Origin of the sequence: Streptomyces sp. NPDC002564 (assembly GCF_042889645.1) — a bacterium.
Taxonomy (GTDB): Bacteria; Actinomycetota; Actinomycetes; order Streptomycetales; family Streptomycetaceae; genus Streptomyces.
Map to the genome: position 1 here is coordinate 224,166 of NZ_JBIARE010000005.1, position 107,794 is coordinate 331,959.

The window sequence follows — 107,794 nt, forward strand, 5'->3', positions numbered from 1 at the left end:
TGCCGAGGATCTCGAAGGTCCGGGGTGAGGCCTTGCGCAGGTCGGAGCCGATGAGCAGCGGCGCGGCCATGATCGACCACAGGGAGAAGTGCGTGCGGTACTCGGTGTCCGTCATGCCGCCGTTGCCGACCTCCAGCATGTCGGGGTCGTTCCAGCGGCCCGGGCCCGCGTACGGCGCGAGCGGCAGGTTCCGCTTCATGATCGACAGCATCGAGCCCCAGGAGTCGCTGATGTCACCGGTGGTGCGCCACAGATGGCCGACGTCGGCGGCCCACTCCCAGGGCTTGTTCTCGCCCCATTCGCAGATGCTGTAGACGATGGGCCTGCCGGTCGCCTCCAGCGCGTCGCGCATCGCGGTGTACCGCTGTCTGGCGTCCACGCCCTGGTTGTTGCAGTTGTCGTACTTGAGGTAGTCGACGCCCCAGTCGGCGAACTGCCGGGCATCGCTGCGCTCGTGGCCCAGCGCGCCGGGGAAGCCGGCGGAGTTGCAGGTCTTGGTGCCCGCGCTGGTGTAGATGCCCAGCTTGAGGCCCTTGGCGTGGACGTAGTCGGCAACCGCCTTGATCCCGCCGGGGAAGCGCACGGGGTCCGGCACCAACTTGCCGTTCGCGTCGCGCTCCGGAAGGGCCCAGCAGTCGTCGAGGTTGACGTACTGGTACCCGGCCTCCTTGAGGCCCTTCTCGACGAACAGGTCCGCGATGCCCTTGACCATCGCCTCGTCGAACTCGGCCCTGCAGTGCGTGGAGTTCCAGTTGTTGAAGCCCATGGGCGGGGTGAGCGCGAGGCCGTCGGGGACCTTCGTGGCGGGGCCCGGCGCGACCGGCGCGGTCGCCGCGCGTCCGCCCTCCGCAGGGTGTGTGGGTGACGGCCCGGCGGCGGTCCGGCCGGCGGTGTCCCGCGCCGCCGCGGGCGCGGCGAGCCCGGCGGCACACAGCAGCGCGGCGGCCAGTGATCCGACCACTCTTCGGCGGGTGGTGCGGGCGGGGAGATGACGCATCGTTACGTTCCTCCGTACTCGCGGAATATGGGGGGTTTGCGTGTACGTGCCCTGCGCGCGCTCACGGTAGGGCTTGTTGGACTCTGTTGGAAGAGGGGTGGTACCGCTTCGGCCGTTCGGTGCCGGGCCGCTTGACGCCGGGGCTTCCTGCCGTGGGACCCACCCATCGCGTTCGGTTGTGTTGGGTTGAACGCGTCGCCGCTGTGCCGCCCGGCGCTCTCGCCGCGGACAAAGAGGGGGGAGGGGGTGCCGCCGGGGGTCCGGGTGGATTGTCAGTGGCGGATGCCACGATGGGACGCATGACGACCTTCGAGTGGGGGCCGCTGCTCAAGCGGTGGAGCGAGGACTGGCTGGACGGCCTGGCCGCGGAGGAGCCGGAGGAGTTCGAGGAGCTCGACGAGGACCTGGTGCGGGAGCGCTGGCTGGGCTTCGCCCCCGCGTCCCCGGAGCGGTTGACGGCCCTGGAGGAGCGGGTCGGGGCCCTGGGCATCACGGTGCCCCTGCCGCCATCCCTCCGCTCCTTCCTGGAGACGTCGGACGGCTGGCGCCACGCCGGGAGCTCCGTGTATCTGCTCGCGGGCACCGAGGGCATCACGTCCTACGGCGACCCCTACGGCCTCCGGCCGATGTACGAGAAGCAACTGGGAGCCGACCCGGCCGAGGAGGAGGTGCTCCGGGCCGGCATGTGGGGCCGGGCCCTGCAGCTCGCCCTCGATTCGGACATGACGGACGTGCTGCTCGACCCGGGCGACGTGGCCGCCGACGGCGAGTGGGCGGTCTACGTACGGCACGGCTGGAGCGGCGAACACCCCGACCGGTACGCCTCGTTCCGCGTGTTCATGGAGGACATGTACAAGGAGTTCTACCGCATCAGCGGTGACCGCCCCGGCTTCGAGACCGAGGTGACGCGCGACCTCGACGCGCGGGTCGAACAGGCGCGCGTGGCCTGCCTGCGCGGTGATCTCGACGGGGCTCTCGCCGTCTTCAAGGAGGCGATGGACCTCGGCCGGCCCCGGGCGGGCCTGCTGGCCGCACAGCTCACGGCCCTGCTCGAAGGAAGTGGCTGGATACCGGTCGACCCCCGCATGGACGACCCGCTGTACGCGCACGAGGTGCTGCCCCTGAAGATCAGCGACCACCTCGGCCGCCACGGACGGGACGACAGCTTCGTCCTCGGCCCCCTGACCGAGGAGTACGCGACGGACAGGGAGCGGGCGGCGATCGTCCTGGAGGAGGCGCGCCGGCGCACCTACGAGTACGTGTCGCCGGGCCCGTTCGGCCTCGCGGTCACGGAGGCGAGGGCACGGGCCCGCCGGGGCGACACGGACGGTGCCTGGCAGGTGCTCGCGGCGGCGGTGCCGAAGTGGGAGCCGTACGGGGAGGATCACCTGGCCCCCTTCGGGCTCCTCGGCGACCCGCTGCTCGGCCCGGTCGTCACACCGGAGCGGGGCAGACAGCTGCTGCTCACCCCGAGGGCGGGGCAGGCGGGCGCGGCCCCGGCTCCCGCCGCCGGGGCCCCGGCGGTGCGCGACGGGCTCGGCTGGCTGTCCGCCGGAGACCCCGGGAGCGCCGTGCGCAGGGACTCCGGCCGGTTCGTCCTGGTGGCGGGGATCGAGCCGGAGGAGCTCGCGGAGCGCTTCGGTACCGGAGCACCCGGCCCGGTGGCGCGCGGGAGCGAACTGTGGGACCTGCTCGTCCCGGCTCCGCAGGGGAATCAGGGCGCGGTGGTCCGGTTCGGGGGGAGCGGCCCCCTGGCACGGATCGGCGCGGTGGACGGCTGGAGCTTCGCCTTCGAGTCGTCGCTCCGGACGGGCGTCGACCCGGCGCGGTTGGTGGATCCGGGCGCCGGTCTTTCGCACGGCACCCGCGCCCTCACGGTCTGGTGGGAGCCGGGGCTGTTCCACTTCGCCTGCGCCGAGGACGGCGCGGAGCGGTACGGCTTCACGGTGCACGGGCAGGAGCGGCGGCAGTGGGGCGACCTGCCGGGCGCGCTCACCCCGGAGCGCCTGTTCCCCGACCTCGGGGGACCCGCCGCCGACCGCTCGGACGAGGCCCGCGCCCTGACGGCGATAGCGGAGGTCTTCACGGTGTCCCTGCCCCGGTTCGCCCTGGACCACGGGAGGTTGCCGACGCTGCGCACCCGCTCGTGGACCTGACGGTCCCCGCCGCGGACCGTGCCGTCAGGCGGCCCGTTCGACCGCGTCCCGCAGGGTCGAGCGCATGAAGCGGAGGCGTTCCAGGCTCCGGCGGCGCATCCAGACGGCCCAGACGCAGAAGGCGCTGACCAGGACGGTGAAGGACGCCGGGAGGCCCCACGACCCGGTGGCCGCGCCGAGCACGAGCGCGCCGACCACGGTGAGTCCCATGAACACCAGCCAGGCCCACAGCCACCGCCCGGACCGCCCCAGGCGCGCCAGGTGCTCGTCGACCAGGCGCAGCATCGTCACCCGCTCCCCGGGGTCGTCCGGCACCTCGCGGCGTCGGATCCGGCGGTCGAGGTCGGCGAGGGAGGCCGGGCCGATGCCGACGGAGCCGCTGACCCGGCGGCGCTGGAGCCCCAGCACGGTGAAGGCGACCGCGGTGTAGAGCGCGGCCTGGACGACCCAGCCGACCGGGTGGGCGTCCGGGCGGAACAGCGCGACGGCCCCCACGCACAGCGGGAAGACCACGAGCGCCTGGGCCAGCAGACTGCGGTCGAGCAGACGCTTCAGTGCGTGCACGGCCTGTGCCTCCTCGGAGTCGACGGGATAACGCTTCCGTTCCTCCGCATACCCCGTGGGCACAGGGTAGTGACGATACGTCCGGGGCGGGAGCGGTCGGTGCGCGGCGGTCGGCGCCGCCCGCGCACCGGCATCCCGTCAGTCCCGGCCGTCGCCGTCCGGCTCCCGCAGCGCCTCGGCCAGTGTCGGTGCCGGTGACAGCGCGGCCGAGAGCCGCGTGACGCGCAGCATGCGCAGCGTCAGCGGATGGGCGCAGACCACCCGCAGCCGACCGCCCCGGGCGGTCACCCTGCGGTGGGCCCGCATCACCAGCGAAAGCCCGGAGCAGTCCACGAAGTCGACCTTGCTCAGGTCGACGATCACCAGCGGCTCACGGCCGCCGGTCGCGGTGTCCACCAGCCCGACCGAGTCCTGGTAGGCCACGAGGTCGATGTCCCCGTGCAGTTCGATCACGATCGCCTCGGCGACTCCGTAGATCCGCGGCGGTCGGTCGGAGTACTCACGTGCGTACTCGCTCAGTTCGTCCTGACGCATGTAGCCCCCCAGCGTCTGCGCCGGTGGTCCCGGGAGGGATGCGGCGCGACAGCAGTGCCTGGTTGTGCGTGGCCGCCGGGGGCTGGGGCGTCTGTCGGAAAACGCTATCGGGGTCCGGCGCGCTCTGGAGTGGCGGAACGATTCATGGAAGGGCGGTGCCACACGTTGGGGTGAAGTTGCAGTAATCGACTTGACGTGGCGGGGCGGTTCTCCGGGGCGCGAGGCGGCCCTGCGCCGGTGTCGCGACACCGACGGGCCGAGCGCCGAACCCCTTCTGTCCGGGCCTGGTTTCCATGGCAGGGTGTTGCGGGCAAGCCACAGGGGGCCAACAGAAGAGGGGGAACCGTGATCGTCTGGATCACTGGTTCCGTCCGCGTCAGTGCAGGTCAGACGGTTTCCTCGGAGCGGGACTCTCTACAGTTAGCCCAACTTAGCCTGAGTTAGCTTTAGTTAGCTTAGGCTCTCAAGATCTATTCCCCATCTGTTCCCCATGGGGTACAGCAACAGCCCCCGACGGTGATGCCGTACGGGGGCTGCTCTGTTGGCCCAGGACGGGAACTCCACCCGGGGAGGCGGACACGTTCCCGCCCTGGCCGTCCTGTGTAACGTGCACAGGGTGTGCGTGTCACGGACATGTCGCCTGAGTCGGGGTCGGATTTGGTGACGATTCGGTACTGAGTGTGATGAGGCCGCCCGCTCGCCGACGAGGGGGTACTCACGGCGAGCGGACGGCCGACTGACGGCGGTGGCATCCCAGTCCAGGTGAGGCCCACCGCTAGCGCAACCGTGTGCGCCTGGTGCGCCCGCGCATCAGCTTTGCGCGGGGTGTGAAGTTGTCACGTTCCGTCATGGTCGCGGGCAGAGGTTGTGCATATATCTACCGGAATCTCAAGATCTCAAGATTTACCAGTGCTGGTAAAGACTTCTGTACAAGATCGTTCCAGCGTGTACGGGTGCCACTCGACCCGATGCCCGCATGGGTACATGTCCACCTCCGGGTCATCGGCGAGCGCATCCGCCGAGCACGCAGGTCCGCCGGCCTCTCACAGGTCCAACTCGGGGAACGCATCGGCCGCGACCACAAGACGATCCACCGGTGGGAGACGGCGATCACTCCGCCCAACCTGGTCGATCTCCTGCTCGTCGCCGACGCCCTCGATACCCCGCTGTCCGACTTGGTCCGTCGCGACGTGCGCGGCGCGTAGAAGGCGGCCCGCCCCTGCTCGCCGTCGGACGGGCCGCCCGGCCGCCGCGCCCCTCACCCCGAAGTGCGCGGCGGCGGCCTATGGGTAGCGCCACGCCGGCGGGCCGGCGCCGAGGCCACTCGGAGTCCGCTGTACATACGGGACCGACACCGGGCACCGCACGTGCATCTCGATGTCCGCGCCCCCGCCCGACAGCGAGTCCTTGGCCGCGGTCTCCACCGCCTGCCCCGCAGTGATCGGCTCGTCGCACCGCCAGCACAACCGCCGGCCCTCACTCATCAGGTCCTCCCGCCGTGCGGGCGGCCGCGCGGGCGGCTCGCAGAGCACGCCGGAACCGGGCGCCCTCCGGGCAGTCCGCGAACGCCTGGCAGGGCGGGCAGGCGTCGAGGTGGTCCAGCAGCAGGGCGTACGTCGTCCGCGCCCGCCGCTCCTCGACGCTCATCTCGGCGACGCTCACCGCAGCTGCCCCGTCCCCGCGGCCTCCAGCAGCGCGGCGACGCCCTCGATCTCGCAGAGGTCGCCGGGCTGGCGGGGCGGCACGGCCCAGTGCAGACCGATCGGGCCGCGCATGTCGGCCGCGGGCACGGTCAGGTACGCGCCGTCGCCGAGCATCGCGGCGATGCTTCGGTACTCCCACCGGTCCACGGGCTCGACGAGCGCGTAGTAGGCGTGCTGCGCCGAGCTGTAGATCACCGGCCCGTCCAAGAGCTCGGCGAGCATCGCGTTCACGACCTCGCAGTCGGTCGTCCCGGCGGCCGCGCGGACCAGCCGTCCCGGCAGAAGCACGCAGTTGAAGCGCGAGCCGAGCGGCAACAGCGCGAACCCCGCCTCCGCCCACTCCTGGTGCGCCTGTTGCGGTGCTGCCTGCGCGCGGGCCAGCCACTCGAAGGCCGCCGCATGTTCCGTCTGCTGCGTCACGATCGCGCTCCGTCATCAGCGGTGATCAGGTCTGATGACGACGTTACGAGCGGCCCCCACGGACCGATGACCGGAAAACGGTCACCACGTTCAGGCGGACAGCAGGCCCACATCCACAGCGAGTTCGGACGCTCGCTGCCGCCGCTTCACCACCTTGGACTCGACCTCTTCCAAGATGATCCGGCGGGCGTACCCGTTGTACCGGATCGTCTCCGGAGCAGCCTCGAAAGCTTTCTGCAGCGTCGCGATCGCCACATCCGGCTGCCCGTCCAACTGGAACCCGCGGGCCTCCTCGATGCGGTGACGGGCCCGCCGCGGCCTCGACTTGATCACAGACTCGTCCGCCTTCGCGGCCTGCCGCACAGACTCCCCGCCCTGGTGCAGCTCGACCGCCACGGTCACCGCGTGCGCCCCCATGATGGCCCGCGAGAACGACGTCACCGCGTGGTAGTAGGACGCCGGCAGCCGCCGCGCCATCCGGTCCGCGTTGTCCCAGTGCCGCCACGCCGTGCCCGTATCGCGGCGCCGCGCGGCCGTGTACCCGAGCTCGAACTCCAGGGCCCCCGCGATCGCGAGGAGGTCCTCGTCGGCGTCCGGGAGCAGCGGCTCCAGGAAGCGCACCGCCTCCAGGTTCACGGCGTCAGCGGCATCGAAATGCCGGGGGCCGGAGTCGCGGTGCGCCTGCGCCAGCAGCCACGCGGCCACGCCGATGGTGTGCGGGTCACCGGAGTCCTGCGCCGCGACCATGCCGCGCTCCGCGACGCGCCACAGCAGCGCCGAATCGGGCTGGTAGGCGATGAAGAACTGCGACAGGGAGTACGCCTGCGCGAGCAGCGACTGAGCCGCGCGCCGGTCGGCCGCGGAGTCGGCGTGCCGGACGAGTGCCTGCGTGTCACGGATCAGGTCCGGCAGCAGACGGCCGATGACCTCGCGGTGGTTCTTCGCCGAGTGGCGGGACTTCCACGCCGCGTGTAGCCGCGCCTCGACGTGGGCGACGGGCGGCGGCTCGAAGCCGGTGCCCAGAGAGAAGCTGTCGACCGCGGCCTTCACGGCGCCAAGGCGCGGGTGTCCGGGGCCGATGAAGAGATCGACGTGCATGTCGGGGTGGCCTGTCAGCTCGGAGAGGTCCCGGACGCGCAGGGCCTCGGCGATGCGCATCACCATGTCGAGGCCCGGCGCGTTCTGCTGCCCGTTCTCGATCTTCCGCAGGGTGTGAGGTGAAACGCCGATGAGGTCGGCGAGCTGGATGCGCGTCATGCCGCGCCGCTCGCGGAGGATCTGTGTGCGTTGGCCGAAGCGCAGCGGGTCGTTGTAAGGGTCCGGGGTAGCATCAGAGGACACGGTCTCGCCCCAATCTCTGTACAGGTCGCACTGCCAGGGTATGGGGCGGGGCCATCTTCATGTGAGGGCTCTGGTCATCAGTCGCTGGGCCACGCCCCATGTATCTGGGGAGGCGTCATGTCTGACACCGCGTGGGGATAGACACGACGAAAGGGCCCCCACCGCCCGAAGGCGATGGGGGCCACGTCACGGGCGCCACGGCGTGAGATCGAGGTCCGCCGGGGGTTCGGGTGCAGGGCCTGCAGGGGTATCAGGGCCGACGCGCTTCGCCCACCGCCAGATCTCGATCACGTAGCTCGTCAGGAGCTTGCGCTGTGTCCGCTCGTCGACGAGATCCTTGCGTAGCTGCTCCGTGATCGCCGTGAAGTCGCTACGCCTGTTGGTCGAGCGTGACTGCGTCCACGACAACAGCCCGACCAGCAGCGCCACCCCACCACCGACCAGCGCACCCAGATCCATCAGCGGCCTCTCTTCCTCAGATGCAGCGGCGGCGGATCATCCATCCCCGACACCAGCACCACACCGATCGTGAACGCCCCCCACCCACAGGCGCTTCCGATGGCCTCGCTGTACGTCGTCGCCGCAGCCACCGCAAAGCTGCCCGACCACAGGCCGGCCGGGACCGCGAGCGCCGCATACCCCGCAGCCTGCACACGCGGGCAGCCCACCACCAGACCCGCCAGCGCCGCCACGACGCCAAGGACCACCCACATCCAGCCCAGCACATCCAGCGGCACGTACCGGGTGATCGACGCCATGCCGCGCGCCGTGCCGTACCTGGGGTTGTCGATGATGCCAAGCCCGCCGTACAGGGCCCAGCCGACGCCGATGGTGACGAGGAAGGCGCGGCGGCGAGACACCTCCTGCCGCCGTCGCGCCACCGCGCTCCACATCAGACGTCCGCGCGGGGGGTGTGCGGCGCCGCCCACCCGGCGACCCACGACGCGGCCGCGGGCACGAGCGCGAGGACGAACGGCTCCAGCGCGTCGGGCATTCCGCTGATGAGGGACGGGTCGTCGGTGACGGCGCCGAGGACCGCGAGCCCGGCGAGGCTCGCCAGGTAGGCGAGCACGGAACCCGCGGTGACCTTCTTCTCGATCGGAGCGGTCGGACTGGCCATGGTGGACCTCACTTCTTGGGGAGGGTGAGCTTCGTGCCGACGCTGATGTCGTCGGCGTCTCGCAGATGGTTGAGGTCGGCGATCTCGCGCCAGCGCGCGCCGTCGCCGAGCTTGGAGACGGCGATCGACCACAGCGTGTCGCCCGCCCGCACGGTGTACCGCTCGGCCGTGGTGGTTCCGCGCGCGTGTTCCAGGACCCGGGCGAACGCGATGTTCCCCGGATCGCCGTGGGCGTTCTCCGGGACGTGCTGGTGACCGAGCCACCCGTAGTACCCCGTCCAGGCCGAGCCGCTCAGGCGAACCCCGTTCGCACCGTAGGAGCCGCCCACCTGGCCCTTCTTGTACGCCTTCCACGTCACGGTGGACTGCATCTTGAGGCCGTGCTGATCGTGAGCCCAGCGCACGAACTTCGCGAGCTCCGCGAGCGCCCAGTCCGGCGCGTCCGGCCAGAACAGATAATCGACGCCGGCCTTCTTCCCCGACCACGTCGCAGCGTGCCGCTCATCGCAGGTGCCCACCAGCTCGACCTGCACGGCGTTCAGGGTGTTCGTCTCGACGCCGCCGCGCAGGTTCACCAGGGCGCGGCTGCTGACGTCGAAGTCGAAGTGCTGGTACCAGCGCAGCTTCTTCGCCTTGATGTCGGGCAGGGCGGTGAAGTTCGGGGCATCGGCGCCACTGCGGTAGCCGGGCACCGTCCACCCCTCGGTGGTGTGGAGGACGCCGACGTTCGACTCCATCGGCGAACCGCCGACCTTCCCCTGGTACCAGTGGGCGCCGGTCGTCGCGCCGGGATATTTCTGTGGTCCAGTCTTCATGCCGCAGTTCTCCTCTCGATCTGGATCAGCGCGTACCGGGCCTGCTGACGCTCGCGATTGCAGGCTCTGCAGTCGCGAGCGCCGTTGCTGCGGATGTAGGTGTTGGCGACGTCGTAGACGTGTCCCTTGGCACAGCGAGTGCGTGCCGCCCCAGCGCGCCGGTTGTTCTCCGCCTGCGTCACCGGCTCCAGGTGGTCCGGGTTGACGCAGAGCCTGTTGCGACAGAGGTGGTCGAGGTGCAGGCCCTCGGGTATCGGGCCGACCATCAGGAGGTACGCGGCTCGGTGCGCTGTGCGGGCGAGGCCAGGAACGGTGAAGCTCGCGTATCCGCTGGTAGTGCTGGATGCCGTCCATTCCCAGCAGCCGGTCTGAGTGTCGAAGATGGTCTTGTCGAGCAGCCGGACGAGCGGGGGCTCTTTCTTCCCGCGCATGGTCTTCCTCTCTGGAATGCGGAATCCCCGGCACCAGAGAGGTGTGCCAGGGATTCCTCGCCTGCCTTGATCAATGGCAGGGGCCGAAGGCGGTGGGCATGAAGAAGCCCCGGGCCATCGGCTCCGGGGCGGTGGGCGGCTGTGGGGTCAGGCGGGGTGGATGGCGAGCTTGAACTCGGCGAGCGACAGCCGCGCCGAGCGGGGCGCGTCGTGTGCGACGAGGAGCGCGATCGGGGTGCCCACGCGCACGTACATCTCGTGGCATTTGTGGAAGCACTGCATCCCCGGCGACGGGGGCCGGTGCTCGGTTGCCGTCGAGTCCGGGGCACCGGCCAGGCCGAGCGGGTCGCGCACGTACCGGTCGCGCAGTTCGTCGTAGTCGCCGGCGTCCCAGTAGATCAGCGAGGTCAGCGACCCCCAGCCGTCCATGCTCGGCCAGATCAGACCGGACCGGTCATCGCGCTGCCAGTCCCTCGTCTCGTAGCCGAGCGGGTCGAGGCGTTCGTGCATGCCGTGGCGGTCGTCTGACTCGGCGACGAACGGGAAGCGCACGACCTGGTAGGAGCCCGGCGCGATGGACTGCGGCACGTCCGTTTTCAGGGAGCAGATCTGCACGGTCATCGCGCCTCCTAGCTGGCGGCTTCGTAGCGGCCGGAGCCGTACAGGATGTCGCTGGCCGCGTAGACGAACGGGAGCTGGCTGTCCCAGATGCCGGTGTTGTCGCCGCGGTCGGACACGATCGTTTTCACGACGCCGCCGGAGCCGACGTTGTAGACGCCGCGCGCCGAGTAGTGCAGCGACGTGCTGTTGTCGAAGGCGTCGAAGCTGGCGATGCGCTGGCTGAAGCCGCTGGCGGGCGCGGCGGGCAGGACGAACATCCAGTTCTCCGAGCCGCCGCCACCGCCCGCCGCGGTCGTCGACCCCCACGAGAGCTGCAGCACCCAGTCCACCGTGCGGCCCACTTTCAGGTACCGGCCGGTGATGGCGCCGTTGCCCAGGGTCGGGGCGGCGCCGCCCTCGGCGAGCCAGCCCGGAGTCCACGACGACCAGGCGCCGAAGAAGCTGTTGAGCTGGTCGCGGATCTCCTGATTGAGCAGGGCCGCTGAGACGACCTCGCCCACCACCCACGTCCGCGGGGTCGTCGTCATCGCCGCTCCTCAGGTTCGGGCGCCCACCGGGGTTCGCCCGCAGTGGGCGGCGGGGCCGGGGCGGGCCAGCTGTCGCTGTCGTCGTCGGGGTGGACCCAGTTGCGTTCGTCGGGCAGCAGCTCGGCCAGGCTCTCCTCGACCGCATCCGGATCTTCGGGGAAGACCACGTTGATCCAGCCGAGGCCGCACTCGGTGCACGCGGTGCGCGGGTCGGCGGGGCTGACCACCTGCGCGGAGCCGCACCGGCAGTCGGCCACCCACCGGTTGTGGTTGATCCGCGCGTACACGTGCTGCCCGATGACGAAGCTGTCCGGCGGGGTGACGCGGCGCTGGACTCGGTACTCGTACCAGCGGAACACCCGCTCCGCCGGCGGCACCAGCGCCCACGCGTCGGCGGAGAGTTGGGGCGGGGGCAGGTAGAACGTCTCCGCCCGCTGGACGGGGATGTCGGGCACAGGCGTCCTCCTAATAGGCGAGGCGGGTGGTGGAGCCGAGCACGCTGTACGTGGGGTCGTCGAGGACCCACACGGTGTCGGTCTGCGCGCGGGAGGTGTGCAGATCCAGCAGGTGCCGGAGGCGGGTGATGGTCTCGGTGTAGCCCTCGACGGTGACCGTCGCGGCCGGGGCGGGTGCCTGGTCGGGCAGGCCGGTGAGATCGAGGACGGTGGACACGTCGGCGGCCAGCAGCGCCCGGTAGGTCACGGTGGGCAGCGTGTAGGCGTCGACGGGTACCTGCCGGATCTCGGTCGGCGGATCCGCGTACCGGGACACCAGCCAGTTCATGGCGTCCAGCACCTTGAGGTCGCTGGACTTGAGCAGGTCGAGGCTCTTCTCGTAGGGGCCGTAGGTGTCGCGTGCGGTCTGGTCGACGACGCGCTGCGTCGCCCCGCCCGGCCGGGACCCGGTCACGGTGTTGACCATCTTCTGGTCGTCGTCGGCGAGCTCCAGGTCCGTGGTCTCCAGATCCGCGAACGTCAGGCTCACGCTGGAGACCTGGTTGTACCGGACGTCGCGCGCCTGGTAGATCAGCCCGGCCGAGCCCCGGTCCGCCAAGAGCTTGCCGCTCTCGGTGGCTTCGATCTCCTTGAGGTGCGCCAGCGGCGAGCTGCCGAGTGCGGACTGCGCGGCCATCCCATCGAAGATCGTCCCTTGGGTGGTGACGGTGACGGGCGCGTAGGAGGCGATGCGGGCCAGCCGCACGGCCGCGCTCTCGCCGACGTGCTCGGTGGCGCCGGTGGTGTAGTGCGGGGTGATCTCCGCCGACGTGATCGAGCGCAGGTACACCGCGACGTGCGAGATCGTCCCAGACCACAGGCGCCCGGAGTAGCCGCCCACGTAGAGGATGCGCAGGTCCGCCGAGCTGGTGGTGATCGCGTTGTAGAGGACCCCGTCCACATAGAGCTCGTCGTTGAGCTCGTGGAAGTGCAGATGGTGCAGCTGGCCGTCGGCGAGGTTCGGGGTGGCGGCGACGACGGACTGGATCGGCAGGGCGTCTTGCGTGTACTCGATCTTGACTTTGCCGGTGCCGGACTCCAGGGAGATGATCAGCCGGTTCGCCGCGTCCACCGAGGTGAGCGCCATCAGGACCCGGCCGTCCTGGCTGGTCGAGAACCACGCCTCCGACCGCACACGGAAGGAGTCGTTGCGGTCCTGGAAAGTCTGGCCGAGGTTGGTCGTCAGGTACTTGCCGGCCGAGGCGGACGCGGGCGTGAACGTCGGCGCGGGCATGTCGCCGGCGCCCGCCGGACCCTGCCCGTCGCCGAACACGAGCGTGCCGCCCGAGCCCGCCTGCACGACGGACAGGGTGCCGGTGTCGCTGGTGGCCGACAGGTCCCCGGCGGTCGCCGACTCGGCGGGCTCGCCCAGCGGGTAGTAGAACGTCGGCCGGTCGAGGAGCACCTCCTCGACGAGCATCGGGTGCAGGGACTCCTGCCGCGCCAGCGTCTTGAAGATGTCCGAGCACACGATCGGCGCGCTGGCGTACAGGCCCTTCCACTTGGTCGGCCAGTCGTTGACCATCCCGAAGAACCGGGCGTGCAGCTGCGCGCCGTCCAGGGGGCTGTACGCGCTCGGCGTGGATCCCTCCTCGACCTGCGCCGCGTCCATCCACACCTGGTGCCCGTTGCTGGGGATCGTGTTGTGGCGGATGCGGATCTGGTGGCTGGTCGCTGAGGCGGTCCAGGTGACGGTGAGCCGCTCCCACGCGCCGGTCACCGTGGACGGGTTGCCGAGGTTGCCGTTGGCCACGGTCAGCCGGACCGCGGTGTTCCCGGGCGGCACCCACACGTAGGCCGAGAACACGTAGGCCTGCCCGACGATCAGCCCGGTCATGGCGTCGCCGGTGATCGACTGGTTGTCGACACCGCCCCACGTGATGAGCATCGCGCCGACGCCGCGCTGCGCGCGCGTGGTGGAGCGGGCCATCGCCGGGGTGCCCGACGACGACCAGCCGGTCACGCCCTGCTCGAAGTCCCCGTTGAGCAGGTGGTTGAGGGGCTGCGCGGTCGCGCCCTCCCACACCTGCACCGCATCCACCCAGCACTGCGTGCCGCCGGTCGCGGTGCCGATCTGCGCGATCCGCAGCCGGTGCTGCGTCGCGGTCGCCGTGAACGTGTAGGTGATGCGCTGCCAGGTGTCGGTGAGCGTGGACGCGGCCCCGGCCGACAGCCCGTCCACGCGGCACTCCATCGTCGGCGCCCCGGACGCGACCCACACGTAGGCGCTCGCGGTGTACACGGTGCCGATGTCCAGGCCGTAGAGCTGCGTGTACATGTACTGCGCCGAGGCGGCACCCCACGTCAGGCGGGCGGCCTTGGTGCCGACCTTGGCGCGGGTCCCATCCTGGATCAGCGTGGGGGACGCACTCGTCGTCCAGTCCGCGGTGCCCTGCTCGAAGTCGGGGTTGGTGACGAGGTTCCTGTCCGCGCTGATGGTGCGCACGCGGATCGGGGTGTTCTTCCGGATGTTGGGGTAGTAGGCGCCGGTCGACAGCCCGGACGTGAAACGCCCGTCGGAGTTGTCGAGGAGCATCGTGCACGTGCCGGTCTGGATGTCCTGCTGCTCGTCCGACGCCCCGCGGTCGATGACGATCCCGGACCCGGCCACGTCGACGCGCTCGGTGATGTCCGTCCACGCCGGGGAGGCCGTGCTCATCGTCGAGCCGAACGCGGCCTCCACCACCACCCGTCCCACTACCCCACCCCCATCCTGATGTTCAGCCCGTGGGCACGGTCCAGCTGCAGCAGCAGGCGGCGCACTTCCTTGGCCACCGACAGCGGATCGTGGACGCCCTTGACCTCGACGGACAGGTTGATGATCTGCGCGCCCCCGCCGGCGGCGACGGCCGGGCGGCCGACGACGGGCCGGGTCGCGGCGACGCGCCCGGACACCGCGGCTAGCGCCTGGTCCAGGACGGGCATGCGGTCGGTGAGCCCGGCCGCCAGGCCCTCGGTGGAGTGGCGGCCGACCTGCGCCATCACGGTGGACGGGCTCTTGATGCCGAGCGCGCGGCGGATGGCCTTGTCCATGCCGCGCGCGATCTTCAGCATCTGCTTCTCGATCGCCGACTGCTGCGAGGCCAGGCCCTTCAAGAAGCCCTTGCCCGCGTTCTTCCCCGAGTCGTACAGGGCGTCAGCCCCGGACCGGCCGAGGCTCAACGCCTGGTCATTGATCTTGTACTGGGTGGAGTTGATCTCCTTCAAGAGCTTCGACGAGGACCCCGCCAGCGCGGACGCGTAGGCGTAGCCCTCCTCCGGACCCATCTCCAGGATCTCCCTCAACATCGTTTTGTTGAGGCCCCTCTTTGCGAGGGTCTTGATGTACGAGGAGAACGTCCGCATGCGGGCTAGGCGCTGCTGCAGCTTGGAGTTGATACCCGACGCGGTGACCGGCTCGTCGCTGTCGAACATCCCGCCCAGCGCGGCAGCCTTCTTCGCCCCCACACGGGTGGACTCCGCGAAGTCCTTCGCGCGCTTCATCGCGGCGATGATCGAATCCCGCTTGCCCGCCAGCGTCAGCAGCGTCTTCGTGTGCCGGTTGACGTAGGCCACCAGCCGGTTGTCCTTGGTCCCGCTGAAGGCCGACCAGATGTCCTTGGCCAAGTCCTTGGACGTCGCCTTGATCTTGTCCTTGGATCCGGTCAGCCCAGAGATCAACCCCTTGCCGACGTCCTTCGCCAGCGCCTTCGTCCGCTTCGACGGCGACGCGATCTGCAACTCGTCCTTCATCCCGGTGATGACCGCAGCCGCCATCGCGCGGGCAGCCTTCTCGACCAGCCCATGCGAGGCACCGATCCCGCCGGCCAGACCCTGCCCCACGGCCGCGCCGATCCCGCTCGTCGCGCCGCCGCCCGCAGTGAGCGACCCCATGCCGATCCGGCCATCGTTGATCGCCCGCAGCAGCGGCAAATTCCGCGCCGTCTGCTTGGCGTTGACCACGAACTCCCGCGCGGACAGCCACGGCGCGAACACCGAGTCGGACGTGCCCGTGCCGGGCCCCTCGACCAAGCCGCCGCCCGCGTAGCCCCGGCCCCGGTGCGCGAACCCGCGCCCCGTGTACAGGCCGCCGGTCGCGCCGACGATGTCGTGCTGACTGCGGCCGCTCAGATATCTCGTCTGGTATTCGTGGATCGTGCGGATCGTGGTCTTGCGGAACACGCTGATCGTGACCGTGCGGTTCTGCAGGGAGGAGATCGCCCGCCGCACCGCGCCGATCGCGCCCAGGCTCTGCCCGTTGCGGGTGTAGACCTCGGTACGCCCGTCTTTCAGCGTGCGGGTCTTCAGCCCCACCTGCTCCAGCGCGCGGATCGCGGCGCCGTTCAAGGTGCTGACCTTGACGCTCTTGGCGCCCGGCGTCTTCTTGATCGCGGCCTCAACGGACTGCAATCCCTTGATCGCCTGCTGGCGTTCCAGCTTCACCAGCGTCTTGATTGACCCCGGTGTGCCGAGCAGCGTGGTGACGTACTCGCGGGCCTTGCGCTTGTTCCCGTCGAACGCGTCCGTGGCCAGCCGCATCATGGTGCCGCGCAGCTTGTCGGACTTGCCCGTCATCGACGCCAGGGACTCGCCCGCCGCCAGCCCGGCGGTGACCATCTCGTCGTGGGCCTTGGCCACCTGCGACATCGCCGCGCCGTTCTTCTGGCCGGCGGCGGTGTTCAGGTCGAGGTTGGCGCCGTTCTCCTTGAACGACTTGGTCAGGTTGTCCAGGGCGCTCTCGAAGCCGATCTGCGCGTCATAGGCAGACCGGTTGGTGTCGTTCAACGCGATGATCGACTGTCGCAGCCCGTCAGCGGCCATCTTCTGCCCGTCGAGCTTGGCCTGCACCTCGGCGGCCTTGGCCCCGAAGATGCCCATGCTGTCGGCCGCGATCTGCTGCTCCAGCTTGAGGTTCGCCAGCCCCTTGTCGTAGCCGTCCAGCGAGTCCCGGAACTTGGCCGCGTTCTCCGGGGACATGCTCTTCATCATGTGGGCGAGGGCGGCCGCGGCCAGCTTCGCGTTGCCGTTCTGCACCATGCTGGCCAGTGCCTTGTCGGCGGCCTCGGCCTTGTCGGCGAACTCCTCGCTCGCGTCGCCGCCATCGAGTAGCCCGCCGCTGATCTTGGCGCCCCAGTTGTTGATCGACTCGACCGTGCTGGGGTTGACGACTTTGCCGATCAAGTCGTTGAGCTTGCCGAAGTCCTCACCGAACTCCTGCGCCACATAGCCGGTCGACTTCCCGGTACGACCGAGATTGCCGAGCGACGTGGTCAGCCGGTCCACATCGGTGGGTGCGTCCTTGCCGATGTTGCGCAGCTTGCTCACGGCCAGCACCAGCAGACCGATCCCGAGCCCGGCCACGCTCAGCTTTGCCGAGCGGGACAGGGTGGCGAACGCGCCCGACAAACGGGCCACCACGCCGGTTGTCCCGGCCGCCCCGGCCCGCATCCCGACGAGCGCCGTGCCCAGCCCGGCCACCGCCGTGCGCGCCACCGCCCACCCCGCAGCAGCCAACTTCACCGCGCGCATGGCCACGACCAGCTGCAGCAGGACAGCGAGAGCGCCGGGCGGCACCGCGGCCACGATCCCGGCCAGGGCGTTGATGGCCTGCAGCATGCCCACGCCGACCTCGGAGCCCGCGCGCACCACGTTGACCAGGGCCTGGCCGACGTTCTGCAGGACACTGCTCACGGTCGGGCCCTGCGCGCGGCACCAGTCCATGAACTCCCGCATGTCGCCGCCGACCTGCCCGCCGCCTCCCTGCAGGCGGGCGAGGACCGACAGCACCTTGTCGTTCATGCGGGACAGGGTGTTGGTGGTGAAGTCGGTGAACTTGCCGTTCAGCCGGTCGAAGCCCGGCGAGGCCATCGCCCCGCCGATGATGGTGAGGAACCGGTCGACCTGCCCGGACGCGCCGCGCACCAGCCCGCTGGTCTTGGGCAGCAAGGCGTTGGTGATCGAGACGCCTTTGATCAGCGGCGCCATCGTGTCCCCGGCGAGGCTGTCCGACCACGAGTCGAAGTCGTCCTTGAGGACGCCGACGGCCGCGGCGGCCTTGCGGGTCTCCGGGGGCAGCGCGGCCATCGCCAGCGCGTACTCGCGCTGCGCGGTCACCGCCGCCTCCGAGCGGGCGCCCGACTTGGCGACCGCGTCCTCGTACCGCTTCTGCGCCTCCGACGCCTCGGACAGCTTGGCGATCTGCGGCACCATGGCCGCGGTCATTGCCATCGTGGCGACCGCCACCGCGCCCGCGCCTGCGGCGATCGGCACCAGCGAGGCCGCAGCAGGGATCGCCGCCGGCGCCAGGCTGAGCGTCGTCTTCTTCAGCTCGCCGAGGGCTCTGCTGCCCGCGTCCGAGTCCCGCTGCAGCGCGGCCATGCGGGACGTCGTCGTGTTCGTGAACCGGTTGAGCGACGCGGTGCTCTGGTTGGCGGCAGAGTTGAGGCGGCGGTGCATCCGCTCGGCCGAGTCGCCCGCCCGGTCCAGGATCCGCGACAGCTGGTCGCGGCCGGTGAGGACGAAGTTCATGACCTGCGACACCGGTCACTCACCGCCTTCCTGCTGCTGCGCCCGCTGGTGGGCATCGATCCAGGCGATGAGGTTGTAGAAGTCGGCGACGATCAGGTCATCGACATCGCGGGGGGTGATGTGGAGGAGGTGGGCGAGGAGTCCGAGGTAGACATCTCGGGCGTACTCGACGTCGGGCTCGGGCTCGGCGACGGGGCCGGGATCCCCTCGTCCGGCGTCGGCGGCTCGGGCTCCTCTTTTGGGGCCTCGGCCACCGCGGCGGCGATCTGCGCCTCTGCCCACTCCGGGTCGACACACGCGGCCGGCAGGTCGGCCATTGCGGCCATGACCGCCTCGCGGGTCAGCTCCGGGTCCTCAGCCATGATGCGCAGCGCGTCATCGATATAGGAGCGCGTCTCCTGCTTGTCCATGCGGGTGACCATCTCCGTGACCCCGGGGTCGAAGTCGCCCCACCGCAGACTGGGCTCGGACCGCTTCTTGATCACCCAGACGATGCCGCGCATGGCGTCGAGATCCTCGACGGCCAAGCCTTTCTGGATCTCGCCCCACTTCTGGTCGATGGTGCGTTGCACGATGCTGACCTCGGACACGCGCAGCGTCGTGGCGTCGTAGTGCTCGGGCTCGGCGCCCGCAGGCGTGAAGACGATGATCAACGGTGGCTCCTATTCGAGTTGGCGGCGCACGTCGTCCAGGACGCGGGCGACCTCGCGCTCCATGCGCGGCATGTGCTTGCGGACGGTGGAGTCCCACCAGGGAGGCGACGCCGTCTGCGTGGCCCAGCGTCGGCGGTTACCGAACACCGGGTGCCGGATCCGGCCGGTGTTGATCGTGGACGCCATGTTCTTCAGGTCCGGCGGCAGGCGGCCCTTGTCGACCCACACCCGTGCGCCCGCCGCGCCGGAGGTGTTGCGGACGCTGATCCGGATGGCCGCGGCGATCGTCGCCCGCAGCGGCCGCGTAGTCGGCGACGGCCCGCCCCGGCCGCCCGCCTTGCGGCCCTCGGAGCGGATGGGCAGCGCGCCCAGCGTCTGCTGCAGGTCATCGCGCAGCGGCTCGGCCGCGCGCCGCACACGGCGCTGCATGGACGCGCGGAGGTTCTCGTGCCCGGCCGAGCGCAGGCGCCGCTGCAGTTCGAGGAGCTGGCCAGTGCCGAGGATGCGGACCTGGCCAGCCATCACAGCGCCGTATCGGTGCTCATGTATTCGATCTTCACGGGGTTCGTTCCGTCGTACAGGCCGACGAAATTGAACGTCGGCTTCACGACGCCGAACCCGTCGACCACCGGGGGCCCCTCGTCGAGGCGGATCGCGGGCAGCACGATCCGGAACGTCTCGTAGTACGTCGAGGCGATCAGCGGGCCGACGAACTCCCAGACCAGGGACGTCGCGGCATCCGAGGTGTGCAGGTCGTCGAGGGTGGTGGCGACGTAGTCCGACTCCAGGTTCCCGGTGATCTTCACCTGGTCGTTGGAGATCGGCTCCTTCTTCAGGCCCGACTGCCCGGCGTAGAAGCGTTCGACCTCCTGCGGCCTCTCGATCTTGCAGGACACCTTGCGGATCCCGTCGAGCGCAGTCTCGGACGCGTAGGTACCGGCCTTCACCGCCATCTGCCCGAAGTGGAACGGCGACATGTTCGCGTACGACGCGGCCGCGAGCGTCTGGCCCTCGTCGCAGTCCTTGCCGTCGAACTCGAACGACCCGGTGAGCATGCCGCCCACCTCACACGAGAACTCGCCGGACGTGACCTTGCAGCCCAGAAAGGACTTGTCCGTGACGGTGCCGGTGGTGAGCGGCACCCCCTTCTGGATCGTCAGACTCTTGCCCGCGGTGTCGGCGAGGATGTGGGTCTGCAGGTAGGCGGCCGTCGCCACCTGCTGCACCGGCGTCACGCTGGTCCCCATCAGCGCCTGGAGCAAGAGCCCCATGCTCTTGTTGGTGACCTCCAGGTCGATGCTGCCCGACACCTCCCTGCGGGTCAGCACGCGCCGCGAGGACAGCGGCAGCAGCCGCCCCGCCGCGATGCCCGCAGACTGCGCCGTCGTCTTCTTCAAGACGAGGCTTTCCTTCGTGAACTCGATGAACTTCGTCGGGGCGACGAACGTGCCGTACGTCGACTCGGCGCTGATACCCATCTGCGCGCCGAGCCCGGATCCGATCGCCATGGATCAGCCCTCCTTCTGCGGCTTGGCCGCGCTCTTCCGAAGCGGCGAGATCTCCCGCGCCGGTGCCGCCCCGTCCGGCGCCGGCATCGGCTCGTCCGGGCCCGGCTCGTCGCGCGGTTCTTCCACTGCCTCCCACGTCTGCGGCTGGCAGACGTAGCCCTCGTACCGGTCGTCCGGCACCTCGACGACCTGGTCCGGCTCGACGGCGCGGCCGCCGAGCTCGGGCACGGTCACCGGGTCCGGACCGATGAAGCGCACACGCGCCATGGCTCGTTCCTCCTCTGGGGGTTGATCAGATCCGGGCGTGGCAGGACACGGTGAACTGCAGACCTGCAAGGGACCCGTCCTGGTTCTGCTCCTGCACGAGGTTGCCGGTGGCGACCTCGCACCACAGCACCGTCCCGTTCAGCGTCGGCGCCTCCGGGGCCGCGTCGCTGCCGCGCAGGCACTCCTCGACCACGGCGACGATGTCGAACACCGCCGCCCGGCGCATCGCCATGTCCTTGTCGCCCGCCCGCGCCTCCGCGTAGCAGGCGACGCTGAACATCTCGTCGCGGCGGCGAGCGCCCGCCGAAGCGAACTGCTGCTGCAACTCGACGGCCTGATCGGCGCCCGGCGACCAGCCGACGTACAGGCGCCGGCGGTTGGTGTAGTTCGTCGCGGCCGGGCCATCGATCACCGCCACGCCCTCCAACTTGGGGGCGGCCGCCAGGATCGCGAGCAGCGCGTCGATTGCAGCCGGAGCACGCGAAGTGGTCACGCGATCCCCCCGGTCACCTTGTACGGCTCCAGCAGTTGCAGCACCCGGTTCGGCACCGCGTACCCGTAGCCGGGCACCGGCTCCGTCACCGCGTAGTCGTCCGCGCCGCCCACCCCGCGCGCGTTGCCGTACCGGGTGCGCCACAGGTGCTGCAGCAGCATCCGCGCGGCGAGGCTGATCGTGGGCGGGATGTCGCCGCCCTCGGCGACCCGGCCCGCGGTGTAGACCACGGTCCACGGCCCGCCGTAGAACGGCGCCCCGTCCCTGCGGCGCAGCACGCCGCTGTCCGCGTTCACGAACACCTCGCCCGCGGTGATGGCCAGACCGCTGTCGAGCGCCGGCGTCAGCGAGGTGACCGCCACCACCGGCGCCTGAGAGAGCGCGAGCAGGCCCCGGCCGTCGACCTGCTCGGTCACCGTCCGGATCTCCACCGGCCCCACATACCGCTCGATGACCGGGGTGAGGCCGTCGATGTACGCCTGCAGCTCCGCGTCATCCGCGCTGGTCTCGATGTCCAGATGCGTCTTGGCCTCGGGCAGGCTGAGCAGTGCCACGACGTCGCCCTCCCTGTCCGGTCAGTTCTTGCCGCGGCCGCGGCCGGCCGTACTGCGCGGCCGCGAGTCCATGGCCGTCTCCAGCGGCACCGTGGGCGCGCGCTCCTCGCCGACCTCCTCCGAGCCGGGGTCCGGCCCGCGCTGCGGCTCCTCGTCGCCGAGGTCGCGCAGCTGCGCGGCGACCTGCTCGGCCCGGTCGTCCAGGCCGCGGGTCTTGTAGCCGTCGCGCTCGCGCTCCAGGGACGCGCGCAGATCCCGCCTGCGCTGCGCCTCCACGGCTGCCTCGGTGCGCTCGTCTTCTGTCTGCATGGGGGCACTCCTTCCGGGAGACAGCCCCCGGCGCCCGACGGCGCCGGGGACCAGGGGCTAGAAGACGGGCGCGATGAGACCGGTGCCGGAGACGACGGAGATCGCCTTCGGGTACCGCTCGGAGTGCAGGGCCGCGTAGTTGTAGAAGCGCAGCAGCACGGACAGCTGGTCCGCCTTGGTCTCGCGGAACGACTCGGCCTTCGGGGTCCCCTCGAACAGGATGATGTCCTGCGAGCGCACCTCCAGGATGCGGTCCTCGTTGGTGCCCGCGCCCAGCCCGGTGGGGATGTTCGGGTCGACGTACACCGGCAGACCCTGCATGGTGCCGACGAACCCCTCGCTCACCACCTCGTCCAGCGCCGCCAGCGCGTTGGACGGCATCTGCGCCACCGGCACCACCAGCGGCCGGCCCTGCGTGTCCAGCGCCACCGACATCCACGCCCACCGCCGCGGGTGCATGAAGATCTTGTCAGGCGGCAGGAGACGCCCGGTGTGGATCTGCTGGATGCCGTCGCCGACCTTGGAGTACAGCTCACCCACCGTCGGCGACGCGTCGGTGTAGGTGATCGCGTTGAGGCCGGACACGTTCAGCAGACCCCGCTTGCCCGCGGCGTTGTTGCTGATGACGAACGTGTCGAGCTTGACCGCGTAGTCCGCGGCCAGGTCGGCGAGGAGGATCTCGTCCATGTTGATCGGGGACTGGTCGATCAGCTGCTGCGGCACGACCTGCATACCGGCGATCGTCGCGACGTTCGCGGTGACGCTGCCCGCCGTGGCGTCGGTGTTCTGCAGCGTCGAGTTCTGCGTGGCCTGCTCCGCGGTGGCGGTACCCGAGGCCAGACGCGGCAGGCTGATCGAGTCCGTGCCCGGGGGCAGGGGCTGGTGCTGCACCTGGTCGGCCACCACGCGGCCGGCGCGGGCGAGCGCCACGTAGTCCTGGACCATCCACAGCGGCGGCACGAACTCGCCCGCGCTGCCGTCGGTGGTGGTCAGGGCGCGCTTCTCCAGGCCCGCGGCGACCTCGGCGTCGTTGCGCTGCAGACGGTCCATGGCCGCCCGGTCGCCGACCTGCTGCGCCCGGTACAGGTCCCGGAAGTAGGACTGCTTGCCGCCCTTGCGGTAGGTCTCCGGCTCGGACGTCACGGTCACGGCCGGCTTCGCGCTGTCCGGCTGGTACTTGGAGCGGATCTCGTCGGCCTTCGCCGACCGCTGCTCCTCGTCCACCAGCTCGTCGATGCGGGCCTGGATCGTGTCCATGTCCGTGTCGGTCTTCTTGATGGCGTCGCGCTTCTCCGCGAACGCCGTCTGCTCCTGGTCGCTCAGGTCGCGCTTCTCCGCGGTCGGCTCCTTGAGGATGCCGTCCAGCTCGGTCTTCAGCGCGGCCCGCTGCTCCAGCAGCTCCTGCATCTGCTTGCGCAGGAATGCGAGCATGGTCACTCCTTGATCTTGATGGTGGTGATGGGGGTCGCGCCTGCGGACCGTCCGGGTGGTGGTCCAGGTGGTGGCGCCGCGCGGGCATGCCGCAGGGCGCTCCGGCGTGGACTCCGGCGCGTCAGGGTGCAGGCGGGGTGCGGCTACAGGGCGAGGGCCTCGGCCTGAGCCAGGTACAGCGAGAGGGGATGGCCGGCCGGGACCGGCTCGGGCTCCACGGCCGGCGGGGCGAAGCGGCGCTGCAGGCGCTCCATGAGCGCGCGGGCGTCGTCCTCGCCGAGCAGGTCGAAGTCTGCGGCCCGCATGGCGGGCTGCACGGAGGTGGCGGGGTTCGCGCCGAAGTTGACGACGCTGACATCGCCGCGGTGGAGATCGACTTCGAGGATGTCGCGCTGGTCGAAGTCGGGGGACCACACCTGCCGGGTCACCCGGAACGCGAACGACATCTCGTCGACGGAGCCCTCCTCCAGGGCGGCGAGCATGTCCCCGACGTCGCTCCGCTTCGTCGACACGTCGGCCTCCATGAACAGGCCCTGCGTGTCCTCGGACAGGCGCAGACTGCCCGCCTTCGTGTAGGCCATCGCGAGCCCGCCATGGTTCAGCAGCAGCTGCACCTGCGGGTTCTCGCCGAGGGTCTTGGCGAACGCGCCGGTCCGCACGACCTCGTTGTACGGGCCGAGCCAGTCCCACATCTCGAACGGCGCCTCGGTCACCGAGGCGTACCCCTCGATCGTCGAGACGGACGAGACGCCCTTCTTGGCGCGCACCTCCAGCTCCACGGGGAACGCACGCTGCACGACGCCCGTGACAGAGGCGCGCGCGGACTTGTCCTTGTCGCTCATGGCTAACTACTTCCTGCCGGGTCGTGGTTGGCGGGCGCGTCCGTGGACGGCGTCGCACCCCAGGGCACCGGGCCCATGTCCTCCAGGTCACGAACCTCGTCGATGACCTTGAACTGGTTGCGCAGCGCGATCGCGTGCGCCTTGTACCGGGTGAGCAGGTCCGTGCGGACCAGCGCCCCACGGTTGAACCGCACCTGCTCGCCGGGCGGCAGGAGCCCCGTCAACGCCCGCTCGACGCGCACCAGCCACGGATCGACCGCGTACGTCAGCAGGTCCAGGGAGCGTTGCTCGATGTTCGAGTACGTCAGGCTGCCGCCCGTCTCGTACCCGAAGATCTCCGCGAAGCCGGGCCCGAAGATCCGGCAGCACTCGGCCGACGTGTAGCCGTTGGTCTCCAGGAACTGCGACTCGTTCGGCGCGATCTGGATCGCCTGGTACTTCCAGCCGTTGCCCAGCACCACCGGCTCCCGGCGACCGAACACCGCCGCCATGAACCGGTTCTTCGCGGTGGCGGCCTGCTTGGGATCCAGGCTCTGCTCCGAGGACAGGATCGCCGAGGGGTGCCCGCCGTCCTGGAACCACGAGGCACCGAACCGCAGCGAGCTGATCCCCGTCCCGATCGTCAGCGCCTGCAGCTCGATCGGCGACAGCCCCAGCACCCGCCCCGGCACCGGGTGGTACCGGCGGTGCCACATGTCCCCCTCGGGGACCTCGGTGCCGTTCGCCCGCCACTGCACCACCCCACCCTCCAGGTAGGGCTGCACCAGGTCCGGGTGCTGCAGAGCGATCTGCGTCGGCGTCCCCCGCAGCCGGTCCCGCTCGGCGGCGATCCCGTACACGTTGCCGCGCAGCATCGACGAGTACACGTACTGCGACGTCCAGTCCGGCAGCCCGTGCCCATCCCCGCCCGGGTCCGCCAGCCACGACGGCAGCGGCGCCGACTCACGAGGCCGCGGGAAGTACTGCAGCGGCATCGTCTCCGCGATCGTCGCCACCAGATTCACGCACGCCCACACCGACAGCTTCTGCAGCGACGCCTCGGTGCGGGAAAGATCCACGCGCGCGAAGCCGCCGCCCTGCATCGAGTTCGGCGGGATCGGCTGCTCGACGAACGGTGTCGGCCGGCCCCGCTGCTCGCGGCGCCCCAGCAGAAAACTCACGTGCGCCTCCCCACGATGCGGTCGGCGACCTGGTCGGCCAGGATCAGCAGCCCCGCCGCCACGAACCCCGCGGGCGGCCACGCCAGCCACGCCCCGTACGCCACCAGCCCGAGGCCGGCCAGGCCGGGGAGCGCCCGCCCGAGCGCTCCCACGGCCAGCCCCACCGCACCCGCCACACCGGCCCACCGGGCCTGCCAGCGGTCCATGTCGGCTCCTCTCACCAGATGTTGTCCAGAGGATCCGAGGTCTCCTCGACGTCCGCCCCCAGCCCCCAGGCGGCCTCCGTCGCCGCCACCAGCGGACTGATGTCCACACCAGGCGTGCGCCGCGCCCACGCCCACGCATCACCCAGCGGCCGTTTCTGCGCGCCCGCCAGCGCCGACGAGAACGGCGCATCATCGAAGTGCGTCAGCGACTGCTCCACGACCGCGTCGTAGAAGCCGCCGCACGCCGCCGCCATCTCGCGGGCCTTGGGCTTGACCACCGCGACGCCCAGCCCGTCGTCCTCGTCCTCCAGCGCCGGGATCAGGGACGCCGCGGCGCTGGCCGGGTCGACGACCCAGCAGCGCGGCCCCCACTTCTTGTGGAGCTCGATGGCGCGCTGCACCACCCACGCCACGCCCGGCCGGTGGTCGACGACCGTGACGTGCACGCCGCCCCGCCACCGGATCGCCGCGCTGATCGCCGCATGGCTGCGCTCGGGCGTCACGTCGATGGCCAGCGCCACCGCACCGCGCCCGCGGGCCGCAGCCAGCTCGGCGGCCTGGCTGTCGCTCTGGCCGACGGCCAGCGCCCGCCACGCGTCCTCGCCGATGACCTGCCACGTCTCCGCGGCGTCCGAGGGGTAGTCGCCCACCCCGAGCCGCTCCCGCTCGAAGATGCCGCTGGTGCCCAGCGAGGCCCGCTCGTTGCGCACGAACTCGGGGCTGATCAGGTAGCCGAGCGACGGGTTCGCCGTCGCCCACGCGCCGGGATCGTCCGCGTCGTCGTGGTCCGTGCAGCCGCGCGCGCACTCATCCCGGTGCGGGTCCACCGACCACTCGAAGTACGCCAGGCTCGGGTCCGGGACACCCGACTCGACAGCGGCCAGCGCGCGGCGCCGCAGCCGCCCCAACTGCACGGACTGGCCGCCGATCCCCGCGCTGCCCAGGTAGTACAGCTGCGGGTTCTCCACCGCCGACATGGTCGGCATCAGCGCGCCCATCGCGTCGTCGCCGAGGATCATCGCCTCGTCCATGATGTTGCAGTCCCCAGTGAACCCACGGCCGGACCCGCCGGAGCGGGCGAGGAACTGCAGCACCTGCCCGGTGACCAAGGTGATCGACGTCTCGTTGGTGTTGTTGCGGACCCGCAGCACACGTTTCCGCAGGTCAGGGCATCCCTGGATCAGCGCCTCGATCCGCTGGAACGCCACCTTCGACGTCTTGAACTCGTGCGCGCTGTGAATGATCAGCTGCTCGTCGAGGAGGAACAGACCCGCCAGCTCGCGGGCCTCGATGATCCCGCCCTTCCCGTTCTGCCGAGGGACGTTCACCGCGACCTCGAACGCCGCCCAGTTCCCGTCCGCGCGCTCGCGCAGGCCCACATCGAGGACGTGCTGCTGCCAGGGGAACAGCTCCAGCCCGGCCATGGCCGCCAGCTCGACGGCCTCCTGGCCCGACGAGGACAGGAACCTGGCCGGCGCCGTGGACAGACGCGGCTCCTGCACACCGCGCAGGACGTCAGGCGGGGCGGTCACGGCGCCTCCGGCGTCGCGTCAGCAGCTCGTCCACCTGATCGTCACTGGCCGCGGCGGGCGCCAGCTTGCGCAGGGACTCCAGCACGGTGCGCAGCTCCCGTCCCGCGTTGGCCTTCGCCGTCGCCCCGCCCCGCTCGTCCATCGTCGCGGCCAGCGTCAGCGCGAGCTGCGCCAGGCCAGGCGCCATCTCCCCGACCCGCAGCCGGTCGATCTCGGCGGTCGTCGCCTCCACGTTCGTCGCCATGATCACCCCCGGTCGGTCACGGACGGTCACGTCACAGAGGGTGAGCGGCGCCCGCTAATCCAGCGAGCTGCACTCCGGTGGATTAGCGAGTACAGGCCCCGTGTAAAAAATCGGGCGAGAAGGGCGTTTGGGTCGCCCATGCCTGTGCTCAAAAAGCGCCCCGGTCTTGATCACCATTCGAGTGGCGACTGCCGGACGATCACTTGGGCGCGGGTCTTGCGGGAGCTGTACCAGCGGCTGGCTACTCTGCGCATTTCCGGGTCGCGCATGGCGTCGATGCGCTGCATGACGATGTCGCGTCCGGGGTCGATCGCGATGATCTTTGCGTCCATGCGCTTGTACTTCGCGAGGGCCTTGGTGCCGGGCATGGTGTGGATCAAGTAGACGTTCGTCTTGTCGCGTAGCTCGAACGCTTCGTGCATGGCTGCGTAGCGGGCTTTGTGGGCGACGCGGAGCAGGGTGGGGTCCTGGTTCCAGGTGGGGGCGCCGGGTCCGGCGAGGGCGCGGGTGATGCGGTCGAGGTCGATGACGATGTCGGTCGGCTTGGCGTGCGCGTCGATCCAGCTGGTCTTGCCCGCGGCCGGCGGGCCGGTGATGACGTAGAGCACCGTGGTTCCTCCCGCGGGTGAGGGACACTGGACTCATGACAACTCTGATCGAACCGGGCATCGTTGAGGTCACCGTGGTGGCGCAGGGCAGCGACCCCGCTATGCGCGTGATCACGCATCTGGCTAACAGCTACACGACGGCGAGCGGCTTGGAGTGCGGGCTGTTCACCCCCGGCTGCGTGTACCGGCGGCTGCGCGTCAACACGCAGGAGCCGTGTCGCGTCAGTCCGCTCCTTGAGGACGGCGAGCCCTACGCGGGTGACGTGCGGGACGGGGTGGCGCCTCGCGTGAGCGGTGACCAGGTTCATGTCGAGGTCGAGGGGTCGATGCGGGCCGATGTCGATCTTGTCCGTCAGGGTCTGGCCGAGGCGTTTCCCGAGCAGGGGTCGAGCGTCGAGGTGAGTGCGTACGGGGTGTCGGAGCCGCGCCCGATCTCGGTGACCATGCTGTTGGAGGCGCGTGCCTGAGCCGACGGGGGCGGCGTCCGGATCTACCACTTGCCGAAGGCCCTCCGTGGTGTCGACGTGGGCCGCGCGGTCGTGCGCGCCCCGCGGGCGCTGTTGCATCGGCGGTGCGCTGAGCGGGCGTTGGCGGGGTCGAGGAGATCGCCGCCGCGGCTGAGGGGCTGCTCGTGGTCGAGGGTGAACGCGAGCGGGTGTGTGCGGCCGTCGACGCCTTCCGGGATGTTGTGGCCGCAGATCCAGCACGGGAGGCCGAGTGCCTTCTGCCGGGCGACGAGGCGGCGGTAGGGGCGCCCGTTGCGGATGCCTGCCACGGAGCGTCACCTCCCGGGGTCAGGTGATGCGGAGGGTGCCGGAGAGGCGGACGACGTCCTCGGCTCCGGGCGGGTCGATGTTGATCCACACCTGGTATCTGCCGCGGGCCAGGGTCTGGGTTGCGGAGTTGGGCCCGACGAGGAGCAGGGCCTCGCGGTCGCGCCACTCAGCTTCCAGCCACTCGTCCTCGGCGGGGTCGTCGTCGTGGGTGACGACGGCCATGCGGACGGGGAGGCTGGCGAGGTCGGTGCCTGCGGGCGCGGTGACGAGGACGTGGACGTGCTCGGTGCTGCTGGCGGAGATCAGCACGGTGGGCCCACCTCCCAGTCCGTGTACGGGGCGCTGACGGTCCATCCGCTGTGGGGTGGGCCGACGGTGATGTCCAGGCCGGGTCCGTCGCCGGGGCCGATGCCGGGGGCGGTGAGGGGCATGGCCTGCTCGACCGTGGCCGCGCGCGTGAGGACCGCGGTCTTGGTGGCGGTGAGGGGCCGCGCGGTGGCCTCCTCGACGACGGTGGAGAGCGTGGCTGTCTTGACGCCGAGGAGGGGCTGCGCCGTCTCCGTGGCGCCCGCAGGGGTGAGACCGGCGGCCTTAATGCCGGTGAGGGCCTGTGCGGTCTCGGTGGCCCCTGCAGAGCTGAGGGTGGCCGTCTTGGTGCCGGTGAGCGGCCGGGCGGTATCCGTGCTCGTGACGGTGCTGAGGGTGGCCTCCGCGGCGGTGCTGATGTCGCCGGCCGCGAAGTCGTCGTAGCGCAGCCCGCTGGTGGACTCGGAGCGCAGGCCGACTGCCGTGCCGGTGGCGACCGCTGTGTCGGTGACGCTGATCCGCTCGACGCCGCCGATGAAGCCCTTGATCGCGCTGCCGACGGCTTGGATCTTGGCGGTGTCGCCGGGGGCGGCTGCGACGGCGTAGGTGCCGATCATCGTGAAGTTGTTGCCGACGACGGAGAACAGGTCCCACGAGGTGCCGCTGTTGCGCAGGAGGTAGCCCTGGGTGAAGTTCGCGTTGCCGCGGCACCAGACGCCCTGGCTGGCTGAGGTGGTGGCGGCGATGGTCATCTGTGCGAAGTGATCGTTGCTGTCCATGGCGGTGGCGGCGCGCACGAGGATGGTGCCGCCTGCCGAGCCCGGGGAGAGCTGCCCGGAGATGATCGCCCAGAGGTTCCCGGAGACCTCGACCCAGCCTGCGCCGAGGTCGGTGCTGTCGGCCCGGGTGAAGTCGTCGGTGAACGTGGCCATGTGGCCCCCTACGTGGTCGAGTTGGACCGGTAGAGATCCGCGATGGCCAGGTTGAGGGGGATGCCGTCACCGGGCGACCAGGGGAACGTGTGCTTGGTCAACGGGATCAGGTCGGCGTCCGTGCCGCCGGTGGTGTCGGGGTCGTAGCAGACGACCAGGGCGCCGACGGCGGCGCCGGACGGGGTGGCCCAGGAGACGTCTGCGGCGTCGACGGCGACGCGGTCGAGGGTGTCGTCGACGGTGGCGGTGACGCTGGTGAGGGTCTTGCGGCCCACGGTGGTCTGCTCGTTGGTCGCGCCGGCCACGATGTCGGTCAGCGAATCCTTGTCGCGCAGGACGCTGTCGGCCTCCAGGCCGGCGGACTCCAGGGCGACCAGGACGAGGGCGTCGTTGGCGGCGGGGAGCGAGGCGTAGTAGGCGACCCGGCCCAAGGCGATGTTGAAGACGAAGTCGGCCACGGCGGTCCTCTCGCGGCATGACGACGCCCCGGGGGCCGTGGGGCCGCTCCGGGGCGTCGTGGGTGTCTGGGGTGCCTGTCTCGGGGCACAGTTGTACACCGAGATCGTTACATCGCGCTGACCTGCGCGTCAAGCGGCCCTGCCGTTCCGGCGTTTGGCGTCGAGGGCGCTCACGTCCTCGATCTTGTACCAGGGCTGTCGTGGGCTGCCGCCCGCCCGGGCGAGCTGCCCGCGGTGGACGAGGAGGCGGACGCCCCCCAGGGAGACCCCGAGGACGTGGGCGGCCTGGTGGGCGGTGAGGTAGCCGGGGCGGATGATCTGCGACTCCATGCCCCCATGATGCCGCTACATGCCCGCCTCGTCGGTGAGCAGCGTCATCCCCAGCGTCGCCGCGCCGATGGTGATCGTCACGACGCCGTGGCACTGCGAGTTGGGGTCGTCGGCCGTGGGGTCGCCCTGGCAGCCGTTGTCCGTGTACTCCGTCTCGGCGGCCTTCATCTTGTTGATCTGCTTGGTAGTGGCCGGGTACGCCCGGCCGGACTTGTCGATCGCGTCTTCCAGGCCGCCGGTCACGCCCATGATGTCGTCGACGTAGCGGGCGCACGCGTTGCTGGACGGCATCTGGCAGGCGCTCACGGCCTCGGCGTCCTTGCCCGCGGCGTCGTCGAGCTTCGGGCTCCAGACGGGGTCGAGCTTCTTCGGCGTGGCGGCGCTGGTGGGGCTCGCCTTCTTGGCCTTGGCCTTGTGGTCGGTGTCGTCCCCGGAGTCTGAGCAGCCGGCGAGCGCGAGCACGGCGGCGGTGAGCACGACGGTGGTGGTGCGGCGCATGGTTCCCCCCAGGCGTGTGTGAGGGCCAGGAGCGTAGCGGCGCGCGGGGACGGTGGGGGCGGGAATGGCGAAGGCCCCGCCAGCGCGGCGGGCCCGGTACCGAGGGGTCAGTCCTCCCAGTGCATCTCCGGCACGGCCGGAAGGCCGGCTGCCTCGCGGCGGGCCATCTCACCTTGCACGGCCGCCGCAGTCTCCTCGGACATGCCGCTCATGGCGGAGCGGTGAAGCGGGTCGTCGGCCGGGTCGTCGTGCTCGGTCTCGGCCGCGAGCTGGTCGGTGTAGAAGTCGGGGTCGTACCCGAGTTCGCTGTCCTGGTCGTTCACGTGGTGTCCCTTCTCTCTGCGTGTGACAGCCGACGGCCCCGCCGCGACTGGGGGGCGCGGCGGCGCTTCATGCCGGGCGTTACCCGGTGCGAACCTCACTGTGGCAGCGTCAGCCCTTCCGTGCTCCGGGAACGGGCTTGTCTGCATCCTTCACCCAACCGCCTTGCGACGAGCGGTAGTCGGTGGCGTGGCGGTTGGAGTCGGGGACTCGCTCGGGATCGCGGATGGGCATGTCCTTGGGCAGTGGCATGGTGGTGGTCCTGTCTCGTGTGATCGGGATGGGACCGGGGCGGCCGGTCAGCTGCCAGGCGGGCGGCCGCCCCGGGGTAGATGGCCGGGGAGATCCCCGGTAGATGGCGGTAGACGATGCGGTAGACGTGCAGGTCAGGCGGCGGTAGACGTCGCGGTAGACGTCTCCTTGGTGGCACCCGGGGAAGGGGCCAGATCCACCCGGCGGACGCCCCTGGTCGGGCCCCGCCCGCCGGCCTTCACCTTGAGGTGCACGGGGATGCCTGCGGCCTCCAGCTGGGCGCGCAGATCGGACACCTGCCAGGAGGCTGTGAGGGCTGCTGTGTCGGGCCGCTGCTGGAGGTGGTCGAGGACGGTGGAGAGGTGCACCGCGGAGTCGCTGCCCATGAGGGTCAGCAGGAGCTCGCGGAGGGCCTCCCCGGAGGGCGCCGCGGGGGGCGCCGCGGGGGCCTCGGCGGAGGACTGCTCGGCCACCTCCCGCCCGGCCCGCCACGAGGCGGCCAGCCAGCCCGTGGTGAGGAGCCACATCAGGGCGGGCAGGGCGCGCAGCAGCCGCCACAGCAGGTACGCGCCGAAGGCGAGGAGCGCGATGCGGGCCCAGCAGCCGAGCAGAGCGCGCCAGCCGGTCAGGTCCGGGCGGCGGCCGCGGGCCACCCACGCGGCAGTGCGCGCGGCCAGGCGGCGGGTCAGGGTGGTGGAGCCGTGGGCGAGCCGGGTAGCGGTGCGGCGGGTGCGGTTCACAGGACGCCGACCCCCTCGGCTGCGTCGACGAGGGCGTCGCCTGCCACGTCGAGTACGTCCGGCAGCCAGGACAGAGCACCGGCCACGCCTGCGGTGAGCAGCAGGACGGAGCCGACGAACGCCCCGCCCACGATGCGCTTCTTGTCCTTCTTTCCGGCGGTCTTGTAGGAGAGCCCGACGAGGAAGACCACCAGCACGGCGACGACGGCGCCGGTGGCGCCGAGCCCTACGAGCTGTCCGCGGGTGACGCCCTGGGTGGTCGTGGCCCCGGCGGCGACGGCGCCAGTGCGCTCGCCCGCGCCGTTGGCGACGGTGCCGGTGCGGGTGTGGACCCAGCCGAGGAGACCGCCGGGGCAGGCGGCCGCGCATGCGGCGCCCGCGAAGCCCTTACCGAAGCTGCTGAGCTGCTTCATCTCGCGACTGCCGGTCCACCACGGGTGGAGGTTGGCGCTCAAGATGATGAGGGCGGCGAGGAGGCCGCCGAGCGTGAGCGTGGTGGTCCCGGTCATCGGCTCACCCCGGTCAGGAGCTGGATCGGGTCCCACCAGTCGAGGACGCCGACGGCGCCGACGGTCGCGGTGACGAGGAGGGCCCGGGGGATCGCGCGGCCGGTGTGGTGGTCGAGGGACCAGGCGGCGGCGACCGCGACGGTGGCGATGATGTACGCCGCGGTGATGCCGGCCTCGGTGCGAGCCTGGTGGACGGTGTGCGACCACAGGCCGACCGGGCTTTGCCCGCCGATCCACGGCGCGAGGGCGACGAGGACGGCGACGAGCATGCGCCAGGTGACCAGGCGTTCCCACAGCCAGTCCCAGGCGCGGGTCCACAGCGGCGGGTCGGGCTCGGGCTCGGCCCAGGTGAGGACGATGTCGTGGACGTGGTGGACCTCGACCGCGTGGGGCGGGTCCGGGTAGTGCGGCACGGGGGCGGGCGCGGTGGGCGGAGGCGGCGGCGCGACGGGCGCGGGGGCGGAGTGCCAGGGCGGTGCTTCGCCGGGGGCGGGCGGCCGGTCGGGCAGGGGTGTGCTGGCGGGGATGATCCGCGTGGGGATGATCGGTCGGTCGGTCATAGGAGGGCCTCGATCGGGATGGCCGGGGCGCAGACGACGGCGCCGAGGGATATGCGGCTCACCCGACCGCGGCTGCGGACGGCAGCGTGTCGGGGTCGTACATGGCGCCGCGGGTCGGGTCGACGAACGCGGGCGTGATCTTCTTGCGGTCCTTCCAGGTGCGGACGGTTGAGACGCTGATGCCGTACCGCTTGGCCACGTCGCTCGTGGTGAGGAAGTGGTGCGTCTCAGATGCGCGCCTGTCCGTCTCGTCGTCTCGCGCGACGATCGGGAGCAGCCGGGCGCGCGGCGGTACGGCCTGAGCCCAGACGGTCGTGGTCGGGACGCTGATGGCGGGCGGCTCGACGGAGGGTGAGACGGGCGGCCCGACAGGCGTCTCAGCGGCGGGGGCGGCCGGGGTGGCGGCGAGATGGAGCAGGTGGCCGAACACAAGGGGCGGGACGCACGAGACGACGATCACGAGCCACAGGGGTGTGCGGGGTGAGCTGGACAGATGCCCGGTGACGAAGGCGTGTGAGACGGGCTGCGCGGCCATCGCTGCGCCGAGCGAGACGCAGGCGCCGACCACCGCCGACCGCTTGCCGGGCGCGCCTGCGGGCCGGTTTGAGGCGACGGACGCGGCGATGCCGGCGTAGGCGGCGAGGACGGCGGCCATGCCCCAGGCGAGACGGGCGTCCCATCCGGCGAGGACGGCGAGGTGGTGCTCGCCGGGCGCGCACATGATGAGCACGACGACGGCGACGATGGGGCGTCCCGCGTTGGTGAACCAGCGGACCCACCATGGGACGCGGTGGGACGCGGGAGGAGAGGTGCGTCGCAGGCGGGACGTGAACCGGTGACGCAGGTGAGACAGGCGGGTCTTCACGGTGCTGCTCCAGGTAGCGAGGTGGCCGGGCCCGGCGTGGGGTCCGGGCCCGGCCGGTCAGTGGCCGGCGGCGCTGGCGTTGGCGCGGGTGATGGCGAGCTGCGCGGCGGCCTCGGCCCGGGTGCGGGGGTCCTGCGCGTGGGCGTAGTCGGCGTCCGCCTGGCGGTGGAGCTCGGCGACGCGCTCGGCCTCGGTCGTCTCGGGCCCGGTGTCGTCGGGCTGGGGGCTGGCCATCACAGGGTCCGGGCGGCGGCGCGGAGGCGGATGGCGTACTCGCCGCGGGTGATGCCGAGCTCGCTGTCGGGGAGCGCGAGGACCGCGCGGGCGGCGGCCGCGTTGGCGACGGGCGCGGGCAGGGCGCACAGGGTGGTGATGGTGGCGGCGCAGAGGGCGCGGGACCAGCCGGGGCCGGTGAGCGGGTCGGTGGGGTGGTGCTCGGCGAGGTGGTCGGCGGCCGCGGTCAGCAGCTGGCTGGAGAGGGAGGGGCCGGTGGGGAGGCTCGGCCGGGCGAGGGTCTGGGTACGCTCCATGGCGGACCTGCTCCTTTGATCGCTTCGGGGTGGGTCCGCCCCCGGCCCAATGGAGTGGCGACTCCGGGCCGGGGGCTTTGTGCATCAGCAGCACGTGCTGCTTGCTCGGCACTGTAGGGGTCCCCTACAGTGCGGCGCAAGCGGCCCATCGGAAGAAAGGGCCGGGATGAGCGACGAGGAGGTGCGCCGCGTGGCGGATGCCCTTGACGCGGTCGAGCAGATCGCGGACCTGGAGCAGCGGGTCAAGGCGAAGAGCCGGGTCATGGCCGCCCAGGCCGAGCGCAACAAACTGTGGTCCCGTGAGCGAGACGCGGTGATCCGTCAGCTGCGCGACGAGGAAGGCCTCTCGTATCGGCAGATCGCAGCGCGTCTGGACATCACGCTCAGCACGGTGCAGGCGGTGTTCCGCGGCTACAAGGGCTCGGGGACCACGCGTCCGAAGGGGGATGCGGAGGAGTGACGGGCGCCCTTCACTCGTTCGGGAGTTCGCAGCGCGTCGCGGCCCTGCGGTCCGTAGGGTCCAGCACTCGACCGACGGGAAGGGGATATCCGATGGAGTCGATCCGCGAGTACGCGGGTGAGGTGCGCGTCTGTGGTTCCTGCGGCCAGCCGTGCCATCTCGGGGCCACAGAGTCCGGTGATGCGTGGCAGCACTTCAGGGAGCAGTGGGACGGCGTGTACTGCCCGCGGTTCCCTCTGGCTGGCACGCCGGTGGCGATCGCCTGGGATGCCGGGTCGTGGCGTGACGTGCGGGTGGCGTACCCGGACGCCCGTGCCGCGAGGCGGGCCACGGCGTCCCGGTAGGCCGCCGGACGCCCCTGCCTCGCGGGTCGAGGCGGGGGCTCATCGCTGGGTTCGGACTACCGGGCGAGCTGCACCCTGACCGGGGTGTTCGGGCAGCGCGTCGCGTTCTCGGAGAGGGCGGACTCTTCGCTCGGGTCGATGGACAGACCCCACCGCGTCTTCACCGCTACCCATTCGGCGATGTACGTGCACCGGTCGCCTTCGGTCGGCGGCATCCACGTAGCTGGGTCCTGATCGCTCTTGGAGCGGTTCGACTTGGCGGAGACGGCAATCAGCGACCGGCTGTCTCCGAGATCGTTGGCGTACTCCTGGCGCTCAGCCGCGGTCCATGCCTTGGCTCCGGAGTCCCAGCTCTCGGCGAGCGGGACGCGGTGGTCGATGTCGAGGCCGGAGGGGCCGTCGATGTACTGGTCGTCGTACTCGGAGTACCACCGGCCCCCGGTGAGCTTGCACTTCTCGCCCTGCTGGGGGGCGATGAGTGCTTCGTCGAGCAGGACCTCGTTGCGCGTCGAGCAGCCGTCCTTGTCGGTGTCGACCCAGTGCTTGAACTTGTCGCGCTTGTACCCGGTGCGATCCTCGTCCTGGATCGTGAGTGCCTTGAGTGCGGCCTGGAGGGACTGTACGACCGTCCGCCCGGGCTCCGGGGCCTTGCCGGGTGCGGCGTGGGCGGTGGTGACCGGGAAGGCGAGTGCTGCTGTGGCGGCGAGCAGGATGGCGGTTCGGGTGATGGTGGGCACGGGGCTCCTCGAAGATCGCGAATGGTCGTGATCTTCGTAGCGAAGTGCTCTGAGCCGACGTGCCGGGTATGGCGTTCGTGTCACCCGCGCGAGCGGTAAGTCAGATCGGCGCGAGCCGCGTCTAGGATCCGGTCGTGGCTGCCGACATCACTGACGAACTGATCATGCTGGAACGATCCTCCGAGGAGGCGCGGGCCGCGCTCGCGGGCCTCGACGCCGAGGAGTACGCCGCGCAGTGGCGCAGGTGGGCCGCGGCGGCGGAGGCATTCCAGGCGGCCGTGACGGTCCACGCACGGGGGACCGGGCAGCCGCGGCGCCTCGTGGAGATGGCCGCGAAGAAGGCCGTCCGGCATGCCGACGAGGACCCGGTGGAGTAGCCCGTCCGACCTGGTGCAGGCCATCGGCCTACACTCGAACATGTGAACGATCCTGCTCCGCTTAGCCGCCTCGATCAGCTGCGCTTCGCCCGCCGCGTCGTCGTACAGCAATCCGAGCGCGCCCTCGCGGAGATCGACCGGTGGATTACGGACGAGGAGCGGCGCGAGGCCGAGCGGGCGCGCGGCGCCGCAGCCCGGCCGCCGGCCCCGGCCTGGCTGATCGAGGGCGGCTCCGGGCGGCCCGCGATCTACGTGCACGAGGGCGGCTGCCACATGGCGGGCAAGCACACCCGCGGCCTCACGGCGGATCAGGCGCGGCAGGTGCTCGTCGAGGGCCAGGCCACGGCGTGCCCGCACTGCCGCCCGGACACTTTGCTCGGAGTGCTGGACTGACCGGCCAGGCGCACTCTGGAGGTATGGCGTCAGCAGCTCCGATAGTCGTCCACCCGCCGTCTCGCACGGGCGGCCGGCGGGTGGTCGCGCGCGGACACATCCTTGGCCTGGCCCACTCGGACGCGGACGTGATCGAGTTCCTGCGCAGGGCCGGGCTGGACGACGCGGAGCAGCTGCTCGACGACCCGGCATGGGTGACGTGGCGGGGCGGGCGAGCACACCACTACGAGGCGGCCTGATCAGAGCCGCGCGGTCATCGCGGACGGCACGATGAGGTGCCGCGCCCGGTGCTCCGCCGCCGCCGTGACTGCCCAGCCGATACTCCCGTCCGACATGGCGGGCCGCCCAAGATCCTCCCGGCACGTCGTGCACCGTGGGCATCCAGGCTCAAAGTCGGGGAGGAGTTCGGCGTGCTCGCGGGCCATGTGCTGGCCGAGGGCGAGCTGCGCGGAGAGCCCGGAGTCGAACGGGTCGTGATCCACGCCGGGCAGCGTGGTGAGCTCGGCCTCCGCGACCGCGTCCCGCATCACGGTCATGCGCTGGTACAGGAGGGTGCACTGGTCGCATGCCAGCAGCCAAGCCGGTGGGACGGGCCACAGCTCGGCGTCGTGTAAATCGTCCGTTGCCATGGGCGTGAGATTAGGGCCTGCGGCTGCCCGCCTGCGCGCGGCTCAGCCCAACAACCGGCACGGTTGGGAACCTCGACCGACCGATGCGGCGGGGCGAGTTGGCCTTGCATCGACTGCCGCAGTGATCGCATCCCGTATAGCGTCGGCGTGGCAATGAGGCGAGCAGAAGGAGAGGTCACGTGGCGTTGGTACGTCGTGAGGAGTTCGGCGTCCTGATTGAGCGGTACCTGCTCTGGTTGCAGGACGCCGAAGAGGACATCATCGACGCCTGGTCTAAAGATGAGCAGGGGCTCATTACAGGAGAAGACGGGCGGGTGGACATCAGGTCGGGGGGGCACACGCATACGGCCGCGTTCGCGGTCGAAATCTGGGACTCCCCGCCTGAGGCTGATCAGAGCACACCGTGGGAGGCGACGGGGGAGGCGGAGCTGGACTCCCCCTCGGGGCATCTGTGGTTCCACACGGCTGGCGGGCCGGACGAGCACGCGATTGAACTTGGTGCCGCAGGCCTGCGGTGGCGGCTGCGGGCTCACGTGGTGGGGCAGGAAGAGGTCACGACCCTCGCCCAACAGGGCGTGCCGGAGGGAGTGGAGCGCTTCTTGCTTCAATTCTGGCCCGTGTGATCCCCCCTGTGGACAGACGCCCTCTGTCCACAGGGGGGAAGGTCAGGACACCTTGATCATGAATCCGTCATCGGACCCGTCGATGATGCGGTTCTTGGAGTAGAAACCGCTCACAATGCTCCCGCCTGCCCCGTTGTCCGCCTTGGGGATGGGCCGGGCGGAGAAGTTCTTCTTGGGCGCCTTGCCTTGCGGGTCGTACTTCTTCAGCGCCTGAGCGCCACCCTCGTAGGTTGCGGAGAAGGGGAACTCGTCGCACTCCTTCTTCCCGCCCTCCGCGTAGCCGGCCCCCCACTTGGCCTTGCACGCCTTGATCGCCTCATCGCGGTTGGCCTTGCGGCGGGCCTTGTCGTGAAAGAGGCGGGTGAGAGGACGGCTGGCGGTGAGGCCAGGGATGTCCTTCTTGGTGTTCACCGGCTCGGTCTTCTTCGGCGTGGTGTAGGCGTCCTTGATGTGCTGGGCCGCCAGCCGCTCCTTGGCTCCGACCTTGGTGCTGAACGGCATGGCCACCGCGTAGCTGAACGAGGCTCCGCCATCGGCCGTGGCTCCGGCCAGGTAGCTCGCCTTGTCCCAGCGCGGGGCCAGGAAGAACGGCTTGGCGCCCGTCGCCCCCTTCACGTCCCAGCCGGAGGGGTACTTCACCTTGAGGTCGGGCTGGAAGATGGTGAACAGAGCGTCATCACGGCCTGAGCCCGTACCGGACTTGCCGGTCAGGTTGTGGGAGAACCCCGGATCCGCCTGCGCGGCGAGGGTCTGCCAGCTCTTTCCGGTCGGGAGGTCGCCGCCCTGGCTGATCCGCGCGCTGGCCGGCCACGTCTGGGGCAGGGTCAGCTTCGGCGTGAGGATCATCTTGGGCGCCCCGGTCGTTCCGACGGCCTCGAACCGGTAGTGGTGGCGGATGTTCACGGTCCGGCTTCCCTTGGCGATGGTACCCACCGCCAGGAAGGCCACCTGGCTCGTACCGGTTTCCCGGTTGTTGATGGACCAGACCGAGGTCAGGGTGGCGCCTGAACAGACCGCGAAGCGGGACTTGATGTAGAACGCATCATGCGTCCGCAGGCCCTCGAGGCATTCTTCCTTGCTCATGGTCCGCGGCGGGTCCGGGTAGGGGGCCGCCGCAGCCTGCCGGGCCAGGCCACTGGACTTGGGCGGGGGCGCGGTCGAGGACGGGGTCTTCGACTTCGGCGCCCACCGGCCTGCGGGACCAAGGGTCTCCAGGGCGGCGCGGGGCTGCGTCAGCTCCTCCGACGTGGCAGGCGGTGCGGTGGTGTGCTGCTTGAGGTCTCCAAGTGTCGGCATGGGGGCGCCGATCGGGCCGACGGTGGTGGTGACCGTCATCTCCGGGGCGGGCTCGTCGAGCGCCTGGGAGGAGGCCGGGAGCGCCACCGATATCAGCACTGCGGCGATCGAGACCGCGGGCCAGCGTCTGCGCAGTAAGGGTGTGCGAGGTGATGTCTGCATCTGTCCCCGTAAAGTCGTGGCCGGTCTGTCACCGACCGTGATCGAAGTCGACCACCACATGATCATTCAGGTGAAAGTGGTGTCAACGACCTTTCAGGACAGGACGCTTCTGACGCATAGGAGGGCAGGCCCGCCCCTCCTGGCGGGGAGGCGGGCCGCGCACCCTCGGACGACTACACCGCGGCGGAGTCCTCCGGCGCCGATGTGTACTTGACGACCTGCCGACCGCAGCCCTCGGCCGGCGCGCGCAGCGCGGCGTACGTGCAGCGGGCATCGGCGAGCGGCCGACGGGCGCGAACACGGCTCGGGCTCCCCGGGGGCGACGCCGTGCCGCAGGGGCGGTACTGGATCGTCTACTCCGCGTGCGGGGAGCCGCTTGTCGTGCTGCTCGCCGGGTGCGCTAGCTGATCACAGCGCGTCAGGGTCCGACGATGACTCGCCCCTTGCCTGGCGTGCCCTGCTGCGGATCCAGCTCGCGAGCAGCACGGAGGGCGTCGTCCATCAAGTGCCGAGCTTCGGTCGCTCCGGACGGATGAACGCCCGCGTCTTCGAGAGCTTGGGCGAGATCACGCAAAAGCCGAGCGAGGCGCTTGGGGTTATCTGCGTAGGTCATGAAGGCTCCTCTTCTCCGCTACCGAGCTCGTGCCGGTTTATGGCGCGAGCGAAGTCTTGCAAGACTTCGGCCTCGGCTTTCCCTGTCAGAACGGACAACTCCTTCAGCAGGACAGCACCGAACGACAGCGCACCGTCGGCGAGTTCGCCGTAGCTTCCGTCTCGTCTGCGGTCGGCGAAGTACTGGTTGACCAGTTCGGGGTCACCTGAGGTATAGACCGTCAATGCTTCGAGTCCGGAGCACAGACGCTCATGATCACCTGACATTAAGCCCCCGTGTTTGGCGGAATCCTTGGTGGGACTGCCGGGTGTGAACCCTATAACTCGGTACTGACATCCGAACGACGTCAGGCGGCGGAAAGACCGACCTCTGTCCAGACCCGCCCGCACCCCGTGCAGTGCGCGAGCGGGGCCCGGTCCTCATCGCCGTGGGCGTCAGGTGGGTACGGCGTCCTGCTGGGCGCGTGCGAGGGCGAGGACGCGGGCGGGCGGCCAGGTGGTGCCGCACCAGCGGCACGACACGGTGCCCTCGCCGGGACGCCGGGTGAGGACGGCGCCGCAACGGGCGCCGTCGCCGTCCAGCGGGGTGGGGCAGGGGCCCATCCGGATGAGGCGGTCGGCCGGGTCGACCGGCGCGACGATCGATCGGACGGCGCGTTCGAGGTCGCGGATCTCGGCGGCGAGGTCGCCCGCAGCGGGCCATGAGGACGCGATCCATTCGACGTTGATCGAGAGGGCGCGGGCGGCGACGCGGACGCGGCGGGCGGTGTCGCCCGCGCGCACCGGGGTGCCCCAGCCGCGGTCGGCCTGCATGGCGTCCCGCCAGTCCTCCAGGACGGCGACGATGCCGCCGGGGCCGCGCAGGGTGAGCGGGGCCTCGGCGAGCGGGAGGGGGGCTTCGACGCGGGTGCGGGTGCCGACGGCGGGGCCGGTGGCGGCTGGCTGCAGGAACGCGGCCAGCGCGTCGTACCAGCGGGGTGCGCGGTCGAGGCGCTCGGCGAGGCCGCGGGCGCAGCCGGGGCACAGGTAGCCGTCCTCCAGGGCGCGCTCACACAGGCCGCACGTGATCGTCATCGGTTCTTCTTCCGTGCTGCGCGCGCTAGGGCGCGTCGGGTGGCCCGGTTGGGCCGGGGTGTCGGGGCGTCGTCGTCGACGAGCTGCTCGACGCGGCCGAGTTGGGCCTGCCAGGTAGCGCCCGGGGCGGGCGTGTGCTCGCCCCGGGGTGCGCTGCTCGGCCCGGTCACGGTGCGCCGTCCTGGTGTGGGCTGGTGGTCGTGCGGGCGGGGCCGAAGAGCTGCTCGGCTCGCCGGTAGCGGTTGATGGCGTACTCGCGGCGGGCGCACCAGGCGAAGAACGCGGCGCCGTACAGGCCGAAGATCGCCATCCACCAGACGGTGACGACCGCGGTGAAGACGCCGGCCGCTGCGAGGAGGATGGCGGCTGCGGTGAGGGCGTGGGCGTACAGCAACTGGCGCGTCATCAGCCCTCCATGGATCCGGTGCACTTGCGGTGCGCGAGGTAGCGGCTGTGGGGCTGTTCGCACTTGAAGCAGCCGGGTCCTTCGACGGTGAGGAGGTTCTCGTGGTCGAGGTGCTCGGGGTTCAGGGGGATCCCGTTGTTGAGGCGCTGGATCATGTCGTGGCTGACGCGGTGCATGGTGAGGATGGTCCAGAGGTGTTCGCCGGGGCCGGGGTCGACCAGTTCGGCGTGGATCCTGCTTGCCGGGACGGGGACGTTGGTCATCGGTTCTCCTGCGGCTGAGTGGCTGTGCGCCCGTCTACGGGGCGCAGAGGGATTCGGATGTCCGCGGAGGCGCGCGAACCCCTGCGAGGCCGGGAGGCGAGCGCCTGGCGGGCACGGCGGGGCAGTGGGGGCAGGTGTGCCCAGTGCGCGAACGGGAGGCCCGTGGTGGCGACGACGAGGAGGACGTACGCGACGACGCCGATCACGTCGGCTCCGCGATGTGCTCGTGCCCGCCCGCGGTCTCCTGGCCGGTGTGGCAGGAGCAGATGCAGGGCGCGCGGCAGACCTTGCACGAGGCGGCCTTCTTCACCGTGCCGTCGTAGCGCTGCGCCTCGGTCTGGCAGTACTCGTGTCCGGTGCGGCCGTCGGGGAGGACGGTGTCGCCGTGGACGCAGCCGGTGGACAGGTAGATGTGCACGGGGGCGGTGGGGCGGGTCACAGGTACCTCCCGCTGATCGCGATGGTGCGGATGGGCTTGCCGCGTCGGGCCAGGCCTTGGCCGATGAGGTCGGGGCTGAGGTCGTACGGGTGCCGGCGGCGGTGGCGGCGTGGGGTGAGGACGCACTGGCAGGTGGTGGTGTCGGCGGTGGCGGGGATGAAGTGCCCGCGCGTACAGCGGCGGGCCGTCACGGCTGCTCCTCCGCGGCGTCGTTCATCAGGCTGGCCAGCTGGGACCAGAGAGCCCGCGCCGCCGGCAGCTGGAGGACCAGGTCGCCGACGGGTGCCGTGGCGGTGAAGCTGGCGCCCTCGGCGACGGGGATGGTGATCCGGCCGTCGTGGTACGAGCCGCCGTCGGACGGCTCCCAGAACAGCAGTCGCGCCGGCGCCTCGGTCCCGTCGGTCGGCTGGTCGCCGCGGGTGAGATCGTCGGCGAGGCGTTGTAGGCCTGCTTGCGGGTCGAACGCACGGCGGCTCTCGGGGAGGACGGCCAGGACCGCGTCGGCACGCGGGTACTCCGCCTCCACATCGACCGTGACGAACGCTGTGTGCCCCACGGTGACCTCGGCCAGCGCGCGGGCGATGCGGTCGCGGAGGTTCTGGTCGGTGGGCGGGGTTGGCGCGGCGGTGCGGCTGGCGTCGTAGGCGGCGAGCTCCTCGCGGGTGAACTGGCGGTCGGGCATGGTGCTCCTTCGTGGTGTCGGGCGGGTCAGGCGCCGAGGTCGAGCACGCCCTGCGCGAACCGGTCGCGGGCCAGGTCGTGATAGGCGGGGTTGAGGTCGATGCCGATGTACCGGCGGCCGAGCTGCCGGGCCGCGGCGCCGGTCGTGCCGCTGCCGGAGAACGGGTCGAGGACGGTGCCGCCGGGCTTGCAGCCGGCCGTGATGCAGCGGAGCGGCAACTCGATGGGGAACACGGCGAAGTGCGCGGCGGGGTACGGCTTCGTGGTGATGTCCCAGACGTCACCGGGGTTCCGGCCGAGCGGGTGGCCGTCGACGCCGGGCTCGTCTCGCTGCGAGGTGGAATGCGTCTGCGCGGGCAGCACGCCGAGGCGCTGCCGCTCCTTGTGCCCTCGAGGCCTGCGCTGGGGGCGCATGGTGTGCGGCTCGCGGATGGCGTCGAGATCGAACCAGTACCTCGAGGCCTTCGTCAGGAGGAACAGGTGCTCGTGCCGCGACGACAGCCGGTCGGTGACCGACTCGGGCATGGCGTTGTGCTTGTACCAGATGACCTCGTTGCGGAGGATCCACCCGTCGTCCTGAAGCGCGAACGCGGTACGCCACGGGACACCGATCAGGTTCTTCGTGGGCAGCGCCGTGGTGCCGCGGATCGTCTCGGCGGTGAACGTGCAGTCGCGCCGCTGCCCGGTCTGGCCCTGGTTGTGGGTGGAGCCGGGCGGATAGGCGTAGCTGTCGCCGAGGTTGAGCCACAGCGTCCCGTCCTCGGCCAGCACACGGCGCGCCTCGGCGAACAGGGCGCGCATCGTGGCGACGTACTCCGCCGGCGTCGCCTCCAGCCCGTACTGGCCGGGCGTGCCGTAGTCGCGTAGGCCGAAGTACGGAGGGCTGGTGACGATGCAGTCGACCGAGGTATCGGGCAGCGTGCGCAGGACGTGGAGCGCGTCGCCGAGGAGCAGCGTCACGTGAGCGTCCTGGTAGTAGGGCGGCGGCATGTGGGTCTCCTGGTGGTGTCGGGACGGGCAGGACGGCTCAGGGCGTGGGGAGGACGGCGTCGTTCGCGACGGCGAGCAGCACGTCCGCGTGACACGGCTCGTCGAGCGGGCACCAGCACATGAGGTCGCGGCCGGCGAGCTCGGTACGCGCCGCCTCGACGAGGCTCGGCCGGTCGGCGATCCAGTCGCGGAACATCGCGACGGCCTGCTCGCGGGTGGCGTTCTGCACCAGGTGCGAGGTGATCGTCGTGTCGGGGTGGACGAAGGCGTGCCGTTGTCCGGACGTCTTGCCGAGGCGGCCTTCGCGCTCCCACTCGGAGCCGTCGAGGGCGGGGTAGCGGACCTGGGTGCAGGGGTTGCCCCACTTGCTGCCGCGGCCGACGTAGACGGCGCGGGCGGGCTTGCGCCAGCCCTTAGTGCGGCGGCGCTGGATTCGGGTCGGGTCGGACATGGCTGCTCCTGGTGGTGTCGGGCGGGCGGGTCAGGCGCAGATGACGCAGCGGTGATCGGCGATCTCGTTGTCGTGACAGCGGTCGACGCAGCCGCGGCAGTACGGGGTGTCGTAGTGCCGGGCGCGGCCGTCGAACCGGGTGTCGGCGGGGTCGAACGGGGTCCGGCACTTCGCGCACGCCGGCTGCTCCTCGACGTCCCCGTCGTATCCGGCGACCGCCCACCGCCCAGACGGTGCATCCCAGACGACCGACCATGCGTTGCGGTCGGTGAGGGTGCCGTCGAGGTCGATGCCGACGGGCATCCCGGCGTCGACCGCCGCGTTGAGGGCGTTGGCGATGTCCACCCAGAGCGCGCGCTCGGTACGCGGGACAGAGTCCGGTGTGGGCTGCTCGCCCTCGGTTTGCGCCGCAGGCTGCTCGGCGGCCGCGGTGACGCAGCCGGGGCAGTCGTCCGTGTGCTCCGGGTCCGCCGAGCTGTCCGCCACGACATGCCGCTCCTCGGTGGCCGGCGTGCGGCTGTCGATGTCGGCGACCCACGCCGCACACACCGCCGCGACCTGGACCAGCTCGGCACGCAGGCGGGCCGGGTCCGACTCGGCGAGGGCCTCGTACACCTCCTCCAGGAGGACGAGCGCCCACTGGGGGCCGCTGTGCTGGGCTACGAATCGTTCGACGTCCTGGCGGGCTTCGTCGGCCATGCCGACGTAGTACTCGGCGCCGGTGCCGTCGGGGTGGTGCTGCTCCCCGAACTTCGCGATCTGCCGCTGGCGTTCGGCGTCGATCTCCTCGGCGAACTTCGCGACGCCGGGGGTGGTGAAGAGGGTCGGGTACATCGTGATCTCCGAGAGGTTGTGGGCGGGTTGGGGTGGCTGGGTTGTGTGTGGGCGGGCCCGTATCCGGATGAGCTCAGGCGGCGGTCTGGTGGACGGGCGGGTGGGGCTTGGGGGTGATGTGCCAGCCGAGCGTGCGGAGTTCGGCGACGACCAGGCGGGCGAGGACCTCGGGGGAGGCGGCGGGGTGGCGGGTCATGACGGCCGCGATGACGGCGGTGACGGCGTCGGGGATCATGCGGCGGCTCCTGTGTCGACCGGGTGGTGGGGGCAGTGGCCGACGCGGACGCTGGCGAGCAGCATCCCGACGGCGATGCCGCCGGTGGCGCGCTCGTGGTGGCCGCAGGCGCAAAGCCAGTCGGCGACCGGGGTCTGGTCGCGGTCGAGGCGGCGGGCCTGGAGGCCGGGCTGGATGCCCTGGACGCGGGCGGGCTGCTCGCTCATGCTGCGGCCCGCCGTTCCGCGCGGGCGGCGGCGCGGGCGGTGCGGCACGGCGCGCAGACTGGGACGCCGATGCGGTGGTGTACGCCCGCCCCCTGTGGGGTGCCGCACACGCCGGTCCACTCGGGGAAGGCGGACGGGTCATCGATGGTGTCCGCGTCCCATGCGCCGACGGGGGCCCATCCGTTGGCCGCGGCATGGCGGCGTGAGCGGGTGATGCTGGCGGCCCGGACTCCTCGCTGCGCAGGGTCGGTGAGCCACAGCTCGTCGTACACGGTGCGCATCGTCAGGGCCCGGCGTGCCTGCACGGTGGGGCGGTTGAGCATGGACCAGAAGTTGCCGAGGAGCATGCCGAACTCGTCGGCGAGGCGCTGGTGCGGCCAGCCGCCGGCGACGAGGGCGTGGGCGCGGCGACGTGTGCCGATCGGGGTGATGAGTGTGGACGGGGCGAGGTTCTCCAGGGTGGGCTCGACGGCCAGGATGGCGGCCGCGGTCGTGGGGCGGAGCTTCTCCTGGGGGCCGGTGCCGCGTTCGGACCTTCCGTCGAGCAGAGCCTGGAGGCGCTTGCGGTCGATGTTGGCGGCGGCCGCGATGGCGCGCAGGCCCATCTGGCAGGACTGCAGGGTCCGCACGTGGGTGCGGACGGGTTCGGCGTCGGTCCAGGGCTGCCAGGTTCCGGCGGTGATGGCCTTGGTGCGGTTCTCGTCGTAGCGGCTGCGGGCTGCGGCGCACGTGTAGCAGCGGCAGCCGTCGAGCCGGTAGCGGGCGTAGCCGTGTGGGCGCTCGCTCATGCCGCACCACGCTGCTGGGCGGGGGCGACCATGGCACGGAACTTGGCCAGGGCGGCGTCGTCGTCCTCGGTGAAGCCGTCGTCTGACACCATGCGGTCGAAGGCGAGGTCGAGGGCGTATGTGAGGAACTGCCGCTCGCTGTCGGTGAGGTCCGGCCCCGGTGCGGGGAGCCCCTGCTGGTCGCGGAGCAGGGCGGCGAACTGGGCGCCGGACATGGTGACGAACCAGGCGCCCGGGTTGGTGGTGCCGCGGCGTTTGTGAAAGACGACGCCGAGGGTGGCGTGGTCGTTGTCGCGTTCGCGTTCGGCCTCGGCGACCCAGGCGGGCAGCTGGTCGCGGGCGCAGTTCTTGACCTCGATGACGACGCCCGGGATGCCGGCGATGTCGCCGCGGTCCTGCACCCCGCCCAGGGTGCGGCGCTCGGCCTGCACGAACCCGGCCTCGCGCAGGAAGCGGACGACGGCGGTTTCGGCGGCGGTGCCCTTGGCTTTCGATCGGCTCACAGCAGGGTCTCCTGTACGGGTTGGGGCGGGCAGCGGTGGTCGGCGAGGACGGTGTGGGTGCAGCGGCCGGCGCGGGTGTGCTCGGTGCCGCGCCAGTGGATGCGGTCGGCGGTGTGCTCGCCGCGGACCAGGCACCAGGTGAGGCGTCCGTCGAGGCGGGCGAGGATCTCGGCGACCGGGTCGAGCGGGGTGGGGTCGGCGCGGACGTCGATGGCGGCGACGCGGTCGGGGGTGCGGGCGGTGATGATGTCGGCGCCGCATCGGGGGCACGGCCCGGTGCGCGGGGTTTCGGCGTGGGCGTCGATGCGCGCCTGGACGACGTCGCCGAGGGTGCGCCGGAGGCGGGCGGTCACGGCGGTTCCAGCGGGAGTGCCGTTGCGAGTGCCGTTGGAGTGCCGTTGGGTTCGCCTGTGATGGCACTGGCGTATGTGCAGGTCGCACCGGGGATTGAAGATCGAAGTGCCGTTAGTGCCGTTGAAGTGCGACATGACGGCGACTTCATGTGCGCGCGTGTGCGTGTGTGAGTACAACCTCGTAGTTCAACGGCACTAACGGCACTAAAATGCCGTGACCTGCGAGAACGGGTGTTCCGCAACGGCACTTTCAACGGCACTGCAACGGCACTCAACGGCACTCGCAACGGCACTTCGATCACCAGCCCTGCGGTTCGTCGGCGTCACCCTCGGCGAGCAGGCCGAGGCCGGCGTAGAAGTAGCGGCCGGACGACGGCTTGCGGGCGATGCCGCGAGCCTTCAGTTCCCGGCCGAACGTGCGGGCGTCCATGGCGTCTTCGCCCTCGCCGTGGCACCACGTTTCGTAGGTGGAGCGGACGCGGCCTGTCTCGGTACGCACGTGGGCGACGGGGCCGCGGACGCAGCAGTCCTCGAGGAAGCGCCCGATGTGGTCCTCTTCGGCCGCGTAGGCGGCGGTGGCGGCCTTCACGGAGTCGGGCTCGCGGAGCCCGTTGGTGAAGTGGTCTACGGCCCCGGCGATGATCCAGGCGAGGATGCCCGGTCCTTCCTCAGCGGTGAGGATGTCGGCCAGGCCTTCGATCTTCTTCGACTCGGGGACGGTGTAGTCGAAGGGCACTAGGCGCAGGCGCCGCCAGAAGCTGTCGCCGCCTGCCTTGACGCGCGGCTGGTGGTTGCCCATCAGCCACAGGTGGTGGGTGGGCTCGAACTCGAAGAACGATTGGTGCATGAAGCGGGCGGTGAGGGTGTCGCCGCCGGTGAGTTCCTTGAGCTTGGCCTCGTCGAAACGGGCGTCGGGGTTGATCTCGGAGGCGACGACCAGGCGCAGGCCCTGCAGCCGGGCGAGTTCTTCGGAGTGCTCTTGCCGTCCGGCCATGAGGAATCCGGCGGGGGCGGGCCCGGCATAGTTGCCGAGCAGGTGCCGCAGCACGTCCATGAGGACGGACTTGCCGTTGCCGCCGGGGCCGTGCAGGAAGGGGAAGACGTGGGTGCCGGTGTCCGCCGAGGAGGAGTAGCCGGCCAGGCGCTGGACGAACGAGCTCATGCCGGCGTTGCCGCCGAAGGTGTCGGCGAGGAACTGCAGCCACCGCGGGGTGGGCAGGTCCGGGTCGGGTGCGACGAGGGTGGAGCGGGTGTGCAGGGCGGCCGGGTCGGAGGGGGCGATGGTGCCCGTGCGCAGGTCGACGATGCCACCGGGGGTGTTGAGGTGGCGGGGGGCGGCGTCGAGCGCGGTGACGGGGACGGCAAGGCGCCGGTCGGATTGGGCGAGACCGACCAGGGCTGTGATCTTGTTGCGGCTCAGGCTGGTGTTGCGGTGCTTGCGCGCGGCCTTGCGCATGTCGTCGCCGAAGACGGTGACGTCAAGGTTGCGGACGAGCGTGCGGGCCATCTCGATGGAGAGGCCGTCCTCATCCCACGCCCACCGGTGCCCGTCCCAGACGAGCCAGGAGCCACGCTGCGGGACGTAGCGAAGCTGCGTGTGGAAGGTGTCGGCGAACAGGAGGGCGTTGCCGTCGTCGGTGAACGTGTCGGGCCAGCGCGCGTTGTCTGTGGCCGGGCTGGGTTCGTCGACGTGGAGGGCGGCGGTGCCGTCGGTGGGTGCGGCTGGGGCCGGGACGACGGAGAGGTGCCGGGCGGGTTCGGGCCGCTGTCCGTAGCCCTGGGCGCGGAGATGGCGGGCGGCGGCGGAGTGGTCGCCGCCGTGTTCGAGGAGGGCGTAGGCGCCGGGTTTCGTGTAGGGGGTCTCCTGCTCGAACTCGGTGGAGGAGCTGAAGACGAAGAGGCGGTCCCGCGCGGCGTCCCTGCCCGTGGTGGCGGAGACGCCGACGTTCTTGCCGGGGCGCCGCCAGTACGAGGTGTGCCCGCTGGTGAAGAGGAGCTGCCAACCGTGCGGCTTGAGGATGTCGGACCACGGGGTGCGCTGCTCGAAGTCGTCGAGCGGGGACAGCCCGCCGTCCCCTGACGGCGGGCTGCCGAAGAGGAACGCGGCGGCCGGGTCGGTGCTCTGAACTGCGTCGGCGTGGGCCGGTTCTTGTTTTGCCACCTCGGATGAGGCGGTGGTGTCGAGCATGCGGGCGATGGTGTGAAGGGCGTCGCGCTCGTCGGCGGTGATGGTGGCGATGGAGGCGGGGCCGCCGGTGGCGAGTTCCCAGGGGCGGCCGGTCTCGTGGACGGGCCCGTGGCTGGGGGCGGTGACGACGAAGCCTCCCTCCCCGCGCGTCTCGATCAGGTCGCGGAAGAACACCTTGGCGGGCTTCTCGGCGAGGACTGCGCGCTCCTGGCCGTTGAGTTCGTCGGGGGCGGCGGTGCGGCGGGCCAGCTTGGTGTTCGGCAGGACGGACCCGCCGTCGACGCGGTAGATGAGGTGGTAGCCGCCGGACGGGGTGCGCTCGCAGTACCCGCGCTTGATCGCGTTCCAGATGTCGCCGAGCCCTGACGCCTCGACGATCTCCCCGTACGCGTCGTGCACGTTCTCGTCGATGGCGCGGCCCTCGAACTCGATCATTTCGAGGCCGCCGCTGACGGCGCCGAGGATGATGCCGAGCCCGGGGTGCCCGCCGTCGAACCACGTGTGCAGCTGCTCGGTGGTGGCGCGGTCGGACTGCGCCTGCTTCCACTGTCCTGCGGGGGCCTTGGTGCCGTTTGCGGCCGCGCGGACGACGCTCGCGCCCGCCTCGTGCCAGGCGAGAGCGGCGGTCAGCGTGTCCTGCTGCGGCGTGCTCAAGGTGCGTGCTCCTCGGGACGAGGCGGGTGAGGGAAGAGGGGGTGGTCCGCCGCCGGGCGGGGGGTGTGGGGGGGCCCGGCGGCGGACGGTCAGGCGGCGGGCGCGAGTTGCTCGTATAGGGCCTGGCACGCGTCGCACGGGCAGGTCCTCGTGCCCGTACTGCCGGTCTCGGTGGGCAGGCCCTCGCCCGGCGGGATGATTCGTTCGACGCGGTTGCCCTTGCGGTCGAACGTGGGCATGACCTCGGGATCCCCGAGCGTCTTGCACCTCTTGCCGCAGGGGGCACCCGCCTTGGCGGTGCAGGCTCGCTTGCCGTCGGCGTCCGTGGCGTGGTTGATGTCGTTGTGGCCGCAGCTGCAGCGGTGTCCGATCAGAGCCATGTCGACCTTCCGTTGTGTGATTGGTCCGCCTGCCGACGCGGGAGTCGTCGCGTCGGCAGGCGGCGTTGGGGTGGGGTCAGAACGGCGGCTCTCCGCCAGCGACCGGGGACGGGGGCTGCGCTGCGGCCTGCTGGGCGAGCGCGGCGGTGGCGGGGTGATGCTGCGCGGCGGCGTGCTGCTCGGTGGTGAGGCCGGGCGGCGGGGTGGTGATCTCGCCGGTGGTGGGGTTCACGCCGGGCGGCGCTGCGGGGGTCGGCGCGGGCGTCTGGCCGACGCCGAGGTGCGCGGCCGCGGCGGCGGTGTACTTGGCGTCGTACTGCTTGGGCGGGGACATGCCCCGCTCCTTGGCGACGCCGTCGTGCGTGTACTTCACCCACAGGGAGCCGCCGACCTCGAGGCCCTTGGCACCCGCCACGCGCACGGCGTCGGCTACGGCGTTCTTCATGACGCCCTTAATGAAGATGCGGCGTTTTCCGTCGTCGTCCTCGATGGCGGGGTCCCGCTCGTCGGTCTGGACGGTGACGACCAGCTGCATCATCGGGTCTCCGTTGGACCAGGTCTTGTGCTCGCCGGTCTTGATGTCGCGCTGCTGCTCGACCTTCGGCGGCTCTGTGATGCGGCCGCCGACGACCGTGTTCGGGGTGGGGAATTTGGCGGTGGGTGCGCCACCGCCGCCCATGAGGAAGCTGTTTGCGTCCACTGATGCGTCCTTATGCGATGAGGGATTCGAAGCCGTGCCGCGCGGGGCGGCCGGCGGACTGGACACCCGGACAGCCGACGGTGAGGTCGGTGGATCCGGGCTTGAGCCACGGGCAGAACCGGCACTTGGCCTGCTCGCTCGCGGGGATCTGGTCCCACCAGGTGTGGGAGTAATCGGTGGCGGCGGCCTCGGGGCTCTCGAGGCGGGCGCGGATGGAGTCGAGGCGGGCGAGCGCGTCGAGGGCCACCTGCCGGTCGTAGGGTTCGGTCCACACGTGGACGCGCAGCTCGTGGTAGCGGGCCACGAAGCAGATCGCGACGCGCTGCGGTTGCTCGCCTGCGTTCTCCTGGCCGAGCCCGTAGAGGTGGGCCTGCGCGCGGTACTGCGGGCCCGGGCCCTTGCGCCGGTACTCGTCGAGGGTGGTGTGGCCGACCAACTTCCAGTCCCACACGGTGCCGGTGGCCCGGTCGTACAGGTCGGATGATCCGGCGACGACGAGCGCGGCGAGCTGGTGGGGGCGGACGGTGACGCGCTCCTCGACCTTGTACCGCGGCCGCCCGTCGGGCAGGTCACCCTGCCGGGCCGTGAACGTCTCTTCCATCCACGTGTGGAAGCCGGTCCCGATCACGGAGGCGATGGGGTCGCCGTCGGCGCGGGCGGTCGGCCAGTCGAGGAGCTTGTAGGCCAGGCGCCGGTCGCAGGGATCTCCGACCTCGGAGGGGCCGATGCGCTTCTGTAGGGACCGGGGCGAGTTGGTGGCGGCGTGCACGATGAGGTCGGCGATGCGGCGCGCGAGCGTCTGGCCGGTCTCGTCGCTGCCGCTGGTCTTCGCCACGGTGGTTCCCTTTCGTCGGTGCGGTGGTGAGCAGGTGGTCCGCCCGCCGCCGCGGGCATCAGCGGCGGCGGGCGGTGGTGCGGGGGCTACTCGCGGCGGCGGAGCATCCAGCGCTCGCGCTCGCTGAGCCCGCCCCAGATGCCGGTGAGGTGAGTGCGGGCGAGGGCGTAGTCGAGGCAGTTGGCGCGGACCGGGCAGGTGGCGCAGATCTGCTTGGCCGCGCGGGAGGACTGGCCGATCTCGGGGAACCAGAGCTCGGGGTCGGTCTGTGCGCAGAGCGCGTCGACCTCCCAGCCGGGCGCAGGCGCGTCCGCCGGGGCCGGGGGCGGGGCGGGGACGGTGATCGTCATGCCGTGCCCTCCCGGGTGGTGGGGATGGCGCGGATGTCGGCGAGTGCCTTGCCGATGGCGCGGCACCGGCCGGGGCAGTACCAGCGGGGCGGCTCGGAGGAGCCGCGCACGCTGACGGTGACCATGTGCGGGGCGGGCCGCGGCTTGGTCGCCTCGGTGCCGCAGCCGTCGACCGTGCACAGCGCGACGACCGGGGAGTTCTGCGTGCTCAGAGTGATCTCGCGGGTGGTGCGGCCCTCGTTCCAGCCGAGCTTGCTGGTGGAGGCCGGGGGGCGGGGTGCGTTGTTGTCGGTGCGCTTGGCTTCGATGCAGGGCAGGCAGGCGGGTTCGTGGCGGCGGTTGTGCTGGCGCCAGCCGCGTACCGTGCCGTGCTCGATGGGCTCCTGCGCGCGGGCTCGGCTGCTCATCCGTCGACCTCCTCGGAGGCGATCTCCGGCCGAGCCTCGCCCGGTTGCTTGCGTGCGCGGCGGCGGGCGGAGTGCCAGGCGGTGCGGTAGCGGTCGGCGGTGCGCAGGGCGGCGAGCTTGCCCGTGTGCTGGCGCTCGCCCGCGTTGCGCAGATGCTCGTTCTCCCGCTGCAGCTGCTCGAACCGGTTGGCCTTGGCCGGGGACATGAGGAGGCCGGCGGAGTCGAGGGCGTCGGCGATGCCCGCCGCGGTGCGGTTCTGGGTGAGGGCGGCGAGGATGACCCCGGCGGCGGTGTGCACGGTGACGGCGCTCACGCGGTCACTGCCGGGGCGACGATCGTGCGCTCGGCCACAGCGTCCTCGGGCGTCAGCGCCACGCCGAACCCCGCGACGTGCACCTTGACGCCGCTGAAGCGGGTGTCCGCGGCGAGCCACGCGTAGGAGACGGTCGCGTGCAGGCTCACCATGTCCGGCGAGATCTGCAGGGCCTCGCGCCAGGCCTCGAACTCCTGGGGCGTGCTCAGCTGCAGGTCGAGACGGGCGGGGGTCGAGCGGAAGGGGGTGTGGACCGTGATGTGGGCGTCCGGCAGGGACGCGAACGTCTGGATCATGGCGGCGAGTGCCGTCACGGCCTGCTGCTGCTCGCTGATCGGGCGGGGCGCCTTGGTGGCCAGTTGGGTAGTGTCGGTCACGGTGACCTCGTTTCCTGTGGTGTTGGGGTTGCCGGTCGTGGTCGCTCGGGCCTGCCAGTCGGAGCGGCCATCGGCGTTTGTGGGGTGGGATAGATCAGGCGGAAGCGGCGAGCCGACGGCGCCTCGGCCGCGACTTGCCCGTGCGCGGGTCGCCCGCCGAGCGGGCCTCGTGGATACCGGTGCGCTGCACGCGGTCCGTCACGATTCGCCCGCGCTCGCCGTTCCGGCCGCACAGCTCCGGCCGCGCAAGCAGGAAGCGCCGCAGCCACGAGACGCTGCAGTTCAGGACGTAGGCACTCTCCTGAACCGTCATGTATTCCTGCTCGGGGTCCGCGGGGGCGACGGGGAGCCCGTACTTCTCATAGGCCCTGGTGGCCATCGCTATGTCCCTTCTCGGGGTACCGCCTCGGTGGTGTGAGGAGCGAGGCGTTCATCGGTGGTGGCGAGGGCCGCGCGGAGAGCGACGTACGACGGAGGACTCATGCGTCTGCGGGTGCCGTTTTCGAGATGGCAGACGTAGCGGCGGCTGATTCCCGCCGCTGTCGCCAGCTGTGCGCGCGTCATCCCCGACTGCATGCGCTCCGTGCGGATCGCGTCCCCGTCGACCTCGTAGGTCAGGGGTTGGTGCATACCGAGAAGTTAGCCTTAGTTAGCCCTGGTTGGCTAGCCCTAGTTAGCCTAAAAATCGTCAGAGATCGGCCGCGAGCTAGCCTTAGTTAGCCTGACCTGGGGTTTTGGGCTCTAAGATTCAGCCGAACTGCGGGGTGGACCTAGCTGGCCCTAGCTGGCCCTGCCAAGATGTCGACATGGCACCTCGCGATCTCCGCCGCCTCGCCGCCCGCGTACGGGCGCATCGGCAGGAGCTGTACCCCTCACGCCTCGCGGCGGCGACGGCGGCCGGCATCTCCAAGGACACCTGGCAGCGAGTCGAAGAGGGAGAGCCGGTACGGGGCACGACCTACGCCAAGGTCGACAGCGCCCTGCAGTGGGCGACCGGCAGTTCCGTCGCCGTCACCGAGGGCGGTGAGCCCGTCCTTGTCGACGATGCCGGGGGCGCCAGAGTGTCCATGTCCGGCAAGGGCCCCCTGGATGCTGACGTGCTGCGGCAGGCGGCCTTCGATGCCGCCCGTGCGACGTTGCCCACGGCGAGCATCGGAGATCTCGACGCGTTCACTGATGAGTTGGTCGAGGTGCTGCGTCGCTCCGGTGACGTGGCCGAATAAGGAGGGAAAAGTCCGCCGGTCGTACAACCTTTCGGCCGTTATCTGATCGTAACCGTAGAAGGTGACGAAACCTCACCACCCCCCTGACGACCACCCGTTCGGCGTGTAACTCTGACGAACACCCACCCGGGGAGGTCCTTTCGGAAGCATCAGGGGGACCGGTGAGTAATGTCATCAGCCTCGATCTTGGGCCGTCGTCCAGTTTCCTTGGATACGCGACCCATGTAGCAGGCGAGACGGTGTGTGTCCTGTCGTCCCGAGTAGCCCGTGACGGCGCGCTTCAGGAGCGCGTCCAGCGGTACATGAAGGCGCAGGGCCGCGACTGCCCGTCCTGCCGCGGATGCCCGGTCGGGCAGCGGCGGTAGGCCGCCAGCCGCCGCGGAGGGATCGACGGTAGGGGTACCCGTCATCCTCCCGCGACAGCTCACCTACACCATCCGGGGGGATGGAAGATGCCCAGCGTGGAGAGGCGCGGAAACAACATCCGCGTGAAGTGGTGGGGCGGCGAGTATGTGCTCGACGCCGACGGCAACCCCACCAAGAAGAAGCGATACGAGAGCGCCTCCGGGCCCGAGCCCGGCGTCCCCTTCAAGGATGACGACGAGGCATACGCCTACGGCCTCGATCGCGAGTCGGACGTGCGCAACAACCGCCACCGTCGGCGGAACACGGACCGCACCAGGATGAGCGAATTCTGCGACGTCTGGTCGGCGAGCCTGGACCTCAGGGCCCGGTCAAACAAGACGTACGGATCACGAATCAATGCAGTGATCAAGCCGTACTGGCGGCACTACTTCGTCGACGAGATCACGCCGATCGACTACGCGGCGTTCGACAAGTTCGTGACAGAGAAGTACTCCGTCAGCTACCGCAAAGGCGTCCTGGCGGTATTCAAAATGCTCATGGACGACGCCATCGTGAAGTACCGCCTGCGCGAGGACACTCCGATCGTTGAGCAGCGGAAGCGCGGGAAGTACCAGAAGGCTCAGGTCCGCCGGAAGAAGCGCAACCTTCCCATCGAGGCCATTCACCAGCTCGCCGTCAACGCCCACACGCTGTGGGGCTACAGCGGATGGGCGTACATCTGGACCATCGCGTTCACCTGTATGCGGCCGCCCGGCGAGACGTTCGGACTGCAGCGCGGCTACTGCTCCCCGAACTGGCCGGAGTCGGAACCCGACGAGGAACTGCGCGAGGAATCCCTCGACCGCTACCGGGACTTGCCCGCAATTCGCGTCCAGTACCAGACCTATGTCGCCGACGGCCGGCATGTTCTCGCGGCCCCGAAGTACGACAGCTGGAGAACGACGGTGATCCCGCCTTTCTTGGATGAGATGCACCGCGCCGTGCTCGCCTCCCATCGAAGCCCGTGGCTCTTCGTGTCGATGACGGGCAAGCCGATGCTGGTCACCAACTTCAAGGCGGACTACTGGTACCCGATGCGGGACGGCGCCCGCGAGCGCCCGCGGCGGCCCCGGTACGAGCGGTGGCAGCGCCCCGAGATCCCGCCCGTGCCCGACATGGCCGGCGAAGACATCTACCGTCTGCGGCACTGGGCGAAGGCGAAGCTGGACGAGCCGGGGGACATCCCCAAGGTTGCGATCGAGGGCCGCATGGGCCACGAACTGCCCGGGATGGAGGGAACGTACAGTGAGGTGACTCTGGCGATGGAGAAGCGGATCGTGGAGTACCTGCAGTCCGTTTGGGAGAAAGAGGTAGTGGGGGCGGGGCTGTGGATGCCACCGTTTCCCATCCCTACCCCAGATGATCTACTGAATGAGGCTCCGCCGCTGTTCAGCAGCCTCCCGGTCCTGGAGAATCTATGATCGTCTGGATCAACGGCGCGTTCGGTGCGGGAAAGACCAGCGCCGCACGGGAACTGATCGAGCTGATCCCGAACAGCACACTCTTCGACCCCGAGGTCATCGGCGGCACACTGCCCCATCTGCTGCCGCCCAAGCGCCTCGACGAGGTGAGCGACCATCAGGACCTGCCGATCTGGCGCCGCCTCGTCATCGACGCCGCGGCCGCGCTGCACACCGAGGTCGGCGGCACCCTCGTGGTGCCGATGACACTGCTGCGCCAGGAGTACCGCGACGAGATCTTCGGCAGCCTCGCCGCCCGCAGAATCCCCGTGCGCCACGTCCTGCTCGACCCGGGCGAAACGATCCTGCGCGAGCGAATAACCGGCCGGCCCCCGCTGCCGGACCCGCCCGACGCGGGCCCGCGCACCCAGCAGTGGGCGCTCGACCACATCGAGCCCTACCGCGCCGCCCGCGCCGGCTGGCTCGACGCCGACGCCCACCGCATCGACACCAGCGCGCTCACCCCGTACGAGACCGCCGAGCGTCTCGCCGAAGCCGTGCGCAGCGATGCCGCGCGCGTCAGCGACATCGTGCAGACGCCCGAACCCACCGCGGAGACCCTCGCCGCCGGCGTCCTCCTCTTCGACGAGCAGGACCGGGTGCTGCTCGTCGACCCCACGTACAAGGCGGGCTGGGAGTTCCCCGGCGGCGTCGTCGAACCCGGCGAGGCGCCCGCCCGGGCGGGGGTGCGCGAGGTGGCCGAGGAGACCGGCATCCAACTCGCCGATCTGCCCGGCCTGTTGGTCGCCGACTGGGAGCCGCCCAACCCGCCCGGGTACGGCGGCATGCGGTTCCTCTTCGACGGCGGGCGCCTGGACAGCGGCGCGGTCCGCATGCTGCTGCCCGGACCCGAACTGCGCGGCTGGCGGTTCGTCACCGAACAGGAGGCCGCCGACCTGCTGCCCTCCGTGCGCTACGAGAGACTCCGCTGGGCGCTGCGCGCACGCGAACGCGGCGCCGTGCTCTACCTGGAGGCGGGCGTACCGCTCGGCGGCTGACCCCCGCACCGTGACCTCGTGCCGCGCGCTCCGGCGGCGGACACCGCACGCGCAGGAGCCCCGCCCCGGGGGCGGGGCTCCTGGGCCGTCGGCGGGCAGCCGCCGGGCGGGTCAGTTCGCGGCGTACTTCTGCAGGAACAGCGCCTCGGCCACCGAGAGCCGCTCCAGCTCCTCGGGCGACACGCTCTCGTTGACCGCGTGGATCTGCGCCTCCGGCTCGCTCAGGCCGATCAGCAGGATCTCCGCGCGCGGGTAGAGCGTCGACAGGGTGTTGCACAGCGGGATCGAGCCGCCCTGGCCCGCGTACTGCATCTCCTCGCCCGGGTAGGCCTCGCTCATCGCCTCGGCCATCGCCGCGTAGGCCGGGCTCGACGTGTCCGCGCGGAACGGCTGCCCCTGCCCGATCTGCTCCGTACGCACCCGCGCGCCCCACGGGGTGTGCGCCTCCAGGTGTGCCTGCAGCAGCTTCGTCGCCTCGGCCGCGTCCACGCCCGGCGGCACCCGCAGGCTGATCAGCGCCCGCGCGCCCGCCTGCACCGACGGCGTCGCGCCGACCACCGGCGGGCAGTCGATGCCGAGGACCGTGACGGCGGGCCGCGCCCAGATGCGGTCGGCGACCGTGCCCTCACCGATCAGCCGCGCCCCGTCGAGCACCTTGGCGTCCTTGCGGAAGGCGTCCTCCTCGTACTGCAGGCCGTCCCAGACGGCGTCGCTCGTCAGACCGTCGACCGTGGTCGAGCCGTCCTCGGCGCGCAGTGAGTCCAGGACCCGCACCAGCGCGGCGAGCGCGTCCGGGGCGGCGCCGCCGAACTGCCCGGAGTGCAAGTTCCCTTCGAGGGTGTCGATGCTGAGGCGGACGAGCGTCATGCCGCGCAGCGTCGAGGTCACCGTCGGCAGGCCGACCCGGAAGTTGCCCGCGTCACCGATGACGATCGTGTCCGCCGTCAGCAGCTCGGGGTGCTCCTCCGCGTACCGCTCCAGGCCGCCCGTGCCCTGCTCCTCGGAGCCCTCCGCGATCACCTTCACGTTCACCGGGACGCCGCCGTCGGCCTTCAGGGCGCGCAGCGCGAGCAGGTGCATGATCACGCCGCCCTTGCAGTCGGCGCTGCCCCGGCCGTACCAGCGCCCGTCGCGCTCGGTCAGCTCGAACGGGGGCGTGGCCCACGCGGCCTCGTCGAGCGGCGGCTGCACGTCGTAGTGCGCGTAGAGCAGGACGGTCGGCGCGCCCTCGGGGCCCGGCAGGAAGCCGTACACCGACTGCGTGCCGTCCGGGGTGTCGAGCAGCGCGACGTCCTGGAAACCCTCGGCGCGCAGGGAGTCCGCCACCCAGTTGGCGGCGGCCTCGCTCTCGCTCTTCGGGAACTGGTCGAAGTCCGCCACCGACTTGAAGGCCACCAGTTCGGTGAGCTCCGCCTTCGCCTTCGGCATCAGTGAGGCGACGGTCTCGGCGATCGGATTCCGCGACATGGGCACGCTCCTCGTGGGTGCGACGTTGTACGTGTGAGTACATGTGATCCTCCCACAGGAGGCAGCCGCGGGCCTCCGCCGTAGGATGCCTGGGGACAGCGCGGCCAACAGCGGGATCAGGAGCGGTAGACCAACGTGAGCAGCGAGAACTCAGCGGACGACACCCGGCACGTGTGGGACGTCGTCGTGGTCGGAGCCGGCCCCGCGGGGGCCTCGGCGGCCTATGCGGCAGCGGTCGCGGGACGCAGTGTGCTCCTCCTGGAGAAAGCCGACATCCCGCGTTACAAGACGTGCGGCGGCGGCATCATCGGCCCCTCGCGGGACTCCCTGCCGCCCGGCTTCGAGCTGCCCCTGCGGGACCGGGTGCACGCGGTGACCTTCTCCCTCGACGGCAAGTTCACCCGCACCCGCCGCTCCCGGCAGATGCTCTTCGGCCTCATCAACCGCCCCGAGTTCGACCAGCAGCTCGTGGAGCACGCGCAGAAGGCGGGCGCCGACCTGCGTACCGGCGCGACCGTCGTGCGCGTGGAGCAGCACGGCCCCGATGTGCCCGACCGGCGCACGGTCGCCGTGGTGCTGCAGGGCGGCGAGACGGTGCTGGCCCGCGCCGTGGTCGGCGCGGACGGCAGCGCCAGCCGCATAGGGGCGCATGTCGGCGTGAAGCTCGACCAGGTCGACCTCGGCCTGGAGGCCGAGATCCCGGTGCCCGAGACCGTCGCCGAGGACTGGGCGGGCCGGGTCCTGATCGACTGGGGTCCCATGCCGGGCAGTTACGGCTGGGTCTTCCCCAAGGGCGACACCCTCACCGTCGGCGTGATCTCCGCGCGCGGCGAAGGCGCGGCCACCAAGCGGTACTTGGAGGACTTCATCGCGCGCCTGGGGCTCGCCGGCTTCGAGCCGAGCATCTCCTCGGGTCACCTGACGCGCTGCCGCAGCGACGACTCGCCGCTCTCGCGCGGCCGGGTGCTGGTCTGCGGTGACGCCGCCGGGCTCCTGGAGCCGTGGACCCGCGAGGGCATCTCCTTCGCGCTGCGTTCGGGACGGCTCGCGGGGGAGTGGGCGGTGCGCGTCGCCGAGTCGCACGACGCGGTGGACGCCCGCCGCCAGGCCCTCAACTACGCCTTCGCCATCAAGGCGGGCCTGGGCGTGGAGATGAGCGTGGGGCGCAGCATGCTCCAGCTCTTCGAGCGCCGCCCCGGCACGCTGCACGCGGCACTCACGGGCTTCCGCCCCGCGTGGAACGCGTTCGCGAAGATCACCCGCGGTTCGTCGACGCTCGCGGACCTGGTCCGCAACCATCCGCTGGTGGGCCGCGCCTTGCAGGCACTGGACCGCTAGTCGTCGGCGGTCCGCCGCCGTGGCTCCCGGCGGTTCGCCGCCGGTTCGCCGGTCCTCGGGGGCCGGTCTCCTGTCCATGACGGGGGACCGGCCCCCGCTCACTTCCCCGTCCGCCGCTCGTGCACCGTGATGCGGAAGACGGGGTGGTCGGGCGCGGCCGCCGCGAGCTCCGCGTCGGAGGAGCTCGCGGTCACGCCCTGGAAGTACTGGTTGACCTCCCAGCCCCACTTCTCCAGGTAGCCGCGCAGCACCGGCAGCTTCTCGGCGTCGGGCACCTCCACGGCGGTGAACTCGCGCACCTTGCGCCCGATCCGCAGCTCCCCGCCGCCGGCCACCCGCATGTTCCGCACCCACTGCGAGTGCCCGCGCGCCGACACGAGGTACTGGACCCGACCCCGGTCCCCGTCGTGCGTGTAGGGGTTGACGGGGATCCGCTGCATCTGGCCGCTCTTGCGTCCCCGGACGGAGAGCTCGGCGCTGCCCATCAGGCTGACGCCGTGCCGTGCCAGCCAGCCGATCACGCCGTTCAGCCGGACGGTGAGGCGGCTGCCCTTCAGGTAGTAGGGGGAGGGGGTGGGGGAAGGGGACGAGGCGGCGGACGACGACGAAGACATGGGCCCTCCCGGGCTGAGGCCGGCGTGCTGCCGGGGTTGCGAGAGCACTGCTCTCTCTTGAGAGCAGTGTGCACGAGATCGGCGATCCAAAGCAAGAGCAGTGCTCTCGAATGTGTGCAGTGCTCCACTCGCGTGGCACACTGGCGGACATGAGCAGCACCAGTGCCACCCAGGGAGCGCGGGCCCGCGCCCGCGAGGAAGTCACCGCCGCGATCAAGGACGAGGCGCGCAGACAGCTCGCCGCCGACGGCGCCGCCAAGCTCTCGCTGCGCGCCGTCGCCCGCGAGCTCGGCATGGTCTCGTCCGCCCTCTACCGCTACTTCCCCAGCCGGGACGACCTGCTGACCGCGCTCATCATCGACGCCTACGACTCGCTGGGCGCCGCGGCCGAATCCGCCCACGCGGAGGTCGCCGGGCGGCCGCCCGTGCGGCGGTGGGTGACGGTCTGCGCGGCGGTGCGCTCCTGGGCGCTGGAGCATCCGCACGAGTACGCGCTCATCTACGGATCACCCGTGCCGGGCTACACCGCGCCCGAGTCGACCGTGCGCGCCGCCGCGCGCGTGGGGCTGCTGCTCATCGGCATCGTGCGCGACGCCCACCGGGGCCGGGGCGTCGCCGTCCAGCCGCTGCCGCCGACCCTGCGCACCGAGGGTGAGCGGCTGGCGGCGGATCTCGCGCCCGACCTGCCGCCTGCCGTGATCATGGCGCTGGTCGCGGCGTGGGCGCAGCTGTTCGGCCTGGTGGGCTTCGAGGTGTTCGGACAGTTCCACCGCATCGTCGAGGACCGGCCGGAGTTCTTCGTGCACGCGGCGACGCAACTGGCCCACGGCGTCGGGTTGTTGCCGCAGGACTGAGGGCGGGCGGCCCCCTCCGTGGCCGTGGCCCGCCCCCGGACCGGGCCTCCGTGGTGCCGCGCCCCGGACCGGGCCTCCGTGGTGCCGGACCGGGTCTCCGTGGTGTCGGACCAGGCCTCCGCGGTGCCGGACCAGGTCTCCCTAGTGCCGGAGGACCGGTCCGTCCCGTACTCCCCCGGGAGTACGGTCGATCACCACGCCTGTCGGACGCCCGGGTGCGCCCCCGCGGTCTAGCGTGGCCGTCATGGACGAGCAGCGCGAACGCGGGACCGGCGGCCCGCCCCCGGCCGGCACGGGCGGCCCGCCCCCGGCCGGCACGGGCGGCCCGCCCCCGGCGTGGGGCGGGCCGTCGATGTGGCGGCAGGGGCCGCCCTGGTGGAACTCCGGGGACGAGGGGCGGACCGGGCGCCGGCTGCCCTGGCTGACGACGTTCGTGCTCACCGTGTTCGTGCAGGCCGGCTCCGGTTTCGCCGGTCACGGCCAGCCCGGCCGCGAGGACCTGACGCCCCTGGCGAGGCTGCTGCTGTTCGCGACCACGGCGGTCCTCCTGCTGCGCCACCGCCACCCCGTGGCCGTCGTGTACGCCACCGCGGGGGCCACGCTCGTCTACCTCGGTGCCGGGTACCCGTACGGGCCGGTCTTCCTCGCGGTCGCCGTGAGCTGCTTCGCCGCCGTCGTCGCCGGGCACCGCCGCGCGGCGTGGGGCGCGGTGGGCGGGCTCTGGCTCGGGCACCTGCTCATCGCGCACTGGCTGTACCGCTGGCTGCCGCCGGGCGGCGACGGTGCCCGCCCCTGGGCCGAGGAGGGCGTGGTCGCCGTCTGGGTCGTCGCGATCGTCGCGGTCTCCGAACTCGCCCGCGTACGCCGGGAACAGTGGGCCAAGGAGCGGGCCGAGCGCGCGCAGGCCGCACGGCGGCGCGCCGACGAGGAGCGGCTGCGGATGGCACGGGAGCTGCACGACGTCCTCGCGCACAGCATCTCCGTCATCAACGTGCAGGCCGGTGTCGGACTCGCCCTGCTTGACTCCGACCCCGAACAGGCCCGCACCGCGCTGACCACCATCAAGGCCGCGAGCAAGGAGGCGCTGGGGGAGGTGCGCCAGGTGCTCGGCACGCTGCGGGCGCCCGGTGACGCGCCCCGCGCCCCCGCGCCGGGCCTGGACCGGCTGCCCGAACTGGTCGAACAGGCCGCGAGCGCCGGTCTGACCGTCGAGGTCACCACCGAGGGCGGGGGAGGGCGGCTGTCACCCGGAACGGATCTCGCCGCGTTCCGCATCGTCCAGGAGGCGCTGACGAACGTCGTACGTCACTCGGGCTCCCGGCACGCGCGCGTGCTGGTGCGGCACGAGAAGGCGGCGCTGACCCTGCGCGTCGACGACGACGGGCCCGCGACCGGCGCCGACGCGGGCGGCAGCGGCAACGGACTGGCCGGGATGCGGGAGCGCGCCGCCGCCCTGGATGGCACGATCGAGGCGGGCCCGGGGCCGGACGGCGGCTTCCGCGTCACCGCCGTGCTGCCGCTGCCCGCGGGCCGGGGCAGCCGGTCGCGCACCGCACCTGGGGAGGACCAGTGATCCGCGTACTGCTCGCCGACGACCAGTCGCTGGTCCGCGCAGGCTTCAAGGCGCTGCTGGACGCGCAGCCGGACATCGGGGTCGCGGGGGAGGCCGCGGACGGCGAGGAGGCGGTCCGGATGGTGCGTGAACTGCGCCCCGACGTGGTCCTGATGGATATCCGCATGCCGGTGCTCGACGGTCTTGCCGCCACCCGCAGGATCACCGGCGAGCCCGGTCTGGACGGCGTGAAGGTGGTCATGCTCACCACCTTCGAGCTCGACGAGTACGTCTTCGAGGCGATCCGCTCCGGGGCGTCGGGCTTCCTCGTCAAGGACACCGAGCCGGACGAACTGCTGCGCGCGGTCCGGGCGGTGGTCGAGGGCGACGCGCTGCTCTCGCCGGGCGTGACGCGACGGCTCATCGCCGAGTTCGCCGCCCGCTCCAAGGAGCCCGCGGCCGCCGGGTCGCTCACTGCGCTGACCGAGCGGGAGCGCGAGGTGATGGCCCTGGTCGGCATCGGCCTGTCGAACGAGGAGATCGCCCGCCGTCTCGTCGTCAGCCCGCTCACCGCCAAGACGCACGTCAGCCGGACCATGGTGAAGCTCGGCGCCCGCGACCGGGCCCAGCTCGTCGTCCTCGCCTACGAGTCGGGGCTCGTCCGGCCCGGCTGGCTGGGCTGATCCGCCGTGACCCACGCAAAGTAAATGCATGTGCATTTAATGACGATGCAACGAAAGGGGGGAATTCTGCTACCGTGCGCTCTTATGGCGGCGAAGACGGCCGAGCAGGGGCTCGTGGACCAATGGCGTGACATCCTCGCGGTGCATGCGCGCACTCTGTGCGAGCTCGACCGGGTGCTGCATCCGCACGGCCTGGGAGCGAGCGACTTCGAGGTGCTCGACGTGCTCGCCGAGGGGTCGTCGGACGACGGCGGCTGCACGTTCCGTGTGCAGGAGATCTCCGCGCAGGTCCACCTGAGTCAGAGCGCCCTCTCCCGCCTCATCGGGCGGCTGGAGAAGGACGGGCTCGTGGAGCGCGGCATGTGCAGCGAGGACCGGCGCGGCGTGCGGGTCTCCCTCACCGGCAAGGGGCGCGCGCTCCACGCCGAGGTACGACCCCTGCAGCGGGCGGTCCTCAAGGACATGCTCGACGGCCCGACGCGCTGAGCCGCCGCCCCGCGAACGCCGCACGCCCGCCCCGCACGACGGCGCACGGCGTCAGCCCATGACGATGGGGGACTTCTCCCGCCACAGCTCCGCGACCGACCGGTCGCCGGTCACCTCGGGGAACGGCAGCCGGTTCCACAGCGACAGATAGAGCGCCGCGGCCGGCCCCGCCACCTCGCAGTCGGCGGGAGCCGTCGCGCCGCGCTCGGTGGCCGGCGGCCCCTCGCCCAGCCGGACGGTCCAACTCGCCCCGTCCGGCACGTCCGTGGCCCGCACCCGCAGCACGCGCGGCACGCCGCTGCGCACCCGGCTGCGCTCGCGCGCGTGGAAACCGAGCAGCAATTCCTCGATGCCGTCCACGGCGAACGCGGTGCCGACCGGCGACGGAGCGCCCCCGCGGGCGGCCTCGGCGTCCACGCGGTGCACCGTCGTCTCGTTCGCCTGCCGCCGCGCCCAGAAGGCCAGGGGCGCGGGGGCGGGCAGGAACGCCCAGCACTCGACGTCGGGCGGCGCCGCGCCCAGCGTCGCCACGAGCGCGGCGTGCCCTTCGCGGAACCACTCGACCAGCGCGGCACCGTCCAGCTCGGGCGGCTCGCCGCCGAGCCGGTAGGAGGTGCGGCGCTCGGTGATGAACGCGGCGGCCCACCGGTGCACCATCCCGGTGTGCCGCAACAGGTCCCGCACCTGCCATTCGGGGCAGGTGGGGACCTTCGCGTCGGGTCCGGCCTCCGCCGCCGCCCGGGCCAGCAACCGGCCCTCCCGGTCCACGACTTGGATGTGCTCGGAAATCTCCATGCGGGAGATTGTGGCGGATGCGGGGCGGTCGAACCGGAACCTCCGGATGATCTCAGACCGTTTCCGTAGGCTCCGCCGACCGGGGCGCCCCCTCCTCCGTGGCGGCCTCGGCGGCCTCGGCGAGCGGGTCGCGCATCTGCGCGCTCACCTTCTCGAGGAGCACCGCGACGGCCACCGCCGAGACGACGAGCGCCCCGGCGCCGATGCGGAACGCCAGCGCGGAACCGTCGGTCTGCGCGACCGGCAGGGGCGTGCCGTCGGCCACGTGGTCGTCGACGTAGCGGAAGGCGAGCGGGACCAGGGTGGCGAGGCCCAGCGCCGCGCCGGTCTGCTGCATCGCCGTCTGCACGCCGGAGGCCAGCCCCGAGTCCTGGCCGGTGACCCCGTGCAGCGCCCCGTTGATCAGGGACGGGTAGGCGAGCCCGTTGAAGAAGCCGAACAGGATCAGGCCCGGCATGAACCCGCCGGTGAAGGAGGCGTCGGGCGCCAGTCCCTCGGCGGCGATCAGGAGCGCGGCGGCGCCGCCGAAGAAAGCGGTGGTCATCACGGCCTTCACCCCGATACGGGGCATCAGGACGGTCGACGCGCCCGCGCCCGCGAACGCCGTGACGGTCAGCGGTATGTAGGCGAGCCCCGTCTTCATCGGCGAGTAGTCGTGCACCAGTTGGACGTACAGCGTGAACAGGAACATGTACGTGAAGAAGGCCGCGAAGATCGCCACGCTCACCACGTTGGTCGTCACCCGGGTGCGGTTGGCGAAGAACCGCAGGGGGATCATCGGGTCCGGCGTGCGGGCCTCCCACAGGACCATGAAGACCAGCAGCGCGAGACCGCCCAGCAGGGGCAGCAGCACCCGCCCCGAGCCCCACGCGTGGTCGGCGGCCTGCAGCAGCCCGTACACGACCGCGACCAGGCCCCCGGTGGCGGTGACCGCGCCGACCGCGTCGAGCCGGCGGCCCGCGCGGGCCATGCGGCTCTCCGGCATCACCCGCGGCACCAGGACCAGCGCGACGACCGCGATGGGGATGTTGACGAAGAAGATCCAGCGCCAGCTCACCAGGTCGGTCACCATGCCGCCGACGACCGAGCCGACCGACCCGGCCACCGCCGACAGGCCGCCCCAGATGCCCAGCGCCTTCATCCGCTCCTTGCGGTCGGGGAACAGCACGGGGATCAGCCCGAGCGCGGCCGGACCGGCCAGCGCCTCACCCAGCCCCTGCACGAAACGGCTGCCGACCAGCATCCCGGCGGAGGCCGCGGCGCCGCACGCCGCGGACGCCACGCCGAACACCAGCACGCCGGCCATGAACATCCGGCGCCGCCCGAACAGGTCGGCCAGCCGCCCGCCCAGCAGCAGGAAGCCGCCGGCCACCAGCACATAGGCGTTGACCACCCAGGCGAGACCGCCGGGGGAGAAGTCCAGGCTGGACTGGATGTCGGGGAGCGCGACGTTCACCACGGTGATGTCCATGACGAGCATGAACTGCATCGCGGCGACGACGGTCAGCGCCAGCCACCGCCGGGGGTCGGCGGCGACGGGCGCGCCGTCGCCGCCCTCCCGCAATTCCTTGTGCACGGAACTCATGGCCTCGCGTCTCCTCTGTGTCTGCCGCGGCCGCTCACCGGGGTCCGCCGGGAAGCAGGTCGACCACGCCGGAGAAGCGGCGCGGGTCGAAGTAGTCGTGGTGGGCGCTGATCAGCCCGTCCCGGAACCGGAGGACGGCGATGTTTTCGTGGGTGCGGTCCGAGCCGTCCGGGAGCAGCGCGTGGACCGTGTACTGCACGCAGACCGCGTCGGAGTTGACCGCCGGGTGGACGCCGGTGAGTTCGGTGTCGAACTTCTCGTACGCGGACAGCAGCCGCTTGTACGCGGTCACGATCGCGGCCCTGCCCTCGACGAGGGAGGGGAACCCGTCCGGGGCGTAGGGCACCGTGAGCGTGCCGTCCTCGTGCCACAGCTCGCCCCACGCGTCGATGTCCTGGGCGCGCAGCAGCTCGAAGAACCGCTGGGCCGTGCCGATCCTTGCGGCGAAGACCCCCAGGAACGCGGCGGTGTCGACGTGTTCGGAGAACTCCGCGATACGGTCCTGCTCCAGCCGGAAGACCGACGCGCCGCGGTTGCGGTAGAGGCCGCCCGCGAGCAGCTCGACCTCCATCGTCCAGGTGGCCAGCACCTTGTGCGGATCGCCCATCGGCTCGGCGTCCCACGTCAGCCGCACCTCGCCGAACAGCGAGAGGAACCCGCCGAGTCCGGCCACGATGGTGTCGCGCCCGACGAACTGGCCGGGCACGCCGTCCGGGGTGACCGGCACCCGGTACACCGCGTCCGCCGTCCAAAGCCGCGCGAAGGCGTCGATGTCCTTGGCCCGCAGGGCACGGTAGAAGTTGTCGACGACGCGCACGGCGCGCCGGTTCCGCTCGCTCACGTTCGTGTTCACCGCGGCACCTTTCCGAGCACTTCCCGCTGCAGCGGGCCGAATTGGTAGTACGAGCCGACGTTGAACCACGTGTCGTCGGCCGACCATTTGACGATGGAGATGCTGAACCGCTCGCCGTCGTACGTGTACGGCGTGCCGGTCACGAACCGCACGATCTCCGGTTCGGTCCGGGCGGTGACGAGCGGCAGGTCCAGGGCGCGGGCGAAGCTGATCCGCTCGATCCGCGAGGACTCCCAGCCGAGGGTGACGTAGGTCCGGAAGGTCTTGCGGGCGGACTCCACGAGCTCGTCGTCCGGCGCCGGCAGGCCGAGGTCGGCGAGCAGCGCGGGGAGGGTCCGCGCCGCGAGGCCGTCGGGGCAGGCGAAGTACGGATTGACGGTCCGCTTGCGGTAGTCGACGGAGAGCATGGCGACGCGGTCCAGGCCGTGCCGGGCGAAGAGGTCGGCGTGGTCGGCCAGCGCGCGCGGCATGGAGGGCAGCGCGGCGAGTCGGGCCACGCTCTGCGGGTCGCGCGGGAAGTGCACGTAGATCTTGTTGAACCCGGCGATGACGCCGAAGTCGATGAGGTACTCGTCGACGGCGACGTGCCGGGCGAGTTCGGCGAGGAGGGTGCTGACGGGATGGCCGGTGCGCGGGACCAGCCCGTGCGCCAGCGCGTGGGCGTAGGGGTCGGTGACCGCCCGGGGCACCTGGATGGTCAGGTCGAGGTCCCCGGCGTGGCCCTCGCCGGCCGAGGCGCTGAAGATGACCCCGCCCTCGAACGGCTCGAACGCCTTGAGGACCGGCAGGACCGTGTCGGGCGGGCAGGGCAGGTTCAGCAGGCCGGCGGCTTCCTCGATGGCCGCGTGGACCGTGTGGACGTCGGCTGGTGCGGGCATGTGGGCTTCCTCTTCCCGGGAGGGACGTTGCCGTCGGGACGCAACGCCGATCGGCGTCTCGGACGGACGTGCCGTCCGACGACGGGGAGCCCCGGTGACCGTGGGCACGGTCACCGGGGCTCCGAGGGTGGTCGCTCAGCTCTGCGCGGCGGCCTTCGCGGACACCAGTTCGGCGGCCCGGGCGGCGGTGCCCGCGCCGGCGAGCTCCTCGCCGTCCACCTCGACGCCGTACTCCCGCGTGAGGATGACGGCGAGTTCGATCAGGACCAGGGAGTCCAGGTCCAGGAGGTGGAAGCCGGTGTCGGGGGCCGTGTCGGCCGGGATGTCGAAGTGGGTTCTGAGGATGTCGAGCACGGCTTCGGGCTCGAGGGTCGTTCGGCTCGTCATGGCGCTTCCTCTCCAGGGGAACGGCGACGGTCAGGCGAGGGTGATCCCCGGCCAGGTGAGTGCGGCCGAGCCCCATGCGAGCCCGGCCCCGAAGGCGGTCAGGAGCAGCCGGTCGCCGGGCCGGAGACGGCCCCGCTCGGTGGCGTCGGCCAGGGCCAGCGGGATGGAGGCCGCCGAGGTGTTGCCGACCCGGTCGACATGGCGGACCAGCCGCTCCTCGGGAAGGCCCAACTCCCCGGCCACGGCGTGCAGGATCCGCAGGTTCGCCTGGTGGCCCACCACGTGGTCGACCTCGTCGACGCTCCAGCCGACCTGGGCGAGCGCGGTCGTCGAGGACTGCGCCATGCGGCGCACCGCCTGCACGAAGACCTCCTTGCCGTGCATGAAGAGGTACTGCTCGTCCGGGTGCGGCGGACGGCCGGTGGAGCGGTGCCGGGAGCCGTTGCCCGGGATGCCGACGAGATCCTTGAGGGTGCCGTCGGAGCCCAGGTCCACCGTCAGCACCGCACCCGCCTCGTCGGTGGTGCCCCGGCGCAGCGTCACGGCGCCGGCGCCGTCGCCGAAGATCACCGCCGTGCCGCGGTCGGCCGGGTTGAGGAACGGGCGGAACGTCTCGGCGCCGATGACGAGGGCACGCTCGGCGTACCCGGCCACCAGGGCGGCGGACGCGGTGGCGAGCGCGTAGACGAACCCCGTGCAGCCGGCCCCCACGTCCAGGGCGGCGACCGTGCCGAGGCCGAGCCGGGCGGCCACGTCGGGGGCGACGGCGGGGCACTGCTGGTCGGGGGTCGTGGTGGCCACGACGACCAGCCCGATGCCGTCGGAGCCGTCGGAGCCCTCGGCCCCCGCCGACTTCAGTGCCCGGTGCCCCGCCTCGACGGCGAGGTCGCTGGTGGCGACGCCGGGTTCGGCCCAGTGCCGCTGCCGGATGCCGGTGCGCCGCACGATCCACGCGTCGCTGGTGTCCATGCGGCGGGACAACTCGTCGTTGGTCACCACGCGCGGCGGTACGTAGGCGCCGAGCCCGGTGAGGACAGCGGCGGGCGTGCTCATCGCCGCTCACCTCCCCGTCCCGCACCTTCCGGCGAGGGGTGGAGCAGATGGACGACGGATGCCCGGGCCCGCACCCCGTGCAGGGCGCCGGTCAGTTCGGCCGACCGCCAGGTACCGGCCGCGGACGGCAGCAGCCGCGCCTGTCCGAGCCCGGCCGTCACCTGGTCGTCGCCCCGGAAGGGAGCGCCCGCTCCGGCCGTGACGCGGGTGCGCCGCATCCACAGGTTGTTGCTGCCCGCCCGGTCGATGCCGTCCAGCGTGTAGAGCAGGACTTGGCCGAGCTGCATGGCGGCGACAAAGGCGTCGATCATGGTGGCCTGCGTGGCGTCCCGGGCGGCCTCCGCCCCGTCCGGGACCAGCGCCACCCGGGCGCTCGCCTGCAGGTTCTCCGTGCCCTCGCCCGTGACGCGCACCCCGGAGAGCAACTGCTGCCGGGCGCCGTGCGGCACGCCGAAGGGCCGGTCGTTCCAGGGGCCGGGCAGCTCCTCCGCCAGGTGGTACGCCTGGGCCGTGCCGGTCGGGCCGCGGCCGGGGTCGTGCACCGCGTGCACCCGGGCCGACAGCGAGCCGATCCGGCAGTCCAGGGTGGTCGACCAGGTCGCGCCACGCGTCTCGGCGGCGATGAGCCGGCCGCTCACCGGGAACTTCTCCAGACCCTCCTCGTCCGGGCTCGAACCGGCCTTCATGTCGACGGACCGCACCTCGAAGCGGGCGTCGGGGGCGAGTGCGTGGGTGTGCGCCGCGTACAGCCCGGTGAGCCGGGCGGCGAAGAGCATCACGTCGATGGAGCTGAGATGGGGCTTCTGCTGGTGGTCGCCCTTGCTGGACCAGCGTTCGGGCATCGCCAGGTGGGCGACGGCCTCGATGCCTGCGGTGCCTTCGGCACCGGGTGACACGGTGAGTTCGGTCAGTGAGTGTTCGACCCGTTTGAAACCCTCGCCGAGGAATCGGCTGTCGCGCGGGCCGAGGAAATCGTCGATGGACGCGAAATCCAGGGATGGCACAAGCGCTCCTGTTCTTAGGTGGCGGCCGGGTTCTCAGGTGGCGGCCAGGGCGGCGCGCCCCGCGAGGTGGATCGCCGTCATCCGCGTGACGCGCTCCCCGAGGTGCTCGGCGGTGGCGATGTCCGCCTTGTGCACGTCCTCCGCGGGCAGGTCGCCCATGAGGGTGCCGGCGGCGCCGTTGAAGTACCCGAGCCGGTTGAGGTCGTTCTCGCTCTCGTGGCTGAGGTGCCAGCCGGGGAGCAGGCCGAGGCTGACCCAGATCATGCCGTGCTGGGCGCCGAGGGTGGCGAAGTAGCCGAGGGTGTTGTCCTTGTCGCCCGCCTTGCAGGCGCCGATGGTGAATCCGGACCCCAGCTTGTCCTTCCAGGCCTGCCGGCCCCAGCGCTTGTTGGTGGTCTGGGCGAAGGAGTGGAACTGTCCCGACGCCGAGCCCATGTAGGTGGGCGACCCGAAGATGATGGCGTCGGCGGCGTCCAGCGCCTCCCACTTGGTGTCGTCCATGGCCTCGACGGTCACCATGGTCACCTCGGCGCCCGCGCTTTCGGCGCCGGCCCGGACGGACTGCGCGAGCACCTCGGTGTGGCCCCTGCCGGAGTGGTAGGCGATGGCGATGGTGGGCGGGTTTCCCATGAGTTGTTCTCCTCTCGGACGTGCGCGGTCGTGGGGGAGTGGCGGTGTGTGTGGGGGGTGGGGAAGGAGGGGAGGTTCAGGCGCTTGCCGGGATTCGCTCGTACTCCATGCGGAAGTCCTGGCGGCCGTACTCCTGGCGGGCCAGTTCGATGGCCTCCGCCGTGCTCATCACCGGGGTCCAGCCGAAGATCCCCGCGATGGTCTCCAGCCGCTCCGCCATGGAGCCGCTGACGACGTGGTACGGGATCCGGAGCTCGTCCAGCGTGGCGAGCAGCATCGTGTCGATGGTCGTGCGGAACTCGTTGTTCATCGGCCGGTGACCGTCCGACGCGATCGGCAGTTCGTGCCGCAGGTGGACGTAGGCGTCGTAGGTGGCCTTGACGTGCTGCTTGAAGGCCTGCCCGTACTGTTCGACGACCTTGCCGAAGAAGGCCATCTCCTGCGCGGAGACGACCGAGGGGCCGCTCGCGCCGTCGGCGGTGGCGTTGGGGTTCATGCCGTGCCGCAGCCGGCCCTCCCCGTACAGCCACTCCTGCAGCGAGGAACCGTCGGAGATGAAGTGGTCGCCGAGCAGGGCCTCCTGCACGGCGCGGCCGGTGTGGCGGCGCAGGGTGAGCTGGAGGAACTGCGGGGGCGTGACGTCCACGAGCTTCACGCCCGGCAGGGCCTCCGGCATGATCTCCCGGATGGTACGGGCGAGGGAGCGGGGGACGCCGGTGTAGTGCGACAGCGCCATCACCGTCGACGTCTTGCCCGAGGAGTAGGTCCCGGACACGGAAATCTTCATGGGTTCTCCAGCTCCGAGGCGGGGGCGCGGTCGCGCGGCACGCCTCATGGGGCGACGGCTCGCCGTGCGGGCGAGGGTCGCCGAGGACGGACGGAAGGGTTCCGGGCACGACCGGCCGCCGCACGACGTGTGCCGCGGTGGGCGGGCGGTGGCGGTGCGCGGGTGGTGGACGGCCGGGGGAACGGCACCCGGCCGGGTGGAGGGGTGGAGACGGCATCGGCCTGGCCGGCGTACTGCCGGGACGGCTCCACGATGTCTGGATGCGGTACTGGCGACCGTGCCACGTACCTGATACGGAGTGGCTCTTTCCGGTGCGAGCGGCGCTCGAATCTCCCCGTCGTGGAGCTGTTTTTGGACAGGGGAGGCGCGCAGAAATAGTGACACCGTCCCCGGCGCAGCGCCAAGGGGCCTCTTAAGTGACCTGGGTCACATCAACTCATGGTCCGTGCAAGGGAGTTGGGTCGCGCCGGTAGAGCGGATCGCGCCACTTGTGCGGCGCGGTCCGCGCGTCCCCGGGCCGGTGTGCGCGGGCCGCCGTCGCGGTCCGGGCCCGGTCTCAACCCGCCGTCGCGCGGCGGGTGACGAAGCCGATGGCCGCCGCGACCGCGGCGAGCAGGGCGACGCTCGTCAGCGCGGTCGGCAGGGAGTACCAGTCCGCCATGAACCCGATCAGGGGCGGCCCGACCAGCATGCCGCCGTAGCCGAGCGTCGAGGCGGCGGCCACTCCGCCCGGGCCCGCGAGCGCGCCCGCCCGCTCGACCGCCACCGGGAAGATGTTGGCGAGGCCGAGCCCGGTGATCGCGAACCCGGCGAGGGCGAGGCCCGTCGACGGGGCGAGCGCGCCCAGCAGCATCCCCGCGCAGGCCGTCAGGCCGCCGCCCACGACCGTACGGGTCCCGCCGAGCCGCTCCAGGAGCGTGGTGCCGGAGAGCCGGCCGATCGTCATGGCGAGGGCGAAACAGGAGTAGGCCGCGGCGGCGACACCCGGGTGCGCGTGCAAATCCTCCTCCAGGTGCAGCGGGCCCCAGTCCGCGATGGCGCCCTCGCCGTACGCGGTGCACAGCGCGATGAGCCCGAAGACCAGCACGAGCCCGCGGGTGCGGCGGTCCCTGCGGACCCCGCCGCCGCCACCGGACGCGGGGGTCTGGGCCGTCGGGGTGACGGGCGCCGCGCCGTCGGGGTGCAGTGCCGTCCCGTACCGCAGCAGGGAGGGGGCCGTCGCCGCGGTGACCGCCAGGCCGACGACCGTGATGCCGAGCAGGTGGCGGGTGGGGGAGAGGTGCCCCGCGACCAGGCCGCCGAGACCCGATCCGAGCATGCCGCCCAGGCTGAAGGCCGCGTGGAAGCTCGGCATCACCGGCCGCCGCAGCGCGCGTACGAGATCCACGGCGGCACTGTTCATCGCGACGTTGATGCCGCCGTACGCCGCACCGAAGAAGAGCAGGACGAACCCGAGCGCCGGGACCGAGCCCGTCAGCGGCGGCAGCGCCACGGTGAGCGGCAGCGCCACCGCGCAGGCCACCGTCGTCGGGATGCTCCCGTAGCGACGGCAAAGCCGGCCGGTGAGCGTCATCGTGACCACGGCCCCGGCGGAGACCGCGAGCAGTGCGAGCCCGAGCTCGCCGGCCGAGGCCCCGGTCTGCTCCTTGATGGCCGGGATGCGGACCACCCACCCGGCGAAGACGAAGCCGTCGAGGGCGAAGAAGACGGTCAGGGCCACGCGCAGACGGCGCAGGTGCGGTTCGGTGGGCCGCGGCGCTGCGGTCCCGATTTTGTTTAGTAGCGGCACAAAGTCAGAGTAGAGGCGGGAACGGGTGACGTTCAAGACGGGTGCGGGCGGCGCACCGGGCGGGCCGGCGGGGCCCGGGAAAGGAACGAGCCGATGACGGCCGAACGGCGGGGCCAGGTACGGATCATGGGAGACTCGCCCTCATGAACGGCAAGGCTGACCCCCGTGCCGAGGGGGAAGTGACCACGCGTACCCGCCTGGAGCGAGGGCGCGGCGCGCTGGGCCCCGCGCTCGAACTGGTCCACACCGGGCGCGCCCCCACCCGTGCCGTGCTCACCGCCGAGCTGGGCGTCACCCGCGCCACGGCGGGCGCCGTCGCCGCCGAGCTCGAGGCGCTCGGCCTGATCCGCATCGACGCCAGGCCCAGCGCGGCCGCCGGGTCGCAGGGCAGGCCCTCGCACCGGCTCGCCGTCGCCGAGGAGGGACCCGTCGCCCTCGCCGCGCAGGTGCACGCCGACGGGTTCCGGGCCGCGCTGGTCGGGCTCGGCGGCTCCCTCGTGGCGACCGCGCCGGGCTGTGAGGCCGTCGGCGCCGACCCGGCCGAGGTCATCGGGGCGGTCGTCGACGCGGGCGCGCGGCTGCTGCGCGAGACGGGCCGGCGCTGTGTGGGCGCGGGGCTCGCCGTGCCGTCCGCCGTCGCCGAGCCCGAGGGCACCGCGCTGAACCCGCTGCACCTGGCGTGGCCCGCGGGCGCGCGGGTGCGCGAGGTCTTCGCCGACCGGGTCCGGGAGGCGGGACTCACGGGACCGGCCTTCGCGGGCAACGACGTGAACCTGGCCGCACTCGCCGAGCACCGCCACGGCGCGGGCCGAGGGGCCCGGGACCTGCTGTGCGTGGCGACGGGGCACCGCGGCGTCGGCGGCGCCCTGGTCCTCGACGGCCGTCTGCACACCGGGAGTTCGGGTCTGGCCCTGGAGGTGGGCCACCTCACCGTGAACTCCGAGGGCCGCCCCTGCTACTGCGGCAGCCGGGGCTGCCTGGACGTCGAGACGGACCCGCTGGCCTTCCTGACCGCGGCGGGGCGCGAACCGGGGCCGGAGGGGCTGCTCGTGCAGGCCCGCGAGCTGCTGCGCGACCGGTACGACGACACGACCGTGCGCTCCGCCGCCGAGGCCCTGATCGACCGCCTGGGCCTCGGCCTCGCGGGCCTGGTCAACATCCTCAACCCCGACCGGATCATCCTCGGCGGGCTGCACCGCGCCCTCCTGGAGGCGGACCCGGAGCGGCTGCGGGCGGTCGTCGCGGACCGCAGTCTGTGGGGCCGCAGCGGCGGGGTGCCGATCCTGGCCTGCACGCTGGACCACAACAGCCTGGTGGGGGCCGCCGAGCTGGCCTGGCAGCCGGTGCTCGACGACCCCCTGGGGGCGCTGGGCTAGGTGGGGCTACGGCACGGGCTGGGGCGCCGTGGCCGCCTCGCCCGGTGCCGCCGCCGTGTCCGCCGTCCCGGCCGCTGCCGCGTCGGCTGTGCCGGGTGCCTCGGCCGCGGACCTTCGGCGCAGGACGTCCGGCAGCAGGGAGAACAGGCCGAGCAGGGCGAGTCCGGAGCCGATCCACAGGGGCGCCCGCAGGCCGAAGGCGTCGATGGCGGGCCCGCCGACGGACGTGGCGATGATGATGCCCAGGGTGATGAAGGACGAGTGGACGGTGTTCACCAGGGGCCGCGCGTTCCCGGCGCGCTGGACGCGGGTCACCAGGGCCGGGTTCATGGTGACGCCGACCAGTCCGATGCCGAGCATGAACACCACGGCGGGTACGGGCAGTTCGGCGAGGAGGGCGAAGCCGACGAGGAAGGCCAGGTTGAGCGCGAGGCCCGCCACCAGTACGGGGAGGGTGCGGCGGTCGGCCAGCCGGCCGACGACGGTGTTGCCGATGAGGGTGGCGGCGCCGTACGCGACGAGCAGCAGCGGGACGGTGCCCGTGGAGAAGCCCGTGAGGTCGGTGAGGATCGGGTTGAGGTAGCTGAACGCGGAGAAGGTCGCGCCGATCACGAAGGTGCTGGTGGTCAGGACGAGCCACAGACGGGGGCTGCGGAAGGCGCCGAGCTCCTCGCGGAGGCTGCCGTTCTCCTGGCTCTCGCCGTCCGCGCTCGGCACGCCGGCGAGCGTGGCCGCGGCGGCGAGCACGGTGAGCACGGTGATCGCCCAGAACGCGGCGCGCCAGCCCAGGTGTTCGCCGACGACCGTGGCGAAGGGCAGCCCGAGCAGGGTGCCCAGCATCAGGCCGTTGAGCGCCACCGCGACGGCCCGGCCGCGGACCTCGGGCCGGGTGATGCGCGAGGCCAGCGAGATGGAGACGCCGAAGAAGGCCTGAGAGGCGATGCCGGTGAGGACGCGGGCGACCAGCATGGTGCGGTAGTCGGGGGCGACGGCGGCGAGCACGTTGCCCGCGAGGAAGATCCCGAACAGTAGTATCAGGGCCGACTTCTGACGCATTTTCAGTACGGCGACGGTGAGGAAGGGGCCGCCGAGCGCCATCGCCGCGGCGAACGCGGTGATGAGATAGCCGATCTCGGGGATCGTGGCGTCCAGTCCTTCGGCCATCTGCGGCATCAGTCCTGCGACCACGAATTCGCTGGTGACCATGGCGAAGATGCCGAGGGCCAGCACGTATACGGCGCGGGGCATGGCGGAGTGCTCCTGTCGGGCGAGTGTTCTGGGCGGGTCAGCGGGGTGTTCTGGGCGGGTCAGCGGGGTGTTTCGGACGGGTCGGCGGAGTGCTTGGGATGAGTCGGCGGAGTATTTTGGATGGGTCAGTACAAAATGAGGGCAGGGGGAGGGTGCGAAGCGACGCGTCGGGGCACGTCAGGGGAGCTTCGAGGGGTTCGGGCGGGCTCGGGCGGGCCCGGGGTGGTCAGCGCGTGGCGGTCAGTGCGTCCAGCGCGGTTTCGGTGATGCTCTGCAGGGTGGCACGGTCGGCGCCGCCCTGCGCGGACACCCGCATGCCGCCGATGACGGCGTTGAGGTAGCGGGCGAGCGCGTCGGCGTCGCGGGGCGAGGTGATGTCGCCGTCGCGCTGGCCGGTCCGGATCGTGGCGCGCAGGGCGGAGAGCCGCGCCGTCAGGTCGCGCTCCAGTATCCCGGCGGCCTCGGGGTCGCGCCCCGCCAGCTCCACGGTGGTGTTCACGGTGAGGCAGCCGATGCTGTGGCCGTCCCTGCGGTGCTCGAACTCCCCGTCGACGATCCGGTCGAACAGGGCGCGCAGCCGCTCGGTGGCCGACCGCTCCACGTCGTCCAGGATCTCCGCCTGGCCGGCGTTCATCGTGGCCATGTAGCGGCCGAGCGCGCGCCGGAACAGGTCGTGCTTGCTGGTGAAGGTGTTGTAGATGCTGCTGCGGCCCAGGCCGGTGGCGTCACACAGGTCCTGGGTCGAGGTGGCCTCGTAGCCGTTCGTCCAGAAGGCGTGCATCGCCGCGTCCAGGGCCCGCTCCTCGTCGAAAGTCCTCGGTCGGGCCATGCGGGAACCGTACAGGTTTTGGAACGGCTGGTGCAATACGCGGCGTGGGCGGTCGGACTACCACTGCCGCCCGTGCGTCACCTTCGCCCGCTCGGGCGTGGAAAGGTGCAGCACCTCGAAGACGTCGCCGACGGCCTGTCGCGGTGCCCGGTCCTCCCAGAGCGAGAAGTGCACGGCTTCCCAGGTGCGCGGGTCGACGGCGGTGAGGGCGCACACCGCGCCCTCCAGGCCTGCCAACGTTGTTGCCTCGTCGGCGAGTTCGTCCGCGAACTCCGGCAGGGGAGCCGACTCCGGGATCTGCTGTCGGCGCCGCACGGCGACCTTGGGCGTGACCGCGGACGCGCCGCCCTCCGCGTACGCGAGGGCCGTCCAGTTCTGCACCACCGGCCGGCCGAAGTCCCCGACCAGGCCGCGGAATCCTGGCCCCCACAGGAAGGAGTTCATGCCCTCGTCGGTGTTCCAGAGGTAGAAGGGCGCGTACTGGTTCACCGGTGAGCCGTTCCTGCCGCGCTCGCGCATCAGGTAGGCCTTGAAGCCGAGGCCGGGGAACGCGTCCAGGAGGTGCCCCTTTGACGCGACGCGGTGGCGGATGACGCCCATGTCGTAGTCGGCGGGCAGGGTGATCTCGTACTGCGTCGCTTGCATCACGTACTCCTGGGATGGCGGGTTGGGTGGAAGGCAGGGGTGGCCGGGTGCCCGGGGTGACGTGCGTGCCGGGCCCACGGAGATCGCGGGGGCACCCCTAGGGGGCGGTTGGGGAGGCAGCCGGTGTGCGCACCCTTAGGGGGCGGCCGGGGCGGAAGTCGGTGTGCGCACCTCTAGGAGGCGGCCGGGGCGGAAGCCGGTGTGCGCGCGGCGGCGAGCAGGGCGAGCAGGCCGCGGACCGCCGTGTCGAACGCGGCGGGCGAACCGGCCGAGCGGGCCAGCACATATCCGCCCTGCACGGTGGCGACCACTGTCGAAGCCACCTGCTGGGGGTCGAGTCCGGGCGTGAACTCGCCCTGGGCGCACCCCTCTTCGACGATGGCGGCGAGTCGCTCGCGCAGCCAGTCGAGGGTCTCGGTGACGGGGGCGCGCAGCTCGTCGTCCGCGATGACGTCCGGGTCCATGGTGAGCCGCCCGACCGGACAGCCCTTCAGGACGTCGCGCTCGCGCAGCACGTACGCCTCGATGCGCGCGTACGCCGGTCCGGTGCCGCCCAGGACGGCCTCGGCGGTGGCGCGCATCTGCTCGGCGGTGCGCCGGATCGCGGCGAGCGCCAGGTCGGGCTTCCCGGTGAAATGGTGGTACATACTGCCTTGGCCCGCGCCCGCGTGCTGCTGGATGGCCTTGGGGCTCGTCCCCACGTAACCCCGCTCCCACAGGAGCTCGCGGGTGGACTCGATCAGGCGCTCCGGAGTGCTCATGAGCCCACTGTACATACTAGTAGGTACAGAGATCCACGGGCGGTGGGAGCAGCCGGAGCGGCGCCGCGTACTCCCGCGGTGGTACGTCCGGTGCCGCTGGCCGTACGACGACGTGAGGGCCCTTGCGGAGCGAGGTTGGAGGCATCGAGACAACCGCTCCCGAGGAGATGAGTTCAGATGCAGACCCTGGCGCACTGGGACGGCGGGCCCGGCCCGTGGATCCTGTTCTTCCCGCTGGTCTGGGCGGCCGTCGTCGTCGGCGTCGTCACCCTGCTCCGCCGCACCGTGTGGCGCGGTCGCGGCGGCCCGTTCCGCGGCGCGGGCGGTCCCAAGGGGCCGGGCGCCGGACACCCCGGCCGTGCCGCGCTCGACGAGAACTCGCCCATCGCCGTGCTCGGCAGGCGCTTCGCGTCCGGCGAGATCGACGAGGACGAGTACTGGCGCCGGCTGACCGTCCTCAACGAGGAGTTCGGCCACCGCTCCCAGGACGGTGCCGCATGAGCACCGCCACCGGACGGATCGCCGCACCCGTGGGGACGGCCGCCGCCCGCGTCACCGACGCCGTGAAGGTGCACGGCCGCGGTGACACCGCCGTACGGGCCCTGGACGGGGTGAGCGTCGCCTTCCCGGCCGGACGCTTCACCGCGATCATGGGCCCGTCCGGCTCGGGCAAGTCCACCCTGCTGCACTGCGCGGCCGGCCTGGACACGCTCACCTCGGGCGCCGCCTTCATTGGCGACACGGAGCTCGGCACGCTCGACGACCGGCGCCTGACGCTGCTGCGCCGGGACCGGATCGGCTTCGTCTTCCAGGCCTTCAACCTGGTGCCGACGCTGACCGTCGCCGAGAACATCACTCTGCCCATGGACCTCGCGGGCGTCACCGGCGACCGCGCGTGGACGGACGCCCTCGTCGACGTCGTCGGCCTGCGCGACCGGCTCCACCACCGGCCCGCCGAGCTCTCCGGCGGCCAGCAGCAACGCGTCGCCGTGGCAAGGGCGTTCGCGGGCCGCCCCGACGTCGTCTTCGCCGACGAGCCGACCGGCAACCTCGACTCGCGCTCCGGCGAGGAGGTGCTCGACCTGCTCGGCAGGGCGGTGCGCGAGACGGGCCGCACCGTCGTCATGGTCACCCACGACCCGGTGGCCGCCGCACACGCCGACGAGGTGGTCTTCCTCGCCGACGGGCGCCTCGTGGACCGCATGGCGGCCCCGACGGCCGACCGGGTCCTCGACCGGCTCAAGGCCTTCGACCCGCGTCCGTCCGCGGCGTCCGGACAGCCCTTCGCACCCGGTTCGGCCGCCGGACCGGGCCTGGCGGGCACACGCACATCCGGTACGTCCGCCCCATCCGGTACATCCAGCACATCCGGTACGCGGACCACCGCGACCGCTGACCGTCCCACCGACCGGCCTACCAGCCGTCCCACCGACGGGCCTACCGGCCGTCCCACGGACGCGCCCACCGACCGGGCGCAAGCGGGTGCCCGCCTCCTGCGCTCCCCGAACCGCGGGAAGGACCCCTCGTCATGAGCTCCCTGAGCGCCTCCGTGCGCATCAGCGTGGCCTCGTTGCGCGGCCACAAACGCCGCTTCGCCGGCACGTTCCTCGCCGTCATGCTCGGCGTCGCCTTCCTCGCGGGCACCCTCGTCATGGGCGACACCCTGCGCGCCAGCTTCGACACGATGTTCGGCAATGCCACCCGCGGCACGGACGCCGTCGTCCGCAGCGCCGACGCCATCACCACCCCCGACGACACCCGGGGAACCCGCAGGCCCGTCCCGACCCGCCTCGTCGAGACGATCGAGAGGAGCGACAAGGTCGCGGCGGCCGCGCCCAGCATCCAGGGCGCGGGCCAACTGCTCGGCAAGGACGGCGACCCCATCGGGGGCCAGGGCCCGCCCACCCTCGCCGGGAACTGGATCGACGACGCCGGACTGAACGCGTACCGACTCGCCGAAGGCCGCGCCCCGTCCAGGACCGGCGAGGTCGTCGTCAACCGCGGCGCGGCCGAGGCCGGCGGCCTGGAGGTCGGCGACACGACGACGCTGCGCACCCCCGACCCCGTGCAGGTGCGGATCGTGGGCCTCGCGGCCTTCGGCGGCGAGGACGGCATGGCCCAGACCACCTTCACCGGCATGACGCAGGCCGACGCGGAGAAGTACCTCACCCCCAAGCCCGGCCAGGCCTCGACCATCCAGGTGCGGGCCGGCCCGGGCGTCGGCGAGCGGGAACTCGTCGACGCGCTGACTCCCCTGCTGCCCAAGGGGGTCGAGGCCATCACCGGCGAGGCGTCGGCGGCGGAGAACACCGACAACATCTCCGGCCAGTTCCTCACCCTCTTCACCGGCCTGCTGCTGGTCTTCTCCGGTGTCGCCCTGCTGGTCGCCACCTTCAGCATCCACAACACCTTCGCCATCGTCGTCGCCCAGCGCACCCGAGAGAACGCGCTGCTGCGCGCGCTCGGCGCCTCGCGCCGCCAGGTCACCGGGTCGACCCTCGTCGAGGCGGGCGCCGTGGCCGTCGTGGCGTCGGCCGCCGGACTCGCGGGCGGCATCGGCATCGCGGCCGGGCTGCAGGCCCTCTTCCCCGCCATCGGATTCCCCTTCCCCGAAGGGGACTTGGTGGTCGGCGCGCTCTCCATGCTGCTGCCCCTGGCCGTCGGCGTCGTGGTCTGCCTGGGCTCCGCGCTGCTGCCCGCCGTACGGGCCGGACGCACCGCACCGCTCGCCGCGCTGCGCGAGAGCGCCGTCGACCACTCGGGCGCCTCCCGGCGCCGCGCCGTCGTGGGCGCCGCCCTGGCCGCGGCCGCCGTGGCGCTCACCCTGACCGGTGTGCTGGCCACCCCGTCCATCTGGCTGGCAGGGGCCGGCGCGGCCCTCGCCCTGGTGTCCTTCGTCGTGCTCGGCCCCGTCGCCTCCTCACGTGCGGTCCGCATCCTCGGCGGCCCGCTGGACCGGCTGCGCGGCGTCAGCGGCGGACTCGCCCGGCGCAACGCCCTGCGCAGCCCGAAACGGACCGCCGCCACCGCGAGCGCCCTGATGATCGGCGTCGCCGTCGTCTCGCTGTTCACGGTCTTCGGGGCCTCGCTGAAGGCGACCATGGACCAGACCGTCAACCGCTCCTTCGCGGGCGACGTCGCCGTCAGCACGCCCGGCTTCGGCGCGGGCGGCAGCGGCCTCAGCCCGAAGCTGGCCCCAGCCCTTGCCCAGCGCCCGGAGGTGGAGACCGCCGTCGGCCTCGGCCGGGGCGCCGCGGAGGTCGACGGCGAGGGCCGCGCCCTGACCGTCACCGACCCCGGACCCTTCGCCCGGTCCTTCGACCTCGGGACGGTCGAGGGATCCCTGGCCGCGCTCGGCGACCACGGCATCGCGATCACCCGCGGCGAGGCGGAGAAGCAGGGCCTGACGGTCGGCTCGCGCACCGAACTCGCCTTCGCCGACGGCAAGAAGGAGACCTTCACGGTCCGCGCCGTCTACGGCAGGTCGGAGCTGGCCGGTGACTACGTCATCACCCGTGAGGCCTGGGCCCCGCACCGGATCCAGGACGCCGACACCCTCGTCTCCGTCACCTTCGCGGACGGCGTGGGCGCGGCCGAGGGCAAGGCCACCGTGGCCGCCACGGCGCGGGAGTTCGGCAACCCGGACGTGCAGACGCGCGCCGAGTACGCGCAGGCCTCGGCGGGCGGGGTGGACATGATGCTCACCCTCGTCTACGCGCTGCTCGCCCTCGCGGTCTTCATCGCGCTGCTCGGCATCGCCAACACGCTGACCCTCGCGATTCACGAACGCACCCGTGAGCTCGGCCTGTTGCGCGCCGTCGGGCAGACCAGGGCGCAGTTGCGGGCGATGGTCCGCTGGGAGTCGGTGCTCGTCGCGGCGTTCGGCACGGCGGGCGGGCTCGCGCTCGGCGCGTTCCTCGGTTGGGTCCTCGTCAAGGCGTCCGACGGGACGACCGAGAGCGCGTTCGCGTTCGCGGTGCCGCCGGTGCGGCTCGCGGTGGTCGCCCTGGTGGGCCTGGCCGCGGGAGCCTTGGCGGGCCTGCGCCCGGCCCGGCGGGCGGCACGCCTCGACGTGCTGCGGGCCGTCTCCACGGAGTGACGTGCGATCCGCTATCGCAGGCGGGGCAGGGGCCCCTCCCGTACGCGGGGGAGGGCCCCTTTCCGTACGCGGCGGACGGCTCACTCCCGTACGCGGGGGAGGGCCCGTCCCCGTACACGGCGGACGACTCACTCCCGTACACGGCGGACGGCCCCCTCCCGTCCACGGCGGACCGCCCACTCCCGTATACGGCGGACGGCTCGCGTCCGCCCGCGCGGCAGCGCACGGATCCGGCGGGCCCGGGCCGCGCCGGGGGAACGATCACCGCCCGGTCAGCCGACAACGGCGGACCGGGCGGGAGTCTTCGCGACCGTCCGGTACACGGGGTACACGGGCACGGCCGGAGCGGGGGAGACGACGGGGAGCGTGAACCACACGACCTTCCCCGCGTCGCCGCGCGGGCTCACGCCCCAGCTCTCGCTCACCGCCGCGATCATCGCGAGGCCGCGGCCACAGGTGGCGAAGGGCTCCGCGTCCCGGATCTGGGGGAGGCGGGGGTCGTGGTCGTGGACGGAGACCGTGAGGCGGTCGAGCAGCAGCTCGATCTCCACGGTGCACACCTTGTCCGGCTCGGCATGCCGGTGGACGTTGGTGAGCAGCTCGGTCACGCCGAGGGCGGCCTGGTCTATCAAGGGATCGAGACGCCAGTAGCGCAATTGCGCAGAAACGATTCTGCGGACCTGGCGGATCCGCGACGGCAGGGCCTGCAGCTCTACCGTGCAATGCCTGCTTGGCTGGCTGATCACGGCTGCGACTCCCCGAATTGAGTCCGGAAGAAGACGACGTTCGGATCCAGCAGGGGGCCGCGTGGTCTGCCGCCTGCTGTCTGGCCGGCGGCGGCTGGTTCGCAGCGTCATCGCCGGTAAACCCAGAGTGATGTGAGACCAGAGTGACGCAGGGGGTTCGGGCCTGCAACTCGCGCGCCGGGGACGCGGCCCGCTCAGCCGCGCGGCCGCTGGTGCTCCGTGGCGTCGCGCACCGCTTCGATGAACCGGCGCGCGGTCGGCGGACCGGCCTCGCCGGGCCGTGGTTCGCGCTCCCCGAGGGTGAGCCGGTAGCGGGTGCCGTTCACGTCGGCGAGCGCCTGGTCGTCCGCGGTGAACCAGGGCCTGCCCGTGCGCACCGCCTGCAGCGGCGCGCTGTCGATCTCCGTGCCGTAGCTGGTGAGCAACTCCAGCCTGCCGTCGGCGATACGGACCTGTCCGGCGCGCGTCAGGGAGCGCAGGCGCCGCCCGATCCGCACGCCCCTGGCCGTGAATTCCGGCTCCGCCATGACCCTCCGCCTCCCTGCGCCGCGCCGCCGCCTGTCGTCCGCGGGTGCCGCGTGCGCACCGGCACGGGCGTCCCGCGAGACGAAGTCTGCCCGCACCGGGCGGCGAGCACCAGAGCGCATGAGGCCGTCGACCGCCGCTTTCCGGGGCGCACGCACCGTCACACGGTGACGCTCTCCCCAAGGCTCCCCCGGCTCTTCCTTTGAGCTGCCCAAAGGTGTGTTTATGCAGGTGAGAAGCGTGTGGCGGGTGTTTAAGATCGAGGCGTACGGCCGCGTCGAATCGCGTCCGGCACGACGCGAAGGAGACCCGCCGTGACCACTGGGCAGCAGGACCGAGTCGACGGACCGATGCCGACGCTCGACGTCGACCACAGCGACGACGCCTATCGCGCATGGCTCAAAGAAGCCGTCCGGAAGGTGCAGGCCGACGCCAACCGCTCGGCCGACACGCACCTGTTGCGTTTCCCGCTGCCCGAGCACTGGGGCATCGACCTGTACCTCAAGGACGAGTCGACGCACCCGACCGGCAGCCTCAAGCACCGCCTCGCCCGCTCGCTCTTCCTGTACGGCCTGTGCAACGGCTGGATCCGGCCGGACCGCCCGGTCATCGAGGCGTCCAGCGGCTCGACGGCCGTCTCCGAGGCGTACTTCGCGAAGCTGATCGGGGTGCCCTTCATCGCGGTGATGCCGCGCACGACCAGCGCGGAGAAGTGCCGCCTGATCGAGTTCCACGGCGGCCGGTGCCACTTCGTGGACGACTCGCGCATGATGTACGCGGAGTCCGCCGCGCTCGCCGCCGAGACGGGCGGCCACTACATGGACCAGTTCACCTACGCGGAGCGGGCCACCGACTGGCGCGGCAACAACAACATCGCCGAATCGATCTACCAGCAGCTGCGGTTGGAGCGCTACCCCACGCCCGCGTGGATCGTCGCCACGGCCGGCACCGGCGGCACGTCGGCGACCATCGCGCGGTACGTCCACTACATGCAGCACGACACCCGGATCTGCGTCCCCGACCCGGAGAACTCCTGCTTCTTCGACGGCTGGACGAAGGACGACCCGAACGCGACGAGCGACTGCGGCTCCCGCATCGAGGGCATCGGCAGGCCCCGCATGGAGCCGAGCTTCCTGCCCGGCGCGATCGACCGCATGATGAAGGTCCCGGACGCCGCGTCCGTCGCCGCCGTGCGCGCCCTGGAGCAGGCCATGGGCCGCAAGGCGGGCGGCTCGACCGGTACGGGGCTGTGGAGCGCCCTGAAGATCGTCGCCGAGATGGTGGCCGCGGGCCGTACCGGCAGCGTCGTCACCCTGATCTGCGACCCCGGCGACCGCTACCTGGACAAGTACTACTCGGACGCCTGGCTGGCCGAGCAGGGCATGGACATCGCGCCGTACGCGCAGGCGATCGACACGCTGCTGACCACGGGGGCGTGGCCGGAGTAGCGCTCAGGCACGAGCAGCGCGGTCGCGGCCCCGTGCCGCCGTGCGCGCTCGCGCGGGCTACGCCTTCGCCGCCGCCAGACGCCGGTCCAGGGCCGTCACGGCGTCGCGGAACGCCCGGGCAAGGCCCGGGCGGCCGAGCCGGAGGGCCGCGCGCAGCGGTGCGGCGCCGTCCGCGGCGAACGTCCACTGGACCCGGGTGCCGGTGCCCGCCGGGGTGAGCCGCCACTCCTCGACGAGGGCGCGCAGACCCGGTGCGTTCGTCACGTCCACGCGGTAGGCGTACCGCTCCGGCGCCTCGGCCGCGAGGATCGACTCCTGGAACCGGGTGCCGCCCTTGAGTCGGACCTCGCGGCCCGCGCCGCCGCCCGTGGGCCGGCAGAGGGTGACCGCGGTGAACCACTGGGGCCAGCCCGTCACGTCGTCGGCCAGGGCGCGGTGGACGGCCTCGGGGGAGGCGCTGACCTCACGCGCAAAGACCAGGCGCACGGGAGCGCAGGCGACGAAGTCGAGCCCCACGGTCCTCAGTCGGCGTGCCATCGAACCTTGCCCCCAGCGGACGAGACGGTTGACCGGACACGGTCACCATAGCTGGCGGTCCGTCAGATGTCTGTGGGGGCCCCGGAGTCGACGTCGTCCCCGGCGTCCGCGGACTCGTCGGCCTGGTCCGGGCCCGGATCCCCGGCGCCGTCGTCCGTCTCCCCGGCGCGCTCGCCCGTGACCACCAGCCGGTTCAGGTGCTCGGAGATCTCCGCACGCGCCTCCGCGGGCAGCCCGGCGTCCGTCACCAGCGTGTCGACCTGGGAGAGCGCGGCGAACGAACTCAGCCCCACCGTCCCCCACTTGGTGTGGTCCGCGACCACGACCACGCGTCGCGCCGACTGCACCAGGCGGCGGTTCGTCTCCGCCTCGGCCAGGTTCGGCGTCGACAGGCCGGCCTCCACCGATATGCCGTGCACCCCGAGGAACAGCACGTCGAAGTGGAGGGCCCCGATCGCCTGGTCCGCGACCGGGCCGACCAGCGAGTCCGACGGGGTGCGCACGCCGCCCGTCAGCACGACCGTCGCCGCGCCCTGGCGCTGCCCGGCGGCGCCCTGCGCGGCGTGGAAGACGTCCGCCACCCGCACCGAGTTCGTCACGACCGTGAGATCGGGGACGTCCAGCAGATGGTGGGCCAGGGCGTACGTCGTCGTACCGCCGGACAGGGCGATCGCCGTGCCGGGCGCGACCAGCGACGCCGCCGTGCGCGCGATGTCCTCCTTGGCGGACAGCTCCAGGCCCGACTTCGCCTCGAAGCCCGGCTCGTGCGTGCTCGCCTCGACCACCGGGACCGCGCCGCCGTGCACCTTCTCCAGGACGCCCTGGCGGGCCAGCGCGTCCAGGTCGCGGCGGACCGTCATGTCGGACACGCCGAGCTTGCGCGTGAGTTCGTTGACCCGGACGCCACCGCGGCGGCGCACCTCGTCGAGGATCAGGGCACGGCGCTGCTCGGCGAGGAGGTTCTGGTTGTCGCTCACGCCCGGTCGGCCCTTCTGCCTCGTCCTGCCCTTCGCGCCCCCGGCGCGCTGCCTCATCCTCGCACGGGCCACCGACCGCACCGTCACCGGCCGCCGACCGCGCTCCACGGGAGACCAGGACACCGCCACGGGCACCGGAACGGAACAACCGGGATGGGGGAGATTACGTGACGAGGGGTGCGCCCGGGCCCCGGAACCGAGATCCTGGACCCCTCACCATGCGCCTCTCGGGGGAAGCGGAACAGTGGAGCGTGCCACGCAGGACGAGACCGCCCTGGAACTCCTGGTCCACGGAGTCGGGGGAACCACACCGGAAGAGATGCTCGGCGATCCGCGCACCGTGCGGATCTCCGGCGACGACACGGCGGCCGTGTTCCGCCGCACCGAGGACGCCGACGCCGAGCAGCGCCCCGACGACTACCGCGGCAAACCGGTGCCCGAGGCCTACGTCTGGTGCAACCTGACGTCCGGCAACGGCTCCCGCGCCCTGTGGCTCCTGCTGCTGCCCTTCATGGTCGTCAACATCGCCCACTGGATGCGCCCCACCTCCCGGCACCGCAAACGCCTCGTACGGACCTACGGCCTCCTCGTGCGCCTCGTCGGCCTCACCCTCACCGTGCTGCTCGTCGCCGCGGCCTGCGAGATCGCGCTCGACCTCACCGCCTGGCAGTGCGCGGGCACCCCCGCGTGCGCCGACGACCGCGCCTGGCTCGGCTTCCTCGCCGCCGACGCCGACGGACACGGCGGCTGGTGGTCCCAGCCCGGCCGCCGCCTGGCCCTCGCCGCCCTGCTGCCCGCCGCCCTGACCGGCCTCCTCTGGTACCTCTCCCACCGCACCTGGAGCGCGTACGAGTCCCAGCAGCCGCTGCCCGACCGGCCCGACCCCGAGGAGGAGACCAGCCGCACCGCGCTCGGCAGGCCCGGCTTCTGGTACGGCCGGCGGCTGGTCGCCCGACTGCGCGCCGCCCACACGGCGGCCGGCCTGCTCACCGTCGCCGGCGCGGTCGGCACCTCGGCCGCCCGCCACGACCGGCGCCCCGGCGGCTCCGCGCTCCTGGACACCCTCGGCTGGGCGCTCGACAGCACACTCGTGCTGGGCGGGGCGTTCGTCGTCTGGGTGGTCTGCCGCAGGGGGCGCAGCGAGAACCGCCTGGACCGGAAGCTGGACAAGACCCTCGTGCGCTGGCTGCCGCTCGGCGCCCTCGTCCTGCTCGCCCTCGCCCTGGTGTACGCGGCCTGGTCACGCCCCGGCTGGCGCTCCGAGGGCAGGCTGCCCGGCGACGCGACGTTCGGCGGCATCACCCTCGTCCAGGGCGTCCTGGTGCTCGGCCTCGCGGTGGTCGCCCACCTCCTGTACCGCTCCTCGCCGGACGCCCGCACCGCCATCCGCGGCTTCGGCGGCCCCGCCGTCGCCATGCTGTCCTGCGCGCTCGGCGGCGTCATGACCGGCGGCGGCGCGCAGCGCGTCGCCGACTGGCTGGACGGCGCCCACGGCTCCATCGCGGGCCCGGCCCTGGTGCTCACCTGGCAGGCGTCCGTGATCCCGCCGCTCCTCGTGGTCGTCGCGGTGCTCTGCGGCTGGTTCGGCGTGCAGACCGTGCGGCGCAAACGCCGGGAGATGGCGCGGATGCCCCTCGACTACCCCGAGGAGCGCAAGGACTCCACCCGCACCCGCCGCATCGCGGGCACCCGCGCCCGCGCCGCCCTCACCGACCGCGCGCCCCTGCTCGTCGGCATCGTCTCCGCCGTGACGCTGCTGCTCGGCGCGGGCGCGCTCACCGGCGCGTGGATGACGGAAGAGGTCCCGGGGCAGGCCGCCCAGGGCACCCCCGACGCGATGGAGGGCGCGGCGGAGACCGCGCAGGCGCTCGGCTCCTGGCTGATCGGCTTCGGCTTCATACTGTTCGTCACCTGGGGCCGGCGCGCCTACAAGGACGCGTCCGCCCGGCGCACCATCGGCATCCTCTGGGACGTCGGCACGTTCTGGCCGCGCGCCGCCCACCCCTTCGCGCCGCCCTGCTACGCCGAGCGCGCCGTCCCCGACCTGACCTGGCGGATGGCCACCTGGACGCGCGCCACCAGCGCCACCGGTGGCCGCCTCGTGCTGTCCGGGCACTCCCAGGGCAGCGTCCTCGCGGCGGCCGCCGCCTGGCAACTGCGCCCCTCCGTACGCCGGCGCGTCGCCCTGCTCACCTACGGCTCGCCCCTGGAGCGCCTCTACGGCCGCTGGTTCCCCGCCCACTTCGGCCCGGCCGCCCTGACCTCCCTGCACCGCGAGGTCGACTGCTGGCGCAACCTGTACCGCACCACCGACCCGATCGGCGGCCCCATCAACCTGCGCGGCGCATGCGGCCCCCAGGTCGACCGCGCCGCCCTCAAGGACCCGCTGGCCTACGGCCGTACCCAGGAGCACCCGCTGCCCGCGCCGATCCTCGGCCACGGCGACTACCAGGCCGACCCCGCGTTCGCCGAGGAGCGGGCGCGGCTGCTCGCCCGCCTCAGGCCCGCCGTGCCCGCCCCGAGGCCCGAAGTCCCCGACGAGGTCACACCGGCTCCGGCAGATCCTCCGGATACAGCAGGGTGAGGTCGTCCGTGCTCGGGTCGCCGACCTGGGCGACCCGGCCCGCGTGCCGCTCGACCATCGCCTCGAAGGTCTGCCGCGCGGTACGGCCGTTGCCGAACGCGGGCCCCTTGGGGAGCACCGTGAAGTACTTCAGGAGCGCCTCGGACGTGCCCGTGCCCAGGCGGTACTCGTGCTCGTCGGCCTGCTGCTCCACGATCCGCAGCAGCTCCTCGGGGGCGTAGTCGCCGAAGGTGATGGTCCGTGAGAACCGCGACGCGACACCGGGGTTGACGGACAGGAACCGCTGCATCTCCGCGGTGTAGCCCGCGACGATCACCACGACGGCCTCGCGGTGGTCCTCCATCAGCTTCACGAGCGTGTCGATGGCCTCCCGGCCGAAGTCCCGCCCGGAGTCCTCGGGCGAGAGCGCGTACGCCTCGTCGATGAACAGCACGCCGCCGCGCGCCCGGTCGAAGGCCTCCTGGGTACGGATCGCGGTCGAGCCGATGTGCTCACCGACCAGGTCGACGCGCGAGACCTCGACGAGGTGCCCGCTCTGCAGGACGCCGAGCGAGGCGAGGATCTCGCCGTAGAGCCGGGCGACGGTCGTCTTGCCGGTGCCCGGGGAACCGGTGAAGACGAGATGGCGGCGGACGGACGCGGCCTTGAGCCCGGCCTCCTGCCTGCGCCGGCCCACCTCGATCATGTCGGTGAGCGCGCGCACCTCGCGCTTGACGCTGTCCAGGCCGACCAGCGCGTCCAGTTCGCCGAGCACCTCGGCGGAGGCGCGGGAGGGCTTCTCGGGAGCCGCTGCCGGGGGCGTGGCGGGCTGCGGGGCCTGCTGGGCGGGCAGGGCGCCGAGCAGACCGACGGTCTGCGTGGCCGTCTGCACGGCGGGCGGTTCCGGCGCGGCGGACCCGGGGGTGCGCAGACCGCCGCTCTCGTCGCTCGCGCAGTCCTCGACGATCGGCCCCTCTTCGGAGAACTCGAAGCCGCCGCGCGCGCACCGCTCCGTACGGCACTTCTTCAGCGTCGTACGGCAGCCGTCTATGACATGGAAGCCGTAGCCGCCGCTGCCGCCGACCCGGCAGCCGTGGAAGCTGCCCCGGCCGCCCGCGGAGACGTAGAAGCCCGCCTCGGCGGGGGAGGTGACCGTGCAGCGCTCGATGGTGGGGTCCGCGCCCTTGGTGACGATCACGCCGGTCTGCACCGCGTCGACCGTGCAGTTGGCGAGGGTGCCGCCGCTGCCGTGGTCGCGGAACCACGCGCCCGTCGCGGCCTCGCGGATGCGGCAGTCGTCGAGCTGGGCGGTCGCGCCGTCGCTGACCGACACGGCGGTGTTGCGCACCTGGGAGAGGTCGCTGTCCACGACGTCCGCGCGTGAGCCGCGGTCCAGGACGAACAGCGCGTCCGGCACGTCCCGCACCCGGCAGGACTCCAGGACGGCGGTCGCGCCGTCGCTGACCCAGACCGCCGGGTAGTCGCCCGTACTGTCGTGGATCTCGCACTGGTTGGCGTCCACGCGGGTGCCCGGGTCCCACACCGAGAGGCCGTTGCGCCCGAACCGGCTCACCGTGGACCGGGTGAGGGTCAGCACGGAACGCGAGCGCAGGTCGATCGCGTTCTCCGGGATGTCGTGGATACGGCAGTCCGCGAGCGTCAGCACGGCGTCCGTGTCGAGCGTCACGCCGTCGGACGTGGTGCGGTGCACGTCGCAGTCCGTCAGGTGCGCCGCGGCCCGCCCGGTGACCTGCACGCCCGAACCCTTGACCTCGTACACCTCGCAGCCGATGGCCTCGAGGCCGGTGTGCTCCCCGGTCACCGAGAGGCCGGCGCCCGACGCGTGGTGCACCCGGCAGCGCTCCAGCCGCGGGTGCGCACCGCCGCGCACGGCGACGCCGGACTGGCCCGCCGCGACGATCTCGCACTCCTCGAAGACCCCGCCGCCGCCGTCGAGCACGGCGATGCCGATCCCGCCGGGGTTGTCGACGGTGCAGCGGCGCACGGTCGGACGCGCGCCGCCGCGCACCTCCAGGCCGGCCGCGGACCGGGTCACCACGCGGATGCCGACGAGTTCGGGCGCGCCGTCCTCCACGAGCAGCGCGGGCGCGGAGGAGTCCTGGCCCTCGATGTGCAGGTCCTGCACGACGGCGGAGGCGCGGACGGTCAGCGGCACCCCGTCGGACGGCGCGATGCGCACCGATCCCGGGGCGCTCTCGGGGCCGCGCAGCGTCACCGAGCGCTGCACGACGAGGTTCTCGCGGTAGGTGCCCGCGGCGACGGTCAGTATGTCCCCGTCGCTCGCGGCCTCCAAGGCAGCGGCGAGCGATGCGTACTCGCCGGTGCGGCGCCGCCACCGCGACGTGCCGGTGTGCGTCACCTGGACCGTGCCCTGTGCCATGGAGTTGCTCTGCCCCCACCTTGTCGTACGCGGGACCTTGCGGCGGACGTGCCGTGTCACTGGGTGTCGCGGCACCGCGCAAGGGGCCGAGGAGTTCGGCCGGTCCACCGTAGCGCGCGCGGGGATGCGGAGTTGACCCGATGGCCAGGCTCTCACCTGCGGAGCCGGGCGCACGTGTCTTCGACCCGCGGCAGCGGGCGGACCCGCCCGGCCCCAGGAGCGGTACGGAAGGGGACGTGCCGGGCCGGGTCAGGAACCGGTGCCGGTCCGGCCCCAGTCCGGTCCCGCCTTCTCCCAGGCCCGGTCCAGGCGCGCGTACCGCGCCCGCACCATGCGCCAGAGGACCAGCCTGCGGGTGCCCTCGATGAGCGCGGTGGCCGCCGCGGCCGCGCCGAGCCCGGCGAGGACCGCGTGCGTGGTGGCGGTGGCGCCGTCCAGCGGACGGCCGACGACCTGGCCGCGCTCGTCGGTCCACAGCCTGAAGTGGTCGCCCTCGTCCGGGGACTTGAGGCTGGACAGGACGATTCCGTAGTGGTCCGTGCGGTCCGGGGCCGTCCAGCGGGCGAGGACGCGGCTGTGCGCGTCGCGCGCCGACGACGTCTCGGGATCGGGGTCGACCGGGGGAGAGGCGACCTTGCGCAGGACGGTCGCGGTGACCGCGTGACGCGCCTCGTGCTCCTTGTGCACCGAGGCGAGCAGGGCGTCCCGCGTCACGTGCGTGACGGACACGCCGATGACCGGTACGGCCACGACGACGGCGACCAGGGCGATCAGCCCGAGCCAGGCCTCGACGAGGTCGGTGCCGCGGCGCAGCGGATTGTTCCGCCACCGCCAGAGGCCGACGATTGCCCGCACTGCCCTGCACCCCCTTCCGTGTCCGTCTCTACCAGAAACGGCACGGCCCGCGCGCGGTGGGCGGGAAAAGAGGGTGACATCACCCTCCGAAGCCGTCCCTTCACGCATCGCCGTTCAGATCCACGATTCTCAACGACCGTGTCCCATGGTCGAGTTCCCCGCCCCGGCATCGATCATTCGGAAACGGCGGACCGTGGCCGATGTGCGACGGGCGGGCGAATCCGACCGGCGCGCGACGGAGCGGGCGCGGACAGCCGAAAGCGCCGCCGGGCGGTGGCCCGGCGGCGACGGACGTGCGGTACGGATGCGGCCGTTGTGGCACGGACCGCCCGGCGCCGGTGAACGGCGGCGTGCGGTCCGCGAATCCCCCGGGGCTCCACGGCAGCCTCGCGCGGCCCGCCCCGCCGGTGGTCTCCGGCGGGCAGGGGCCGCGGACGATCAGTACCCGCGGTAGGGGCGGTTGTACGGATCCTCGTACGACGCCGGGGCCGGACGCGGCGCCGCGGGGCGCATCGCCTCGTACCCCGTGCCCGTGCCGGGAGCCGGCCGCTGGGGCTGGGCGCCCGGGTACCCGCGCGGGCCCGCGGTCTGCTGGGGGATGTACGGAGCCGGGGCCTGCTGCAGCGGTGCGGGCTGCTGGGCCTGGTAGCCGTACGCCGGGTTGGGATGCGAGGGGGCCGCCGGCAGGGCGGGCAGCGCCGCCGGGAGCGCGGGCAGATGACTGCCCGTGTCGTACGCGGAGGGGACCCGGATCGGGGCGATCTGAGGGGTGCCCCGCTCGGCGACGAGGGAGTCGTAGATCGGGGTGTCCGGGAAGGACGGCGCGGAGTAGTAACCGCCGCCATAGGTGGAGCGGGGGGAGGTCATGCTCCATAAGTTAAGCCCTCGATGTGCCGGTTGGGGAGTCCCAATCTTGGGGTCATCCGTTTTACGCCAGTTTTGCCGGTCTGACCTGCTGAGACATCGGCACGAAAGCGTGCGGATCCGGGGGCCGTCAGCCGCGTCCGCCCGGCCCCCGGCGCGCGGAGCGCCGCTTGAGATAGAGGGGAAGGCCGTACCAGCACAGGGCGAACCAGAGGAGGACCGCGCCCGCGAAGACCTCGGCGAGCAGGTCCGGCAGCACCACATGGAGGATCAGGAGCACGGTGCCGCTGATGGTGAGGGAGAGGAGCACGAGACCGGTGACCATCAGCCGCCCGGCGACCGTCACCAGATCGTCCTTCATCTGCTGGCCCGTCAGGAGCCGGTGCAGCGACACCGGGGCGATCAACGCGCCGGTGGCCGCGGCCCCCAGGATCACGGTGGCCACGTACACGTGGGTGTCGAAGGCGCCGAGGTCGTCGAAGCGCGGGGTGAAGGCCACGCTCAGCAGGAATCCGAAGAGGATCTGCACACCGGTCTGCGCGACCCGGGTCTCCTGGAGCACCTCGGCCCACCGCCGGTTGGCTCTCTCGTGCGCCTCCTCCAGCTCGTCGTCCACCGATATGTCCGGTCTCGCCATCTCGTCCGTACTCACGGAGCGCCTCCTTCGTAGACACGTCGGATGCCCGCGGTCGGGGCGGTTACGTATGCGTGTCGCGTGCGCGGCGGGGTAACGGAGCGGTGCGCCGCACTAGCCCGGAGAGACCGTGGCCGGCCGCCGCCGGAGGAGAGGTACGCATGTCCGCGTCGCTGCTGGAGTCCGTCGACCTGGAAGCCCCCGTGTCCATCGCCTGGGAGCTGTGGAGCGACGTGACCCGCTGGCCCGCCCTGCTCAGCCACGTACGGCTCGTGGAGCCGCTGGGCGACCGGCGCTTCGCCTGGCAGCTCGAACTGCCGGGCGCGGAGAAGAACTTCGTCGCCGAGCTGGCCGAGGTGATTCCCGAGGAGCGGATCGCGTGGCACACCGTCGAGGGCGTGCACCACGCCGGGGTGGTCACCTTCCACCGGCTCAGCGAGACGACGAGCCGGGTGACGCTGCAGATCGAATACGACCCCAAGGGCTTCGTGGAGCACCTCGGCGCCCTGACGAACCTCGACTCCACCCTCGCCAATTACGACCTCGGCGAGTTCCAGAAGCTCGCCGAGACGGTCGCCAAGGAGCGGGCGGCCGGCTGAGGCGGCCCCCGCCGCCGTTCCCCCGGCCCTCACGGCCCCGCGCAAGTCCCCGGCGACACCGGATGTCGCCCACCGGGGCCCGCATACGATGATGGGGGCGTGACGCAGCAGCCGGAGAACGCCACCCCGCGACCACCCCAGTGGTGGGAGTCCGTGCACCGCCTGTGGCTGCAGGCCATGACCGTGCACGACGTGACCATGATCGCGGAGTCCGTGTACCGGGCCCTGGCCCAGCTGCCGGACGTGGTGGCCGCCGCCGGCTGCCGCTGGACCCGCGACGGCCCGCTCTACCTGCGCCTGCTGTCCGCGCAGGACGCCCCCGTACGCTCCTGGCGTCCCGCGGACCGGGACTGGCCCGGCACCGACGGCTGCCCGCCGGTCGTCCCCACGCACGCACTCCCCACGACCCGCTCCGCGGCATCGCCCCACGACGACGCGCAGTGGGGTCCGGCCGGCTCCCTGCTGCGCGGGGCGGGCGCCGTGCAGGTGGTGGAGTGCGTCTTCGCGCTCGGCACCGGGGACAGCGCCGGCCTCTGGCTCGGCCTGCGCCGTCCCGTGTCGCCCGAGGCGCTCGAGGAACTGCGGGCCCGGCTCGTCCAGGTCGCCGACATCCTCACCGCCAGCAACCACCGCATCCAGGAGACGCACCGGCACGAACGGCGCCGCGCCCGGGACGCCTTCCTCGCCGAGGCATCCCTGCAGATGGACGCCAGCCTCGACGCCGAGGAGACACTGCGCCGCGTGGCCCGGCTCGCCGTCCCCGCCGTCGCCGAAGGCTGCCTGATCCACCTGACCGGATCCGACGGACGCCTGCGGCCCGTGGCCGTCGCCCACGTGGCCGCCTCGACCCAGCGCTGGCTGACGCAGGCGGCGGAACAGACCCTGTGGCTGACGGCGGCACTCCACGGCCGGGTCCACCGGCACGGCGCGGCCCTGCTGTACGACGCGGAGATGCGGCACCACGACGTCGCGGTGCTCCACCCGCCCGGCAGCAGCCCGCCGAGCGCCGTCACCGTCAGCCCGCTCGCGGCCCGGGGCCGCACCCTCGGCACGCTGACCTTCCTCTACGGGCAGGACCACGTCGAGGACGCGCACCTGCAGATGGTCCAGGACCTGGCCGGCCGCGCCGCCCTGGCCATCGACACGACCACGCTCTACGCCCAGCGGCGCCAGCACGTCGAGCTGCTGCAGAAGCACCTGCTGCCGCGGGCGCTCCCCGAGGTCGCGGACCTCGACCTCAGCGCCGCGTACGCGGTGGGCGACGCCTCGCTGGACGTGGGCGGCGACTTCTACGACGTCGTGGTGCGCCCCGACCGGGTCTGCCTGTTCATCGGCGACGTCTGCGGGCGCGGGGCGGAGGCGGCCGCGTTCACCGCACTGGCCCGGCACACGCTGCGCACGCTCCTGAAGGAGGGGGTGGCACCGGGCACGGCCATGTCCCGCCTGAACGCGGCCCTCGTCCACGAGGGATCCACCCGCTTCGTGACCGCTCTGATCGCCGTCCTGACCCCGCGTCCGGACGGGACGGGCTGGCAGGCCGAGCTCGTCAGCGCCGGGCATCCGGGACCGCTGGTGCGCGGCAGCGAGGGAACCGTCCGCGCCGAGCAGCCGAAGGGCCTGCTGCTGGGCGTCGCGCCCGACGTCACGTACCACCCCCGGACCGTGCGTCTGGACCGCGGCGACGCACTGGTGCTCTTCACGGACGGTCTGACCGAGGCCCGGTCGGCCCAGGGAGTGCAGTTCGAGGAACAGTTGCCCGACGCCGTCCGGAAGTACGCGGCGGTGCCGGGCACGGCGGCCACCGACCTGGTGGCGGCCGCGGCCGCCTTCCGGGAGCAGGGCGACGACGACACAGCAGTGCTGATCGCGAAGGTGAAGGAACAACAGTGAACAGCGCCATTCCCTCCGCCAAGAGACTCGACATGGGGCGGATCCTGGTCATCGAGGATTCGCAGGAGGACGCCGAGGCCATCGAGCGCGCGCTGACGCGCAGCCACCCCCTGCTCCGCCTGGACTTCCGCGATCGCGGCGAGGACGTGGTGGACCGGCTCATGGCGGTCGACGACGCCCCCGGCATCATCCTGCTGGACCTCAACATGCCCGGCATGAGCGGGCACGCCGTCCTGCGGGCGATCCGCGGCCAGGCCGCGCTGAACGGCATCCGGGTCGTGGTGTTCACGACCTCCACGGCCCCCGCCGAGGAGGACGCCTGCTACGCCGCGGGCGCCGACAGCTACGTGTACAAGCCGCTCAACTTCGACCTGTTCCGCACCGTGCTGACCGGAGCGGTCGACTACTGGCTCAGATCGGACAGTCGGCCGTCCGCCCCGGGCAGCGCGCCCTCGCCCAACGTGAAATAGAAGGACGTGCCCCGCCCCGGCGTGCTGGACAGCCAGATCCGGCCGCCGTGGCGCTCCACGACCCGCTTGACGATGGCCAGGCCGACCCCGGTGCCGCCACCGTGGTCCTGCGGGTGGTGCAGCCGCCGGAACAGGTCGAAGATCTCGGCCTGCCGCTCGTGCGGCACACCGATGCCGTTGTCCGCCACGACGACGGCCGGCACCGCCTGGTCCGCCCCGGGCGCGAGCACCTCCTCGACCGTGACACGCACCATGCGGTCGGGGCGGTCGGCCGCGTACTTGGCCGCGTTCACCAGGAGGTTGAGGAACACCTCGAAGACCCGGTCGGCGTCGACCCGCACGCGCGGGAGCCGGACCGGACGTTCGACCCGCACCCGCTCGTCCCGCAGCCGCTCCCCGGCCACCTCCAGGGCGGCGTCGAGGATGTCGTCGAGGTCGACCGGGGTCATGCGCAGGCCGGCCCGGCCGGTGCGGGCGTACTGCAGCAGGGAGTTCAGCAGGTCGTCCATGCGGGTGGCCAGGCGCTGCACCGACCTGAGACGGCGTACGACCGTCTCGTCCAGTGCGTCCCCGGCGTCTTCCAGCGCGAACGTGGCGGCGTTGGAGATACCGCGCAGGGGTTCCTTGAGATCGTGCGCGGTGACGTGTGCGAACGAGTCGAGATCGTCGTTGTTCATCCTCAACTCCGTGTTGAGGGAACCCAGCTCGTCGGCGTGGCGCATGACGAGACCGGTCAGCAGCCGCCACATCTCCACGGCGGCCGCCTCGTCCTGGGCGCTCCAGGGCAGGCTGCGCCCCCGCATCACGGACCGGATCACCGCCCCCGACCCCCGGGGCGTCAGCCGCTCCCCGCGCGGGCCCACCAGGACCGGGCGCTCCGGATCCGCCGCCCACTGCCGGGGCATGGGACGCTCGGCGCGCACCCAGGCGAGGAAGTCGCCGCCCTGACTCAACGACAGCATCAGCACTCCGGCCGGAATCTCCTCCTCGCCCGACAGCGGGTCCTCCTGTGCCAGCGCCTCGGGCAGGCGGTCCGTCGCCCACACGTGCCCCGGGCTCAGCCGCGCCGCACGCGACCGCAGCGCCGCGGCAAGGCCCTGTCCCACCCGCGTCCCGGCCTGGTGCAGCCGGCCGTCCCGCATCAGCAGCATGCCGTCTCCCCGCGCGAGTCCGGTCACCCGCTCCGCGTGCTCGATCAGGGAGGACTCCACGTCGGGTGCCAGCAGTTCGGCCACGGCGGCGGCATCGCGGGCGGAGCGCGACAGGGCGTCGGCCCGCTCGCGCTCCTCGATCGCCGCGAGCTGCATGGAGAAGGCCACACCGAAGAGCTCGCACGCGGCCCGCACCTCGGGCGACAGCCGCGTCGGACGCTCGCCGTGACAGGCGATCAGCCCCCAGAGCCGCCCCTCCCTCAGCAGCGACACCGACATCGACGAGCGGACGGAGATGTTGCGCAGGTACTCCAGATGGAATCCGGAGACCGTACGCAGCGCGGCACCGGAGAGATCCAGCGGCGTCCCGGTGCTCTCGCGCACGGCGGGGACCAGGTGCGCGGTGGCGTCGTCCACGTCCGCGATGACCCGGATCCAGTTCTCCTCGTACAGGCGGCGGGCCTGGGGCGGGATGTCCGTGGCGGGGAACCAGAGCCCGAGCCAGGGCTCGCGTCCTTCGCCCACGCTCTCCGCGAGGACCTCTCCTGGCCCGTTGAGCTCGTCGAAGCGGTAGGCGACGACCCGGTCGAATCCGCTCAGCGCCCGTACCTCCCGCACGGCGGCCCGGCAGCACTCCTCGACGGAAAGGGCGCCCCGCAGGCGGCGCAGGGCACGGCGGACCCCGTCGTAGAAGCCGGTCGTGCGGGGCCCCTCGGGCTCGTGCGGTTCGAATTCGAGGATGACGAGACCCTTGCGCCGGTGCACCGACACGTCGACGTCCCGCCCGTCCGGCCCGGCCTGCGCGCGCAACAGGGCGGTGTCGTCGTCCTCCGCGGTGGCGTCCAGGGCCTCGGCCCAGTCGGCGCCGGACAGGACGCGGGTGACGTGCGCGCCGACCAGCTCGTGCGCACCGAGGCCCAGGACCGCCTGGAGGTTCTCGGCCGCGCTGTCGACCACCCCGTCCTCGGGGCGCACGCCGATCAGCGTGCCGTAGGACTGCACTCCTCCCAGGAGATGGATCCGCTCGCTGACGCACTGCGACAGGTCGAAGGCCGCGGGCACCGAGGCTTCGGCCTCGCGGGAGCGGGCGGAGAGCCAGTCATCTGTCATACGCGCATCATGCCTGCCCGGCGGCGCCGAGGTGATCCCGGTGCACCTCCCCAGGGCACCGGGATCCCTCCGCCGGCCGTCCGCTAGGCGACGGTCATGAGGCCAGGGCGGTGTCGTGCGCGGTGTCCGCCGCCGCGAGCTGGCGGCGCGCCACCGCGAGGGCGGTGTCGATGTCCAGCGTGCCCGTCGAGACGCACAGGGTGTAGGAGATGTCCTCGATCCGCTGACGAGCTCCCTCGGTGCCCTTCTCCGCGTGCAGGCCGCGCAGGGTCTCGTACTGCTCGAGAAGGTCCTTGAGCACCACCGGGTGTGCCATCAGCATCTGATGTCTCCTTGTCACTGCGCTACCCGCCGTGGGTATGCAGGCCCCGGATGCCCCCGATGCACGCCACCAGTCCTCGGGCCCGGCGGATGTGGCCGAAAAGGCGTCACCGGGGTCCGAACGCCGGGGCGTTCACCCGGGGCGGGTGCCGGGGCGGGGCGGCCAGCGGGTGCCGGAGCGGGGCGACTCCGGCACCGCGTTCTGCCCCGGTGCTACTTCTTGTGACCCCAGTGGCCGCCGTGGCCGCCGTGACCCCCATGCCCGCCGTGACCCCCGTGGCTGCCGTGGCCACCCTGACCCCAGTGGTCACCGGAGCCGTTGACGCAGGTGTTGCCGAAGGCCGGGTTGAGCAGGCCGATGACGCTGACCGTGTTGCCGCAGGCGTTGACCGGGATGTGCACGGGCACCTGGACGACGTTGCCGGACAGGACGCCCGGCGAGCCGACAGCCGCGCCCTGGGCGCCGCTGTCCGCGGAGGCCGCTCCCGCACCGGCGACGACGGCACCGCCCACGGCCACCAGGACGGCCGCGCTCTTCAGTAGACGTGACATGGCACTTCCTTCTCGTTCGTGCGACACCGCCCGTCACGGGCGGTGCAGAGCGGGGTCGCTCATCGCGGGGGATCCGTGGCGGAGCGCGCGGCGGCTTGGCCGACCGGCCCCGGTTCACCCGCACGGAGCAGAAGATCGAACACCCGTAGGGGCGGTGGCTCCCGGACGGCGGGCGAACGGGCACACCGTGGCCGCGGACGTGCTGGACGCAAGTCATGGGGTCCGGCGCCGCGCGCGGAGGCGGTTTCGGGGTACACGCGAGGGCATGCGCACCCACCTCGTCGACCTGGCCGCGTCCGGCCCCGCTCCTCTTCTCCTGGCGGTGGCCGTCCTCGGGCTGGTCAGCGTCTACCTCGCCGGGTACCGCCGGCCGCTCGACGGCAGGCTGCCGAGGGAGCACGCCCCCACGCCGTCGCAGCAGCCCGAGAGCTCCTGAACGGTCGCTGCGCCCGTCTGCCGCGGGCACGCACCAACGGCGTAGAAACTGCGTACATCCGTGGCGTGCGGTGAGTGCGCGACGGCGGGTGGGGCACCGGATGGTCCTCATGTGATCGGTCGCGGCCGCCACGCGGTCCGGCGGACCGCACGGCCCGCGCCGCTCCCGTTCCCCACCGGACGTCCGCCCGGGTGGCGCCCTAAGGAAGTTGAGTCATGTCAGCACAGCATGCGTTCCACGACTTCGGCGCTCTGCACTTCGGCCGGCGGGCGGAGCTCGATCCGGAAGAGGCCCGGCGCGTGCGCGAGGCCGTACGGGACAGCGGTGTCCGGGAGCTGTACGTACTGGCGCACGGAGCACACAACGACGACACGGTGTCCGAGGCCGCCGACGACGCGTTCTGCGCGATCCTCGCCGAGGCGTGGGGCGACGCCTCGCGTGAGGTGGGTCTGCTCACCGTGCGCTGGCCGTCGCTCTGCTTCCGGGACGAGGGCATCTGGGGCCACGCGGAGGACGAGACGACGCGTGAGGAAGAGGCGCGGCCCGGTATCAGCGCGGCGATGGGCGACGACCTGCGGCGGCGACTGCCGGACAGTGAAAACCTGTTGTCCGAAATCATCGGGCTGCTCAATGAACGTCCGGTGCACGACGGCGCGTTCGACGACCTGGGGTCGGCGCTGCGTCGGCTCGCGGAGAACCCCTTGCAGGATCCGCTCACCGAATTCGGTGCCGACACGGAGGGCGAGATCCTTCCGCAGGCCGACCCGCTCATGCTCTTCGAGGACACGAAGACGATGTGCTGCGAGTTCGCGGGCGTACTGGACGATCTGGTCGAATCCGGGGACGAGGACCCCGGCGAGCCCGCCCGCCACGAGACCGGCACCGGCGACCCCGACTCCCCGGTGTCCGAGGAGGGCACCCTCCCCGAGATCCGGGTCGCGGGCCACCGGCCCGCCAAGCCGCTCAGCGACCGGGTGAGCCGCGTGGGCACGGCGGCAGGCGGCGGGCCCGTGGGACAGGACCGGGACCGGCAGGAGTACGCGGAGGTGTGGCGCGGCGCCCACGAACTGTTCCGCCAGGTGGTCCGGCACGTGCTGCGCCGCAGGGCGGGCGCGGTGGGGGAGGCGGGCCTCGGACCGTTCCTCGCGGACCTGACCGACTCCTCCGGAACGCGGATCCATCTGGTCGGCCACGGGCTCGGGGGGCGCCTTGCCGGGTTCGCCCTGCGCGGCCTGGAGTCGGGGGGCCAGGACACCGGCCGCCTCGCGTCGCTGACCCTGCTGCAGGCGGAGATGTCCCACTTCGCCTTCGCCGACAGCCTGCCTCAACAGGTCTCGGGGCACGGGGCGTTGTGGGGCCTGCGACGGCGTATCGAGGGCCCGCTGGTCTGTACGTTCTCCCATCTCGACACGCACTTGGGCGTGATGTATCCGCTGTCGGCCCAAATGATGGGCGACACGGCGGAGATGGCCACGATGAGCCGCAAGTGGGGCGCCCTCGGCTTCGACGGGATCCAGGGTGTCGACGGCCCTCCCGACATCACCGTGGACGCGGCCTCCGAGCGGGACCTCGGGGAGATGTCGTACACGAATGTCGACTCGTCCTCCCTCTTCCGGTCCCAGCGGATTCCGGTGGGGGGCCACCATGACGTGCTCCATCCGGATCTCGGCCGGCTCCTGAGGCAGGTGGCGGAGAGCGGCAAGGACAAGGATACGGAGGACGTCGAACCGGGCACCGACATCGAGTGATGACTCCGAGGCCTGATCAGGCTCCCTTGTCGGCGAGGCGGTCGCCCTTCGGCAGCCCGGTGCCGGTCACCCTGGCCGAAGTCCCGTCCGGGGCGAACGCGTGGTGGAAGGTGAAGGCGCGCGGTGCGGCGCCGTGGGCATGGAGGTGCTCCAGCGCGCAGACCCCGTCCTGCCAGGTGGGTATCACGCCGTCGGGGACCCACCAGAACACGTAGTTGGGGTGCTCGGACCGCTCGAACCAGTCGTAACGCCTGTTCAGCGCCGCGCGGTGCAGGCCGGTGTAGATGGCGTCGAAGGCGGGGCGCAGGTCCGTCCAGAGCGAGAGGGTCGTGGCCAGCGCGATGGTGTCCACCGTGCGGCCCTTGTCGTACCAGGCCGGGACGGTGAACGCTCCCCACGCGCCCCAGTCCGCCTCGAAGTCGCCCGGGCCGCGATCCGCCGCTTCGGCGCGCGCGATGTATCCGGGGTGCCGCCCGACCTCCCGGTAGACGGCCTCGCCGCTGGCGTGGAACTCCCGGGTGAGAGGTGCGGGATCGGCGAGAGGTGACTTCAGGACGCCGAAGGTGTACAGAGCAAGATGGGGCATACGTCTCTCCCTGGTGCGGGGTGCCTGTGCGGGGTGCCTGGTGCGGCCCGGTCCCGGTGCGGTGGCCGTGCGCCGGGGGCGCGGGGGCGTGGGGCGGGACCGACGCGCCCCGTCGCGCGCGGCTCGGCCTGGGGGGAACTCCTTTACGGCCACGGGCGATTGCCGTGGATCAGTGAAGGTAGCCGCCTCGGCGGGCTCTGTCGACGTTGTGTTTTCCCTGTACCTGTGGCTTCTGATACAGGCCGTCGCGGCAGCTCAGCGGCTGGGGGTGCGTGTGCGGGCGGCACTGCCCGGCGTCGGCGCCGGGTGCGCCTCGGAGGGTGCGGCCGTCGAACCTCGGCGTGTGCTGCCGGTGAGCCGCGGGGTGGGCCGCCGTGCGCCTCGGAGGGTGCGGTCGGTGCGCGAGACGTGCGCCGCCGTGTGCCTCAACTCCCCTTCCTGCGCAGCCGGGCCTCTCTCTGCGCGTGCAGTGCGCCCCCGCGCGGAGGTTCGCGCGGCGCCGGGCCCGGTGATAACGCTTGAGTTACGGAATCGGTGATTGAGGTGATGAAAGGATTCGCCATGGCATCTCAGGCACTTCTGGAGGCAGGCCGGTTGACCGCCATCGTGAAGATCCTCGACCGGGCCGGCGGCCATCTGAGCGCCGCGGTTCAGGACCACACCCGGGCGCCCGTGCTCCCCGACGAGACGAAGAGCGCCCTCCAAGCACTTCTCGACATCTCGCTCAGCGCTTCACGCGATCTGACCAGCGCCGTCCAGCACGCGGGCAGCGGTGATCTGAGCCTGGCCCAGGCCCATCTGGAGGCGGCGCGGACCGCCCCCGAGAAGCATCTCGTGCAGACCACGGGCATGCCCGTCCCGCTCCCCGTCGGGGTCCGCACCGCGCTCCAACTCCTGCGCGGCATCAGGGGGTTCTTCAGCGCGGAGACCGAGGCCGCCCTTGTCCGCGCCCTGAGCATCACCCCCGTGCCGGTCGCCTAGGTGTCGCCCGCCCGTGCGTCCTGCGACCGAACCCGCCGGGAGAGACGGGCAGTCGCCCGAAAGGACGGGACTGCGGTCATCTCGGCACCGCACACCCCCCTTTGAGCGCGGTGAACGGCCGCACCCGGGGCCGGTTCACCCTGTAGGCCCTCCGGGGTTTCCTCCGGGGGTTGTTCCGCGGAGTGGACGGGTCCTGCGTGGCGGACGCATGGGCGGGTAACCGTGGGACATCGGCCCCGCGGGTCACTGCGATGGGAAACCTGCGCCTCCATCCCGCGGGGGCCGGTCCACGCCCCCGGGCGGAGCCGCATCGCCGTCACGCAGGGAATGGATCATGCCCCGCAGGACCCGGAACGCCTGGGACTGCTCGGCCTCGGTCATGCCGCCCAGCATTCTGACCTCGACGGACCGGACCGCCGCCGTCGCCTTCTCCAGGCTCCGACGGCCGCGGGGCGTCAGCCGCGCCGGCAGGGCCTTCCCCACGGGTGCCTCCGCCGGCCTGGTCACGTACCCGTCCCGTTCCAGGGCCTGGAGCAGCACGTTCATCGACTGCCTGGTCACGAACGCGCCCCGCGCGAGCTCGGAGTTCGACAAGCCGGGCCGCTGGGCCAGCAGTTCGAGGCAGGAGTAGTGCGTCACGCTCATCCCGAGGGGGCGCAGCACCTCCTCCATCGCCGCGCGCAAGGCGCTCGACGCCTCTTTCAGCAAGTAGCCCAGTGAGGTGTCGAGGTCGACTCCGGGACGCTTTTGACTCATGTCAGTATTCTGACATACGTTCTTGCGTGTCAGATAGCTGACACGGAGAGAAGGAGCATCACCATGCCCGTCACCGGCCCCGACTTCATCTCGCTCCAGGCGCGCGACCTCGACGCCTCACAGGCCTTCTACGAGCAGTACCTGGGCCTCGTCCGCTCGCGGACGGGCCCGCCGCACGCCGTCGTCTTCGAGACGAAGCCGATCGCGTTCGCCCTTCGCGAGGTCGTTCCCGGCACCGATCTCGCCGCCGTCGCCCGGCCCGGCATCGGTGCCGCGATCTGGCTCCACGCCACCGACGTCCAGGCCGTCCACGACGCGCTCGTCGCCGACGGCCACACCATCGTCTCCGCCCCGGTCGACGGCCCCTTCGGGCGGACGTTCACCTTCGCCGACCCCGACGGCTACCACCTCACGCTGCACGACCGCGCCTGAGGCCTCCCGTGCCGGGAAGCGAAGGGGGCGCCGGTTTCCGGCACTGATCCACGGGCACCCGGTGGAAAGCAGCTTGTGCGGGAGTTCGCAGCTCGTGACGCAAGAAAGCAAAACCGTTCTTGGAGGTCCCGAAATGCTGAAGGCCATCGCGGATGTTCTGCGCGCCATCGGTGGAGCCATTGCCACGGTCGTCACGCTTCCCTTCCGCGCGGTCGCGCGGCTCTTCGGGGGCGCGTCCGCCAGCGCCCACGGTCACCACTGACCACGAAGCGGGCCCAGCGGAAGGGCGGTGCCGGTCTCTGGCCGGCACCGCCCTTCCGTCATCACCGCTCTTCCGTCATGTCGCCGACGCGGCGCCCGTCACGCGGTGGCGGGCCGAAAGCAGGCGATGACGTCCTTCCCCCTCGTGCACGATCTGATCTGCCACTGGTCGGCCATCGCGTCGACGAGCATGAGGCCGCGGCCGCCCAGCGCGTCCTCCGAGGCTTCCCGGGGCTGCGGCAGGCCGCCCGCGGAGTCGTGCACGGTGACGTGCAGGCACGCGCAGTCCCAGGTGAGGATGAGCTGGGCGTCGCTGTGCGCATGAATGTGGGCGTTGGTGACCAGCTCCGACACGGTCAGCAGCACGGCATCCACCTGGTCGGGCTCCTTCGCGAACCAGTCCAGGCTCTCCAGATGGCTTCGTGTCCAGTCCCGGGCGGCCTTCACGCCACTGCTCACGGGCAAGGAGCGCGCCCATCCCACGGCGGTGACCGCAGCTTCGTCCCGCATGAATTCCCGTCCCATCCAGTCCATAAGTGGCCGTTTCCACTCTCACCGGCCAGTACCCCGCCCCGGCCGCTCCATGTCGCCGGACACCGCCGGTACGCCACCGGGCGTGCGGACCGCCCGTGCGGACCGCCCGTGCGGACCGCCCGTGCCGGTGTCACTCCGGTGGCGGTGCTCAGCGGCGACGCGAGCCGGGCGGCGCCGCCGTTCCGCCGCTGCTCGGGTTGCTGGTGCGAACCGTATGGGTGAGTTTTGTGTTGAAGCGGGGAGACGGGGGTACCCAACGCACTCGTCCGGCCCCGACCGTCGATTTCCAGGAGGAGACATGACGAACCCCGAGCAGGACCCGAACCAGAACGAGGGCCCGGCGGACGGTGGCGCGGCGGGTACGCCGGGTGTCCACGACGGTGGTGCCGACGGTGGCGCCGAGGGTCCGGCGGACGGTGGGGCGGCGGGTACGCCGGGTGTCC

The 107,794-nt window shown here is 71.9% G+C and carries 132 protein-coding genes and 1 pseudogene (2 of these 133 only partly in view); 30 read left to right on the forward strand and 103 right to left on the reverse strand.

The window, feature by feature from the left end:
• Positions 1-997 carry the 5' end (the start) of an NPCBM/NEW2 domain-containing protein gene (locus ACFYXE_RS19810; RefSeq protein WP_389314010.1) on the reverse strand. 1,097 nt of this gene lie to the left of the window's left edge, so the window shows 997 of its 2,094 coding nt (coding positions 1-997); its start codon is at positions 995-997; its stop codon lies beyond the left edge, outside the window.
• Between the two features lie 299 nt (positions 998-1,296).
• Between ACFYXE_RS19810 and ACFYXE_RS19815 the strand changes: the two genes are divergently transcribed.
• Entirely contained in the window at positions 1,297-3,153 is a 1,857-nt protein-coding gene (locus ACFYXE_RS19815) for an SMI1/KNR4 family protein (protein WP_389314012.1), read from the forward strand.
• 24 nt (positions 3,154-3,177) lie between these two features.
• On the opposite strand, the gene ACFYXE_RS19820 is transcribed toward ACFYXE_RS19815, so the two are convergent.
• Together ACFYXE_RS19820 and ACFYXE_RS19825 are read right to left on the reverse strand one after the other, a co-directional pair.
• The gene (locus tag ACFYXE_RS19820; RefSeq protein ID WP_389314014.1) at positions 3,178-3,717 is read right to left on the reverse strand and encodes a hypothetical protein; all 540 of its coding nucleotides are present in this window, start codon (positions 3,715-3,717) and stop codon (positions 3,178-3,180) included.
• Between the two features lie 138 nt (positions 3,718-3,855).
• Complete coding sequence (locus ACFYXE_RS19825) at positions 3,856-4,251, reverse strand: STAS domain-containing protein (protein ID WP_389314016.1); 396 nt, start codon at positions 4,249-4,251, stop codon at positions 3,856-3,858.
• A 968-nt stretch (positions 4,252-5,219) separates the two neighbouring features.
• Here ACFYXE_RS19825 and ACFYXE_RS19830 point away from each other — a divergent pair.
• Entirely contained in the window at positions 5,220-5,456 is a 237-nt protein-coding gene (locus ACFYXE_RS19830) for a helix-turn-helix domain-containing protein (RefSeq protein WP_389314018.1), read from the forward strand.
• A gap of 271 nt (positions 5,457-5,727) precedes the next feature.
• Here the strand turns inward: ACFYXE_RS19830 and ACFYXE_RS19835 are convergent, their stop codons facing one another.
• The 27 genes from ACFYXE_RS19835 to ACFYXE_RS19965 all read right to left on the reverse strand — a co-directional run bounded on the left by ACFYXE_RS19835 (position 5,728) and on the right by ACFYXE_RS19965 (position 28,037).
• On the reverse strand, positions 5,728-5,913 hold the full coding sequence (locus tag ACFYXE_RS19835) for a hypothetical protein (protein WP_389314020.1): 186 nt from the start codon (positions 5,911-5,913) through the stop codon (positions 5,728-5,730).
• On the reverse strand, positions 5,910-6,374 hold the full coding sequence (locus ACFYXE_RS19840) for a hypothetical protein (RefSeq protein ID WP_389314022.1): 465 nt from the start codon (positions 6,372-6,374) through the stop codon (positions 5,910-5,912). Before ACFYXE_RS19840 ends, ACFYXE_RS19835 begins: the two co-directional genes overlap by 4 nt.
• Before the next feature lie 90 nt (positions 6,375-6,464).
• Entirely contained in the window at positions 6,465-7,715 is a 1,251-nt protein-coding gene (locus ACFYXE_RS19845; protein ID WP_389314024.1) for a helix-turn-helix domain-containing protein, read from the reverse strand.
• A 186-nt stretch (positions 7,716-7,901) separates the two neighbouring features.
• Positions 7,902-8,174, reverse strand: a complete 273-nt coding sequence (locus ACFYXE_RS19850; RefSeq protein WP_389314026.1) for a hypothetical protein — start codon at positions 8,172-8,174, stop codon at positions 7,902-7,904.
• On the reverse strand, positions 8,174-8,608 hold the full coding sequence (locus tag ACFYXE_RS19855; protein ID WP_389314028.1) for a hypothetical protein: 435 nt from the start codon (positions 8,606-8,608) through the stop codon (positions 8,174-8,176). The genes ACFYXE_RS19850 and ACFYXE_RS19855 overlap by 1 nt, the downstream gene beginning before the upstream one ends.
• On the reverse strand, positions 8,608-8,835 hold the full coding sequence (locus tag ACFYXE_RS19860; RefSeq protein ID WP_389314030.1) for a holin: 228 nt from the start codon (positions 8,833-8,835) through the stop codon (positions 8,608-8,610). The genes ACFYXE_RS19855 and ACFYXE_RS19860 overlap by 1 nt, the downstream gene beginning before the upstream one ends.
• Before the next feature lie 8 nt (positions 8,836-8,843).
• Complete coding sequence (locus ACFYXE_RS19865; RefSeq protein ID WP_389314032.1) at positions 8,844-9,650, reverse strand: LysM peptidoglycan-binding domain-containing protein; 807 nt, start codon at positions 9,648-9,650, stop codon at positions 8,844-8,846.
• The gene (locus ACFYXE_RS19870; protein ID WP_389314034.1) at positions 9,647-10,081 is read right to left on the reverse strand and encodes an HNH endonuclease signature motif containing protein; all 435 of its coding nucleotides are present in this window, start codon (positions 10,079-10,081) and stop codon (positions 9,647-9,649) included. Before ACFYXE_RS19870 ends, ACFYXE_RS19865 begins: the two co-directional genes overlap by 4 nt.
• A 147-nt stretch (positions 10,082-10,228) precedes the next feature.
• Positions 10,229-10,702 (reverse strand): hypothetical protein, encoded by a 474-nt coding sequence (locus ACFYXE_RS19875; protein ID WP_389314036.1) that lies wholly within the window; start codon positions 10,700-10,702, stop codon positions 10,229-10,231.
• 8 nt (positions 10,703-10,710) lie between these two features.
• Complete coding sequence (locus tag ACFYXE_RS19880; RefSeq protein WP_389314038.1) at positions 10,711-11,229, reverse strand: hypothetical protein; 519 nt, start codon at positions 11,227-11,229, stop codon at positions 10,711-10,713.
• Entirely contained in the window at positions 11,226-11,684 is a 459-nt protein-coding gene (locus ACFYXE_RS19885; RefSeq protein WP_389314040.1) for a hypothetical protein, read from the reverse strand. Before ACFYXE_RS19885 ends, ACFYXE_RS19880 begins: the two co-directional genes overlap by 4 nt.
• Positions 11,685-11,694: 10 nt before the next feature.
• Entirely contained in the window at positions 11,695-14,421 is a 2,727-nt protein-coding gene (locus ACFYXE_RS19890) for a carbohydrate binding domain-containing protein (RefSeq protein WP_389314042.1), read from the reverse strand.
• Positions 14,421-18,242 (reverse strand): hypothetical protein, encoded by a 3,822-nt coding sequence (locus ACFYXE_RS19895; RefSeq protein ID WP_389314044.1) that lies wholly within the window; start codon positions 18,240-18,242, stop codon positions 14,421-14,423. The genes ACFYXE_RS19890 and ACFYXE_RS19895 overlap by 1 nt, the downstream gene beginning before the upstream one ends.
• 80 nt (positions 18,243-18,322) lie before the next feature.
• Positions 18,323-18,883 (reverse strand): hypothetical protein, encoded by a 561-nt coding sequence (locus ACFYXE_RS19900; protein ID WP_389314046.1) that lies wholly within the window; start codon positions 18,881-18,883, stop codon positions 18,323-18,325.
• Between the two features lie 9 nt (positions 18,884-18,892).
• The gene (locus tag ACFYXE_RS19905) at positions 18,893-19,405 is read right to left on the reverse strand and encodes a hypothetical protein (protein WP_389314048.1); all 513 of its coding nucleotides are present in this window, start codon (positions 19,403-19,405) and stop codon (positions 18,893-18,895) included.
• Positions 19,405-20,391 carry a phage tail tube protein gene (locus ACFYXE_RS19910; protein ID WP_389314050.1) on the reverse strand — a complete coding sequence of 329 codons (987 nt, stop codon included), beginning with the start codon at positions 20,389-20,391 and terminating at the stop codon, positions 19,405-19,407. The genes ACFYXE_RS19905 and ACFYXE_RS19910 overlap by 1 nt, the downstream gene beginning before the upstream one ends.
• Before the next feature lie 3 nt (positions 20,392-20,394).
• Positions 20,395-20,658, reverse strand: coding sequence for a hypothetical protein (locus ACFYXE_RS19915; RefSeq protein WP_389314052.1), 264 nt, complete (start codon positions 20,656-20,658; stop codon positions 20,395-20,397).
• Between the two features lie 25 nt (positions 20,659-20,683).
• Positions 20,684-21,151, reverse strand: coding sequence for a hypothetical protein (locus ACFYXE_RS19920; protein ID WP_389314054.1), 468 nt, complete (start codon positions 21,149-21,151; stop codon positions 20,684-20,686).
• A complete protein-coding gene (locus ACFYXE_RS19925) occupies positions 21,148-21,705 on the reverse strand; it encodes a hypothetical protein (protein ID WP_389314056.1) in 558 nt (185 codons plus the stop codon). Before ACFYXE_RS19925 ends, ACFYXE_RS19920 begins: the two co-directional genes overlap by 4 nt.
• A gap of 21 nt (positions 21,706-21,726) precedes the next feature.
• Positions 21,727-22,014, reverse strand: a complete 288-nt coding sequence (locus ACFYXE_RS19930) for a hypothetical protein (RefSeq protein WP_389314058.1) — start codon at positions 22,012-22,014, stop codon at positions 21,727-21,729.
• Between the two features lie 57 nt (positions 22,015-22,071).
• Positions 22,072-23,445, reverse strand: coding sequence for a phage major capsid protein (locus tag ACFYXE_RS19935; RefSeq protein WP_389314060.1), 1,374 nt, complete (start codon positions 23,443-23,445; stop codon positions 22,072-22,074).
• 143 nt (positions 23,446-23,588) lie between these two features.
• A complete protein-coding gene (locus ACFYXE_RS19940; RefSeq protein WP_389314062.1) occupies positions 23,589-24,287 on the reverse strand; it encodes an HK97 family phage prohead protease in 699 nt (232 codons plus the stop codon).
• A 2-nt stretch (positions 24,288-24,289) separates the two neighbouring features.
• Entirely contained in the window at positions 24,290-25,447 is a 1,158-nt protein-coding gene (locus tag ACFYXE_RS19945; RefSeq protein WP_389314064.1) for a phage portal protein, read from the reverse strand.
• Positions 25,444-25,653, reverse strand: coding sequence for a hypothetical protein (locus ACFYXE_RS19950; protein WP_389314066.1), 210 nt, complete (start codon positions 25,651-25,653; stop codon positions 25,444-25,446). The genes ACFYXE_RS19945 and ACFYXE_RS19950 overlap by 4 nt, the downstream gene beginning before the upstream one ends.
• An 11-nt stretch (positions 25,654-25,664) precedes the next feature.
• On the reverse strand, positions 25,665-27,185 hold the full coding sequence (locus ACFYXE_RS19955; RefSeq protein WP_389314068.1) for a terminase: 1,521 nt from the start codon (positions 27,183-27,185) through the stop codon (positions 25,665-25,667).
• Entirely contained in the window at positions 27,169-27,459 is a 291-nt protein-coding gene (locus ACFYXE_RS19960; protein ID WP_389314070.1) for a hypothetical protein, read from the reverse strand. Before ACFYXE_RS19960 ends, ACFYXE_RS19955 begins: the two co-directional genes overlap by 17 nt.
• A 140-nt stretch (positions 27,460-27,599) precedes the next feature.
• Positions 27,600-28,037, reverse strand: a complete 438-nt coding sequence (locus ACFYXE_RS19965) for an AAA family ATPase (protein ID WP_389314072.1) — start codon at positions 28,035-28,037, stop codon at positions 27,600-27,602.
• Positions 28,038-28,072: 35 nt separating this feature from the next.
• On the opposite strand from ACFYXE_RS19965, the gene ACFYXE_RS19970 reads away from it, so the two are divergent.
• A complete protein-coding gene (locus ACFYXE_RS19970) occupies positions 28,073-28,504 on the forward strand; it encodes a hypothetical protein (protein ID WP_389314074.1) in 432 nt (143 codons plus the stop codon).
• A 23-nt stretch (positions 28,505-28,527) separates the two neighbouring features.
• On the opposite strand, the gene ACFYXE_RS19975 is transcribed toward ACFYXE_RS19970, so the two are convergent.
• The 13 genes from ACFYXE_RS19975 to ACFYXE_RS20035 form a co-directional block, all read right to left on the reverse strand.
• A complete protein-coding gene (locus ACFYXE_RS19975; RefSeq protein WP_389314076.1) occupies positions 28,528-28,812 on the reverse strand; it encodes an HNH endonuclease in 285 nt (94 codons plus the stop codon).
• Positions 28,813-28,831: 19 nt separating this feature from the next.
• On the reverse strand, positions 28,832-29,122 hold the full coding sequence (locus ACFYXE_RS19980) for a hypothetical protein (RefSeq protein ID WP_389314078.1): 291 nt from the start codon (positions 29,120-29,122) through the stop codon (positions 28,832-28,834).
• Positions 29,116-30,051: a hypothetical protein gene (locus tag ACFYXE_RS19985; RefSeq protein WP_389314080.1), complete on the reverse strand. Its 936-nt coding sequence runs from the start codon at positions 30,049-30,051 to the stop codon at positions 29,116-29,118. The genes ACFYXE_RS19980 and ACFYXE_RS19985 overlap by 7 nt, the downstream gene beginning before the upstream one ends.
• Before the next feature lie 8 nt (positions 30,052-30,059).
• On the reverse strand, positions 30,060-30,509 hold the full coding sequence (locus tag ACFYXE_RS19990; RefSeq protein WP_389314082.1) for a hypothetical protein: 450 nt from the start codon (positions 30,507-30,509) through the stop codon (positions 30,060-30,062).
• A 129-nt stretch (positions 30,510-30,638) separates the two neighbouring features.
• Positions 30,639-30,839 (reverse strand): hypothetical protein, encoded by a 201-nt coding sequence (locus tag ACFYXE_RS19995; RefSeq protein ID WP_389314084.1) that lies wholly within the window; start codon positions 30,837-30,839, stop codon positions 30,639-30,641.
• Positions 30,840-30,854: 15 nt separating this feature from the next.
• The gene (locus ACFYXE_RS20000) at positions 30,855-31,337 is read right to left on the reverse strand and encodes a hypothetical protein (RefSeq protein WP_389314086.1); all 483 of its coding nucleotides are present in this window, start codon (positions 31,335-31,337) and stop codon (positions 30,855-30,857) included.
• 107 nt (positions 31,338-31,444) lie between these two features.
• Positions 31,445-31,660, reverse strand: coding sequence for a hypothetical protein (locus ACFYXE_RS20005; protein ID WP_389314088.1), 216 nt, complete (start codon positions 31,658-31,660; stop codon positions 31,445-31,447).
• Between the two features lie 384 nt (positions 31,661-32,044).
• A complete protein-coding gene (locus tag ACFYXE_RS20010) occupies positions 32,045-32,650 on the reverse strand; it encodes a hypothetical protein (protein WP_389314090.1) in 606 nt (201 codons plus the stop codon).
• On the reverse strand, positions 32,647-33,159 hold the full coding sequence (locus tag ACFYXE_RS20015) for a hypothetical protein (RefSeq protein WP_389314092.1): 513 nt from the start codon (positions 33,157-33,159) through the stop codon (positions 32,647-32,649). The genes ACFYXE_RS20010 and ACFYXE_RS20015 overlap by 4 nt, the downstream gene beginning before the upstream one ends.
• Complete coding sequence (locus ACFYXE_RS20020; RefSeq protein WP_389314094.1) at positions 33,156-33,719, reverse strand: hypothetical protein; 564 nt, start codon at positions 33,717-33,719, stop codon at positions 33,156-33,158. Before ACFYXE_RS20020 ends, ACFYXE_RS20015 begins: the two co-directional genes overlap by 4 nt.
• A gap of 58 nt (positions 33,720-33,777) precedes the next feature.
• On the reverse strand, positions 33,778-34,584 hold the full coding sequence (locus ACFYXE_RS20025) for a helix-turn-helix domain-containing protein (RefSeq protein ID WP_389314096.1): 807 nt from the start codon (positions 34,582-34,584) through the stop codon (positions 33,778-33,780).
• A 57-nt stretch (positions 34,585-34,641) separates the two neighbouring features.
• Positions 34,642-34,818 carry a hypothetical protein gene (locus ACFYXE_RS20030; RefSeq protein WP_389314098.1) on the reverse strand — a complete coding sequence of 59 codons (177 nt, stop codon included), beginning with the start codon at positions 34,816-34,818 and terminating at the stop codon, positions 34,642-34,644.
• Entirely contained in the window at positions 34,818-35,114 is a 297-nt protein-coding gene (locus ACFYXE_RS20035) for a hypothetical protein (RefSeq protein ID WP_389314100.1), read from the reverse strand. Before ACFYXE_RS20035 ends, ACFYXE_RS20030 begins: the two co-directional genes overlap by 1 nt.
• A 166-nt stretch (positions 35,115-35,280) precedes the next feature.
• On the opposite strand from ACFYXE_RS20035, the gene ACFYXE_RS20040 reads away from it, so the two are divergent.
• On the forward strand, positions 35,281-35,574 hold the full coding sequence (locus tag ACFYXE_RS20040; protein ID WP_389314102.1) for a helix-turn-helix domain-containing protein: 294 nt from the start codon (positions 35,281-35,283) through the stop codon (positions 35,572-35,574).
• A gap of 400 nt (positions 35,575-35,974) precedes the next feature.
• On the opposite strand, the gene ACFYXE_RS20045 is transcribed toward ACFYXE_RS20040, so the two are convergent.
• On the reverse strand, positions 35,975-36,655 hold the full coding sequence (locus tag ACFYXE_RS20045) for an HNH endonuclease family protein (protein ID WP_389314104.1): 681 nt from the start codon (positions 36,653-36,655) through the stop codon (positions 35,975-35,977).
• A gap of 134 nt (positions 36,656-36,789) precedes the next feature.
• On the opposite strand from ACFYXE_RS20045, the gene ACFYXE_RS20050 reads away from it, so the two are divergent.
• Genes ACFYXE_RS20050 through ACFYXE_RS20060 form a run of 3 tightly spaced genes read left to right on the forward strand, consistent with a single transcriptional unit; the run spans position 36,790 to position 37,664 of the window.
• A complete protein-coding gene (locus ACFYXE_RS20050; protein WP_389314106.1) occupies positions 36,790-37,032 on the forward strand; it encodes a hypothetical protein in 243 nt (80 codons plus the stop codon).
• Between the two features lie 42 nt (positions 37,033-37,074).
• Positions 37,075-37,425 (forward strand): DUF6233 domain-containing protein, encoded by a 351-nt coding sequence (locus tag ACFYXE_RS20055; RefSeq protein WP_389314108.1) that lies wholly within the window; start codon positions 37,075-37,077, stop codon positions 37,423-37,425.
• Between the two features lie 23 nt (positions 37,426-37,448).
• Positions 37,449-37,664 (forward strand): hypothetical protein, encoded by a 216-nt coding sequence (locus ACFYXE_RS20060; protein WP_389314110.1) that lies wholly within the window; start codon positions 37,449-37,451, stop codon positions 37,662-37,664.
• Here ACFYXE_RS20060 and ACFYXE_RS20065 read toward each other — a convergent pair whose 3' ends face one another.
• Entirely contained in the window at positions 37,665-38,054 is a 390-nt protein-coding gene (locus ACFYXE_RS20065) for a hypothetical protein (protein ID WP_389314112.1), read from the reverse strand. It lies immediately after the preceding gene.
• A 179-nt stretch (positions 38,055-38,233) separates the two neighbouring features.
• Here ACFYXE_RS20065 and ACFYXE_RS20070 point away from each other — a divergent pair, with 179 nt between their 5' ends.
• Entirely contained in the window at positions 38,234-38,677 is a 444-nt protein-coding gene (locus ACFYXE_RS20070) for a hypothetical protein (protein ID WP_389314114.1), read from the forward strand.
• 42 nt (positions 38,678-38,719) lie between these two features.
• Here ACFYXE_RS20070 and ACFYXE_RS20075 read toward each other — a convergent pair whose 3' ends face one another.
• The 27 genes from ACFYXE_RS20075 to ACFYXE_RS20205 form a co-directional block, all read right to left on the reverse strand.
• The gene (locus ACFYXE_RS20075) at positions 38,720-40,072 is read right to left on the reverse strand and encodes a hypothetical protein (protein ID WP_389314116.1); all 1,353 of its coding nucleotides are present in this window, start codon (positions 40,070-40,072) and stop codon (positions 38,720-38,722) included.
• A gap of 481 nt (positions 40,073-40,553) precedes the next feature.
• Positions 40,554-40,748 carry a hypothetical protein gene (locus tag ACFYXE_RS20080; protein ID WP_389314118.1) on the reverse strand — a complete coding sequence of 65 codons (195 nt, stop codon included), beginning with the start codon at positions 40,746-40,748 and terminating at the stop codon, positions 40,554-40,556.
• Positions 40,745-41,014, reverse strand: coding sequence for a hypothetical protein (locus ACFYXE_RS20085; protein WP_389314119.1), 270 nt, complete (start codon positions 41,012-41,014; stop codon positions 40,745-40,747). The genes ACFYXE_RS20080 and ACFYXE_RS20085 overlap by 4 nt, the downstream gene beginning before the upstream one ends.
• 168 nt (positions 41,015-41,182) lie before the next feature.
• Positions 41,183-41,821 (reverse strand): hypothetical protein, encoded by a 639-nt coding sequence (locus ACFYXE_RS20090; RefSeq protein WP_389314121.1) that lies wholly within the window; start codon positions 41,819-41,821, stop codon positions 41,183-41,185.
• A 166-nt stretch (positions 41,822-41,987) separates the two neighbouring features.
• On the reverse strand, positions 41,988-42,227 hold the full coding sequence (locus ACFYXE_RS20095) for a hypothetical protein (protein ID WP_389314123.1): 240 nt from the start codon (positions 42,225-42,227) through the stop codon (positions 41,988-41,990).
• Positions 42,227-42,490: a hypothetical protein gene (locus ACFYXE_RS20100; protein ID WP_389314125.1), complete on the reverse strand. Its 264-nt coding sequence runs from the start codon at positions 42,488-42,490 to the stop codon at positions 42,227-42,229. The genes ACFYXE_RS20095 and ACFYXE_RS20100 overlap by 1 nt, the downstream gene beginning before the upstream one ends.
• A 202-nt stretch (positions 42,491-42,692) precedes the next feature.
• On the reverse strand, positions 42,693-42,929 hold the full coding sequence (locus ACFYXE_RS20105) for a hypothetical protein (protein ID WP_389314127.1): 237 nt from the start codon (positions 42,927-42,929) through the stop codon (positions 42,693-42,695).
• The gene (locus ACFYXE_RS20110; RefSeq protein ID WP_389314129.1) at positions 42,926-43,120 is read right to left on the reverse strand and encodes a hypothetical protein; all 195 of its coding nucleotides are present in this window, start codon (positions 43,118-43,120) and stop codon (positions 42,926-42,928) included. The genes ACFYXE_RS20105 and ACFYXE_RS20110 overlap by 4 nt, the downstream gene beginning before the upstream one ends.
• A complete protein-coding gene (locus ACFYXE_RS20115; protein ID WP_389314130.1) occupies positions 43,117-43,611 on the reverse strand; it encodes a hypothetical protein in 495 nt (164 codons plus the stop codon). The genes ACFYXE_RS20110 and ACFYXE_RS20115 overlap by 4 nt, the downstream gene beginning before the upstream one ends.
• Before the next feature lie 26 nt (positions 43,612-43,637).
• The gene (locus ACFYXE_RS20120) at positions 43,638-44,600 is read right to left on the reverse strand and encodes a DNA-methyltransferase (protein WP_389314132.1); all 963 of its coding nucleotides are present in this window, start codon (positions 44,598-44,600) and stop codon (positions 43,638-43,640) included.
• Between the two features lie 37 nt (positions 44,601-44,637).
• Positions 44,638-45,051 carry a DUF4326 domain-containing protein gene (locus tag ACFYXE_RS20125; RefSeq protein ID WP_389314134.1) on the reverse strand — a complete coding sequence of 138 codons (414 nt, stop codon included), beginning with the start codon at positions 45,049-45,051 and terminating at the stop codon, positions 44,638-44,640.
• Positions 45,052-45,081: 30 nt separating this feature from the next.
• A complete protein-coding gene (locus ACFYXE_RS20130) occupies positions 45,082-45,885 on the reverse strand; it encodes a hypothetical protein (protein WP_389314136.1) in 804 nt (267 codons plus the stop codon).
• A 73-nt stretch (positions 45,886-45,958) separates the two neighbouring features.
• Entirely contained in the window at positions 45,959-46,120 is a 162-nt protein-coding gene (locus ACFYXE_RS20135; RefSeq protein ID WP_389314138.1) for a hypothetical protein, read from the reverse strand.
• Positions 46,117-46,326 carry a hypothetical protein gene (locus tag ACFYXE_RS20140; protein ID WP_389314140.1) on the reverse strand — a complete coding sequence of 70 codons (210 nt, stop codon included), beginning with the start codon at positions 46,324-46,326 and terminating at the stop codon, positions 46,117-46,119. The genes ACFYXE_RS20135 and ACFYXE_RS20140 overlap by 4 nt, the downstream gene beginning before the upstream one ends.
• A complete protein-coding gene (locus tag ACFYXE_RS20145; protein ID WP_389314142.1) occupies positions 46,323-47,114 on the reverse strand; it encodes a hypothetical protein in 792 nt (263 codons plus the stop codon). Before ACFYXE_RS20145 ends, ACFYXE_RS20140 begins: the two co-directional genes overlap by 4 nt.
• Positions 47,111-47,617 carry a hypothetical protein gene (locus ACFYXE_RS20150; RefSeq protein WP_389314144.1) on the reverse strand — a complete coding sequence of 169 codons (507 nt, stop codon included), beginning with the start codon at positions 47,615-47,617 and terminating at the stop codon, positions 47,111-47,113. The genes ACFYXE_RS20145 and ACFYXE_RS20150 overlap by 4 nt, the downstream gene beginning before the upstream one ends.
• The gene (locus ACFYXE_RS20155) at positions 47,614-47,970 is read right to left on the reverse strand and encodes a hypothetical protein (RefSeq protein ID WP_389314146.1); all 357 of its coding nucleotides are present in this window, start codon (positions 47,968-47,970) and stop codon (positions 47,614-47,616) included. Before ACFYXE_RS20155 ends, ACFYXE_RS20150 begins: the two co-directional genes overlap by 4 nt.
• A 298-nt stretch (positions 47,971-48,268) precedes the next feature.
• Complete coding sequence (locus ACFYXE_RS20160) at positions 48,269-50,812, reverse strand: phage/plasmid primase, P4 family (protein ID WP_389314148.1); 2,544 nt, start codon at positions 50,810-50,812, stop codon at positions 48,269-48,271.
• An 89-nt stretch (positions 50,813-50,901) separates the two neighbouring features.
• The gene (locus ACFYXE_RS20165) at positions 50,902-51,192 is read right to left on the reverse strand and encodes a hypothetical protein (RefSeq protein ID WP_389314150.1); all 291 of its coding nucleotides are present in this window, start codon (positions 51,190-51,192) and stop codon (positions 50,902-50,904) included.
• Positions 51,193-51,268: 76 nt separating this feature from the next.
• On the reverse strand, positions 51,269-51,892 hold the full coding sequence (locus tag ACFYXE_RS20170) for a hypothetical protein (RefSeq protein ID WP_389314152.1): 624 nt from the start codon (positions 51,890-51,892) through the stop codon (positions 51,269-51,271).
• A gap of 10 nt (positions 51,893-51,902) precedes the next feature.
• Entirely contained in the window at positions 51,903-52,727 is an 825-nt protein-coding gene (locus ACFYXE_RS20175) for a hypothetical protein (RefSeq protein ID WP_389314154.1), read from the reverse strand.
• A gap of 86 nt (positions 52,728-52,813) precedes the next feature.
• Positions 52,814-53,077, reverse strand: a complete 264-nt coding sequence (locus ACFYXE_RS20180; protein WP_389314155.1) for a WhiB family transcriptional regulator — start codon at positions 53,075-53,077, stop codon at positions 52,814-52,816.
• Complete coding sequence (locus tag ACFYXE_RS20185) at positions 53,074-53,484, reverse strand: hypothetical protein (RefSeq protein WP_389314157.1); 411 nt, start codon at positions 53,482-53,484, stop codon at positions 53,074-53,076. Before ACFYXE_RS20185 ends, ACFYXE_RS20180 begins: the two co-directional genes overlap by 4 nt.
• Positions 53,481-53,798, reverse strand: coding sequence for a hypothetical protein (locus ACFYXE_RS20190; RefSeq protein ID WP_389314159.1), 318 nt, complete (start codon positions 53,796-53,798; stop codon positions 53,481-53,483). Before ACFYXE_RS20190 ends, ACFYXE_RS20185 begins: the two co-directional genes overlap by 4 nt.
• On the reverse strand, positions 53,795-54,175 hold the full coding sequence (locus ACFYXE_RS20195; RefSeq protein ID WP_389314161.1) for a hypothetical protein: 381 nt from the start codon (positions 54,173-54,175) through the stop codon (positions 53,795-53,797). The genes ACFYXE_RS20190 and ACFYXE_RS20195 overlap by 4 nt, the downstream gene beginning before the upstream one ends.
• A gap of 94 nt (positions 54,176-54,269) precedes the next feature.
• Positions 54,270-54,554 (reverse strand): DNA-binding protein, encoded by a 285-nt coding sequence (locus ACFYXE_RS20200; protein WP_389314163.1) that lies wholly within the window; start codon positions 54,552-54,554, stop codon positions 54,270-54,272.
• A 2-nt stretch (positions 54,555-54,556) separates the two neighbouring features.
• The gene (locus ACFYXE_RS20205) at positions 54,557-54,805 is read right to left on the reverse strand and encodes a helix-turn-helix domain-containing protein (RefSeq protein WP_389314164.1); all 249 of its coding nucleotides are present in this window, start codon (positions 54,803-54,805) and stop codon (positions 54,557-54,559) included.
• Between the two features lie 176 nt (positions 54,806-54,981).
• Here ACFYXE_RS20205 and ACFYXE_RS20210 point away from each other — a divergent pair, with 176 nt between their 5' ends.
• The 3 genes from ACFYXE_RS20210 (at position 54,982) to ACFYXE_RS20220 (ending at position 58,261) form a co-directional block, all read left to right on the forward strand.
• On the forward strand, positions 54,982-55,398 hold the full coding sequence (locus ACFYXE_RS20210) for a helix-turn-helix domain-containing protein (RefSeq protein ID WP_389314166.1): 417 nt from the start codon (positions 54,982-54,984) through the stop codon (positions 55,396-55,398).
• A 452-nt stretch (positions 55,399-55,850) separates the two neighbouring features.
• The gene (locus tag ACFYXE_RS20215) at positions 55,851-57,224 is read left to right on the forward strand and encodes an integrase (RefSeq protein WP_389314168.1); all 1,374 of its coding nucleotides are present in this window, start codon (positions 55,851-55,853) and stop codon (positions 57,222-57,224) included.
• Positions 57,221-58,261, forward strand: a complete 1,041-nt coding sequence (locus ACFYXE_RS20220) for an NUDIX domain-containing protein (RefSeq protein ID WP_389314170.1) — start codon at positions 57,221-57,223, stop codon at positions 58,259-58,261. Before ACFYXE_RS20215 ends, ACFYXE_RS20220 begins: the two co-directional genes overlap by 4 nt.
• A 111-nt stretch (positions 58,262-58,372) precedes the next feature.
• Here ACFYXE_RS20220 and ACFYXE_RS20225 read toward each other — a convergent pair whose 3' ends face one another.
• Complete coding sequence (locus tag ACFYXE_RS20225) at positions 58,373-59,728, reverse strand: dipeptidase (protein ID WP_389314172.1); 1,356 nt, start codon at positions 59,726-59,728, stop codon at positions 58,373-58,375.
• A 135-nt stretch (positions 59,729-59,863) separates the two neighbouring features.
• On the opposite strand from ACFYXE_RS20225, the gene ACFYXE_RS20230 reads away from it, so the two are divergent.
• Positions 59,864-61,066, forward strand: a complete 1,203-nt coding sequence (locus tag ACFYXE_RS20230; RefSeq protein WP_361172272.1) for a geranylgeranyl reductase family protein — start codon at positions 59,864-59,866, stop codon at positions 61,064-61,066.
• Between the two features lie 98 nt (positions 61,067-61,164).
• Here ACFYXE_RS20230 and ACFYXE_RS20235 read toward each other — a convergent pair whose 3' ends face one another.
• Complete coding sequence (locus tag ACFYXE_RS20235) at positions 61,165-61,680, reverse strand: nitroreductase family deazaflavin-dependent oxidoreductase (protein WP_389314175.1); 516 nt, start codon at positions 61,678-61,680, stop codon at positions 61,165-61,167.
• A gap of 149 nt (positions 61,681-61,829) precedes the next feature.
• Here ACFYXE_RS20235 and ACFYXE_RS20240 point away from each other — a divergent pair, with 149 nt between their 5' ends.
• From ACFYXE_RS20240 to ACFYXE_RS20255, 4 genes are all read left to right on the forward strand, one after another.
• On the forward strand, positions 61,830-62,534 hold the full coding sequence (locus tag ACFYXE_RS20240; RefSeq protein ID WP_389314177.1) for a TetR/AcrR family transcriptional regulator: 705 nt from the start codon (positions 61,830-61,832) through the stop codon (positions 62,532-62,534).
• A gap of 244 nt (positions 62,535-62,778) precedes the next feature.
• A complete protein-coding gene (locus ACFYXE_RS20245) occupies positions 62,779-64,107 on the forward strand; it encodes a sensor histidine kinase (RefSeq protein WP_389314179.1) in 1,329 nt (442 codons plus the stop codon).
• Complete coding sequence (locus ACFYXE_RS20250; protein ID WP_389314181.1) at positions 64,104-64,769, forward strand: response regulator; 666 nt, start codon at positions 64,104-64,106, stop codon at positions 64,767-64,769. Before ACFYXE_RS20245 ends, ACFYXE_RS20250 begins: the two co-directional genes overlap by 4 nt.
• Positions 64,770-64,853: 84 nt before the next feature.
• A complete protein-coding gene (locus tag ACFYXE_RS20255) occupies positions 64,854-65,255 on the forward strand; it encodes a MarR family winged helix-turn-helix transcriptional regulator (protein WP_389314183.1) in 402 nt (133 codons plus the stop codon).
• A 51-nt stretch (positions 65,256-65,306) separates the two neighbouring features.
• Here ACFYXE_RS20255 and ACFYXE_RS20260 read toward each other — a convergent pair whose 3' ends face one another.
• The 10 genes from ACFYXE_RS20260 to ACFYXE_RS20305 all read right to left on the reverse strand — a co-directional run bounded on the left by ACFYXE_RS20260 (position 65,307) and on the right by ACFYXE_RS20305 (position 75,016).
• On the reverse strand, positions 65,307-66,050 hold the full coding sequence (locus ACFYXE_RS20260; RefSeq protein ID WP_389314185.1) for a maleylpyruvate isomerase family mycothiol-dependent enzyme: 744 nt from the start codon (positions 66,048-66,050) through the stop codon (positions 65,307-65,309).
• A gap of 52 nt (positions 66,051-66,102) precedes the next feature.
• Entirely contained in the window at positions 66,103-67,635 is a 1,533-nt protein-coding gene (locus ACFYXE_RS20265; protein WP_389314187.1) for an MFS transporter, read from the reverse strand.
• 34 nt (positions 67,636-67,669) lie between these two features.
• Entirely contained in the window at positions 67,670-68,488 is an 819-nt protein-coding gene (locus ACFYXE_RS20270; protein WP_389314189.1) for a nuclear transport factor 2 family protein, read from the reverse strand.
• Positions 68,485-69,366: an aromatic prenyltransferase gene (locus ACFYXE_RS20275; RefSeq protein ID WP_389314191.1), complete on the reverse strand. Its 882-nt coding sequence runs from the start codon at positions 69,364-69,366 to the stop codon at positions 68,485-68,487. Before ACFYXE_RS20275 ends, ACFYXE_RS20270 begins: the two co-directional genes overlap by 4 nt.
• A gap of 135 nt (positions 69,367-69,501) precedes the next feature.
• Positions 69,502-69,753 (reverse strand): acyl carrier protein, encoded by a 252-nt coding sequence (locus ACFYXE_RS20280; protein WP_361172246.1) that lies wholly within the window; start codon positions 69,751-69,753, stop codon positions 69,502-69,504.
• A 30-nt stretch (positions 69,754-69,783) separates the two neighbouring features.
• Complete coding sequence (locus ACFYXE_RS20285; RefSeq protein ID WP_389314193.1) at positions 69,784-70,806, reverse strand: beta-ketoacyl-ACP synthase III; 1,023 nt, start codon at positions 70,804-70,806, stop codon at positions 69,784-69,786.
• Positions 70,803-71,810: an AvrD family protein gene (locus ACFYXE_RS20290; protein WP_389314195.1), complete on the reverse strand. Its 1,008-nt coding sequence runs from the start codon at positions 71,808-71,810 to the stop codon at positions 70,803-70,805. The genes ACFYXE_RS20285 and ACFYXE_RS20290 overlap by 4 nt, the downstream gene beginning before the upstream one ends.
• Before the next feature lie 33 nt (positions 71,811-71,843).
• The gene (locus ACFYXE_RS20295) at positions 71,844-72,440 is read right to left on the reverse strand and encodes a flavodoxin family protein (protein ID WP_389314197.1); all 597 of its coding nucleotides are present in this window, start codon (positions 72,438-72,440) and stop codon (positions 71,844-71,846) included.
• A gap of 76 nt (positions 72,441-72,516) precedes the next feature.
• Positions 72,517-73,227, reverse strand: coding sequence for an AAA family ATPase (locus tag ACFYXE_RS20300; RefSeq protein ID WP_361172236.1), 711 nt, complete (start codon positions 73,225-73,227; stop codon positions 72,517-72,519).
• Between the two features lie 556 nt (positions 73,228-73,783).
• Positions 73,784-75,016 carry an MFS transporter gene (locus ACFYXE_RS20305; protein ID WP_389314199.1) on the reverse strand — a complete coding sequence of 411 codons (1,233 nt, stop codon included), beginning with the start codon at positions 75,014-75,016 and terminating at the stop codon, positions 73,784-73,786.
• A gap of 143 nt (positions 75,017-75,159) precedes the next feature.
• Here ACFYXE_RS20305 and ACFYXE_RS20310 point away from each other — a divergent pair, with 143 nt between their 5' ends.
• Complete coding sequence (locus ACFYXE_RS20310) at positions 75,160-76,392, forward strand: ROK family protein (protein ID WP_389314201.1); 1,233 nt, start codon at positions 75,160-75,162, stop codon at positions 76,390-76,392.
• A gap of 6 nt (positions 76,393-76,398) precedes the next feature.
• Here ACFYXE_RS20310 and ACFYXE_RS20315 read toward each other — a convergent pair whose 3' ends face one another.
• The 4 genes from ACFYXE_RS20315 to ACFYXE_RS20330 all read right to left on the reverse strand — a co-directional run bounded on the left by ACFYXE_RS20315 (position 76,399) and on the right by ACFYXE_RS20330 (position 79,890).
• Entirely contained in the window at positions 76,399-77,640 is a 1,242-nt protein-coding gene (locus ACFYXE_RS20315; RefSeq protein ID WP_389314202.1) for an MFS transporter, read from the reverse strand.
• 226 nt (positions 77,641-77,866) lie between these two features.
• Positions 77,867-78,469, reverse strand: coding sequence for a TetR/AcrR family transcriptional regulator (locus tag ACFYXE_RS20320; protein ID WP_389314204.1), 603 nt, complete (start codon positions 78,467-78,469; stop codon positions 77,867-77,869).
• Positions 78,470-78,526: 57 nt separating this feature from the next.
• Entirely contained in the window at positions 78,527-79,114 is a 588-nt protein-coding gene (locus ACFYXE_RS20325) for a DUF4865 family protein (RefSeq protein WP_389314206.1), read from the reverse strand.
• 173 nt (positions 79,115-79,287) lie between these two features.
• A complete protein-coding gene (locus tag ACFYXE_RS20330) occupies positions 79,288-79,890 on the reverse strand; it encodes a TetR/AcrR family transcriptional regulator (protein WP_389314208.1) in 603 nt (200 codons plus the stop codon).
• Positions 79,891-80,052: 162 nt separating this feature from the next.
• Between ACFYXE_RS20330 and ACFYXE_RS20335 the strand changes: the two genes are divergently transcribed.
• The 3 genes and pseudogenes from ACFYXE_RS20335 to ACFYXE_RS20345 all read left to right on the forward strand — a co-directional run bounded on the left by ACFYXE_RS20335 (position 80,053) and on the right by ACFYXE_RS20345 (position 83,974).
• Positions 80,053-80,376 carry an SHOCT domain-containing protein gene (locus ACFYXE_RS20335; protein WP_389314210.1) on the forward strand — a complete coding sequence of 108 codons (324 nt, stop codon included), beginning with the start codon at positions 80,053-80,055 and terminating at the stop codon, positions 80,374-80,376.
• A pseudogene (locus tag ACFYXE_RS20340) lies at positions 80,373-81,128 on the forward strand (ABC transporter ATP-binding protein); the annotation flags it as partial. The gene ACFYXE_RS20335 and the pseudogene ACFYXE_RS20340, both read left to right, overlap by 4 nt.
• Positions 81,129-81,412: 284 nt before the next feature.
• Entirely contained in the window at positions 81,413-83,974 is a 2,562-nt protein-coding gene (locus ACFYXE_RS20345) for an ABC transporter permease (RefSeq protein ID WP_389314660.1), read from the forward strand.
• 272 nt (positions 83,975-84,246) lie between these two features.
• Here ACFYXE_RS20345 and ACFYXE_RS20350 read toward each other — a convergent pair whose 3' ends face one another.
• Together ACFYXE_RS20350 and ACFYXE_RS20355 are read right to left on the reverse strand one after the other, a co-directional pair.
• Entirely contained in the window at positions 84,247-84,720 is a 474-nt protein-coding gene (locus tag ACFYXE_RS20350; protein ID WP_389314212.1) for an ATP-binding protein, read from the reverse strand.
• Positions 84,721-84,914: 194 nt separating this feature from the next.
• Complete coding sequence (locus ACFYXE_RS20355) at positions 84,915-85,247, reverse strand: hypothetical protein (RefSeq protein ID WP_361180321.1); 333 nt, start codon at positions 85,245-85,247, stop codon at positions 84,915-84,917.
• A 348-nt stretch (positions 85,248-85,595) separates the two neighbouring features.
• Between ACFYXE_RS20355 and ACFYXE_RS20360 the strand changes: the two genes are divergently transcribed.
• Positions 85,596-86,693 carry a PLP-dependent cysteine synthase family protein gene (locus ACFYXE_RS20360; RefSeq protein ID WP_389314662.1) on the forward strand — a complete coding sequence of 366 codons (1,098 nt, stop codon included), beginning with the start codon at positions 85,596-85,598 and terminating at the stop codon, positions 86,691-86,693.
• A 57-nt stretch (positions 86,694-86,750) separates the two neighbouring features.
• Here ACFYXE_RS20360 and ACFYXE_RS20365 read toward each other — a convergent pair whose 3' ends face one another.
• A complete protein-coding gene (locus ACFYXE_RS20365; protein ID WP_389314214.1) occupies positions 86,751-87,230 on the reverse strand; it encodes an SRPBCC family protein in 480 nt (159 codons plus the stop codon).
• A 62-nt stretch (positions 87,231-87,292) separates the two neighbouring features.
• A complete protein-coding gene (locus ACFYXE_RS20370) occupies positions 87,293-88,207 on the reverse strand; it encodes a DeoR/GlpR family DNA-binding transcription regulator (protein ID WP_389314216.1) in 915 nt (304 codons plus the stop codon).
• Between the two features lie 244 nt (positions 88,208-88,451).
• Between ACFYXE_RS20370 and ACFYXE_RS20375 the strand changes: the two genes are divergently transcribed.
• Positions 88,452-90,791, forward strand: coding sequence for a hypothetical protein (locus ACFYXE_RS20375; protein WP_389314218.1), 2,340 nt, complete (start codon positions 88,452-88,454; stop codon positions 90,789-90,791).
• On the opposite strand, the gene ACFYXE_RS20380 is transcribed toward ACFYXE_RS20375, so the two are convergent.
• The 4 genes from ACFYXE_RS20380 to ACFYXE_RS20395 all read right to left on the reverse strand — a co-directional run bounded on the left by ACFYXE_RS20380 (position 90,751) and on the right by ACFYXE_RS20395 (position 95,527).
• A complete protein-coding gene (locus ACFYXE_RS20380; RefSeq protein WP_389314220.1) occupies positions 90,751-93,171 on the reverse strand; it encodes a right-handed parallel beta-helix repeat-containing protein in 2,421 nt (806 codons plus the stop codon). The two genes, ACFYXE_RS20375 and ACFYXE_RS20380, sit on opposite strands and share 41 nt — an antisense overlap.
• 249 nt (positions 93,172-93,420) lie before the next feature.
• Positions 93,421-94,026, reverse strand: coding sequence for a hypothetical protein (locus ACFYXE_RS20385; protein WP_389314222.1), 606 nt, complete (start codon positions 94,024-94,026; stop codon positions 93,421-93,423).
• A 438-nt stretch (positions 94,027-94,464) separates the two neighbouring features.
• Positions 94,465-94,893 (reverse strand): DUF6643 family protein, encoded by a 429-nt coding sequence (locus tag ACFYXE_RS20390; RefSeq protein ID WP_361173665.1) that lies wholly within the window; start codon positions 94,891-94,893, stop codon positions 94,465-94,467.
• A gap of 127 nt (positions 94,894-95,020) precedes the next feature.
• Positions 95,021-95,527, reverse strand: coding sequence for a DUF6328 family protein (locus tag ACFYXE_RS20395; RefSeq protein ID WP_389314664.1), 507 nt, complete (start codon positions 95,525-95,527; stop codon positions 95,021-95,023).
• Between the two features lie 158 nt (positions 95,528-95,685).
• Here ACFYXE_RS20395 and ACFYXE_RS20400 point away from each other — a divergent pair, with 158 nt between their 5' ends.
• From ACFYXE_RS20400 to ACFYXE_RS20410, 3 genes are all read left to right on the forward strand, one after another.
• A complete protein-coding gene (locus ACFYXE_RS20400; RefSeq protein WP_361173663.1) occupies positions 95,686-96,123 on the forward strand; it encodes an SRPBCC family protein in 438 nt (145 codons plus the stop codon).
• A 99-nt stretch (positions 96,124-96,222) separates the two neighbouring features.
• Positions 96,223-98,013 (forward strand): PP2C family protein-serine/threonine phosphatase, encoded by a 1,791-nt coding sequence (locus ACFYXE_RS20405; RefSeq protein WP_389314225.1) that lies wholly within the window; start codon positions 96,223-96,225, stop codon positions 98,011-98,013.
• 32 nt (positions 98,014-98,045) lie between these two features.
• Positions 98,046-98,483, forward strand: coding sequence for a response regulator (locus ACFYXE_RS20410; RefSeq protein WP_389314666.1), 438 nt, complete (start codon positions 98,046-98,048; stop codon positions 98,481-98,483).
• On the opposite strand, the gene ACFYXE_RS20415 is transcribed toward ACFYXE_RS20410, so the two are convergent.
• The 3 genes from ACFYXE_RS20415 to ACFYXE_RS20425 form a co-directional block, all read right to left on the reverse strand.
• On the reverse strand, positions 98,417-100,744 hold the full coding sequence (locus tag ACFYXE_RS20415; protein WP_389314227.1) for an ATP-binding protein: 2,328 nt from the start codon (positions 100,742-100,744) through the stop codon (positions 98,417-98,419). The genes ACFYXE_RS20410 and ACFYXE_RS20415 overlap by 67 nt on opposite strands.
• A 94-nt stretch (positions 100,745-100,838) precedes the next feature.
• Positions 100,839-101,066 carry a DUF5133 domain-containing protein gene (locus ACFYXE_RS20420; protein ID WP_389314229.1) on the reverse strand — a complete coding sequence of 76 codons (228 nt, stop codon included), beginning with the start codon at positions 101,064-101,066 and terminating at the stop codon, positions 100,839-100,841.
• A 212-nt stretch (positions 101,067-101,278) separates the two neighbouring features.
• On the reverse strand, positions 101,279-101,617 hold the full coding sequence (locus ACFYXE_RS20425; RefSeq protein ID WP_389314231.1) for a chaplin: 339 nt from the start codon (positions 101,615-101,617) through the stop codon (positions 101,279-101,281).
• Positions 101,618-101,882: 265 nt separating this feature from the next.
• Between ACFYXE_RS20425 and ACFYXE_RS20430 the strand changes: the two genes are divergently transcribed.
• Positions 101,883-102,053, forward strand: a complete 171-nt coding sequence (locus ACFYXE_RS20430; protein ID WP_361173651.1) for a hypothetical protein — start codon at positions 101,883-101,885, stop codon at positions 102,051-102,053.
• A 215-nt stretch (positions 102,054-102,268) separates the two neighbouring features.
• Positions 102,269-103,801: a hypothetical protein gene (locus ACFYXE_RS20435; protein WP_389314233.1), complete on the forward strand. Its 1,533-nt coding sequence runs from the start codon at positions 102,269-102,271 to the stop codon at positions 103,799-103,801.
• Positions 103,802-103,817: 16 nt separating this feature from the next.
• On the opposite strand, the gene ACFYXE_RS20440 is transcribed toward ACFYXE_RS20435, so the two are convergent.
• On the reverse strand, positions 103,818-104,387 hold the full coding sequence (locus tag ACFYXE_RS20440; RefSeq protein ID WP_389314235.1) for a DUF3291 domain-containing protein: 570 nt from the start codon (positions 104,385-104,387) through the stop codon (positions 103,818-103,820).
• Positions 104,388-104,948: 561 nt separating this feature from the next.
• On the opposite strand from ACFYXE_RS20440, the gene ACFYXE_RS20445 reads away from it, so the two are divergent.
• Positions 104,949-105,368 (forward strand): hypothetical protein, encoded by a 420-nt coding sequence (locus ACFYXE_RS20445; protein WP_361173642.1) that lies wholly within the window; start codon positions 104,949-104,951, stop codon positions 105,366-105,368.
• Between the two features lie 243 nt (positions 105,369-105,611).
• Here the strand turns inward: ACFYXE_RS20445 and ACFYXE_RS20450 are convergent, their stop codons facing one another.
• On the reverse strand, positions 105,612-106,124 hold the full coding sequence (locus ACFYXE_RS20450; RefSeq protein WP_389314237.1) for a MarR family winged helix-turn-helix transcriptional regulator: 513 nt from the start codon (positions 106,122-106,124) through the stop codon (positions 105,612-105,614).
• Positions 106,125-106,187: 63 nt separating this feature from the next.
• On the opposite strand from ACFYXE_RS20450, the gene ACFYXE_RS20455 reads away from it, so the two are divergent.
• Both ACFYXE_RS20455 and ACFYXE_RS20460 read left to right on the forward strand, forming a co-directional pair.
• Positions 106,188-106,556 (forward strand): VOC family protein, encoded by a 369-nt coding sequence (locus ACFYXE_RS20455; RefSeq protein ID WP_389314239.1) that lies wholly within the window; start codon positions 106,188-106,190, stop codon positions 106,554-106,556.
• Between the two features lie 133 nt (positions 106,557-106,689).
• Positions 106,690-106,818, forward strand: coding sequence for an LPFR motif small protein (locus ACFYXE_RS20460; RefSeq protein WP_268251272.1), 129 nt, complete (start codon positions 106,690-106,692; stop codon positions 106,816-106,818).
• Between the two features lie 98 nt (positions 106,819-106,916).
• Here ACFYXE_RS20460 and ACFYXE_RS20465 read toward each other — a convergent pair whose 3' ends face one another.
• Both ACFYXE_RS20465 and ACFYXE_RS20470 read right to left on the reverse strand, forming a co-directional pair.
• Positions 106,917-107,327 carry an ATP-binding protein gene (locus ACFYXE_RS20465; RefSeq protein ID WP_389314241.1) on the reverse strand — a complete coding sequence of 137 codons (411 nt, stop codon included), beginning with the start codon at positions 107,325-107,327 and terminating at the stop codon, positions 106,917-106,919.
• A 172-nt stretch (positions 107,328-107,499) separates the two neighbouring features.
• On the reverse strand, positions 107,500-107,794 hold the 3' portion of the coding sequence (locus ACFYXE_RS20470; RefSeq protein ID WP_389314243.1) for a hypothetical protein. Its footprint extends 197 nt past the window's final position; the window shows 295 of its 492 coding nt (coding positions 198-492); the start codon falls outside the window, past its right edge; the stop codon is at positions 107,500-107,502.

Coding starts and splice junctions, on each gene's coding strand:
- ACFYXE_RS19815 (WP_389314012.1), top strand. CDS start 1,297: ATGACGACCTTCGAGTGGGGGCCGCTGCTCAAGCGGTGGAGCGAGGAC.
- ACFYXE_RS19825 (WP_389314016.1), bottom strand. CDS start 4,251: ATGCGTCAGGACGAACTGAGCGAGTACGCACGTGAGTACTCCGACCGA.
- ACFYXE_RS19830 (WP_389314018.1), top strand. CDS start 5,220: ATGCCCGCATGGGTACATGTCCACCTCCGGGTCATCGGCGAGCGCATC.
- ACFYXE_RS19850 (WP_389314026.1), bottom strand. CDS start 8,174: ATGGATCTGGGTGCGCTGGTCGGTGGTGGGGTGGCGCTGCTGGTCGGG.
- ACFYXE_RS19855 (WP_389314028.1), bottom strand. CDS start 8,608: ATGTGGAGCGCGGTGGCGCGACGGCGGCAGGAGGTGTCTCGCCGCCGC.
- ACFYXE_RS19860 (WP_389314030.1), bottom strand. CDS start 8,835: ATGGCCAGTCCGACCGCTCCGATCGAGAAGAAGGTCACCGCGGGTTCC.
- ACFYXE_RS19865 (WP_389314032.1), bottom strand. CDS start 9,650: ATGAAGACTGGACCACAGAAATATCCCGGCGCGACGACCGGCGCCCAC.
- ACFYXE_RS19870 (WP_389314034.1), bottom strand. CDS start 10,081: ATGCGCGGGAAGAAAGAGCCCCCGCTCGTCCGGCTGCTCGACAAGACC.
- ACFYXE_RS19875 (WP_389314036.1), bottom strand. CDS start 10,702: ATGACCGTGCAGATCTGCTCCCTGAAAACGGACGTGCCGCAGTCCATC.
- ACFYXE_RS19880 (WP_389314038.1), bottom strand. CDS start 11,229: ATGACGACGACCCCGCGGACGTGGGTGGTGGGCGAGGTCGTCTCAGCG.
- ACFYXE_RS19905 (WP_389314048.1), bottom strand. CDS start 19,405: ATGGCTGGCCAGGTCCGCATCCTCGGCACTGGCCAGCTCCTCGAACTG.
- ACFYXE_RS19910 (WP_389314050.1), bottom strand. CDS start 20,391: ATGGCGATCGGATCCGGGCTCGGCGCGCAGATGGGTATCAGCGCCGAG.
- ACFYXE_RS19915 (WP_389314052.1), bottom strand. CDS start 20,658: ATGGCGCGTGTGCGCTTCATCGGTCCGGACCCGGTGACCGTGCCCGAG.
- ACFYXE_RS19930 (WP_389314058.1), bottom strand. CDS start 22,014: ATGCAGACAGAAGACGAGCGCACCGAGGCAGCCGTGGAGGCGCAGCGC.
- ACFYXE_RS19935 (WP_389314060.1), bottom strand. CDS start 23,445: ATGCTCGCATTCCTGCGCAAGCAGATGCAGGAGCTGCTGGAGCAGCGG.
- ACFYXE_RS19940 (WP_389314062.1), bottom strand. CDS start 24,287: ATGAGCGACAAGGACAAGTCCGCGCGCGCCTCTGTCACGGGCGTCGTG.
- ACFYXE_RS19950 (WP_389314066.1), bottom strand. CDS start 25,653: ATGGACCGCTGGCAGGCCCGGTGGGCCGGTGTGGCGGGTGCGGTGGGG.
- ACFYXE_RS19970 (WP_389314074.1), top strand. CDS start 28,073: ATGACAACTCTGATCGAACCGGGCATCGTTGAGGTCACCGTGGTGGCG.
- ACFYXE_RS19985 (WP_389314080.1), bottom strand. CDS start 30,051: ATGGCCACGTTCACCGACGACTTCACCCGGGCCGACAGCACCGACCTC.
- ACFYXE_RS19995 (WP_389314084.1), bottom strand. CDS start 30,839: ATGGAGTCGCAGATCATCCGCCCCGGCTACCTCACCGCCCACCAGGCC.
- ACFYXE_RS20000 (WP_389314086.1), bottom strand. CDS start 31,337: ATGCGCCGCACCACCACCGTCGTGCTCACCGCCGCCGTGCTCGCGCTC.
- ACFYXE_RS20015 (WP_389314092.1), bottom strand. CDS start 33,159: ATGACCGGGACCACCACGCTCACGCTCGGCGGCCTCCTCGCCGCCCTC.
- ACFYXE_RS20020 (WP_389314094.1), bottom strand. CDS start 33,719: ATGACCGACCGACCGATCATCCCCACGCGGATCATCCCCGCCAGCACA.
- ACFYXE_RS20030 (WP_389314098.1), bottom strand. CDS start 34,818: ATGGCCAGCCCCCAGCCCGACGACACCGGGCCCGAGACGACCGAGGCC.
- ACFYXE_RS20035 (WP_389314100.1), bottom strand. CDS start 35,114: ATGGAGCGTACCCAGACCCTCGCCCGGCCGAGCCTCCCCACCGGCCCC.
- ACFYXE_RS20040 (WP_389314102.1), top strand. CDS start 35,281: ATGAGCGACGAGGAGGTGCGCCGCGTGGCGGATGCCCTTGACGCGGTC.
- ACFYXE_RS20060 (WP_389314110.1), top strand. CDS start 37,449: ATGGCGTCAGCAGCTCCGATAGTCGTCCACCCGCCGTCTCGCACGGGC.
- ACFYXE_RS20065 (WP_389314112.1), bottom strand. CDS start 38,054: ATGGCAACGGACGATTTACACGACGCCGAGCTGTGGCCCGTCCCACCG.
- ACFYXE_RS20080 (WP_389314118.1), bottom strand. CDS start 40,748: ATGACCTACGCAGATAACCCCAAGCGCCTCGCTCGGCTTTTGCGTGAT.
- ACFYXE_RS20085 (WP_389314119.1), bottom strand. CDS start 41,014: ATGTCAGGTGATCATGAGCGTCTGTGCTCCGGACTCGAAGCATTGACG.
- ACFYXE_RS20090 (WP_389314121.1), bottom strand. CDS start 41,821: ATGACGATCACGTGCGGCCTGTGTGAGCGCGCCCTGGAGGACGGCTAC.
- ACFYXE_RS20095 (WP_389314123.1), bottom strand. CDS start 42,227: ATGACGCGCCAGTTGCTGTACGCCCACGCCCTCACCGCAGCCGCCATC.
- ACFYXE_RS20100 (WP_389314125.1), bottom strand. CDS start 42,490: ATGACCAACGTCCCCGTCCCGGCAAGCAGGATCCACGCCGAACTGGTC.
- ACFYXE_RS20115 (WP_389314130.1), bottom strand. CDS start 43,611: ATGCCCGACCGCCAGTTCACCCGCGAGGAGCTCGCCGCCTACGACGCC.
- ACFYXE_RS20120 (WP_389314132.1), bottom strand. CDS start 44,600: ATGCCGCCGCCCTACTACCAGGACGCTCACGTGACGCTGCTCCTCGGC.
- ACFYXE_RS20125 (WP_389314134.1), bottom strand. CDS start 45,051: ATGTCCGACCCGACCCGAATCCAGCGCCGCCGCACTAAGGGCTGGCGC.
- ACFYXE_RS20130 (WP_389314136.1), bottom strand. CDS start 45,885: ATGTACCCGACCCTCTTCACCACCCCCGGCGTCGCGAAGTTCGCCGAG.
- ACFYXE_RS20135 (WP_389314138.1), bottom strand. CDS start 46,120: ATGATCCCCGACGCCGTCACCGCCGTCATCGCGGCCGTCATGACCCGC.
- ACFYXE_RS20140 (WP_389314140.1), bottom strand. CDS start 46,326: ATGAGCGAGCAGCCCGCCCGCGTCCAGGGCATCCAGCCCGGCCTCCAG.
- ACFYXE_RS20145 (WP_389314142.1), bottom strand. CDS start 47,114: ATGAGCGAGCGCCCACACGGCTACGCCCGCTACCGGCTCGACGGCTGC.
- ACFYXE_RS20165 (WP_389314150.1), bottom strand. CDS start 51,192: ATGGCTCTGATCGGACACCGCTGCAGCTGCGGCCACAACGACATCAAC.
- ACFYXE_RS20180 (WP_389314155.1), bottom strand. CDS start 53,077: ATGACGATCACCGTCCCCGCCCCGCCCCCGGCCCCGGCGGACGCGCCT.
- ACFYXE_RS20185 (WP_389314157.1), bottom strand. CDS start 53,484: ATGAGCAGCCGAGCCCGCGCGCAGGAGCCCATCGAGCACGGCACGGTA.
- ACFYXE_RS20200 (WP_389314163.1), bottom strand. CDS start 54,554: ATGGCCACCAGGGCCTATGAGAAGTACGGGCTCCCCGTCGCCCCCGCG.
- ACFYXE_RS20205 (WP_389314164.1), bottom strand. CDS start 54,805: ATGCACCAACCCCTGACCTACGAGGTCGACGGGGACGCGATCCGCACG.
- ACFYXE_RS20210 (WP_389314166.1), top strand. CDS start 54,982: ATGGCACCTCGCGATCTCCGCCGCCTCGCCGCCCGCGTACGGGCGCAT.
- ACFYXE_RS20215 (WP_389314168.1), top strand. CDS start 55,851: ATGCCCAGCGTGGAGAGGCGCGGAAACAACATCCGCGTGAAGTGGTGG.
- ACFYXE_RS20220 (WP_389314170.1), top strand. CDS start 57,221: ATGATCGTCTGGATCAACGGCGCGTTCGGTGCGGGAAAGACCAGCGCC.
- ACFYXE_RS20225 (WP_389314172.1), bottom strand. CDS start 59,728: ATGTCGCGGAATCCGATCGCCGAGACCGTCGCCTCACTGATGCCGAAG.
- ACFYXE_RS20235 (WP_389314175.1), bottom strand. CDS start 61,680: ATGTCTTCGTCGTCGTCCGCCGCCTCGTCCCCTTCCCCCACCCCCTCC.
- ACFYXE_RS20240 (WP_389314177.1), top strand. CDS start 61,830: ATGAGCAGCACCAGTGCCACCCAGGGAGCGCGGGCCCGCGCCCGCGAG.
- ACFYXE_RS20245 (WP_389314179.1), top strand. CDS start 62,779: ATGGACGAGCAGCGCGAACGCGGGACCGGCGGCCCGCCCCCGGCCGGC.
- ACFYXE_RS20255 (WP_389314183.1), top strand. CDS start 64,854: ATGGCGGCGAAGACGGCCGAGCAGGGGCTCGTGGACCAATGGCGTGAC.
- ACFYXE_RS20260 (WP_389314185.1), bottom strand. CDS start 66,050: ATGGAGATTTCCGAGCACATCCAAGTCGTGGACCGGGAGGGCCGGTTG.
- ACFYXE_RS20265 (WP_389314187.1), bottom strand. CDS start 67,635: ATGAGTTCCGTGCACAAGGAATTGCGGGAGGGCGGCGACGGCGCGCCC.
- ACFYXE_RS20275 (WP_389314191.1), bottom strand. CDS start 69,366: ATGCCCGCACCAGCCGACGTCCACACGGTCCACGCGGCCATCGAGGAA.
- ACFYXE_RS20280 (WP_361172246.1), bottom strand. CDS start 69,753: ATGACGAGCCGAACGACCCTCGAGCCCGAAGCCGTGCTCGACATCCTC.
- ACFYXE_RS20285 (WP_389314193.1), bottom strand. CDS start 70,806: ATGAGCACGCCCGCCGCTGTCCTCACCGGGCTCGGCGCCTACGTACCG.
- ACFYXE_RS20295 (WP_389314197.1), bottom strand. CDS start 72,440: ATGGGAAACCCGCCCACCATCGCCATCGCCTACCACTCCGGCAGGGGC.
- ACFYXE_RS20300 (WP_361172236.1), bottom strand. CDS start 73,227: ATGAAGATTTCCGTGTCCGGGACCTACTCCTCGGGCAAGACGTCGACG.
- ACFYXE_RS20310 (WP_389314201.1), top strand. CDS start 75,160: ATGAACGGCAAGGCTGACCCCCGTGCCGAGGGGGAAGTGACCACGCGT.
- ACFYXE_RS20315 (WP_389314202.1), bottom strand. CDS start 77,640: ATGCCCCGCGCCGTATACGTGCTGGCCCTCGGCATCTTCGCCATGGTC.
- ACFYXE_RS20320 (WP_389314204.1), bottom strand. CDS start 78,469: ATGGCCCGACCGAGGACTTTCGACGAGGAGCGGGCCCTGGACGCGGCG.
- ACFYXE_RS20325 (WP_389314206.1), bottom strand. CDS start 79,114: ATGCAAGCGACGCAGTACGAGATCACCCTGCCCGCCGACTACGACATG.
- ACFYXE_RS20330 (WP_389314208.1), bottom strand. CDS start 79,890: ATGTACAGTGGGCTCATGAGCACTCCGGAGCGCCTGATCGAGTCCACC.
- ACFYXE_RS20335 (WP_389314210.1), top strand. CDS start 80,053: ATGCAGACCCTGGCGCACTGGGACGGCGGGCCCGGCCCGTGGATCCTG.
- ACFYXE_RS20355 (WP_361180321.1), bottom strand. CDS start 85,247: ATGGCGGAGCCGGAATTCACGGCCAGGGGCGTGCGGATCGGGCGGCGC.
- ACFYXE_RS20360 (WP_389314662.1), top strand. CDS start 85,596: ATGCCGACGCTCGACGTCGACCACAGCGACGACGCCTATCGCGCATGG.
- ACFYXE_RS20365 (WP_389314214.1), bottom strand. CDS start 87,230: ATGGCACGCCGACTGAGGACCGTGGGGCTCGACTTCGTCGCCTGCGCT.
- ACFYXE_RS20380 (WP_389314220.1), bottom strand. CDS start 93,171: ATGGCACAGGGCACGGTCCAGGTGACGCACACCGGCACGTCGCGGTGG.
- ACFYXE_RS20390 (WP_361173665.1), bottom strand. CDS start 94,893: ATGACCTCCCCCCGCTCCACCTATGGCGGCGGTTACTACTCCGCGCCG.
- ACFYXE_RS20395 (WP_389314664.1), bottom strand. CDS start 95,527: ATGGCGAGACCGGACATATCGGTGGACGACGAGCTGGAGGAGGCGCAC.
- ACFYXE_RS20400 (WP_361173663.1), top strand. CDS start 95,686: ATGTCCGCGTCGCTGCTGGAGTCCGTCGACCTGGAAGCCCCCGTGTCC.
- ACFYXE_RS20410 (WP_389314666.1), top strand. CDS start 98,046: ATGGGGCGGATCCTGGTCATCGAGGATTCGCAGGAGGACGCCGAGGCC.
- ACFYXE_RS20415 (WP_389314227.1), bottom strand. CDS start 100,744: ATGACAGATGACTGGCTCTCCGCCCGCTCCCGCGAGGCCGAAGCCTCG.
- ACFYXE_RS20420 (WP_389314229.1), bottom strand. CDS start 101,066: ATGCTGATGGCACACCCGGTGGTGCTCAAGGACCTTCTCGAGCAGTAC.
- ACFYXE_RS20425 (WP_389314231.1), bottom strand. CDS start 101,617: ATGTCACGTCTACTGAAGAGCGCGGCCGTCCTGGTGGCCGTGGGCGGT.
- ACFYXE_RS20430 (WP_361173651.1), top strand. CDS start 101,883: ATGCGCACCCACCTCGTCGACCTGGCCGCGTCCGGCCCCGCTCCTCTT.
- ACFYXE_RS20435 (WP_389314233.1), top strand. CDS start 102,269: ATGTCAGCACAGCATGCGTTCCACGACTTCGGCGCTCTGCACTTCGGC.
- ACFYXE_RS20440 (WP_389314235.1), bottom strand. CDS start 104,387: ATGCCCCATCTTGCTCTGTACACCTTCGGCGTCCTGAAGTCACCTCTC.
- ACFYXE_RS20445 (WP_361173642.1), top strand. CDS start 104,949: ATGGCATCTCAGGCACTTCTGGAGGCAGGCCGGTTGACCGCCATCGTG.
- ACFYXE_RS20450 (WP_389314237.1), bottom strand. CDS start 106,124: ATGAGTCAAAAGCGTCCCGGAGTCGACCTCGACACCTCACTGGGCTAC.
- ACFYXE_RS20455 (WP_389314239.1), top strand. CDS start 106,188: ATGCCCGTCACCGGCCCCGACTTCATCTCGCTCCAGGCGCGCGACCTC.
- ACFYXE_RS20460 (WP_268251272.1), top strand. CDS start 106,690: ATGCTGAAGGCCATCGCGGATGTTCTGCGCGCCATCGGTGGAGCCATT.
- ACFYXE_RS20465 (WP_389314241.1), bottom strand. CDS start 107,327: ATGCGGGACGAAGCTGCGGTCACCGCCGTGGGATGGGCGCGCTCCTTG.